This window comes from Streptomyces thermospinosisporus, from assembly GCF_039526425.1.
GTDB lineage: Bacteria > Actinomycetota > Actinomycetes > Streptomycetales > Streptomycetaceae > Streptomyces > Streptomyces thermocarboxydovorans.
In genome coordinates this window covers 1-112863 of record NZ_BAAAIZ010000053.1, presented here as the reverse complement: position 1 = coordinate 112863, position 112863 = coordinate 1, and the positions used below count along the sequence as shown (strand labels likewise).

Annotated in this window: 100 protein-coding genes, 1 tRNA gene and 4 pseudogenes (1 of these 105 only partly in view); 40 read left to right on the top strand and 65 right to left on the bottom strand. The window is 72.4% G+C overall.

Going from position 1 to position 112863, the window contains the following annotated elements; genetic code table 11:
* Positions 1-196: the beginning of a MerR family transcriptional regulator gene (locus ABD207_RS19005; protein WP_344014300.1), read on the bottom strand. Its footprint begins 263 nt before the window's first position; 196 of the gene's 459 nt are visible here — the first part of the coding sequence; it begins with the start codon at positions 194-196; the stop codon falls past the left edge of the window.
* A gap of 65 nt (positions 197-261) precedes the next feature.
* On the opposite strand from ABD207_RS19005, the gene ABD207_RS19000 reads away from it, so the two are divergent.
* Entirely contained in the window at positions 262-1104 is an 843-nt protein-coding gene (locus ABD207_RS19000; protein ID WP_344014299.1) for an MBL fold metallo-hydrolase, read from the top strand.
* A gap of 83 nt (positions 1105-1187) precedes the next feature.
* Positions 1188-2066 (top strand): ABC transporter substrate-binding protein, encoded by an 879-nt coding sequence (locus ABD207_RS18995; RefSeq protein ID WP_344014298.1) that lies wholly within the window; start codon positions 1188-1190, stop codon positions 2064-2066.
* A 37-nt stretch (positions 2067-2103) separates the two neighbouring features.
* Here ABD207_RS18995 and ABD207_RS18990 read toward each other — a convergent pair whose 3' ends face one another.
* Both ABD207_RS18990 and ABD207_RS18985 read right to left on the bottom strand, forming a co-directional pair.
* Positions 2104-4884, bottom strand: coding sequence for a SpoIIE family protein phosphatase (locus tag ABD207_RS18990; protein WP_425580749.1), 2781 nt, complete (start codon positions 4882-4884; stop codon positions 2104-2106).
* A 155-nt stretch (positions 4885-5039) separates the two neighbouring features.
* A tRNA-Leu gene (locus tag ABD207_RS18985) sits at positions 5040-5124 on the bottom strand.
* Between the two features lie 142 nt (positions 5125-5266).
* Here ABD207_RS18985 and ABD207_RS18980 point away from each other — a divergent pair.
* A complete protein-coding gene (locus tag ABD207_RS18980) occupies positions 5267-6598 on the top strand; it encodes a DUF2254 domain-containing protein (RefSeq protein WP_344014296.1) in 1332 nt (443 codons plus the stop codon).
* A 240-nt stretch (positions 6599-6838) separates the two neighbouring features.
* On the opposite strand, the gene ABD207_RS18975 is transcribed toward ABD207_RS18980, so the two are convergent.
* The 15 genes from ABD207_RS18975 to ABD207_RS18905 form a co-directional block, all read right to left on the bottom strand.
* Entirely contained in the window at positions 6839-7957 is a 1119-nt protein-coding gene (locus ABD207_RS18975) for a sugar phosphate isomerase/epimerase family protein (protein WP_425580751.1), read from the bottom strand.
* Positions 7958-8130: 173 nt separating this feature from the next.
* Positions 8131-9576: an alkaline phosphatase family protein gene (locus tag ABD207_RS18970; RefSeq protein ID WP_344014294.1), complete on the bottom strand. Its 1446-nt coding sequence runs from the start codon at positions 9574-9576 to the stop codon at positions 8131-8133.
* Positions 9573-10742, bottom strand: a complete 1170-nt coding sequence (gene eboE, locus ABD207_RS18965; RefSeq protein ID WP_344014293.1) for a metabolite traffic protein EboE — start codon at positions 10740-10742, stop codon at positions 9573-9575. The genes ABD207_RS18970 and eboE overlap by 4 nt, the downstream gene beginning before the upstream one ends.
* A 3-nt stretch (positions 10743-10745) precedes the next feature.
* Positions 10746-11594, bottom strand: a complete 849-nt coding sequence (locus ABD207_RS18960) for a TatD family hydrolase (protein ID WP_344014292.1) — start codon at positions 11592-11594, stop codon at positions 10746-10748.
* A complete protein-coding gene (locus ABD207_RS18955) occupies positions 11594-12475 on the bottom strand; it encodes an EboA domain-containing protein (RefSeq protein ID WP_344014291.1) in 882 nt (293 codons plus the stop codon). The genes ABD207_RS18960 and ABD207_RS18955 overlap by 1 nt, the downstream gene beginning before the upstream one ends.
* A complete protein-coding gene (locus ABD207_RS18950) occupies positions 12472-13410 on the bottom strand; it encodes a sugar phosphate isomerase/epimerase family protein (RefSeq protein WP_344014290.1) in 939 nt (312 codons plus the stop codon). Before ABD207_RS18950 ends, ABD207_RS18955 begins: the two co-directional genes overlap by 4 nt.
* A complete protein-coding gene (locus ABD207_RS18945; RefSeq protein ID WP_344014289.1) occupies positions 13407-15056 on the bottom strand; it encodes a UbiA family prenyltransferase in 1650 nt (549 codons plus the stop codon). The genes ABD207_RS18950 and ABD207_RS18945 overlap by 4 nt, the downstream gene beginning before the upstream one ends.
* Complete coding sequence (locus ABD207_RS18940; RefSeq protein ID WP_344014288.1) at positions 15053-16237, bottom strand: inositol-3-phosphate synthase; 1185 nt, start codon at positions 16235-16237, stop codon at positions 15053-15055. The genes ABD207_RS18945 and ABD207_RS18940 overlap by 4 nt, the downstream gene beginning before the upstream one ends.
* A 145-nt stretch (positions 16238-16382) precedes the next feature.
* A complete protein-coding gene (locus tag ABD207_RS18935) occupies positions 16383-20096 on the bottom strand; it encodes a ThuA domain-containing protein (protein ID WP_344014287.1) in 3714 nt (1237 codons plus the stop codon).
* Between the two features lie 275 nt (positions 20097-20371).
* Positions 20372-21370: a sugar phosphate isomerase/epimerase family protein gene (locus ABD207_RS18930; protein WP_344014286.1), complete on the bottom strand. Its 999-nt coding sequence runs from the start codon at positions 21368-21370 to the stop codon at positions 20372-20374.
* Positions 21371-21385: 15 nt separating this feature from the next.
* A complete protein-coding gene (locus ABD207_RS18925; RefSeq protein ID WP_344014285.1) occupies positions 21386-22594 on the bottom strand; it encodes a Gfo/Idh/MocA family protein in 1209 nt (402 codons plus the stop codon).
* Between the two features lie 240 nt (positions 22595-22834).
* Positions 22835-23887 carry a substrate-binding domain-containing protein gene (locus ABD207_RS18920; protein ID WP_344014284.1) on the bottom strand — a complete coding sequence of 351 codons (1053 nt, stop codon included), beginning with the start codon at positions 23885-23887 and terminating at the stop codon, positions 22835-22837.
* Positions 23888-23904: 17 nt separating this feature from the next.
* On the bottom strand, positions 23905-24927 hold the full coding sequence (locus ABD207_RS18915; protein ID WP_344014283.1) for an ABC transporter permease: 1023 nt from the start codon (positions 24925-24927) through the stop codon (positions 23905-23907).
* Positions 24924-26441 carry a sugar ABC transporter ATP-binding protein gene (locus ABD207_RS18910; protein ID WP_344014282.1) on the bottom strand — a complete coding sequence of 506 codons (1518 nt, stop codon included), beginning with the start codon at positions 26439-26441 and terminating at the stop codon, positions 24924-24926. Before ABD207_RS18910 ends, ABD207_RS18915 begins: the two co-directional genes overlap by 4 nt.
* A 434-nt stretch (positions 26442-26875) precedes the next feature.
* On the bottom strand, positions 26876-28057 hold the full coding sequence (locus ABD207_RS18905; RefSeq protein WP_344014281.1) for an ROK family protein: 1182 nt from the start codon (positions 28055-28057) through the stop codon (positions 26876-26878).
* Positions 28058-28389: 332 nt separating this feature from the next.
* On the opposite strand from ABD207_RS18905, the gene ABD207_RS18900 reads away from it, so the two are divergent.
* Both ABD207_RS18900 and ABD207_RS18895 read left to right on the top strand, forming a co-directional pair.
* Positions 28390-30051, top strand: a complete 1662-nt coding sequence (locus tag ABD207_RS18900; RefSeq protein ID WP_344014280.1) for a serine/threonine-protein kinase — start codon at positions 28390-28392, stop codon at positions 30049-30051.
* A complete protein-coding gene (locus ABD207_RS18895; protein ID WP_344014279.1) occupies positions 30048-30839 on the top strand; it encodes a hypothetical protein in 792 nt (263 codons plus the stop codon). The genes ABD207_RS18900 and ABD207_RS18895 overlap by 4 nt, the downstream gene beginning before the upstream one ends.
* A 15-nt stretch (positions 30840-30854) precedes the next feature.
* Here ABD207_RS18895 and ABD207_RS18890 read toward each other — a convergent pair whose 3' ends face one another.
* Positions 30855-31793: a beta-ketoacyl-ACP synthase III gene (locus ABD207_RS18890; RefSeq protein WP_344014278.1), complete on the bottom strand. Its 939-nt coding sequence runs from the start codon at positions 31791-31793 to the stop codon at positions 30855-30857.
* A 158-nt stretch (positions 31794-31951) separates the two neighbouring features.
* Here ABD207_RS18890 and fdhD point away from each other — a divergent pair, with 158 nt between their 5' ends.
* Positions 31952-32800: a formate dehydrogenase accessory sulfurtransferase FdhD gene (fdhD, locus tag ABD207_RS18885; RefSeq protein WP_344014277.1), complete on the top strand. Its 849-nt coding sequence runs from the start codon at positions 31952-31954 to the stop codon at positions 32798-32800.
* Between the two features lie 254 nt (positions 32801-33054).
* Positions 33055-34290, top strand: coding sequence for a DUF4185 domain-containing protein (locus ABD207_RS18880; RefSeq protein WP_344014276.1), 1236 nt, complete (start codon positions 33055-33057; stop codon positions 34288-34290).
* Here the strand turns inward: ABD207_RS18880 and ABD207_RS18875 are convergent.
* Positions 34226-35368 carry a bile acid:sodium symporter family protein gene (locus ABD207_RS18875; protein WP_425580747.1) on the bottom strand — a complete coding sequence of 381 codons (1143 nt, stop codon included), beginning with the start codon at positions 35366-35368 and terminating at the stop codon, positions 34226-34228. The two genes, ABD207_RS18880 and ABD207_RS18875, sit on opposite strands and share 65 nt — an antisense overlap.
* 167 nt (positions 35369-35535) lie before the next feature.
* Here ABD207_RS18875 and ABD207_RS18870 point away from each other — a divergent pair, with 167 nt between their 5' ends.
* From ABD207_RS18870 to ABD207_RS18860, 3 genes are all read left to right on the top strand, one after another.
* Positions 35536-36405 (top strand): LysR substrate-binding domain-containing protein, encoded by an 870-nt coding sequence (locus tag ABD207_RS18870; RefSeq protein WP_344014274.1) that lies wholly within the window; start codon positions 35536-35538, stop codon positions 36403-36405.
* A 251-nt stretch (positions 36406-36656) separates the two neighbouring features.
* Positions 36657-38483 (top strand): AMP-dependent synthetase/ligase, encoded by a 1827-nt coding sequence (locus tag ABD207_RS18865; RefSeq protein ID WP_344014273.1) that lies wholly within the window; start codon positions 36657-36659, stop codon positions 38481-38483.
* Between the two features lie 163 nt (positions 38484-38646).
* A complete protein-coding gene (locus ABD207_RS18860) occupies positions 38647-39480 on the top strand; it encodes an aldo/keto reductase (protein ID WP_344014272.1) in 834 nt (277 codons plus the stop codon).
* A gap of 108 nt (positions 39481-39588) precedes the next feature.
* Here ABD207_RS18860 and ABD207_RS18855 read toward each other — a convergent pair whose 3' ends face one another.
* The 3 genes from ABD207_RS18855 to ABD207_RS18845 all read right to left on the bottom strand — a co-directional run bounded on the left by ABD207_RS18855 (position 39589) and on the right by ABD207_RS18845 (position 41687).
* Positions 39589-40497, bottom strand: coding sequence for a class I SAM-dependent methyltransferase (locus tag ABD207_RS18855; RefSeq protein WP_344014271.1), 909 nt, complete (start codon positions 40495-40497; stop codon positions 39589-39591).
* Between the two features lie 108 nt (positions 40498-40605).
* Entirely contained in the window at positions 40606-41376 is a 771-nt protein-coding gene (locus ABD207_RS18850; protein ID WP_344014270.1) for a class I SAM-dependent methyltransferase, read from the bottom strand.
* A gap of 5 nt (positions 41377-41381) precedes the next feature.
* A complete protein-coding gene (locus tag ABD207_RS18845; protein ID WP_344014269.1) occupies positions 41382-41687 on the bottom strand; it encodes a 4a-hydroxytetrahydrobiopterin dehydratase in 306 nt (101 codons plus the stop codon).
* A gap of 216 nt (positions 41688-41903) precedes the next feature.
* Here ABD207_RS18845 and ABD207_RS18840 point away from each other — a divergent pair, with 216 nt between their 5' ends.
* Positions 41904-42725 carry a helix-turn-helix domain-containing protein gene (locus ABD207_RS18840; RefSeq protein ID WP_344014268.1) on the top strand — a complete coding sequence of 274 codons (822 nt, stop codon included), beginning with the start codon at positions 41904-41906 and terminating at the stop codon, positions 42723-42725.
* Between the two features lie 8 nt (positions 42726-42733).
* Here ABD207_RS18840 and ABD207_RS18835 read toward each other — a convergent pair whose 3' ends face one another.
* Positions 42734-43159, bottom strand: a complete 426-nt coding sequence (locus ABD207_RS18835) for a hypothetical protein (protein ID WP_344014267.1) — start codon at positions 43157-43159, stop codon at positions 42734-42736.
* A 289-nt stretch (positions 43160-43448) separates the two neighbouring features.
* On the opposite strand from ABD207_RS18835, the gene ABD207_RS18830 reads away from it, so the two are divergent.
* Both ABD207_RS18830 and ABD207_RS18825 read left to right on the top strand, forming a co-directional pair.
* Positions 43449-44312, top strand: coding sequence for a helix-turn-helix domain-containing protein (locus tag ABD207_RS18830; protein WP_344014266.1), 864 nt, complete (start codon positions 43449-43451; stop codon positions 44310-44312).
* A gap of 145 nt (positions 44313-44457) precedes the next feature.
* Entirely contained in the window at positions 44458-45273 is an 816-nt protein-coding gene (locus ABD207_RS18825) for an SAM-dependent methyltransferase (RefSeq protein WP_344014265.1), read from the top strand.
* A gap of 119 nt (positions 45274-45392) precedes the next feature.
* Here the strand turns inward: ABD207_RS18825 and dnaK are convergent, their stop codons facing one another.
* From dnaK to ABD207_RS18795, 6 genes and pseudogenes are all read right to left on the bottom strand, one after another.
* Positions 45393-47294, bottom strand: a complete 1902-nt coding sequence (dnaK, locus tag ABD207_RS18820; protein ID WP_344014264.1) for a molecular chaperone DnaK — start codon at positions 47292-47294, stop codon at positions 45393-45395.
* Positions 47295-47380: 86 nt separating this feature from the next.
* Positions 47381-48157 (bottom strand): glycerophosphodiester phosphodiesterase family protein, encoded by a 777-nt coding sequence (locus tag ABD207_RS18815; RefSeq protein ID WP_344014263.1) that lies wholly within the window; start codon positions 48155-48157, stop codon positions 47381-47383.
* 76 nt (positions 48158-48233) lie between these two features.
* Positions 48234-48662 carry an OsmC family protein gene (locus ABD207_RS18810; protein WP_344014262.1) on the bottom strand — a complete coding sequence of 143 codons (429 nt, stop codon included), beginning with the start codon at positions 48660-48662 and terminating at the stop codon, positions 48234-48236.
* Between the two features lie 102 nt (positions 48663-48764).
* A pseudogene (locus ABD207_RS18805) lies at positions 48765-49025 on the bottom strand (DUF2201 family putative metallopeptidase); the annotation flags it as partial.
* 397 nt (positions 49026-49422) lie between these two features.
* Positions 49423-51642: a phage holin family protein gene (locus tag ABD207_RS18800; RefSeq protein ID WP_344014261.1), complete on the bottom strand. Its 2220-nt coding sequence runs from the start codon at positions 51640-51642 to the stop codon at positions 49423-49425.
* Positions 51643-51895: 253 nt separating this feature from the next.
* Complete coding sequence (locus ABD207_RS18795; protein WP_344014260.1) at positions 51896-52297, bottom strand: hypothetical protein; 402 nt, start codon at positions 52295-52297, stop codon at positions 51896-51898.
* Between the two features lie 82 nt (positions 52298-52379).
* Between ABD207_RS18795 and ABD207_RS18790 the strand changes: the two genes are divergently transcribed.
* Together ABD207_RS18790 and ABD207_RS18785 are read left to right on the top strand one after the other, a co-directional pair.
* Positions 52380-53153 (top strand): MBL fold metallo-hydrolase, encoded by a 774-nt coding sequence (locus tag ABD207_RS18790; protein WP_344014259.1) that lies wholly within the window; start codon positions 52380-52382, stop codon positions 53151-53153.
* A 53-nt stretch (positions 53154-53206) separates the two neighbouring features.
* On the top strand, positions 53207-53818 hold the full coding sequence (locus ABD207_RS18785) for a DedA family protein (RefSeq protein WP_344014315.1): 612 nt from the start codon (positions 53207-53209) through the stop codon (positions 53816-53818).
* Positions 53819-53846: 28 nt separating this feature from the next.
* On the opposite strand, the gene ABD207_RS18780 is transcribed toward ABD207_RS18785, so the two are convergent.
* The 4 genes from ABD207_RS18780 to ABD207_RS18765 all read right to left on the bottom strand — a co-directional run bounded on the left by ABD207_RS18780 (position 53847) and on the right by ABD207_RS18765 (position 58256).
* On the bottom strand, positions 53847-54938 hold the full coding sequence (locus ABD207_RS18780; RefSeq protein WP_344014258.1) for an MBL fold metallo-hydrolase: 1092 nt from the start codon (positions 54936-54938) through the stop codon (positions 53847-53849).
* Positions 54935-56179, bottom strand: a complete 1245-nt coding sequence (locus ABD207_RS18775; protein ID WP_344014257.1) for an aminotransferase class I/II-fold pyridoxal phosphate-dependent enzyme — start codon at positions 56177-56179, stop codon at positions 54935-54937. The genes ABD207_RS18780 and ABD207_RS18775 overlap by 4 nt, the downstream gene beginning before the upstream one ends.
* Positions 56180-56364: 185 nt before the next feature.
* Positions 56365-57180: a hypothetical protein gene (locus ABD207_RS18770; protein WP_344014256.1), complete on the bottom strand. Its 816-nt coding sequence runs from the start codon at positions 57178-57180 to the stop codon at positions 56365-56367.
* A 290-nt stretch (positions 57181-57470) separates the two neighbouring features.
* On the bottom strand, positions 57471-58256 hold the full coding sequence (locus ABD207_RS18765) for an RNA polymerase sigma factor SigF (RefSeq protein ID WP_344014255.1): 786 nt from the start codon (positions 58254-58256) through the stop codon (positions 57471-57473).
* 256 nt (positions 58257-58512) lie between these two features.
* Here ABD207_RS18765 and ABD207_RS18760 point away from each other — a divergent pair.
* From ABD207_RS18760 to ABD207_RS18745, 4 genes and pseudogenes are all read left to right on the top strand, one after another.
* Positions 58513-59701, top strand: a pseudogene (locus ABD207_RS18760) (thiamine pyrophosphate-dependent enzyme).
* Positions 59702-60031: 330 nt separating this feature from the next.
* Positions 60032-60424 (top strand): DUF2795 domain-containing protein, encoded by a 393-nt coding sequence (locus ABD207_RS18755; RefSeq protein ID WP_344014254.1) that lies wholly within the window; start codon positions 60032-60034, stop codon positions 60422-60424.
* Positions 60425-60460: 36 nt separating this feature from the next.
* Entirely contained in the window at positions 60461-60880 is a 420-nt protein-coding gene (locus ABD207_RS18750) for a CBS domain-containing protein (RefSeq protein ID WP_344014253.1), read from the top strand.
* A 91-nt stretch (positions 60881-60971) separates the two neighbouring features.
* Entirely contained in the window at positions 60972-61526 is a 555-nt protein-coding gene (locus ABD207_RS18745; RefSeq protein ID WP_344002031.1) for a type 1 glutamine amidotransferase domain-containing protein, read from the top strand.
* Between the two features lie 59 nt (positions 61527-61585).
* Here the strand turns inward: ABD207_RS18745 and ABD207_RS18740 are convergent.
* Positions 61586-61905: pseudogene (locus ABD207_RS18740) on the bottom strand (DUF6158 family protein).
* Between the two features lie 32 nt (positions 61906-61937).
* Between ABD207_RS18740 and ABD207_RS18735 the strand changes: the two are divergent.
* Positions 61938-63050 (top strand): baeRF2 domain-containing protein, encoded by a 1113-nt coding sequence (locus ABD207_RS18735; RefSeq protein WP_344014252.1) that lies wholly within the window; start codon positions 61938-61940, stop codon positions 63048-63050.
* A 50-nt stretch (positions 63051-63100) separates the two neighbouring features.
* On the opposite strand, the gene ABD207_RS18730 is transcribed toward ABD207_RS18735, so the two are convergent.
* Entirely contained in the window at positions 63101-64720 is a 1620-nt protein-coding gene (locus ABD207_RS18730; protein ID WP_344014251.1) for an ABC-F family ATP-binding cassette domain-containing protein, read from the bottom strand.
* A 225-nt stretch (positions 64721-64945) separates the two neighbouring features.
* On the opposite strand from ABD207_RS18730, the gene ABD207_RS18725 reads away from it, so the two are divergent.
* Together ABD207_RS18725 and ABD207_RS18720 are read left to right on the top strand one after the other, a co-directional pair.
* Positions 64946-65809 (top strand): class I SAM-dependent methyltransferase, encoded by an 864-nt coding sequence (locus ABD207_RS18725; RefSeq protein ID WP_344014250.1) that lies wholly within the window; start codon positions 64946-64948, stop codon positions 65807-65809.
* A 7-nt stretch (positions 65810-65816) separates the two neighbouring features.
* A complete protein-coding gene (locus tag ABD207_RS18720) occupies positions 65817-65987 on the top strand; it encodes a hydrophobic protein (RefSeq protein WP_164338052.1) in 171 nt (56 codons plus the stop codon).
* A 70-nt stretch (positions 65988-66057) separates the two neighbouring features.
* Here ABD207_RS18720 and ABD207_RS18715 read toward each other — a convergent pair whose 3' ends face one another.
* The 14 genes from ABD207_RS18715 to ABD207_RS18650 form a co-directional block, all read right to left on the bottom strand.
* Positions 66058-66363, bottom strand: coding sequence for a gas vesicle protein K (locus ABD207_RS18715; RefSeq protein WP_344014249.1), 306 nt, complete (start codon positions 66361-66363; stop codon positions 66058-66060).
* Positions 66360-66548 (bottom strand): gas vesicle protein, encoded by a 189-nt coding sequence (locus ABD207_RS18710; protein ID WP_260827285.1) that lies wholly within the window; start codon positions 66546-66548, stop codon positions 66360-66362. The genes ABD207_RS18715 and ABD207_RS18710 overlap by 4 nt, the downstream gene beginning before the upstream one ends.
* Complete coding sequence (locus tag ABD207_RS18705; RefSeq protein WP_344014248.1) at positions 66545-67351, bottom strand: GvpL/GvpF family gas vesicle protein; 807 nt, start codon at positions 67349-67351, stop codon at positions 66545-66547. The genes ABD207_RS18710 and ABD207_RS18705 overlap by 4 nt, the downstream gene beginning before the upstream one ends.
* Positions 67348-67722, bottom strand: coding sequence for a gas vesicle protein (locus tag ABD207_RS18700; protein WP_344014247.1), 375 nt, complete (start codon positions 67720-67722; stop codon positions 67348-67350). Before ABD207_RS18700 ends, ABD207_RS18705 begins: the two co-directional genes overlap by 4 nt.
* A complete protein-coding gene (locus tag ABD207_RS18695; protein WP_344014246.1) occupies positions 67719-69005 on the bottom strand; it encodes an SRPBCC family protein in 1287 nt (428 codons plus the stop codon). The genes ABD207_RS18700 and ABD207_RS18695 overlap by 4 nt, the downstream gene beginning before the upstream one ends.
* Entirely contained in the window at positions 69002-69676 is a 675-nt protein-coding gene (locus ABD207_RS18690) for a DNA primase (protein WP_344014245.1), read from the bottom strand. The genes ABD207_RS18695 and ABD207_RS18690 overlap by 4 nt, the downstream gene beginning before the upstream one ends.
* Positions 69673-69939, bottom strand: a complete 267-nt coding sequence (locus tag ABD207_RS18685) for a gas vesicle protein GvpG (protein ID WP_344014244.1) — start codon at positions 69937-69939, stop codon at positions 69673-69675. The genes ABD207_RS18690 and ABD207_RS18685 overlap by 4 nt, the downstream gene beginning before the upstream one ends.
* Positions 69940-69943: 4 nt before the next feature.
* Entirely contained in the window at positions 69944-70717 is a 774-nt protein-coding gene (locus ABD207_RS18680; protein ID WP_344014243.1) for a GvpL/GvpF family gas vesicle protein, read from the bottom strand.
* On the bottom strand, positions 70714-71148 hold the full coding sequence (locus ABD207_RS18675) for a gas vesicle structural protein GvpA (RefSeq protein ID WP_344014242.1): 435 nt from the start codon (positions 71146-71148) through the stop codon (positions 70714-70716). The genes ABD207_RS18680 and ABD207_RS18675 overlap by 4 nt, the downstream gene beginning before the upstream one ends.
* A gap of 52 nt (positions 71149-71200) precedes the next feature.
* Positions 71201-71587: a gas vesicle protein GvpO gene (locus tag ABD207_RS18670; RefSeq protein WP_344014241.1), complete on the bottom strand. Its 387-nt coding sequence runs from the start codon at positions 71585-71587 to the stop codon at positions 71201-71203.
* 168 nt (positions 71588-71755) lie between these two features.
* Positions 71756-72784, bottom strand: coding sequence for a non-homologous end-joining DNA ligase (gene ligD / locus ABD207_RS18665; protein ID WP_344014240.1), 1029 nt, complete (start codon positions 72782-72784; stop codon positions 71756-71758).
* Positions 72781-74637: a transketolase gene (locus ABD207_RS18660; RefSeq protein ID WP_344014239.1), complete on the bottom strand. Its 1857-nt coding sequence runs from the start codon at positions 74635-74637 to the stop codon at positions 72781-72783. Before ABD207_RS18660 ends, ligD begins: the two co-directional genes overlap by 4 nt.
* 152 nt (positions 74638-74789) lie before the next feature.
* Positions 74790-76400 (bottom strand): NAD(P)/FAD-dependent oxidoreductase, encoded by a 1611-nt coding sequence (locus ABD207_RS18655; protein ID WP_344014238.1) that lies wholly within the window; start codon positions 76398-76400, stop codon positions 74790-74792.
* A 153-nt stretch (positions 76401-76553) separates the two neighbouring features.
* Positions 76554-77099, bottom strand: a complete 546-nt coding sequence (locus ABD207_RS18650) for a phage holin family protein (protein WP_344014237.1) — start codon at positions 77097-77099, stop codon at positions 76554-76556.
* 110 nt (positions 77100-77209) lie between these two features.
* Between ABD207_RS18650 and ABD207_RS18645 the strand changes: the two genes are divergently transcribed.
* Positions 77210-77557, top strand: coding sequence for a VOC family protein (locus tag ABD207_RS18645; protein ID WP_344014236.1), 348 nt, complete (start codon positions 77210-77212; stop codon positions 77555-77557).
* Positions 77558-77585: 28 nt separating this feature from the next.
* Here the strand turns inward: ABD207_RS18645 and ABD207_RS18640 are convergent, their stop codons facing one another.
* From ABD207_RS18640 to ABD207_RS18595, 10 genes are all read right to left on the bottom strand, one after another.
* Positions 77586-78485 carry an arginase family protein gene (locus ABD207_RS18640; protein ID WP_344014235.1) on the bottom strand — a complete coding sequence of 300 codons (900 nt, stop codon included), beginning with the start codon at positions 78483-78485 and terminating at the stop codon, positions 77586-77588.
* 55 nt (positions 78486-78540) lie between these two features.
* On the bottom strand, positions 78541-79119 hold the full coding sequence (locus ABD207_RS18635) for a GNAT family N-acetyltransferase (protein ID WP_344014234.1): 579 nt from the start codon (positions 79117-79119) through the stop codon (positions 78541-78543).
* A 36-nt stretch (positions 79120-79155) separates the two neighbouring features.
* Entirely contained in the window at positions 79156-80088 is a 933-nt protein-coding gene (locus ABD207_RS18630; RefSeq protein WP_344014233.1) for a S66 peptidase family protein, read from the bottom strand.
* On the bottom strand, positions 80085-82061 hold the full coding sequence (locus ABD207_RS18625) for a dipeptidyl-peptidase 5 (protein ID WP_344014232.1): 1977 nt from the start codon (positions 82059-82061) through the stop codon (positions 80085-80087). Before ABD207_RS18625 ends, ABD207_RS18630 begins: the two co-directional genes overlap by 4 nt.
* Positions 82061-83365, bottom strand: coding sequence for a M20/M25/M40 family metallo-hydrolase (locus tag ABD207_RS18620; RefSeq protein WP_344014231.1), 1305 nt, complete (start codon positions 83363-83365; stop codon positions 82061-82063). The genes ABD207_RS18625 and ABD207_RS18620 overlap by 1 nt, the downstream gene beginning before the upstream one ends.
* Entirely contained in the window at positions 83358-84191 is an 834-nt protein-coding gene (locus ABD207_RS18615; RefSeq protein WP_344014230.1) for a M55 family metallopeptidase, read from the bottom strand. Before ABD207_RS18615 ends, ABD207_RS18620 begins: the two co-directional genes overlap by 8 nt.
* A 124-nt stretch (positions 84192-84315) precedes the next feature.
* The gene (locus ABD207_RS18610; RefSeq protein ID WP_344014229.1) at positions 84316-85041 is read right to left on the bottom strand and encodes a methyltransferase domain-containing protein; all 726 of its coding nucleotides are present in this window, start codon (positions 85039-85041) and stop codon (positions 84316-84318) included.
* A gap of 327 nt (positions 85042-85368) precedes the next feature.
* The gene (locus ABD207_RS18605) at positions 85369-87858 is read right to left on the bottom strand and encodes a SpoIIE family protein phosphatase (protein WP_344014228.1); all 2490 of its coding nucleotides are present in this window, start codon (positions 87856-87858) and stop codon (positions 85369-85371) included.
* Positions 87859-88010: 152 nt separating this feature from the next.
* On the bottom strand, positions 88011-90413 hold the full coding sequence (locus tag ABD207_RS18600) for an MFS transporter (RefSeq protein WP_344014227.1): 2403 nt from the start codon (positions 90411-90413) through the stop codon (positions 88011-88013).
* Between the two features lie 192 nt (positions 90414-90605).
* Positions 90606-91049, bottom strand: coding sequence for an SRPBCC family protein (locus ABD207_RS18595; protein ID WP_344014226.1), 444 nt, complete (start codon positions 91047-91049; stop codon positions 90606-90608).
* A 173-nt stretch (positions 91050-91222) separates the two neighbouring features.
* Between ABD207_RS18595 and ABD207_RS18590 the strand changes: the two genes are divergently transcribed.
* Entirely contained in the window at positions 91223-92266 is a 1044-nt protein-coding gene (locus ABD207_RS18590; RefSeq protein WP_344014225.1) for an Rv2578c family radical SAM protein, read from the top strand.
* Between the two features lie 114 nt (positions 92267-92380).
* On the opposite strand, the gene ABD207_RS18585 is transcribed toward ABD207_RS18590, so the two are convergent.
* From ABD207_RS18585 to ABD207_RS18575, 3 genes are all read right to left on the bottom strand, one after another.
* Entirely contained in the window at positions 92381-92836 is a 456-nt protein-coding gene (locus ABD207_RS18585) for a DUF6415 family natural product biosynthesis protein (RefSeq protein ID WP_344014224.1), read from the bottom strand.
* Complete coding sequence (locus ABD207_RS18580) at positions 92742-92999, bottom strand: helix-turn-helix domain-containing protein (RefSeq protein WP_344014223.1); 258 nt, start codon at positions 92997-92999, stop codon at positions 92742-92744. The genes ABD207_RS18585 and ABD207_RS18580 overlap by 95 nt, the downstream gene beginning before the upstream one ends.
* Before the next feature lie 216 nt (positions 93000-93215).
* Positions 93216-93404, bottom strand: a complete 189-nt coding sequence (locus ABD207_RS18575; RefSeq protein ID WP_344014222.1) for a hypothetical protein — start codon at positions 93402-93404, stop codon at positions 93216-93218.
* A 355-nt stretch (positions 93405-93759) separates the two neighbouring features.
* Here ABD207_RS18575 and ABD207_RS18570 point away from each other — a divergent pair, with 355 nt between their 5' ends.
* Positions 93760-95340 carry an alpha/beta hydrolase gene (locus ABD207_RS18570; protein ID WP_344014221.1) on the top strand — a complete coding sequence of 527 codons (1581 nt, stop codon included), beginning with the start codon at positions 93760-93762 and terminating at the stop codon, positions 95338-95340.
* Between the two features lie 47 nt (positions 95341-95387).
* Here the strand turns inward: ABD207_RS18570 and ABD207_RS18565 are convergent, their stop codons facing one another.
* Entirely contained in the window at positions 95388-96005 is a 618-nt protein-coding gene (locus ABD207_RS18565) for an adenylosuccinate lyase (protein WP_344014220.1), read from the bottom strand.
* Positions 96006-96372: 367 nt separating this feature from the next.
* Here ABD207_RS18565 and ABD207_RS18560 point away from each other — a divergent pair, with 367 nt between their 5' ends.
* The 9 genes from ABD207_RS18560 (at position 96373) to pssA (ending at position 107317) form a co-directional block, all read left to right on the top strand.
* Positions 96373-98178: a 3-hydroxyacyl-CoA dehydrogenase family protein gene (locus ABD207_RS18560; protein ID WP_344014219.1), complete on the top strand. Its 1806-nt coding sequence runs from the start codon at positions 96373-96375 to the stop codon at positions 98176-98178.
* 163 nt (positions 98179-98341) lie between these two features.
* Complete coding sequence (locus ABD207_RS18555; protein WP_344014218.1) at positions 98342-99154, top strand: TetR family transcriptional regulator; 813 nt, start codon at positions 98342-98344, stop codon at positions 99152-99154.
* Between the two features lie 376 nt (positions 99155-99530).
* Complete coding sequence (gene ccrA, locus ABD207_RS18550) at positions 99531-100874, top strand: crotonyl-CoA carboxylase/reductase (protein WP_343997360.1); 1344 nt, start codon at positions 99531-99533, stop codon at positions 100872-100874.
* Positions 100875-100884: 10 nt separating this feature from the next.
* Positions 100885-102912 (top strand): protein meaA, encoded by a 2028-nt coding sequence (locus ABD207_RS18545; protein ID WP_344014217.1) that lies wholly within the window; start codon positions 100885-100887, stop codon positions 102910-102912.
* Positions 102909-103925: an HpcH/HpaI aldolase/citrate lyase family protein gene (locus ABD207_RS18540; RefSeq protein ID WP_344014216.1), complete on the top strand. Its 1017-nt coding sequence runs from the start codon at positions 102909-102911 to the stop codon at positions 103923-103925. Before ABD207_RS18545 ends, ABD207_RS18540 begins: the two co-directional genes overlap by 4 nt.
* Before the next feature lie 5 nt (positions 103926-103930).
* Positions 103931-104443, top strand: coding sequence for a MaoC family dehydratase (locus ABD207_RS18535; protein ID WP_344014215.1), 513 nt, complete (start codon positions 103931-103933; stop codon positions 104441-104443).
* 3 nt (positions 104444-104446) lie between these two features.
* Positions 104447-105652, top strand: coding sequence for an acyl-CoA dehydrogenase family protein (locus ABD207_RS18530; RefSeq protein ID WP_344014214.1), 1206 nt, complete (start codon positions 104447-104449; stop codon positions 105650-105652).
* A 170-nt stretch (positions 105653-105822) separates the two neighbouring features.
* Complete coding sequence (locus ABD207_RS18525) at positions 105823-106479, top strand: phosphatidylserine decarboxylase (RefSeq protein WP_344014213.1); 657 nt, start codon at positions 105823-105825, stop codon at positions 106477-106479.
* Positions 106480-106501: 22 nt separating this feature from the next.
* The gene (gene pssA / locus ABD207_RS18520; protein ID WP_167997911.1) at positions 106502-107317 is read left to right on the top strand and encodes a CDP-diacylglycerol--serine O-phosphatidyltransferase; all 816 of its coding nucleotides are present in this window, start codon (positions 106502-106504) and stop codon (positions 107315-107317) included.
* Between the two features lie 478 nt (positions 107318-107795).
* Here the strand turns inward: pssA and ABD207_RS18515 are convergent, their stop codons facing one another.
* A complete protein-coding gene (locus ABD207_RS18515) occupies positions 107796-108914 on the bottom strand; it encodes a glycerate kinase (protein WP_344014314.1) in 1119 nt (372 codons plus the stop codon).
* A 333-nt stretch (positions 108915-109247) separates the two neighbouring features.
* Between ABD207_RS18515 and ABD207_RS18510 the strand changes: the two genes are divergently transcribed.
* The 6 genes and pseudogenes from ABD207_RS18510 to ABD207_RS18485 form a co-directional block, all read left to right on the top strand.
* Positions 109248-110345: an ADP-ribosylglycohydrolase family protein gene (locus tag ABD207_RS18510; protein WP_425580745.1), complete on the top strand. Its 1098-nt coding sequence runs from the start codon at positions 109248-109250 to the stop codon at positions 110343-110345.
* 79 nt (positions 110346-110424) lie between these two features.
* Positions 110425-110673, top strand: coding sequence for an NAD(P)-binding domain-containing protein (locus ABD207_RS18505; protein ID WP_425580744.1), 249 nt, complete (start codon positions 110425-110427; stop codon positions 110671-110673).
* 199 nt (positions 110674-110872) lie between these two features.
* The gene (locus ABD207_RS18500) at positions 110873-111388 is read left to right on the top strand and encodes an NUDIX domain-containing protein (protein WP_344014212.1); all 516 of its coding nucleotides are present in this window, start codon (positions 110873-110875) and stop codon (positions 111386-111388) included.
* An 81-nt stretch (positions 111389-111469) separates the two neighbouring features.
* Positions 111470-112207 (top strand): SIR2 family NAD-dependent protein deacylase, encoded by a 738-nt coding sequence (locus ABD207_RS18495; RefSeq protein WP_344014211.1) that lies wholly within the window; start codon positions 111470-111472, stop codon positions 112205-112207.
* A gap of 208 nt (positions 112208-112415) precedes the next feature.
* Positions 112416-112628, top strand: a complete 213-nt coding sequence (locus tag ABD207_RS18490) for a hypothetical protein (protein WP_344014210.1) — start codon at positions 112416-112418, stop codon at positions 112626-112628.
* A gap of 54 nt (positions 112629-112682) precedes the next feature.
* Positions 112683-112863 (top strand): annotated as a pseudogene (locus tag ABD207_RS18485) (hypothetical protein); the annotation flags it as partial.

Below are 112863 nucleotides of genomic sequence, written 5' to 3'. Positions count from 1 at the left end.
CGACGGACAGACCGGCGCTGCGCGCGCAGGTGATGAGGCCGAGGCGCTCCAGGACCTCCGGGCGGTAGGTGCGGCGCAGACCGTTGCGGCCCTCGGGAGCGATCAGCCCTTTCCTCTCGTAGAAGCGCAGTGCCGAGGGCGCGAGCCCGGTGCGGCGGGCGACCTCGCCGATGTCGAGGAGCGGTTCGTCGGGCACGGAGTCCTCCGCGTGAGAGCGTACGGCTTGACTTGAAGCGTGGTTCAAGTTCCAGCCTAGTCGGCATGAAGATCCATCACCTCAACTGCGGTTCGGTCCGCACGATCGACCCCACCTACGACGGCCCTCCTTCCGCGCCCGCCGTCAACCACTGCCTGCTCGTGGAGACGGACCGCGACGGCCTGGTCCTGGTCGAGACCGGTCTCGGGCTCGGTGACATCCGCGACCCCGACGGCTCGCTCGGCGCCGACTGGGTCGAGATGGCCGCGCCGGTGCTCGACGAGGAGGAGACGGCGGTCCGGCAGGTCGCCCGGCTCGGTTTCGAGCCCTCCGACGTGCGTCACATCCTGGTGACCCACCTGGACGTGGACCACTGCGGTGGCCTTCCCGACTTCCCCGGCGCCCGGGTCCACGTACTGGCCGACGAGCTTGCCGCCGCGCTCGCCGAGGCCCCGAGCAGGCGCTACCGCCCGGCCCATTGGGCCCACGATCCCCACTGGGTCACGTACGACACCGATGCCGCCACCCGCGCGGAGACGGCCGAGGACTGGTTCGGTTTCACCGCGCTCCGGCCGCGCGGACTGCCGCCGGAGTTCCGGCTCGTCCCGCTGGGCGGTCACACCGCCGGCCACACCGGGGTCGCCGTGCACCGGGGCGACCGCTGGCTGCTGCACTGCGGCGACGCGTACTACTACCACCGCGAGATGGAGGAGGCCAAGGAGCCCCACCCGCTGCTGGACCTTGTCCAGACCGGCGCCGAGGTCCACCGGGACCTGCGGATCGGCACCCAGGCCCGGCTGCGCGAGCTGGTCCGTGAGCACGCGGAGGAGGTCGAGCTCTTCTCGGCCCACGACCCTTGGGAGTTCGCCCGCCTCACCCGGCCGCAGGCTCCCGGGCTCCGGCGCTGAGCACGCTGTCCGTGGAGTGGCGGCCGCACGGTTCGGGTGATTTATGGTGACTCAAGGAGTATGCCCCGACCGGAGGTGCAAGAATGCGCGCGGCGGCAGCGATCGTCTCCCTGGCTGTCAGTGGGGCGCTGATCGCCGCTGCCTCGGCGTGTGACCAGGGCGGGACGGAGTCCCCGGACGTCCATTACGGCGACTGCCAGGTCACGGGCCGGTACGGGGAGTTTCATCTGACGCCCAAGACGCGGGACGCCCTCACGGTGAAGACGACCCTGCCCGCACCCGGCTGGTGGAACGGCGACTCGGCGGACTCCATCAGGAGCGGCTACGAGTACTGCATGGCCGCCAATATCGCCTACCGGTCCGGACTCGACCGGGTGAAGGTGAAGAACACCCCCTTCCCGGACGTCGTGTCCGGCAGGACGAGGGATTTCGATCTGGCCCTGGCCCAGATCACGATCACCCGGCAGCGGAGCAAGGTCGCCGATTTCTCCCCGCCGTATCTCTCCTCGACCCTGGGGCTGATGATCAGGGACGGGGAGAAGATCAATCAGAACAATGTCCGGGATGTACCCATCGGGGTGTCCGAGGGCACCACGGGTGAGCAGTTCGTCGAGAAGCGTCTGAAGCCGACAAAGCCCGTCACGCCCTTCCGGAACGACCCGGATCTGATCGCGGCGCTGAAGGACGGGAAGGTCGACGCGGTCGTCCACGACACGACGATCCTGCTGGCGTATCCCCAGAAGCCGGACAGCAGGACGCGCCTGGTGGGGCAGTACCGCACGGAGCAGGGCTACGGGGCCCTGTATCCGAAGGGGTCGCCCAACAAGGAGGAGCTGGACCGGATCATCCGGCAGCTGATCGACGACGGGACGCTCGCCAAGCTGTCGGCGGTCTATCTCGGGGCCGCGTTCGGCCGGGACCCGGCCAAGATCCCGTACCTCACGGTCGAGGACGGCTCCTGAAAGGTGGAGCACGGCTCCCGGAAACCGGAAACCGGTCTCACAGGTCCTCCATCAGGAGATCGCCCAGGTCCGGGGTGACCGGGGAGTCGAGCGCCTGCTCGGCCCAGATGATCTTGCCTCGGTCGGTGTACCGGGTGCCCCAGCGGCGGGAGAGCTGTGCGACGAGGAACAGGCCACGGCCTCCCTCGTCGGTGTAGGCGGCGCGGCGCAGGTGCGGGGAGGTGCTGGTGCCGTCGCCGACCTCACAGATCAGGCTGTCGCGGTCGCGCAGCAGCCGCAGGCTGATGGGGCTCTTTCCGTACCGGACGGCGTTGGTCACCAGCTCGCTGACGATCAGCTCGGTGGTGAACGCGGTTTCGCCGAGGCCCCAGGACTCCAGCCTCCGGGTGGCCTCGGCGCGGACCCGGGGGACGGCGGCGGGATCGTCGGGCACGTGCCACTCGGCGACCTCGTCCGGGTCGAGCAGCCGGGTGCGTGCGACGAGCAGGGCGACGTCGTCGTTGGGCCGGGTGGGCAGCATCGTGTCGAGCACCGTCTCACAGGTGTCGTCCAGGGAGGCGCCGTGCGTCTCGGCCAGCACCTCGCTCAGCAGGCGGAGCCCTGCGTCGATGTCACCGTCGCGGGTCTCGACCAGGCCGTCGGTGTAGAGGACCAGCCGGCTGTCGGCCGGCAGGCGGAGCACGGCCGTCTCGACCGGCAGTCCTCCGCCCACGCCGAGCGGCGGGGCGACGGGGATGTCGGGGAAGGTCACCGTGCCGTCGGGTGACACCAGTGCCGGACCGGGATGGCCGGCCCGGGCCACCACGCATCGTCCGGAGACCGGGTCGTAGATCGCATACAGGCAGGTGGCACCGGTGACGGCCTCGGTGTCGCCCTCGGCCGCCGCGTCCTGGTCGATGCGGGCGATCAGGTCGTCCAGGTGGGCGAGCAGCTCGTCCGGGGGCAGGTCCAGGGCGGCGAAGTTGTGCACCGCGGTCCTCAGCCGGCCCATCGTGGCGGCGGCGTGCAGTCCGTGTCCGACGACGTCGCCGACCACCAGGGCCACCCGGGCCCCGGGCAGCGGGATGACGTCGTACCAGTCGCCGCCGACCCCGGCCTGGGCGGGCAGATAGCGGTGCCCGACCTCCAGGGCGGACAGCTCGGGGAGCGCGCTGGGCAGCAGGCTGCGCTGGAGAGTGACGGCGGTGTTGTGCTCGCGGGTGTAGCGGCGGGCGTTGTCGATGCACACGGCCGCCCGCGCGGCGAGCTCCTCCGCGGGGGACAGGTCGTCCTGCTCGAAGGGGTCCTGCTGGGAACGCCAGAACTCCACGACCCCCAGCAGCTGCCCCCGGGCCCTGAGCGGCACCGTGATCATGGAGTGGATCCCGAATTCGATGACCCGCCGGGCCCGCTCCGGGGCCTGGGCCCGCCATCCCTCGGAATCGGCGAGGTGCCTGGCCAGGACCGGCCGGCCGGTGGCCACCCCGGTGGCCACGGGGTTGCCGGGCGCATGGCGCACCAGCGTGCCGACCGGGCTGAGGGGAGCGTCGTCCCGGATGCCCACGGCCGCGATGCGGCGCATCGCCGTACTCCCCTCCGTCGGTTCGCCGCCCTGCAGCACGGACTCCACCAGCTCGACGGTGGCGTAGTCGGCGAAGCGCGGGACCGCCACCTCGGTCAGTTCCTCGGCCGTGCGCTTGATGTCGAGGGTGGTGCCGATCCGTGTGCTGGCGTCGTAGAGCAGTTGCAGGCGTCCGCCCGCCACGTCCGCCCGGCCCGCGAGGGCGCGCAGCTCCGTGGTGTCCCGCAGGGTGGCCACGCTGCCCCCGTTCGGGCCGACCGGCCGCACATTGACCGCGAGCAGGGTGTCTCCTGCGAGGAAGACCTTGTCGCTGGCGGCCCGGCCGGAGCCGAGCAGCCTGGCCAGGGAGGGGCTCAGTCCGAGTTCGGTGACCCGCCTTCCCTCGGCCTCCGGCGGAAGGGCGAGCAGCCTGCGCGCCTCGTCGTTGACCAGCAGGAGCCTTCCGTCGGCGCCCAGGATGAGCACGCCCTCACGGACCGCGTGCAGCACGGCGTCGTGGTGCTCGTACATGCGGGTCATCTCGACCGGCCCCATTCCCCCGGTCTGGCGCCGCAGACGCCCGCTGACCAGGGCCGACCCGCCCGCGGCCAGCAGCAGGGCGACACCGCCGGCGGCGAAGATCACCGGCAGCTGATCCTGCACCACACTGGTCACCTTGGCGACGGTGACGCCCACGGTGACCAGTCCGACGGCGTTGCCCTGCTCGTCGAAGACGGCCACGGTCGAGTCCACGGCCTTGCCCAGGCTGCTGTCGAACGTGGTCTGGTGGGGTTCGCCCTCGAGCGCCTGGCCGTAGGAGGTGGAGACGTGCTTGCCGATCTGGTCCCGGTCCGGGTGGGTCCAGCGGAAGCCGTAGGGGCTCAGTGCCACGACGTAGTCGACACCGGTCTTCTTGCGGACCGCCTCGGCCTGGGGCTGCAGCGCGGCCGTCGGGTCGTCGCTCTTCATCGCCTCCGCGGTGCCCGGGGCGTTCGCGAACGACTCGGCCGCCACCAGTGACCGGTCTCTGGCCTCCTGGATCGCCCGGTTCCTGTCCTGGATGACCAGCGCCACCACGGCCGTGGCGATGAGCAGCAGCACGACCACCAGTTGCAGCAGGAAGAACTGACCGGCGACGCTGCGCGGCTTCGGCAGCGACAGCACACGGCGGCCGGTCGAACGGTGACGGGCCGTCGGACCGGCTTCCGGCGGCCCGGCCTCCGGTGGCACGTGCTCGCCCCATCGGCTCGCGGGGGCGTCTCGTCCGACTTTGCCCATTTCATCAGTATCGGCGACGTGCCCGGCGGGCGCGGTTCAGGACGGGTGCGGCGGGGATGCGGAGTCCCGCCGGAGATCGTCCCGCCAGAGATCAGGGAACAGCAATCAGGGACGATCTGCTGATCGTCCCTGTCGTGAGCCGTGTGCGTGGTGAGTGTCCGAGGGGGGACTTGAACCCCCACGCCCGATAAAGGGCACTAGCACCTCAAGCTAGCGCGTCTGCCATTCCGCCACCCGGACGAGGTGTACGCCGCCAGGTCAGGGCTCTGCCCCGCGGCGACGTGGACAACCATACCAAGGTTTCGCAGTGCCTTTCACCTGCGTTTCCTTCGCTGCGGCGGTGGTCCGGGACCGGGCCGCCGGTTGCCTCTAGGGTCGCACCATGAGTGACTGGACGATCACCCAGGGTCCGCTGCCGAAGCAGCGGTGGCGGGCGCTGTCGCCGCTCCGGGAGCATCTGCGGGACTCGTTCTGGTTCGCGCCCATGGTGGCCATGGTGCTGGTGATCGTGGTGTGGCTGGGCGCCGAGGAGCTGGACGTGGCGATCGTCCGGTCGCTGCAGCAGGAGCAGGACTACGACACGCTCGCCGAGCTGCTGCGTTTCGCGGACGACGCGCGGTCCGTGGTGAACGCCGTGAGCTCGGCGATGATGACCTTCATCGGTGTGGTGTTCAGCATCTCGCTGGTGGCCGTGCAGATGGCGAGCGGGCAGTTCACGCCCCGGGTGGTACGGATCTTCGTACGCAGCAAGATCACCAAGGCGACGTTCGCCGTGTTCCTGGCGACCTTCGTGCTGACCCTGCTCGTCCTGACCACGTACGACAGCGCCACCGACCCTCAGGTGGTCACCTCCGTGCCGCTGGTGCAGTCGGTGCTCACGCTGATCATGGTCGGGCTGAGCCTGCTGCTGTTCGTGATGTACGTGAACACGACGCTGCGGATGATGCGGGTGAGCCATGTGATCGCGCGGATCGCGGCGGAGTCGTTCCGGGTGGCCGCGCTCACGCCGGTGCCGAGCAGGAGTGAGCAGCCGCCCGGGCTGGGGCCGGTGACGGCGTGGGTGGCGCACGAGGGGCGCGCGGGTGTGCTGCGGGATGTGCATGTGGCGCGGCTGGTGCGGGTGGCGCGGGCGCACGGGGTGGTGCTGCGGCTGGTCCCGCGGATCGGTGACTTCGTGGTGCCGGGCACGCCCGTGCTGGCGGTGCACGGCGGCAAGGCTCCGCGGCGCGGGGCGCTGCGGCGTGCCCTGGGGGTTGGCGTGGAGCGGACGTTCCATCTGGATCTGGCGTTCGGGCTGCGGCAGTTGGCGGACATCGCGCTGCGGGCCCTGTCCGCCGCGATCAACGATCCGACGACGGCCGTGCAGGCACTGGACCGGGTCGTGCAGCTGCTGTCCGCGCTCTCGCGGCGGCCGCTGGACACCGTGGTGCACCGCGATCGGAGCGGTGCGGTGCGGCTGGTGCAGCCGGTGCCGGGGTGGGGCGAGCTGGTGGATCTGGGGCTGACGGAGGTGCGGGTGTGCGGGGCGGGGGTGCCGCAGGTGACCCGGCGGTTGATGGCCGGCCTGGAGGATCTGCTGCTGCTCGCCCCGGAGGAGCGGCGGGAGCCGCTGCTGCGCCACCGTGAGCTGCTGCGGCAGGCGGTGGAGCGGGCGGCCGGCACGGCGGACGAGCGGGACTTCGCGCTCCGGCCGGACCGGCAGGGGATCGGCTGAGCCGGGGACGCCGACGACGGGGGCTTCGGTGGATCGGCTGAGGGGACCTGCCCTGACCTGCGGTCCGTTCTGGTCGGGGCCAACGCGTCCTTGGAGGCAGACGGGTTCTTGGGGGCAGACGGGCGGCCCCGTCCGCCGGGAGCGGAGACCGGTGGACGGGGCCGCCCGCCGCGTTGAACGGTCGGCGCCGTGACGTCGGTCGGGCCGGTGGCCGTCGGGCGTCACGGCGCCGGTGGAGGGTCAGCAGCGGTGCTTGCGCAGGGCGGCCATGTTGTTGTAGCCGGTCTTCGCGAAGCGCAGTGACTGGCCGGCGTCGGTGGAGCTGGGCGCGTTGTCCTGCTCCACCATCGGGTTGTGGTAGTTCCGTTCACCCACACGGCTGAAGAAGGTGCGGTAGTCGATGTCGCCGGTGCCGAACGGGACCATGTCGTAGCCCATGCCGTTGGTCTCGTTGTGGGTGCCGTCCTTGGCGTGGAACAGCGGGTAGCGCTTGTTGTGGCGGGCGACGAGCCCGGCCGGGTCGAAGACCTTCTTCCGCTGGGTGCCGTCGTGGGCGGTGTAGGTGTGGAACTTGTACTGGGCCACGTGCGCCCAGAAGATGTCCATCTCCAGCCAGACGAGCTTGGGGTCGGTGACCTTCAGGAAGTACTCCAGCTTGCGGATGCCGGAGCTGCGGGTGGGCCGGCCCTGGTCGTCCAGCGGGCCGCCGTCCAGCAGGAAGCCGTAGGCGGCGTCGTGGTTGTGGGTGTACAGCTTGATGCCCTCGCGGCGGGCGATCTCGCCGAGGGTGTTCCACTTCTCCGCGGCGATGTCCCAGTCGGCCCGGTAGGAGCTGCCGGTGGGGTCGCCGCCGGTGCCCATGTGGGGCATGCCGAGGATGTTGGCGATCTCCAGGTGCTGTTTGAAGGTGTCCAGGTCGCTCTTGGTCAGCGGCCAGGACGGCGGGATGAACCCGTGGTTGCCCTGGGCGCGCAGACCGTAGTCCTCGAGCCAGCCGCGCAGCAGCCGGGCGCCCTTGGCGGTGCCCAGGTCGGCGCCGCCGGGGGCGTTGGGGTGCTGGCCGTAGCCGGCGAACTCGACCTGGCGGTAGCCGTAGCGGGACAGTTCCTTGAAGACCTCGCGGAAGCCGGAGGGCAGGTCGGTGGAGAGCGGGTCACGGCCGGTGGCGTCCCGGACGGTGTAGAGGATGATGCCGCGCTTGTGGGCGGGGACGAGCACCTGGCCGCCGTGGCCCTTGCCGTGGCCGTGTCCTCGCTCGGCGTCCCGGGCGGCGAACGCCGGGGAGGCGCCGACGACGGGGGCGGCGATGGCCGCGCCGGCGGCGGCGGTGCAGGTGGACAGGAAGCGGCGGCGGCCGATGCCGAGCCGGCGTCTGAGGGCCTCGTCGGGGCCGGCGGCCGCGGCCGTGTCGGCGAGTGGGTTGTCGTCCTGCGAGGGGTGCGAGAAGTGACTCACGGATGCCTGCCTTCTTCGTCGTGGCCGCCGCCGGTGGCACCGGCGGCGGGCCGTTGTCAGTGCCGTGTGTTTCACTCTCAGTAGTCGGATCTCGCGGGCGGTGCGTCCGCGAGTCCGGCCAGCCTGAGCAGCAGTGACTTGACATCGGTGGCCGCTACGCGGTCTCCGACAGCGCGGGGGGTGGAGCAGATGAGGAGCGGACCGTCGTCGTCGCTCGCAGGAAGGCGGCCGTGGCTGCCGCGAATAGGTGAGGGGTCCAGGGGCACGACCGCCATGCGGTAGCGCATGCCCAGCTTCTTGCGCGCCAGTGCGGTGGCCGCCTTGACCTTCACGTAGGGGTCCTGGGGATCCATGAACAGCTCGACCGGGTCGTAGCCGGGTTTGCGGTGGATCTCGACGAGCTGCGCGAAGTCGGGCGCGCGGGCGTCGTCGAGCCAGTAGTAGTACGTGAACCAGGCGTCGGGTTCGGCGACGGCGACGAGTTCGCCGGCGCGCGGGTGGTCGAGGTGGTGGGCCTTCTTGCCCTCGTCGTCGAGGAGTTGGCCGATGCCTGGCAGGCCCTCGAGGGCTTCCCTGGTGGCGTCCAGGTCCTCGGGCCGGCGCACATAGACGTGGGCGATCTGGTGGTCGGCGACGGCGAAGGCGCGCGAGGCCATCGGGTCGAGGTACTCCATGCCGTCCTGGGTGTGCACCTCCAGCAGTCCGGCGCGGCGCAGGGCGCGGTTGATGTCCACGGGCCGGCTGACACGGGTGATGCCGTACTCGGACAGCGCGACGACGGTGCGTCCCTCGGCGCGGGCGTCGTCCAGAAGCGGGGCGAGCGCGGTGTCCAGGTCGGTGGCGGCCTGGAGGGAGCGCGGGTCGTCGGGGCCGTAGCGCTGCAGGTCGTAGTCGAGGTGCGGGAGGTAGCAGAGGGTGAGATCGGGGGTGCGGGTGCGGTTGATGTGCCGGGTGGCGTCGATGATCCACTGGCTGGAGACCAGGTCGGCGCCGGGTCCCCAGAAGTGGAAAAGAGGGAAGGTGCCGAATTTCTCGGTGAGTTCGTCGTGCAGGGCCGGCGGGCGGGTGTAGCAGTCGGGTTCCTTGCGGCCGTCGGCGTAGTAGACCGGGCGGGGGGTGACGGTGAGGTCGGTGTCGGCGCCCATGGCGTACCACCAGCAGATGTTGGCGACGGTGTAGCCGGGGTGGGCGCGGCGGGCGGCGTCCCAGAGCTTGTCGCCGGAGACGAGTCCGTTGTGCTGCCGCCACAGCAGGACGTCGCCGAGTTCGCGGAAGTACCAGCCGTTGCCGACGATGCCGTGCTCGGAGGGCATCGTGCCGGTGAGGAAGGTGGACTGGGCGGCGCAGGTGACGGCGGGCAGGACGGTGCCGAGCGGGGCGCGGGAGCCCTTCTGGCCGAGGGCCTTGAGGTTCGGCATGTGGTCGAGCAGGCGGGGGGTGAGGCCCACGACGTCGAGGACGAGCAGCGGGGTGGGGCCGGTGGTGCGGCCGTGGGCGCCGGTGGTGTGCGCTCCGGTGGTCATGGCAGCTCCTTCAGGCCGAGGCCGGTCAGCAGGTCGCGGGCGAGGGTGAGCTCGGCGGCGATGCCGTCGGTGAGCTGGGTGCGGGCGCGGGGCCGCAGTTCGGGCGGGAGGGCCTGCCAGGTGTAGGTCTCGACCTCCAGGTGGCGGGTGAGCGGGTGCGGGCCGCCGACGAGCCGGGTGAGCGTGTCCTTCAGCACGTCGAGTGTGGAGGTGAGGGGCGCGGCGGGGGGCGCGTGCAGCGGGACGTGGAAGTGGGCGCGCCAGGGTGCCGCGTCGGGGAGCGCCTCGCCGGTGAGGGCCTCGCCGAGGTCGTCGGTGCCGCGCAGTGCGGTGGCGGTGAGGGTGCGGGTCTGGTGCAGGAAGCGGGGTTCGGCGAAGGCGGCGAGGCTGTCGCGGACCTCGGGCTTGTGGGGGTGTTCGGCGTGCAGGGCGGCGGAGAGCTGGGACTTGACGACGGGGACGCGGGCCTCGGTGAGGGCGTCCAGGGCGGTGTGCGGGTCTTCGAAGGAGGTGGCGAGGTGACAGGTGTCGACGCAGATGCCGATGCGGTGGTGGCCGATGCCGGTGAGCGGGGCGATGGCGTCCCGGGTGGTCTCGACGACGCAGCCCGGCTCGGGCTCCAGGGCGATGCGGATGGAGCGGCCGGTGAGTTCCTGGAGGGCGTCGAGGCGTTCGGCGAGGGTGAGCAGCGCTGCGCGGGCCTTGTCGGCGCGGGCGTCGTCGTAGGCGGTGCGCCAGGCCAGCGGCAGGGTGGAGATGCTGCCGTCGGTGACGTCGTCGGGCAGCAGGCCGGCGAGGACGCGGGCGAGGGAGGTGGTGTGCTCGAGCCGCTCGGGGTCGGCCCAGTCGGGTTTGTAGACGCGGTACTTGACCTCTTCGCCGCCGAAGCCCTCGTAGGGGAAGCCGTTGAGGGTGACGACCTCCAGGCCGCGCCGGTCGAGTTCGGTGCGCAGGCCGCGCAGCGCGGCGGGGTCGGTGACCAGGGCGTGGGCGGCGTCGCGGGCGAGCCACAGGCCGATGCCGAGGCGGTCGCGGCCGAGCCGGCGGCGGACGGGCTCGCAGTGGTCGCGGAGCTGGGCGAGGACTCCGTCGAGGGTTTCGGCGGGGTGGACGTTGGTGCAGTAGGCGAGGTGGACGGTGGTGCCGTCGGGGTGCCGGAAGCGCATGGGTCACTCCTCGCCGCGCAGGATGGAGTTGCCCTCGTGGGTGGCTCCGGTGCCGGTGACCTCGAGGTCGAGGCGGCCGCTGAGCCCGTAGAAGGCGCCGGGGTTGCGCCACATCACCTGGTCGACGTCGTCCTCGGTGAAGCCCTCGGCGAGCATCAGGTCGGCGACCTTGCGGGTCTTCAGGGGGTCGCTCCTGCCCCAGTCGGCGGCGGAGTTGACCAGGACGCGTTCGGTTCCGTAGGTGCGCAGGATGGCGACCATCCGCTTCTCGTCCATCTTGGTGTCGGGATAGACGGAGAAGCCGAGCCAGCAGCCGCTGTCCCTGGCCTCCTTGACGGTGGTCTCGTTGAGGTGGTCGACCAGCACCCGGTCCATGGGAAGGGCGGACTCGCGGACCACGTCGAGGGTGCGGCGCAGTCCGGCGAGCTTGTCGCGGTGCGGGGTGTGCACCAGGGCGGGCAGGCCGTGGTCGGCGGCGAGCTGCAGCTGGGCGGCGAGGGCGGTGTCCTCGGCGGGGGTCATGGAGTCGTAGCCGATCTCGCCGACGGCGACCACCTTGTCCTTGACGAGATACCGGGGCAGTTCGTCGAGGACGGGGGTGCAGCGGGGGTCGTTGGCCTCCTTGGGGTTGAGGGCGAGGGTGCAGTGGTGGGCGATGCCGTACTGGGCGGCGCGGAAGGGTTCCCAGCCGAGGAGGGAGTCGAAGTAGTCGAGGAAGGAGGCCGGGGAGGTGCGGGGCTGGCCGAGCCAGAAGGAGGGTTCGACGACGGCGCGGACGCCGGCGGCGTACATGGCCTCGTAGTCGTCGGTGGTGCGCGACGTCATGTGGATGTGGGGGTCGAAGATGCGCATCAGGACTCCTTGCCGTGGGGGGTGTCCGCCTCCCGGTCCGGGGCGGCGGCGGACTCGGTCAGGGCCAGCACACGGTGCAGGTCGTCCGGGAGGGGGCGGCCCGCCGCGGTGCGCTCCGCGGCGTAGTCGCGGAGCATGCGGGCGAGTTCGGCGTCCCCGCTCGCGCGCCGCTCCAGGTCGGCCACGTGGTCCACCGGCACGCCGGTGAACAGGCACTTCAGCACCGCGTGCCGCCAGGCGTGGGCGTCCAGGTACCGGGCGGCGTACGGGCCGAGGGCGGCCGCGAGCAGCCGGGTGTCGTTGGTGCGCAGGGCGTCCTCGACGAGCGGGAGGGCGTCGGGGCCGGTCACCAGATGCGGCAGGGCGTGCAGTACGGCGCGGCGTTCGTCGGCGGTGCCCTGGAAGTAGACCCGGGTCAGCGCGTCGGTGCCGGCGCGGGCGGCGTGCAGGATGAGGACGCGGACAGGGTCGGCGTTCGCGGGGCCGCAGCGGCGGCCGGCCTCCGCGAGGCGCAGCTCCCACACCGAGATGGGGCCATGTCTGCCGGGGTGGGCGGCGGCCTCCTCGAGCGCCTGCTCGAACCAGCTCCGGGCGGTTTCGCCCAGCCGGGTGGCGAGCTGGTCGCGCAGTTCGGCCGGCGGGGTGCGGGCCGGGTGGGGCAGGGGTGCCTCGGTGCCCGGGGTGCTCTCCTCGCGGGCTGGGTCGCCGCCGGTGTCGCCCTTGCGGCCGGCCCGGTTGCCGTTCGCGCTGGTTTCGGCGGGGCTCGCGGATGTGGTGCCGTCGGCCGCGGGAGTGTCCGGGGTGTCCGGGGTGTCCGGGGTCCCGTGGTCGCCGGTGGTGCCTGCCTCCGGGGTCGCGGGGGTGCGATGCGGGTGGTTCATGAGGTGGTGCTCCCTTCGGGGGTGGCGGAGGGATCGCCGTGGGACGGGGCGGCCGGCGCGGTCGAGGCCGTGGCCCGGGCGGCGGCGCGCCGCAGGAACGGGAGGGAGTGAGCGGCGTGCTGGGGGCCCGCGTGGGAGTGGCGGGGCAGTTCCACGACCGTCAGTCCCCGGTAGCCGGTGGCGGCGAGGGCGGCGAGCACGGGCGGGAAGTCGATCTCGCCGTCGCCGAAGGGCAGGTGCTCGTGGACACCGCGGCGCATGTCCTCGATCTGGACGTGCCGCAGCCAGGGTGCGGCCTGGCGGACGCAGTCCGCGGGCGGCAGGGGTTCGAGGCACTGACAGTGCCCGATGTCCAGGGTCAGGCCGAGTGGCTCGGGGTCTCCGAGCAGACGGCGCAGGTGGCGGAAGTCGGCGAGGGTGGCGAGGAGATGACCGGGTTCGGGTTCGACGGCGAGCGGGACGCCGGCCGTGCCGGCGGCGTCGAGCACGGGGGCGAGGGCGTCGGTGAGGCGTTTCCAGGCGGTGTCCTGGTCGGTGCCCTCGGGGAGCACCCCGCTGAAGCAGTGCACGGCGTGCGCGCCGAGGTCGGCGGCGACCCGGACGGCCCGGAGCAGCAGATCGGTGCGGCGGGCACGGTCGCCGGGATCCGGGTCGAGCAGCGAAGGCCCGTGCTTGCGGCGCGGGTCGAGGACGTACCGGGCACCCGTCTCGACGGTGACGCCCAGCCCCAGCTCCTGGAGGCGGTGCGCGACGCGCCGGGTCCGGGCCGCGAGGTCCGGGACCAGCGGGTCCAGGTGCATGTGGTCGAGGGTGAGGCCCACGCCGTCGTAGCCGAGGTCGGCGAGGAGGGCGAGGGCGTCGTCGAGCCGGAGGTCGGCGAGGCCGTTGGTGCCGTAGCCCCAGCGCCAAGGGGTGTGGTCGGTCTGTGGGCTCATGTCACGCTCACCTTCCGGGCGAAGCGCCGCGCGAGAGGGGCCAGTGCGGCGGTGGCCAGGGCGGAGCCGGGGGCGCCGGCGCGGGCGGCGAGGGCGGCCTGCAGCGGGATCATCGCCCGGATCCCGGCACCGACCGCCCGCTGGGTCAGGGGCGGCGACGGGTTGAGGGCGGCATGGAACAACGGGCGGGCCGCGGTCGCCGCGTACACGATGGGTCCCGGCAGGCCGAGGGGGGCTGCTCCGCCTCGGCCTGCCGGGGGCTTGAGAAGCCGGGTGGTCAGAGTCGCGGTGGCCGCGAGAGCGGCGGCGGGGGCGAGCGGCCTGCCGCCGGTCGTCTCGTTGCGGGAGACGAAGGTGACCGCGGTGGTGTGGGCGGCCATGGCGAGGGCCGTGGGGAGAGCGGCGCGGAGGCCGACGGCACGGGCGGGGCGGGTCGGACCTGCGGCCACTGCTCCCGCCGGCGTCAACCGCGTGGCCACGGTGCCGCCGAGCCGCGTCCGGCGTGCGGACCGGCTGCTCCCCGGCCGGGCGGTCCCTGCCGTCACGGCGGCGAGGGTGGCCGCCCCGGCCGACACCGCGGTGGCCGCCTTGCCCAGGCGCCCCGACAGCTCGGACCGGGCGCCTGCCGCTCCGGGCAGCAGGCGGACGCCGGATGCGCCTCCCGGCACGCGGCCGGCCACCGCCGCGAGTGCACTGCGAGCCGAGCGCGAAAACCGTGCGCGACCGCCGGTTGCGGCAGGCGGAACGAGGGCGCCGCGTGCTCCAGCCGGCCCACGACGGGCCGTCGGCACGAGTGCGCCCCGAGGCGAGCGTGGAGGTCGTACGCGGCCACTGCGGGAGACCGCTGCCTCAACGATGCGCGCGGCGACGGACGTCCGGTCCGCCGTGGCCGCCCTGCCCAGACGACCCGACTGCTCGGACCCGGCGGGTGCCGCGGCCGGCACAACGCCGGCGTCGCGGGCGCCTCCCAGCGCACGCGCGACCCTCGCCAAGAGGGCGCCGGGAGCCGACCACGATGGCAGCGTGCGTCCAGCCCCCGACCGCGCTCCCCCAGCCGTGCGCGGGGCGACCGACGCCGGGCCTGCCGGAGCCGCCGGTGATGTCGTGATCGGGGCGCGCGATGCCCCAGCACCGGGCCGGTGCCCCGCCGCTGCCCCGCTCGCGGATGCCGCCCTGTGCCCGCCGGCCGTTGCCGCCGCCCCCAGGAGCACGTCGAGGGCGCGGGCCGTGCCCATGGCTGCGGGGCCCGCCGGGGTGTGTTTGAGGTGCAGGTCGTAGGCCCAGACGGTCGCGGCCAGGGCTGCTGCCAGTGCGCCCGGGGTGCGGCCCGCGCGGTGGGCGAGGGCCACTCCGGCGGCGGTGAAGGCCGTTGCCGCGGTCAGGGCGGCGGCGGGGCGGATGCGGCCGGACGGGATGGGGCGGTGGGGGCGGTCCACCGCGTCCTCCGCGCGGTCGGCCCAGTCGTTGAGGGCCATGCCGGCCTCGTACAGGCACAGGGAGGAGCCGATGGCGAGCAGCGTGCCGCGCCCGGGACGGACGCCGATGGCGGCGGCGCCCGCGAGGGCGTCCCCGGGGACGGAGAACAGGGCAGGCAGGCGCAGCAGTTCGGCCCAGGCGCGCAGCGCGGAGGTGTCGCCGGTCCTCATATGCCGCCCCGCAGCCGGGCTGCGAAGTCCAGCAGCGCGGCGTACTGCTCGCCGAGTGCCGAGGAGGCGCCCGCGTCCGGGTCCTTGAAGTAGAAGCCCAGCTCCGGGCGGGGGCCGGTCAGGCCGGCTTCCCGGACGCGCAGCATCAGCCGGGCCAGGTCCAGGACGAGGGGGGCGGCGAGCGCGGAGTCGCAGCCCTGCCAGGTGGTCTGCAGGACCATGCGGGCGCCGAGGAAGCCGTCGAAGGCGATGTGGTCCCAGGCGGTCTTCCAGTCGCCGAGCGCGGGCACGTCGTCGATGTGGACCTCGCCCTGCGGGGCGGCGCCGAGGGTGTCGGCGAGGACGCGTTCCTTGCCGGAGTTCTTCGCCGCCGCGGCGGCGGGGTCGGCGAGGGCCGCGCCGTCTCCGCCGCCCAGCAGGTTGGTGCCGGACCAGGCGCGTACCGCGAGGGCCCGCTGGGCGAACATCGGGCCGAGCACGGAGCGCAGCAGGGTCTGGCCGGTCTTGCCGTCGCGGCCCGCGTAGGGCAGGCCGGAGGAGGCGGCGAGCTCGGCGAGTGCCGGGTGGTGCAGGCCGGTGGAGGGGGTGAAGTTGACGTAGGGGCAGCCGGCGCGCAGTGCGGCCGCCGCGTAGAGGGAGCTGGGCGGCAGGGTGTCGTCGGTGGGGGCGGGTTCGGTGGAGGCGACGTTCAGCACGACGGCTCCGGCGAGGCCGTTGCGGCGCACGAAGTCGCGGATGTCCTCGGCGAAGGTCTCCGTCCACTCCTCCTGGGTGCGGTCCCCGCTGGACTCCTCCTGAGTGCGGTCCCCGCCGGACGCGGCTCCGCCCGGCCCCGGCCCTCCGGGCCGGATCTCCCGGTCGGCGGCGGCGAGTTCCGCGTGCACCGCCGTGGGCAGGCCGTGCGGCAGGACTCCCCCTGCGGCGAGGTGTTCGGCCCGCTTGGGCAGCGGGCAGTCGACGGTGTCGTGGCCGCCGAAGACGAGGGACGACAACGATGGCAGTCCGGACGAGGTGAAGGGCGGGGTCTCGGTGACCATGCCGGTCGGAGGGTGGAGCCCGGCGGCGACCGCGGCGCAGCCGGCGATCGCGGTGGTGGCGACGGAGCCGCGGGCGCCGACGAGCCAGACGCCGTAGCGCCGGCCGGTGCCGGGGGCGGTGGGGAGGGACGGTTCGGCGGACATGGGCAGCCTCCTTGTCGTACGCGAACCGGGTGTGAGCGCCGGAAGCGGGGTGCGGGGCCGGGCGGAGGGCCCCGGTGCGACGACCGGTGCCCTTCGCCCGGCGGGACGTCGGGCGGAGGTCCGGCGTCCTCCGCCCGCCGCCCGTCTAGTCGCCCTTGGCGGGCAGTTCCTTGAGCTGGATGTTGCGGAAGGAGACCTGGTCGTCCGGGCCGTGGTTCTGCAGGCCGATGTAGCCGTCCTTCAGGCTCCGTTCGGGATCGGTGTTGGTGAAGTCGTTGATCTTCGCTCCGTTGAGGAAGACCTGGATGCGTTCACCGGTGACCTTGATCTCGTAGGAGTTCCACTGGCCGGGCGGCCTGAGCACCTGGTCGCGGACCTTGATGTCGGCCGACTTGAAGGAGTAGATCGCGCCGGTGGTCCGGTCGGGTGCGTCGGTCGCGTCGATCTGGATCTCGTAGCCCTTGTTCACCGCCGACCAGGGGTCGTCGGAGGCGGGGAAGCCCACGAAGACACCGGAGTTGTCGTCGCCGGCCGTCTTCCAGTCGAGCTTGAGGGAGTACGAGCCCAGCTCCTTGGCCTGGTACCAGAGCAGGCCCATGCCGCCCTCGGACTCCATCACGCCGCCGTCCTTGACGACGAACCTGCCGGGCCCTGCCTGCTTCCAGCCGTCCAGGGTGTGGCCGTTGAAGATCTTCCGGTAGCCCTTGTCCGGCTTGCAGTCGGCCTTGATCTGGCCGGTGGCGTACTGCAGGCCGCCGAGCAGATGGGCGCGGAAGGCCTCCTCGGCGTAGGACTCCTTGGTGTGGCCGCCGCCGGTGTAGAAGGAGCGGCCGCCGCCGTAGTTCTGGCACCAGGCGATCGGGTGGTCGCCCTTCATGGTGCCGCCCTGGTAGGTGGTTTCGTCGAGGGTGGCGAGGACGCGGGCCTTCTCCCGCGGGTTGGTGCGGTAGTTGTACCACTCGTCGGTGCGCTCCCAGGCCTCCCCGAGGTGCGCGGTGGCCGGGTGGTCGTGGTTCTCGACCCGCACGGTGGCCTTCTGGATGGCCGGGTGCGACTCGAACCAGGCACCGACGAGGCCGCCGTAGAACTCCCAGTCGTACTCGGTGTCGGCGGCGGCGTGGATGCCCATGTAGCCGCCTCCGCCCGCGACGTAGTTCTCGAACGCCTTCTGCTGCTCGGCGTTGAGCACGTCGCCGGTGGTGGAGAGGAAGACGACCGCGTCGTACTTGGCGAGGTTGGCCGTGGTGAACTGCCCGGCCTCCTCGGTGGCGTCGACGGTGATGCCGGCGGGGCCGCCCAGTTCCTTCAGCGCGGCGATGCCGTCCGGGATGGAGTCGTGGCGGAAGCCGGCGGTCTTGGAGAAGACCAGGACCTTCTTGCCGTTCTTGAACGCCTGGTTGGAGAACTCGAAGTCGTCCACGTCGAACAGCGCGCCCTCGCCGCCCTTGAAGACCAGGTAGATCTCCGTGGTGCGCTTGGGCAGGGCCCGCAGCGGCACGTCGATGTCCTGGAAGGTCTCCCAGCTGCCGGTCGGCGGGATGTACGCGGAGCCGTGCAGCGTGCCGTCGGGGGATCCGGTGCGCAGTTCGATGAAGCCGCCCGTGCCGCCGGAGGAGGCCCGCACGGTCATCTTCTTCTGCCCGTCGAACCGGTACGGGGTGAAGGAGATCCAGTCGCCGTCGTGGACGTTGCCGACGGTCTTGCCGCCGTGGGCGGCGGGCTTGTCGATGACGGAGACGCCCTGCTGCTTGCCGAAGTGCTCGGCCTGGCGGTGCAGCGGCTGGAGCACGGCGCGTGCGGTGCCGGTCAGGGCCTCCTGGCCGTTGGCCCCGCCGTCGGTGTAGGCCGCGCCGACGACGCCGTAGATGTCGGCGTTGGGGTCGTGCCCGCCGTCGCCGGGCGGCGGCTTGAGGGTGCCCTCACAGCCCGTCTCGCTGGTCAGCTCGTGGGCGTGGGAGTCGTGGCCGAGGCTGTAGACGACCTTGACCTTGGAGCAGTCGGCCTTCTCCTCGGGGTCGGTGACGGTCACCTTGAACGGGACGGGTTCGCCGAAGGCGGCCATGCTGCCGTTGCCCGGCACATCGATCTTCACCGTGGGCTCGGTGTTGCCGACGACGATGCGCACGCTGGCGTTGCCGGTGTTGCCCTCGGGGTCCTTGGCGGTGAAGGTCGCGGTGTAGGTGCCGGTCTTCTTGTAGCGGTGGGTGGGGTTGAGGCCCTCGCCCTTGGTGCCGTCGCCGAAGTCCCAGCCGTAGGTGAGGTCCGGGGAGTCGGCGTCCTTGGCGGTGGCGGTGAAGGCGACCTTCAGGCCGGCCGCTCCGGAGGTCTTGTCGGCGCTGACCTCGACGATCGGGGAGAAGCCGTCCTCGGCGTTCTCGATCCGGTAGAGCGCGGAGTTCTCGTCGCCCTGGAACCAGGACAGGCCGTAGTCGAGGACGTAGAGGGCGCCGTCGGGACCGAACTCCATGTCCATGATCTGGGTGCCGGTCCACGGGAAGTCGTTGATCTTCTCGACGGTCCCGTCGGCGGTCTGCTCGATCCGCTTGATCCACCGGCGGCCGAACTCACCGGCGAAGAAGTCGCCGTCGAACTCCTCGGGGAACTTCACGGAGGAGTCCAGCCCGGGGTCGTAGTGGTAGACGGGCCCGGCCATCGGGGACTCGGAGCCGGTGCCGAACTCCGGCACGCTGCCGCCGTCGTAGGGGATCCAGGCGGGCTGGGCGGGCGGCAGGTCGACCAGGCCGGTGTTGTGCCGCGAGGTGTTCCTGGGCGCGTCGCAGTCGAACGTCTCGCCGGAGGTCTTGGTGGCGAAGTCGTAGTCGACGTAAGGGTCGTTGTCGCCCGTGCAGAAGGGCCAGCCGTAGTTGCCCGGCTTGGTGATGCGGGCGAACTCGACCTGGCCGCCGGGGCCGCGCTTGGGGTCGGCTGCGCCGGCGTCGGGGCCGTAGTCGCCGACGTAGACGACGCCGGTCTTCTCGTCGACGCTCATCCGGAAGGGGTTGCGGAAGCCCATCGCGTAGATCTCGGGACGGGTCTTCTCGGTGCCCGGCGGGAAGAGGTTGCCGTCGGGGATGGTGTAGGAGCCGTCCTCGGCGACCTTGATGCGCAGGATCTTGCCGCGCAGGTCGTTGGTGTTGCCGGAGCTGCGGCGGGCGTCGAAGGCGGGGTTGCGGTTGTCCCGCTCGTCGATCGGGGTGTAGCCGTCGGAGGCGAAGGGGTTGGTGTCGTCGCCGGTGGACAGGTAGAGGTTGCCGTCGGCGTCGAAGTCGATGTCGCCGCCGACGTGGCAGCAGATGCCGCGGGAGGCGGGGACGTCGAGGATCTTCTTCTCGCTGTCCGGGTCCAGGGTGCCGTTGGGCTTGAGGACGAAGCGGGAGAGGCGGTTGACGCCGTCGAACTTCTTGAAGTCCTCGGCGGTGGCGGTCTCCGGGGCGTCGCCCGCGGGGGTGTCGAGCGGCGGGGCGTAGTAGAGGTAGATCGCCCGGTTCTTCTCGAAGCCGGGGTCGACGCCGACGCCCTGGAGGCCTTCCTCGTCGTGGCTGTAGACGTCGAGCCGGCCGGCGACCTTGGTGGTGCCGCCCGCGTCGGTCAGGCGCAGGGTGCCGTCGCGTGAGGTGTGCAGGACGCTGCGGTCCGGGAGCACGGCGAGCGACATGGGCTCGCCCATCTCGGGCTCGCCCTTGGCGAGCGGCACCTGCTGGAACTGCCCTTCGGCGGCGGCCGGCTCTGCGGCCGGCTGGGCTCCGGCGACGGTCGCCGGGGTGCCCACGGCCAGCAGGAGGCCGGTGAACAGGGCGAGGGGGGTGCGAAGCCGGTGACGCCTCGCGGATGTACTGCCTCTGAGTCTGGTTCTGTGCACGAGATCCCTCCGGGAACGGGATGGGGCCGTACGGGATGGGTGCGAAGACGTGCGGTGCGTGCGGGCGCCGGGGTGCGCCGTCACCCCGGAGGCGGGTGCGTGTCCTGGACACCTCAAGGTCCGGACACCTCAGGACGGTAGCCGCCTTCGTTCGGAACCAACACCCCGTCCGACGGAATCGGTTGAACTTTTTCCCAACGCAGGACAAAGGCGGCATCAGGGCATGCCGGACCGGGGACCGGCGGCGCGTCCGGTCCCCGAGTCCGGGCTGCGGATCAGCTGTTGAAGGCGGCGTCGAAGGAAGCGGAGGGCGGCTCGAAGTCGAACGCCTTCAGGCGGCGCAGCGCCTCGGGCGCTCCCTGCAGCCGGTCCATGCCGGCGTCCTCCCACTCGACGGAGACCGGCCCCTCGTAACCGATGGAGCGCAGCATGCGGAAGACGTCCTCCCAGGGGGCGTCGCCGTGCCCGGCGGAGACGAAGTCCCAGCCGCGCCGCGGGTCGCCCCAGGGCAGGTGGGAGCCGAGGCGGCCGTTGCGGCCGTCCAGGCGCTTGCGTGCCTCCTTGCAGTCGACGTGGTAGATCCGGTCGCGGAAGTCCCACAGGAAGCCGACCGGGTCGAGGTCCTGCCAGACGAAGTGCGAGGGGTCGAAGTTGAGGCCGAAGGCGGGGCGGTGGTCCACGGCCTCGAGCGCCCGCTGGGTGGTCCAGTAGTCGTAGGCGATCTCACTGGGGTGCACCTCGTGGGCGAAGCGCACCCCCTCGGCGTCGAAGACGTCCAGGATCGGGTTCCAGCGGTCGGCGAAGTCCTGGTAGCCGCGTTCGATCATCGACTCGGGCGCGGGCGGGAACATGGCGACCAGGTGCCAGATGGCCGAGCCGGTGAAGCCGATGACGGTGTCGACGCCGAACCGGGCGGCCGCCCGGGCGGTGTCCTTCATGCGGGCCGCGGCCCGCTGCCGCACGCCCTCCGGGTCACCGTCGCCCCAGATATCGGCGGGCAGGATGCCCTGGTGGCGTTCGTCGATGATGGCGTCGCACACGGCCTGCCCGACCAGGTGGTTGGAGATGGCCCAGCACTTCAGGCCGTACTTGTCCAGGAGCTGGTGGCGGGATTCGGCGTAGCCGGGGTCGGCGAGGGCCTTGTCGACCTCGAAGTGGTCGCCCCAGCAGGCGAGTTCGAGGCCGTCGTAGCCGAAGTCGCGGGCGAGCCGGCAGACCTCCTCGAGCGGCAGGTCGGCCCACTGGCCGGTGAACAGGGTGAAGTTGCGCGGCATCTGAAATCCGTCCTCTCAGGCGGCGATCGGGGTGTAGACGGAGTTCTTCTGGGCGCTCTCCTCCACCGCCGCCAGCACGCGCTGCACCTGCAGCCCGTCGGCGAAGGAGGGTTCGGGCGTGCGCCCGTCGGCGACCGCGTGGACCAGGTCGCGGGCCTGGTGCACGAAGGTGTGCTCGTAGCCGAGTCCGTGGCCCGGCGGCCACCAGGCCTCCAGGTAGGGGTGGTCGGGTTCGGTGACCAGGATGCGGCGGAAGCCGGAGTGCGTGCCCGGTTCGGTGCCGTCGTGGTACTCCAGCTCGTTGAGCCGCTCCAGGTCGAAGGCGAGGGATCCGCGGTCGCCGTTGAGCTCCAGGCGCAGGGCGTTCTTGCGGCCGGTGGCGTACCGGGTGGCCTCGAAGGTGGCGACGGCGCCGGAGGCGAAGCGGGCGGTGAACACGGCGGCGTCGTCGACGGTGACCTGCCCGGTGCCGGCGGCGGAGACGGCGGCGAGGCCGCTGCTGGGCGCGGTGGGCAGCGGGCGTTCCTTGACGAAGGTCTCGGTGAGGGCGGACACGCCCGCCAGGTGCTCGCCCGCCACGTGCTGGGCCAGGTCCACGATGTGCGCCCCGAGGTCGCCGAGCGAGCCGGAGCCGGCCTGTTCGCGGCGCAGCCGCCAGGTCAGCGGGAACTGCGGGTCGACCAGCCAGTCCTGAAGGTAGCTCACCCGTACGTGGCGCAGGGTGCCGATGCGGCCCTCGGCCACCATCCGCCGGGCCAGTGCGGTGGCCGGGACGCGGCGGTAGTTGAAGCCGACCATCGCCACCTGGCCGCGCCCGGCGGCCTCCTCGGCGGCGCGGGCCATCTCCTCCGCCTCGGCGACGGTGTTGGCGAGGGGCTTCTCGCACAGCACGTGCTTGCCGGCGGCGAGGGCGGCCAGCGCGATCTCGGCGTGGCTGTCGCCCGGCGTGCAGATGTCGACGAGGTCGACGTCGTCCCGCTCCACCAGGGCACGCCATTCGGTCTCGGTCGCCGCCCAGCCGTGCCGGTCGGCCGCCGCTTGCACGGCGTCGGCGTTCCGGCCGCAGATCACGGCCAGTTGGGGGCTCAGCGGCAGGTCGAAGACGCGGCCGGCGGTGCGCCACCCCTGGGAGTGGGCGGCGCCCATGAACGCGTAGCCGACCATGCCGACACGCAGCGGCGGCTTCCCCGTGTCCGCCCCTGCTGACGCTTGCGGCTGTGCCATGCGGATGTCCTCCTCGTCGTCGTGTCGGGCGGGGACGGCTCCCCGCCCGTGTCCGTCTGACGCGCCCCCGTGTCCGCCCGGAGGGCGGCCCTCGCAGGGCGGGCGGGGAGCCGGCAGACAGACCCCAGGGGGTGTGTGCGGCTCGCGTGGTGCGCCGGCGGCTCACCGGCGCGGGCCGCACACCGTCTCCCGGGGGCGTGCCCCGCCCGGTGGGCTGGTCAGGCCCGTGGGCCGGGGCTCCTACTTGAAGCCGGTGGACATGTACTGGTCGACGTTGGTCTTGTCGACGACGGCCGAGTAGAGGGTGATCGACGCCGGGATCTCGTACTCGGCGAGGCCGCCGACGCCCTTGCTCTGGCCGAGGGCGCGGGCGAGGTCGATCGCGGAGGCGGCCATCGTCGGCGGATACAGGACGGTGGCCTTGAGCACCCCGTTGTCGGCCTTGATGGCCTGGAAGGCGGAGAGCGCGCCGGCGCCGCCGACCATCAGGAAGTCGTCACGCCCTGCCTGCTCGATGGCGCGCAGCGCGCCCACGCCCTGGTCGTCGTCGTGGTTCCACAGCGCGTCGAACTCGGGCTGCGCCTGGAGCAGCTGGGCCATCTTGGCCTGGCCGGACTCGACGGTGAACTCGGCGGCCTGGCGGGCGACCTTCTTGATGTTGGGGTAGTTCTTCAGGGCGTCGTCGAAGCCCTGGGTGCGCTGCTTGGTGAGCTCCAGGTTGTCCAGTCCGGCGAGTTCGATGACCCGGGCGTTCTTCTTGTCCTTGAGCTTCTCGCCGATGTAGTGACCGGCGTTCAGCCCCATGCCGTAGTTGTCGCCGCCGATCCAGCAGCGATACGCCTGCGGGGAGTTGAAGATGCGGTCCAGGTTGATCACCGGTATGCCGGCCCGCATCGCCTTCAGTCCGACCTGGGTGAGCGCCTTGCCGTCGGCGGGCAGGATCACCAGGACGTCGACCTTCTTGTTGATCAGGGTCTCGATCTGGCCGATCTGCTGGGCGGTGTCGTTGGAGCCCTCGGTGATCTCCAGGGTGACGTCGGAGTACTTCCCGGCACGCTTCTTGGCGTTCTCGTTGATGGCGTTGAGCCAGCCGTGGTCGGCCTGGGGTCCGGCGAAGCCGATGGTGACCGGCTTGCCGGGCTTGTCGTCGGCGGCGGGCTGGTCGTTCGCGCCCGGCTCGTCCTTGTCACTGGGCTCGTTGCTCGTGCACCCGGTGAGGAAGGCACCGGCGGACACGGCGGCGGCTCCGAACAGGAGACCTCTGCGGCTCGCGAAGGGCATGTGCTCTGGCATGGCGGTGAACCCTTTCGTCAGGTCGTGCTCGCGGTACGGCGCTGGACCAGCACGGCGGCGACGATGATCGCTCCCTTGGCGATCTGCTGGACGTCGCTCTGCAGGTTGTTCAGGGCGAAGATGTTGGTGATGGTGGTGAAGATCAGGACGCCGAGGACGGAGCCGACGATGGTGCCGCGGCCCCCGGTGAGCAGGGTGCCGCCGATGATCGCGGCGGCGATGGCGTCGAGTTCGTAGAGGTTGCCGTTGGTGTTCTGACCGGAGCCGGACAGGACGATCAGCAGGAAGGCCGCGATGCCGCAGCACAGCCCGGACAGCAGGTAGAGGTAGAGGCGCTGGCGGCGGACGTCGATGCCGGCCAGCCGGGCGGCCTCCGCGTTGCCGCCGACGGCGACGGTGCGGCGGCCGAAGGTGGTCCGGTTCAGCAGCAGCCAGCCGATGACGGTGACCACGCCGAACACCAGCACCAGCGGCGGGATGCCGAGCACATAGGCGTCCCGTTCGCCGAGGTCGAGGACGCTGGGGACGGTGACGACCTGGGTGCGTCCCTCGGTGATCAGCAGGGCGAGACCGCGGGCCGAGGCGAGCATGGCCAGGGTGGCGATGAACGGGACCAGGCCTCCGTAGGCGATGAGCACCCCGTTGACCAGACCGCAGCCGACGCCGACCACGATCGAGGTGAACAGGATGCCGCCGAACCCGTACTCCTGGGTGGCCACGGTGGTGGCCCACACCGAGGCGAGGGCGACGATCGCGCCGACCGACAGGTCGATGCCGCCGGAGGTGATGACGAAGGTCATGCCGACGGTGACCACGCCGATGACGGACGCCTGGGTGAGGACGAGCTGCAGATTGCGGGTGTCGAGGAACTCGTCCGGTTTGGTGATGCCGCCGATCAGCACGAGCACGGCGAGCACGCCGAGCAGCGACAGGGTGCGGACGTCGGCGCGGGACCACACGGCGCGCCAGGCGGGCGCCTGGCCGGCCGGCGGGACCTTGCCGGTTCTGTCGTCCCGCGGCGGGGAGACGGGCTGCGTCATGACGCCGGGCTTCCTTCCATGACCAGGTCGAGTACACGGTGTTCGTCGAGCTCACGGGCGGGGGCGGTGTGGACGACCCGTCCCTCGCGCAGCACCAGCACGCGGTCGGCGAGGCCGAGCACCTCGGGGACCTCGCTGGAGACCAGCAGCACGGCGAGGCCCTCGTCCGCCAGCCGGCGGACCACCGCGTACAGTTCGGCGCGGGCGCCGACGTCGACGCCGCGGGTGGGTTCGTCCAGCAGCAGCACCCGGCAGCCGCGCAGCAGCCAGCGGGCGAGCACGGCCTTCTGCTGGTTGCCGCCGGACAGGGTGCGCACGGGCACGTTCGGGTTGTCGGGGCGCAGGGACAGCTCGCGGGTGGCGGCGCGGGCCGCGCCGAGTTCGGCGCCGCGGTCGATCCAGCCGGCGCGCGAGAAGCGCGACATGGAGGAGACCGACACATTGCGGGTGACGGACTCCAGCATCAGCAGCGCCTGCGCCTTGCGCTCCTCGGGGGCCAGTCCCACCCCGGCGCGGACGGCGGCGCGGACGCTGCCGGGTCTGAGCGGCTTGCCGTCGACGAGGACCCGGCCGGTGTCGGGGCGGCGGGCGCCGTAGACCGTCTCCAGGATCTCGGAGCGTCCGGAGCCGACCAGCCCGGCAAGCCCGACGATCTCCCCGGCCCGCACCTCAAGGTCGAGCGGCTCGAACTCGCCCTGCCGGGAGAGGTTCTCGACGGTGAGCACCGGGGCGGTCCCGGGGGCGGAGGCGGGCCGCTCGGGGAAGACGTACTCCACATTGCGGCCGGTCATCAGCGACACCACCTCGCGGGTGGGCGTCGACTTCGCGGGCAGTCCGACGGCGACCGCCCGGCCGTCCTTCAGCACCGTCACCCGGTCGCCGATGCGCCGGATCTCCTCGAGCCGGTGGGAGATGTAGACGACGGCGACGCCGTCGGCGGTGAGGTCGCCGACGATGCGGAAGAGGTTGTCGACCTCGTCCGGGTCCAGGGCGGCGGACGGCTCGTCCATCACGATCAGCCGCACGTCGTGGGAGAGCGCCCGCGCCATGGACACGATCTGCTGCTGTGCGGCGGACAACTCCCCCACCAGCCGGGCGGGATCGATCTCCGGATGCCCGAGCCGCTTGAGCAGCTGGGCGGTCGCCTCCCGGGCGGCCCGGCCGCGGACGACGAAGCCGGCGGCGGTGGGTTCGTGGCCGAGGTGCACGTTCTCGGCGACGGACATGTGCTCCACCAGGTCGAGTTCCTGGTAGATGGTGGCGATGCCGAGGCTCATGGCGGCGATCGGGGAACGCAGCGTCACCTCCTCGCCGCGCCAGCGGATGGTGCCCGTGTCGGGTTGGTGGGCACCGGCCAGCACCTTGATCAGGGTGGACTTGCCGGCGCCGTTCTGGCCCAGCAGGCAGTGCACCTCGCCGGCCTGGACGTCGAGGTCGACGCCGTCGAGGGCCCGGACTCCCGGGAACGACTTGGTGATGCCGGACATGCTGAGCAGCGGTGGTTCGGGTGCCATGCGGACTTCCCCTCGGCGGACGTTCGGGCCGGTGTCAGGGCGTGCTCGGTGGGAACGGTGTCGGCGTGCTAGGCCGGACGTTGTCTACGTGCTCTGGGTGCTCGGTCGGGCGTTGTGCTCGGTGGTGCTCGGTCGGGCGTTGCGGGCGCGCTCGGTCGGGCGTTGCGGGCGCGCTCGGTCGGGCGTTGCGGGCGCGCTCGGTCGGGCGTTGCGGGCGCGCTCGGTCGGGCGTTGCGGGCGCGCTCGGTCGGGCGTTGCGGGCGTGCTCGGTCGGGCGTTGCGGGCGCGCTCGGTCGGGCGTTGCGGGCGCGCTCGGTCGGGCGTTGCGGGCGTGCTCAGTAGAACGTTGTCAGGGCAGGGCGGAGCGGCGTGGGGGGACGTGCGGTGGTGGTGCTGCGCGGTGCCGGCCGGGCCGGCGGTGGTGCGGTGCCCGCTTACGCGGGCGAGAACAGGTGGTCGCTGATGAGCCGGGCCGCGCCGATGACTCCGGCGGTGGGGCCCAGCTCGCCGAGGACGATGGGCAGGTTGCCGGTCGCCAGCGGCAGCGACTGGCGGTAGACCTGGGTGCGGATGGCGGCGAGCAGGGTGTGGCCGAGGCCGGTCACCCCGCCGCCGATCACCACCAGGCCCGGGTTGAAGAAGCTGACCAGGCCGGCGATGACCTGGCCGGTGCGGTTGCCGCCCTCGCGGATCAGGTCGAGGGAGGTGGCGTCCCCGGCGGCGGCTGCCGCGGCGACGTCGACGGCGGTGAGCGTGCCGTTGTTCTCCAGCCGGGCTGCGAGTTCCGGTGACCGGTTCTGCTGGGCGGCCTCCAGCGCGTCGCGGGCGAGGGCGGCGCCGGAGAAGTGGGCCTCCAGGCAGCCCCGGTTGCCGCAGGCGCACGGGTGGCCGTCGGGCACCGCCTGGATGTGCCCGATGTCGCCGGCGCTGCCCGTCGTGCCGCGGTAGACCTCACCGCCGACGACGATGCCGCAGCCTATGCCGGTGCCGATCTTGACGCAGAGGAAGTCGGCGACGGTGCGGGCGACTCCGGCGTGCTGCTCGCCCATCGCCATCAGGTTCACGTCGTTGTCGACCATGACCGGGCAGCCGAGTTCCTGGCTGAGCGCCTCCCGCACGGGGAAGCCGTCCCAGCCGGGCATGATCGGCGGGGCCACCGGGACGCCCTCGGGGAAGCGCACCGGTCCCGGGACGCCGATGCCGGCGCCGTCGAAGCCCTCGGCGAGTCCGGACGCCTTGAGCTTGGCGGCCATGGACAGCACCTGCTCGAAGACCGCGACCGGCCCCTCCCGGACATCCATGGGCTGGTTGATGTGCCCGAGGATCTCCAGTTCGGCGTTGGTGACGGCGACGTCGACGGAGGTCGCGCCGATGTCGACGCCGAGGAACCGCAGATGCGGGTTGAGGCGGATGTTGTGCGACCGGCGGCCGCCGCGCGATGCCGCGAGCCCGTCGGCGACCACCAGCTCCGTCTCCAGGAGCCGGTCCACCTCCACGGCCAGCTTCGACCGTGACAGGTCGACCTGGTCGCCCAGCTGGGCCCGGGAGTTGGGGCCGCCGTCCCGCAACAGCTTCAGCAGCCGGGCCTGATGGGCGTTCGCGGGTCGCGCCGTCATACGTCTCACGAGCCCCTCCCCGCCTCGATCGGCTGGTGTGCACCGGATTCCGGCCACCTGCGTGGCGCTTGCTTTCGGAGGGAACGTAGCAGCGGCTGCCGAGGGTGGGAAGAAGTCGCGCAGGAATTGGGCCCCACTTTTTCCACTCACAGGACAAAGGCGGGGACGTGGCCCGGCCCGTCCGGGCGGAAGCCCGCGAACTACGGGCCGGTACAGGTGAGTACGCCCACACCCGCAACCGTGCGAACCGGAAAAGTGTCTGAGGTCGCGAGGGCCGGGTGCCGCGGAGTGCGTGAGACCTCCGGGCGACGACCGGCCCCGGGGAGAGACCGATGAGCACATGGACGGTGCCCGGATACACCGAGTCGCTGGAACTCGGGTCCGGGGCGAGCGGGCGGGTCGTCCTCGCCCTCCACGAAGGGACCGGGGTCCCCGTCGCGGTGAAGTACCTCAGCGAGTCCCTGCGCGGCCGCCCGGACTTCGTGCGGGACTTCCGCGCGGAGGCACGGCTGCTCGCCGGCCTGGACAGCCCCCATGTCGCCGGGCTGTACGAGTACGTGGAGAGCCCGGACGGCGCGGCCATCGTGATGGAGCTGGTGGACGGCGTGTCCCTGCGCACGGTGCTGTCCCGGCAGGGTCCGCTGGAGGCCGAGGCCGCGCTGGTGATCCTCAAGGGCTCACTGCTCGGCCTCGCCGACGCGCACCGGGTGGGCGTGGTGCACCGCGACTACAAGCCGGAGAACGTCCTGGTGGACCCGGAGGGCCTGTCGAAGCTCGTGGACTTCGGCATCGCCGTGGACTCGGGGACCCGGGGCGGCGTGGCCGGAACGCCCTCCTACATGGCGCCCGAGCAGTGGCGGGGCGAGGCGGCCTCCCCGGCCACCGACGTCTACGCCGCCACGGCCACCTTCTTCGAGTGCCTGACCGGCCGCAAGCCCTACCCCGGCGACAACATCGCCGAACTCGCGCTGCGGCACACCGAGGCGCGGGTGCCCGAGGAGGACGTACCAGAGCCGGTACGGCCGCTGGTGCGCCGGGGCCTGGCGAAGGACCCGGCACAACGGCCGGGCGAGGCGGGGGCGTTCGTCGCCGAGCTGGAGGCGGTGGCCCGAGCCGCGTACGGGGACGACTGGGAGGAGCGCGGCCGGGGCAGGCTGGCCGCGCTGGTGGCGCTGCTCGCCCTGCTGCTCCCCTCGGCCCGCACGGAACCGCGCTCGGCGACCGACACCGCGCACACGGCGCTGCGCCCAGGCCCGGGCCGGGCCTGGGCACGGGATTGGCGGCCCACCTGGACGGGCGTGGCCGTGGCGGCCGCCGCCGCGATCGTGGCGATCAAGGCGGCGTACGCGACGCCGCCGAGTGCCGAGGACAGCACGCGGCAGGCGGCCGAGGTCTTCGCCACGACCAGCGCGGTGCCGGGCGTCACCTCCGGTCCCACCGGACCGGTCGCGTCGCCTCAGGCATCCTCCGCCTCGGCACCCTCCGCGTCGGCACCCACCGGGTCGGCCGCGCCGTCCGCCGAGTCCGGCACTCCCTCGACCGCGCCCACCGGACCCACCGCGGCCACGGACACCACATCCGAGCCGCCGTCCGGTCCGGCGACCGCGACCACCACCCCGACCACGCAGACGGACCCCCCGCCGCCTCCGGACACGGCGCCGGCCGCGCCCGCCGTCAAGGACGTCACGGTGGCGGAGTTCCGTCAGACCGGGCCGACGACCGCGACGGCCACCGTCACCGTCGTCACGGACGGCACCGGGCCGGTCTCGATCAGCCTCGCCTGGTCCGCGGGCAACACCGCCGGGCAGCCCGGCGTGCCGGACGGCACCTCCGAGGTCTTCCAGCGCAGCGGCGCGACCGAGTACACGGTGACCGTCGAGCACGTCTTCCAGAACCGCGGCTGCTACTGGACGGTTCGGGCCACGACCACGCCCGCCCCGGCCGACGGGGGCGCCTCGCAGCAACTCCTCACCCGGCGGTGCGAGCTGCGATGACCAAGCCCGATGACACCGCGCGCCCCGCCGCGGGCGACGACTACAGCGCCACCGTGCTGGCCTCGCACTGGGTCCAGCGCCCCGAGCCGGACACCGAGCCGGACGCTGAGCCGGACGCTGAGCCGGACACGGTCCGGGCCACGGTCCGCGACGACCGGGATGCGTCCGCCGGGACGGCCCGGCAGGATCGGGTGGCCCCGGACCGCGTCGATCCGGACCGCGTCGATCCGGACCGCGCCGATCCGGACCGCGCCGATCCGGACCGCGTGGAACCGGACCGCGTGGAACCGGACCGCGTGGAAGGCGCGGTTCTGCGGTTCGGACCCGGTGTGCAGGGTGCGACGGCGCGTCGTACGCACATCACGCTCCCCGTCCCCGCGCCGCCCGCTCCGCCCGGGCGCAGAAGCCGGCGGCGTCACGCGCTGCCCGTGCTCGTGGTGCTCGCCGTGCTCGCGTTCCTCGCCTGGCTAGGCCTGGGGCCGGATCTGACGGTCCACCGGGTGACGGTCGCGGCCCGGCACGGCACGGTCGGCTGCGACGGCACCGCGGAAATCACCGCCACGCTCACCACCAACGGCCGCCCCGGCACGGTGTCCTACCGCTGGCTGCGCAGCGACGGCACGGCCTCCGTGCTGCACCAGGACGTGCTGCCGGGCCAGAAGCAGGTGCGGTTGCGCCTGCTGTGGACGTTCGAGGGCAAGGGCCGCTACGAGGCCCGCGCGGAGCTGAACCTGCTGTCCCCCGCCGGCCACACGGCGGCGACCGAGTTCACCTACGCATGTCCCTGAACCGGCGGGCGGCGGTCACGGGCACCGGACGACCTGTCCCGCATACGACAGATTGCCGCCGAAGCCGAACAGCAGCACCGGGTCGCCGGTGGTCAGCTCGCCCCGCTCGACCAGCTTGGAGAGCGCCAGCGGGATGGACGCGGCCGAGGTGTTGCCGGAGTCGGTGACGTCACGGGCGACCACGGCGTTGACCGCGCCCAGCTTGGCCGCGAGGGGTTCGATGATGCGCAGGTTCGCCTGGTGCAGCACGACACCGGCGAGGTCCTCGGGCGCCAGCCCCGCCTTCTCGCAGACCTGGCGGGCGATGGACGGCAGCCGCGTGGTGGCCCACCGGTAGACGCTCTGCCCCTCCTGCGCGAACCGGGGCGGCGTCCCCTCGATCCGCACCGCGTGCCCCATCTCGGGCACGGAGCCCCACAGCACCGGTCCGACGCCCGCTTCCTCGGCCGCCTCCACCACGGCGGCGCCCGCCCCGTCACCGACCAGCACACAGGTGGTGCGGTCGGTCCAGTCGGTCACGTCGGACATCTTGTCCGCGCCGATCACCAGCGCGCGGTGCGCCGCACCGGCCCGCAGGGCGTGGTCCGCGGTCGCCAGCGCGTGCGGGAACCCCGCGCACACCACGTTCACGTCCAGTACGGCGGGACAGGGGATGCCGAGGCGGGCCGCGACCCGGGCGGCCATGTTCGGCGAGCGGTCGATCGCCGTGGAGGTGGCGACGACGACGAGGTCTATGTCGGCGGGGGCGCGGCCGGCCGCCGCCAGCGCCTTCGCGGCGGCGTGCGCGGCCAGTTCGTCGACGGGCTCGTCGGGGCCGGCGATGTGGCGGGTGCGGATGCCCACCCGGCTCGTGATCCACGCGTCGCTGGTGTCGACCATGCCCGCGAGCTCCTCGTTGGTGAGCACCCGGGCGGGCTGGTAGTGGCCGACGGCGGTGATACGCGAGCCGATCATGGGCGGTCCCCCTGTCAGGTCGGTAACGGGATGCACCAGTCTGATCAGTGACCGACCAGTACGACGGCAGGTGAAGCGACAGGAATCGGGTGCCGCCCTTGTCGGCTTCCGTGTATCCGCCGACGGCCGTCCGTTCCCGCTCGGGGACAATGAACCGCATGGGACGAGTGACGGAACGACGCAAGGTGCTCCGGGTCCGGGACGGAGCGGTCACCGGCCGTCCGGACACACTCGTCGCCGAGGAACCCCTGGAGATCCGGCTGAACGGCAGGCCGCTGGCGATCACCATGCGCACGCCGGGCGACGACTTCGCACTGGCCGCCGGTTTCCTGGTCAGCGAGGGCGTGCTGGGCACGGCCTCCGAGCTGCGCAACATCGTGTACTGCGCGGGCGCGACGGCCGACGGCGCCAACACCTACAACGTGGTGGACGTGCAGACCGCGCCGGGCGTGACCGTCCCGGACATCACCCTGGAGCGCAACGTCTACACCACCTCCTCCTGCGGCCTGTGCGGCAAGGCGAGCCTGGACGCGGTCCGCACCACGGCCCGCTGGCCGCTCGCCGACACTCCCCCGCTGCGCCTGACCACCGAGCTGCTGGCCCGGCTGCCCGAGCGGCTGCGCGCGGCCCAGCGGGTCTTCGACCGGACCGGCGGGCTGCACGCTGCGGGCCTGTTCAGCGAGGACGGCGAACTGCTGGACCTGCGGGAGGACGTCGGCCGGCACAACGCGGTGGACAAGCTGGTCGGCCGGGCGCTGCAGGCGGGGGACCTGCCGCTGTCCCGTACGGTGCTGGTGGTCTCCGGGCGGGCCTCCTTCGAGCTGGCGCAGAAGGCCATGATGGCGGGCATCCCGGTTCTGGCTGCCGTCTCCGCCCCGTCGTCCCTGGCCGTCGACCTGGCCGTGGAGGCCGGCATGACCCTGGTGGGCTTTCTGCGCGGCGCCTCCATGAACATCTACGCGGGCGAGCACCGCATCGCCCTGCCCGCGCCGGCCGGCCGCCCCTGACGCACCTGAGGCCTCAGGCCGGCCATCCTTGACACCTCCCGACCGCGGCTGACGCCTCGGGCCGGCCACCCCTGACGCCTCCCGACCACGGCTGACGCCTCGGGCCGGCCACCCCTGACACCTCCCGACCACGGCTGACGCCTCGGGCCGGCCACCCCCGACGCCCGCTGGGCCACGGCTGACGGCCCCTCGGGCACCGTGCGCACCCGGTGCCCCATGGACCGGCGCCGGTGCGCCCACTAACGTCGCGGAGCGTGTCCGACGACGTGGTCCGAGTGCGGCAGCGGACGGGGACCGGGATCGGCCTGGTGCTGGCCCTGATCCTCGGTGCCGTGCTGGTCAGCGGGCTGCCCGAGGACGACGGGCGGCCGGACGGCGACGGGGACTGCGCACCGCGCACGGTCGCCTCCTGGACCGCCGACGACGGCCTCACGGGCGAGTTCGCCCGCTACGGAGACGATGCCGCCCGCGCCGACGACTGGACCGGCGGCGACGGCACCCACTCCGTGCGGCTGCCCGACGGCCGGCTGCTGTGGCTGTTCTCCGACACCTACCTGGGCCGGGTGCACCGCCCGCCCAACCCGGTCGGCGAGGCCTACGCCTGGCGCGACACCACCGCCCCGCTGGTGCGCAACTCGGGTGTGCTGATGCGCGACGGGCGTCTCGAGGGCACCCTGCCCGCCCCGCTCTTCCCCGATCCGGCGCCGGACCAGTGGCGCTGGCCGGTCGCCGCCCGGGTCGAGCCCCGCTCCCCCGGCTCCGACGACCAGGTCGTGCGGGTCCTGCTGTGGGTGCGCACGGCGGGGCAGGATCCGTGGGTGTACGGCGTGCCCACCGCCACCGAGGTCGCCACGCTCTCCCTGCCGGACCTGCGTGTGGAGTCGATCGTGAAGGTGCTCGGGCAGGAGCAGGTGGCGGACTTCTCGCGGCGGGTGCTGTTCGGCACCACCCTCCTCGAGAAGGACGGCTGGACGTACGTCTTCGGCGGCGACGACGGCAGGCCCGCGGCCCGGCCCGCCTCCCACGCCTATGTGGCCCGGGTGCCGGAGGGCCGTCTGGCCGACCCGTCAGCCTGGGAGTACTGGAACGGCCCGGCCTGGCAGAGCCGTGCCCGCCCGCGCCCGGTGCTCGGCGACGGCCGGCGCACCGGCGTGGGCAGCGCCTTCTCGGTGGTGCGCGACGACGGCACCTATGTGCTGTTCACCATGGCCGCGGGCGCCAAGGGGCTGACCACGGTGGCCTCGTACTGGGCCTGCTCCCCGACCGGGCCCTGGCACGGGCCGTCCGCGGAGTTCGCCCCCGCGCTGCCGCAGCAGGGCACGGCCGCCTACAACCCGCAGACACATCCGGAGCTCGGCGGCGACGGGCGCCTGGTCCTCAGCTACGACGTGAACTGGCTGGAGTCGGCCGGCGCGGCGGTGATGCTCAGCCGGAACGTGTCGCTGTACCGGCCCCGCTTCGTGACGATCCGCCTCGGCGCGGACCGGTGAGTGCGGGGGCCGGGCCGGTCTCGGAGCCGGTCTCGGAGCCGGTCCGGGAGCCGGTCCGGGAGCCAGTCTCGGAGACCTCTCCCTCCGGTACCGGATCGTGCGAGCGGCGGCGGGCGATCACCGCGCACACCATCAGCTGCATCTGGTGGAACAGCATCAGCGGCAGCACCGCCATCGAGGCGTGCGCACCGAACAGCACGCTCGCCATGGGCAGCCCGGCCGCCAGCGACTTCTTGGAGCCCGCGAACTGGATCGCGATGCGGTCCGCGCGCCCGAAGCCGAGCGCCTTGGCGCCGTACCAGCTCAGCAGCAGCATCACGGTGAGCAGCGCCGCCTCCACGGCGAGCAGGGCGCCGAGCCGCGCGGCCCCCACCTGGTGCCAGATGCCCTGCACCATGCCCGCGCTGAACGCCGTGTAGACGACCAGCAGGATGGCGCCCCGGTCGGCCAGGCCCAGTGCCCTGCGGTGCCGGGTGAGGAAGGGGCCGAGCCGGCGGCGCAGCAGCTGCCCGGCGAGGAACGGCACCAGCAGCTGGGCCACGATCCTCACCACCGAGTCGGCGGAGACACCGCCCCCGCTGCCGCCGAGCAGCAGCGCCGCCAGCAGCGGGGTGAGGACGAGGCCGGCGAGCGAGGAGAAGGAGCCCGCACAGATCGCGGCGGGCACATTGCCGCGGGCCATCGAGGTGAAGGCGATCGACGACTGGATGGTGGACGGGACCAGGGTGAGGAACAGCAGGCCCCGGTACAGCGGCTCGGTCAGCAGGAACGGGACCAGCCCGCGGGCCGCCAGCCCGAGCAGCGGGAAGACCACGAAGGTGCAGGCCAGCACGGTGACATGCAGGCGCCAGTGCTTCAGCCCGTCGAGCGCCTCCCGGGTGGAGAGCCGGGCGCCGTAGAGGAAGAACAGCAGGGCGACGGCGGCGGTGGAGGCACCGGAGGCGATCTCCGCGCCGGTGCCGCGGGCCGGCAGCAGCGCGGCGAGGCCCACCGTGGCGAGCAGGAGCAGGATGTACGGGTCCAGCGGTGTCCGGCTGGTCAGGGTCCGTATCCGGCTGGGCAGACGCAGGCGTGTCACGGTGCTCCACTTGCTCAGTTCCTGTTGCGGTCGCTCGTCCCCCTGTTCCCTCGCGGGCGCTTCTCGGGGGTACATGCCCCATGGTGATCGTCCCGCGGGCGATCGGGAAACCCGTACACCGCTCTCACTGTCATCACGGATCGCGATGAGCGGCGTACCGTGGCCCCATGTACGACCCCACGCACCTGCGCACCTTCCTCTCCGTGGCGCAGACGCTGAGCTTCACGCAGGCCGCCCGGCGGCTGGGGCTGCGGCAGTCGACGGTGAGCCAGCATGTGCGGCGGCTGGAGGACGCGACGGGCCGGCAGCTGTTCGCCCGGGACACGCACTCGGTGGAGCTGACCGAGGACGGCGAGGCGATGCTGGGCTTCGCGCGGCGGATCCTGGAGGTGCACGAGCAGGCGGCGCAGTTCTTCGGCGGCACCCGGCTGCGCGGCCGGCTCCGCTTCGGCGCCTCGGAGGACTTCGTGCTGACCAGGCTGCCGGAGATCCTGCAGCGCTTCCGGCGCGAGCACCCGGAGGTCGATCTGGAGCTGACGGTCGAGCTGTCGGGCATCCTGCACCAGCGGCTGGCCGAGGGCCGGCTGGATCTGGTGCTGGCCAAGCGGCGGCCGGAGGATCCGCACGGCGAGCTGGTGTGGCACGACGAGCTGGTGTGGATCGGCGCGCCGGGGCTGCGTCTGGACCCGGACCGGCCCGTGCCGCTGATCGTCTACCCGCCGCCGGGCATCACCCGCGAGCTGGCGCTGCGGGCGCTTCAGCGGCAGGGCCGCCCGTGGCGCATCGTGTGCACCAGCGGCAGCCTGAACGGTCTGCTGGCGGCGGCCCGCGCGGGGCTCGGCGTCATGGTGCACTCCCGGGGACTGGTGCCGCCGGGCCTGGTGCGGGTGCCGGAGCGGGCGGGGCTGCCCGAGCCGGGGCAGGTGGACTTCGTGGTGACGTACGGCCGGGGCCGTCCCTCGGCGCGGGAGGCGGCCCGCGCGCTGGCGGAGGCGATCCTCGCGGGCGGCGACCGGCTGCACCGCGGCGGGCCGTGATGAGGCGTGTTCCCCCCGTTCCGGCGCATCCACGGTCGTACAGATTCGGTGGAGATTACGGCACCGAAACTTACTCAACCGTCAGGAATCTGTCCGACCCTTCCCCATGTGAGCGCATTTTCCAGGGCTGACCAGCGCGTACAAGAGCCGTGCTCAATTTTCCACCCCCTCCCGCGCCTGTGCGGTGTGAGGTAGCTTTCACCGCCTGCGGGGGGTCGTGGAGAAGGAAGCGCTGAGACGGGGAGCGGGGATTGCGCGAGTTCGAGAACCCTCCGCCTGCGTCGGCACCTCTCGTGGGCGGACTGGCCGACATGATCTTCCAGTACGCCGAGGAGGACCCGACACGCGTCGCGCTCGGCCGCAAGGACGAATCCGGGCAGTGGCGGGATGTGACCAGCGCCGAGTTCCGTGACGAGGTGCTCGCCCTCGCCAAGGGGCTGATCGCCCGCGGGGTGCGCTTCGGCGACCGGGTCGCGATCATGTCGCGCACGCGCTACGAGTGGACGCTGTTCGACTTCGCCCTGTGGACGATCGGCGCGCAGGTCGTGCCGGTGTATCCGACGTCGTCGGCGGAGCAGTGCTTCTGGATGCTGTACGACTCGGAGGTCACCGCCGCGATCGTGGAGCACGAGGACCACGCGATGACCATCGCCACGGTCATCGACCGGCTGCCGCAGCTGCGCCAGCTGTGGCAGCTGGACGCGGGCGCGGTGCAGGAGCTGTACGACGCGGGCGCGCACATCGACGACGAGATCGTGCACCGGCACCGCAGGGCGGTCACCCCCGACTCGGTGGCGACGATCATCTACACCTCCGGTACCACGGGCCGTCCCAAGGGCTGTGTGCTCTCCCACGGCAACTTCATGCACGAGGCGGAGACCGTCATCGAGGGCTGGGAGCCGGTCTTCCACTCCAAGAAGGGTGACGAGGCCTCGACGCTGCTTTTCCTGCCGCTCGCGCACGTGTTCGGCCGGATGGTGGAGGTGGCGGCGATGCGCGGCCGGGTCAAGTTCGGGCACCAGCCGCAGCTGAACGCCGCCGCGCTGCTGCCGGACCTGGCGGCGTTCCGGCCGACGTTCATCCTGGCGGTGCCGTACATCTTCGAGAAGGTGTTCAACGCCGCCCGCCGCAAGGCGGAGCGCGAGGGCAAGGCCGGGCCGTTCGAGAAGGCCGTCGAGGTGGCGGTGAAGTACGCGGACGCCGTGGAGGCGAAGGCGTGGGGCATCGGACCGGGGCCCTCGGCCGGGCTGCGGATGCAGCACCAGCTCTTCGACAAGCTCGTGTACAGCAAGGTGCGCGCGGCGATGGGCGGGCGGATCCGCAGCGCCATGTCGGGCGGCTCGGCCATGGACCGGCGGCTCGGCCTGTTCTTCGCCGGTGCGGGCGTGCAGATCTACGAGGGCTACGGCCTGACCGAGTCCACCGCCGCCGCCACCGCCAACCCGCCCGGGCGCACCCGGTACGGCACGGTCGGCCCGCCGATTCCGGGCGTCACCGTGCACATCGCGGACGACGGGGAGATCTGGCTGCACGGTGCCACCGTTTTCCAGGGCTATCTGAACAACCCGAAGGCCACCGACGAGGCCCTGCACGACGGCTGGATGGCCACCGGTGACCTGGGCTCCCTCGACGAGGACGGCTATCTGACCATCACCGGCCGCAAGAAGGAGATCCTGGTCACCTCCGGCGGCAAGAGCGTCTCGCCGGGGCTGCTGGAGGAGCGGGTGCGCGACCATCCGCTGGTCAACCAGTGCATCGTCGTCGGCAACGACCGCCCGTACGTCGCCGCGCTGGTCACCCTGGACCCGGAGGCCGTGGAGCACTGGCTCGCGATGCGCGGCAAGCCCCAGCTGCCGCCGGCCCAGCTGGTCAACGACCCGGACCTGGAGACCGAGGTGCGGCGCGCGGTGGTCGCCGCCAACACGCTGGTGTCGCAGGCCGAGTCGATCCGCACCTTCCGGATCCTGGCGCAGCCGTTCACCGAGGAGCACGGGCTGCTCACCCCGTCGCTGAAGCTGAAGCGCAAGGCGATCGAGAAGGCCTACGCGGCAGAGGTCGAGGCCCTGTACCGGACGTGAACACGATGCGCCCCGGCCGCGCAGTCACCTTCCGTCCGGACGCGCGTCACGTCCCTCACCAGACGCGAGTCGGCCGATCAGGAATGCACGACGAGCAGTGATCGTTGACCATGGAGGTATCAGACCGACCACTCCTGTCGACGAGACGAAGGATCGTAAGCCCGTGACCAAGGTCCCCGCGATCACCCTGAACAACGGCGTCGAGATGCCCCAGCTCGGCTTCGGCGTCTGGCAGGTGCCGGACGCCGAGGCGGAGACGGCCGTCACGCAGGCCCTTCAGGCCGGCTACCGCAGCATCGACACGGCGGCCGCGTACGAGAACGAGGAGGGCACCGGCAGGGCCATCGCGAAGTCGGGCATCCCGCGCGAGGAGCTGTTCGTCACCACGAAGCTCTGGAACACCGACCAGGGGTACGACAGTACGCTGCGCGCCTTCGACACCTCCCTGTCCAAGCTGGGCCTCGAATACCTGGACCTGTACCTCATCCACTGGCCGACGCCGGCCCGGGACAAGTACGTCGACACCTACAAGGCGTTCGAGAAGCTGCTCGCCGACGGGCGGGTCCGCGCCATCGGCGTGTCGAACTTCCTGCCCGAGCACCTGGAGCGGCTGATCTCCGAGACCTCAGTGGTCCCCGCGGTCAACCAGATCGAGCTCCACCCGCATCTGCAGCAGCACACCGCCCGCGAGTACCACGCGGAGCGGGGCATCGCCACCGAGGCCTGGTCGCCGCTGGGCCAGGGCAAGGGCCTGCTGGAGGTCCCGGCGATCGTGGCGATCGCGCAGAAGCACAACCGCACCCCGGCCCAGATCGTGCTGCGCTGGCACCTCCAGCTCGGCAACATCGCCATCCCGAAGTCGGTGACGCCGTCCCGCATCCGGGAGAACATCGACGTCTTCGACTTCAGCCTGGACGCCGAGGACCTGGCCGCCATCAGCGCCCTCGACGAGGACCGCCGCCTGGGCCCGGACCCGGCCCAGTTCAACATGGCCTGACGCGCGTCCTGAACAACCGTCAGCACGAAGCGCGGCGGCCTCCGTGAGGCACGAGGCCGCCGCACTCCTCCATCGCAGCCCGCACGTCCTCGAGGGGTGCTCCTCCGGTCAGACCGGGCGTACCGCCGTGTGCACGGTGTGGGCGGTGAGGAGGAAGACGTCGGGGCGGTGGTGGAGGCTTGCCTTGTCGTCGGGGTCGAGGAGGCGGTCGAGGGTGGTGCGGTCGTCGGGGTCGAGGCGGTCGGCGAAGGTCTCGCGGGCGCGGGTGAGCATGTCGACGGCGTAGGCGCGGGCGCGGTCGGGGGCCGGGGCGGGGAGGTCGAGGAGGAAGGAGCGGGTGCGGGTGTGGTGGAGGCCCGCGGCGGTGAGCAGGGCCGGCCAGTGCTCGCTGGTGGCGACCGAGCCGGGCAGGTCGGCGCGCATCTGGGCGAACCACTCCTCCTGCAGCACGTCGAGGCGGGCCTGGAGGCCGGGGCGGCCGAAGCCGAGGTCGCGCGGGAGGAAGCGGGTGGGCAGGCCGCCCTCCATCACGGCCAGGGTGCCGCCGGGGGCGAGCCGGGAGGCGAGCGTGGTCAGGGCGGCCTGCTGGTCGCCGAGGTGGTGCACGCTGCGGCTGGCCCAGAGGAGGTCTGCGGGGTACTCCAAGTCGTCGAGGACGCCGGGGAGTTCGCCGGTGAGGGTGGAGAAGCGGTCGGCCACGCACCGGTCGGCGGCGCGGGCCCGGGCGCGTTCCAGGAGCGGTTCGGAGCCGTCGACGGCCACGATGCGTGCGCCGGGGAAGGTGTCGGCGAACAGGCAGGAGATGACGCCGGGGCCGCTGCCCGCGTCCACCACGAGTCCGGGTTCGGTGACCTCCTTGGCCAGCCAGCCGAGGACACGCTCGTACAGCGGGGTGAACAGTTCCGCCTGTGCTTCGAGGTGGTCGGCCATCTCGGCCCAGTCGATGTCCGTGTGGTCGTGCGCGTGCGCGGACGGGGGTGTGTGCTTGTCGCCGTGGTCGTGGTGGTGGTGCGCCATGGTGTCAGTCAGCCTCTCCGCTCGGGTGCGGACAGAGTGCGCCGACGCTCCGGACGGGGCAAATGAAGTTGCCGGTTGTGCAAAGGCGGGGGGGTGGGGCGTCGGGGGTCATCGTGGGTGCGGGAGCGTGGGGCGGGGTGGAGGCTTGCGGAAGGCCCGGAGGGTGAAGACCGGGTCGGGGCGGGGGCGGTCCTGGTCGGGGAGTGCGGCCAGGCGGGAGGCCATGCGGTCGGCCAGCGGGCTGTCGGGCGGGATGGTGACGAACCAGCCGCGGCGCAGGTCGGCGAGGGTGCGGCGGGGGCTGCGGCCCTGGCCGTGGCCGCGGAAGCGCGCCTGGCCTGCCGGGACCAGGCCGTGGCGGGCGGCGCAGGCCTCGACGTCCGCGGCGGCGTCGCGGACGGGGCTGCGCGGGCGGGCGGCGAGGACGGCGTCGATGTCGCTGCCGACGTTGTGGGCGGCGGCCTTGTCGACGGTGGTGACGTAGACGCCGCCGGGGCGCAGCACGCGGGCGCACTCGGCGAGGACGGCCTCGGCCTCGTCGGGTCCGTTCAGCAGATGCAGCAGCCAGACGGTGACCACGGCGTCGAAGCGGGCGTCGGCGAACGGCAGCCGGCGGGTGTCGGCGCGGACGATCCGGCCGGGCAGCCGGGTGGCGGCCAGACGGGTCATGGCGGAGGCGAGGTCGACGCCGGTCACCGCCAGGCCGGGGCGGGCGGCGGCGAAGCGGCGGGTGACCAGCCCGGTGCCGCAGGCCGCGTCGAGCAGGGTGCGGGCCTGTCCGGGGATCAGTCCGAGCACGGCGTCGGCGGCGGCCGCCGCACGTGGTTCGCCACCGCGGAGGTCGTCGTAGTGCCGGGCCTCCTCCTCGTAGTCGAGCACGTGTCTCAGTGTGCCCCGTGGCCGGGGGCCAGGTCCTCCACCCTGCGGGCGAGCTCGAAGTCCTTCTCGGTGACGGCTCCGCCCACGCTGTGGGTGTTCACGGACAGGGCCACGGTGTTGTAGCCGAGGGTGAGGTCGGAGTGGTGGCCGAGTTCCTCCTGCACCTGGGCGATGTGGACGACCATCGCCGTGGCCGCGAAGTGCGAGCCGAGACGGTAGGAGCGGGTGAGGCGGTCTCCGTCGAGCGACCAGCCGGGCAGCTCGGCCAGCCGGTCCTCGATCTCCTTGTGCGGCAGCGGTTCGACGGGCATGGAGTGCGCTCCTTCGCCGGTGGGGGGGTGGTTCAGCGGTCCTTCGGACGCCTCGGGAGGCAAAGGGACTCGTTACTCAGCGTGCCACAGCATGTCGTCTGCGGCTCCCGGTCGGCGGAGAACGGGGCCATGTGTCGAGGAGGTCACCCATTGCCAGAGGGTGCGGGCAGCGGGTGCGGATGCCCGGTCGCCCGGTTCCCGGTTACGGTCGGCGGCATGAGCAGTGCGACGTCGGACGCCGCCTCCGCGGCCGGGGGTGCGGGCCCGCTGCTGCGTGCCTGGCGGGAGCAGCGGCGGGTGAGCCAGCTGGAGCTGGCGCTGCGCGCGGGTTCCTCCGCCCGGCACATCAGCTTCATCGAGACGGGGCGTTCCCGGCCCAGCGAGGAGATGGTGCTGCGGCTCGCCGAGCATCTGGACGTGCCGGTGCGGGAGCGCAACGCGCTGCTGGTGGCGGCCGGTTACGCGCCCCGGTATCCGCACACCCCGCTGGACGACCCGGCGCTGGACGCGCTGCGGGCGGGCATCGAGCGGCTGATCGGGGGCTACGAGCCGTTTCCCGCACTGGTGGTGGACGCCCTGTTCGACGTGGTGGCGGCCAACCGCGGGGTGACGGCGCTGCTGGAGGGGATTCCTCAGTCGCTGCTGGCGCCGCCGCTGAACGCGCTGCGGCTCACGCTGCACCCGCAGGGGCTCGCCCCGCGCATCCGGAATCTGCGGCAGTGGCGCGGGCATCTGCTGCAGCGCATCGAGCACCAGATCGCGCTGCGCCGTTCGGAGCAGCTGCGGGCGCTGTACGAGGAGGTGGCCGCGTATCCCGTGCCGGAGACCGGTTCGGAGGCGCAGGAGGAGACGGACGACGCGGCGGCGTACTTCGCGCTGCCGATGCTGCTCGAGCATCAGGGGCGGACGCTGTCCTTCGTCTCCTCGATCTCCACCTTCAACATGCCCATGGACGTGACCGTCGCCGAGCTGGCCGTGGAGACGCTGCTCCCGGCCGACCCGGCGACGGCCAAGTACCTGCAGAACTGGCTGAGTTGAGTCAGCAGTCAGCCCCGGTCGGACTGCCGCGCCTTCAGCGCCATGTGCTGCAGCAGGGCGAAGCCGGCCACGACGAGCGCCTGGAGCACGGTCCACACCGCGCCCGCCGCGCTCGGCGAGAGCCACAGCGCGAGCGCGGCCAGACTCACCGCCGACCAGGCGAGGTTGGCCTCGACGACGGCCCGCACGCCGAGGGCCGGCGGGTGCGGGCGGGCGGCGAGCAGACCGACTCCGGCCGCGTAGCCGAGGAGGAACGCACCGAGCCCGAGCAGGAGTGTCGAGTCCACGCCGAGGAAGCGCCCGAGCGGTCCGGAGAGCGCGAGGTAGGCGAGTGCGTTGGCGCCGGTGACGACGGCGTCGAGGGCGAGGATGCGGCGCAGCACGGCCTGCGGGTCGGTGGTCCGGGCGAGCGCGGCGGGCTGAGTCGCGGACATGATGAATCACCCTCCGTCGGGATCGGTTGGTCGGCGGGATGCGGGCGGTGCGGTCCCGGAGCGGAGTGCGCCGCCCCGGGACCGTCCGGCTCCACGATCCCGGTGGGTGGGGCCGGCGTCGATTACCTCCGGAGTAATGCCGCACGGAGGGCACTTCCCTCGTGCCGATCGGCGGCGGGGGCCGTCGCACCGCGGAACGAGGGGGCGTGGTGACCCGTGCGCACAGCGTGAGAGTGTGGGGGCGGCGTGACAGACTGATCGCGGAGCACGGCGCGTTGGGAGGCCGGGTGTGAGCGAGCGGCGGGCCGCACCCACCGTGGGGCAGGTGGTGCTCGGCAGACGGCTGCAGGAACTGCGGGAGGCCGCGGGTCTCGGACGGGACGAGGCGGCCAGGGTGCTGCGGGTGGCGCCCGCGACCGTCCGGCGCATGGAGACCGCCGAGGTCGCGTTGAAGATCCCGTATGTGCAGATCCTGCTGTCCGCCTACGGGGTGCCGGAGCCGGAGGCGACCGCGTTCATCGATCTGGTGGAGGAGGCCAACCGGCCGGGCTGGTGGCAGCGGTTCCACGATGTGCTGCCCGACTGGTTCAGCCTGTATGTGAGCCTGGAGGGCGCCGCCCGGATCATCCGCTCCTACGAGCCGCACTTCGTGCCGGGCCTGCTGCAGACCGAGGACTATGCGCGGGCGGTGCTGGAGGCCGGCACGATCGGGGCGGAGGGCCACGAGACGGTCGAGCGGCATGTGGCACTGCGCATGGAACGCCGCCGGCTGCTGGAGCGGGCGGACCCGCCGCATCTGTGGGTGGTCCTGGACGAGACAGTGCTGCGGCGCCCGGTGAGCGTCGACGGCCGGGTGATGCGCAAGCAGCTGGACGAGCTGCTGCGGTACTCCGAGCGGGACCGGATCACCGTGCAGATCGCGGAGTTCACCGACGGCCCGCATCCGGGGGCCTACGCGCCGTTCACGCTGTTCCGGTTCGCCGAACCGGAGTTGCCCGACATGGTGTTCACCGAGTACCTGACCGGCGCCCTGTATCTGGACTCCCGCACCGAGGTGTCGGCGCATCTCGAGGTGCTGGACCACATGACGGCGCGGGCGGCGTCCACGGAGCGCACCCGGGAGCTGCTGCGCGCCTGGCGTGACCGGTACTGACCGGTACTGACCGGTACTGACCGGTCCTGACCGGTACTGAGCCGTATCCGTGCAACCCGCGCAACTCGCGCAACCCCGCGCGGCGGAGCGCGTCTTGAGAGAAGAGCGATGCGATGACCAGGACAGGACGAGGAGAGGACAGCGTGTGACCGGATCCGACGCGATCAACGCCCCGATCGACACCAGCCGCCCGCACCCGGCCCGGGTCTACGACTGGTGGCTGGGCGGCAAGGACAACTACCCGGTGGACGAGGAACTCGCCCGCAGGATCCTCGCCGCGGACGGCACCGTGGTGCGCGGGGCGCGCGCCAACCGCCGTTTCATGCACCGGGCGACCAGAACAGTCGCCGAGGCGGGGATACGGCAGTTCCTGGACATCGGCACCGGCATCCCCACCGAGCCGAATCTGCACCAGGTGGCGCAGCGGGTCGCGCCCGAGTCGCGGGTGGTGTACGCGGACAACGACCCGATCGTGCTGCGGCACGCCCAGGCCCTGCTGCACGGCACTCCGGAGGGCGTCACGGCGTATGTGCACTCCGATGTGCGGGACCCGGACAGGCTGCTGGGCGAGGCGGAGAAGACCCTGGACTTCGGGCAGCCGGTGGCGCTGTCGCTGGTCGCGCTGACCCACTACCTGGACGACGCGCCCGACGGCGACGACGTGTACGGCCTGCTGGAGCGTTACGTCGCCGCGCTCGCGCCCGGCAGCTATCTGATCCTGTCCCAGGTGACGGCGGATCTGAGCCCGGAGGCGGTCGGACAGGCGGCCGAGCACTTCCGGCGCAGCGGTACGCCGTTCCATCCGCGTTCGCTCGCCGAGTTCTCGCGGTTCTTCACCGGCCTGGAGCTGCTGGGGCCGGGGGTGATCCCGGTGCACGGCTGGCGTCCGGAGGCGGAGGACGTGGCAGCGCAGGCGGAGGGCATCGTACCGGTGTACTCGGGGGTGGCCCGCAAGCCGTGACGGCGGGGGCGTGGGACGGGCGGCCGGCGCGGGTGCGAGCTGGGCGGCCGGCGCCGGTGCGAGCCGTGCGGCCTACGCCGCTCTGAGCCGGCCGGTTCAGGCCGCCGTGGATCGGGTGTTCAGGCCGCCCCGCCCTTGCGGTCCTCGCTCTGGCCGGAGTTGTCCTCGTCGACGATCTCCGCGTCGACGACGCTCTCCTCGTCCTGCGGCGCGTCGTGCGGCGCGTCCTGCGCCCCGCCGCCCGGACCGGCGCCCTCGGCGGAGGACGGCTGGGCCTGGGCGTACATGGCCTGGCCCATCTTCTGGCTGACGGCGGCCAGCCGGTCGGCCGCGGCGCGCAGGGCTGCGGTGTCCCCCTGCTGTTCGAGCTGCTGCTTGAGCTCGGACACGGCGTTCTCGACCTCCGACTTGGTGTCGGAGGGCACCTTGTCGCCGTTTTCGCGCAGGAACTTCTCGGTCTGGTAGACGAGTTGCTCGGCCTGGTTGCGGGTCTCGGCGGCCTCGCGGCGCTTGCGGTCCTCCTCGGCGTACTGCTCGGCGTCCCGCATCATGCGGTCGATCTCGTCCTTGGGCAGGGCGGAGCCGCCGGTGACGGTCATCTTCTGCTCGCGGCCGGTGGCCAGGTCCTTGGCGGAGACGTGCATGATGCCGTTGGCGTCGATGTCGAAGGCCACCTCGATCTGCGGGACGCCGCGCGGGGCGGGCGGCAGTCCGGTGAGGTCGAAGACGCCGAGCTTCTTGTTGTAGGCGGCGATCTCTCGTTCGCCCTGGTAGACCTGGATGCCGACCGAGGGCTGGTTGTCGGTGGCGGTGGTGAAGATCTCCGAACGGCGGGTGGGGATCGTGGTGTTGCGCTCGATCAGCTTGGTCATGATGCCGCCCTTGGTCTCGATGCCGAGGGACAGCGGGGTGACGTCGAGCAGCAGTACGTCCTTGACGTCGCCGCGGATGACGCCGGCCTGGAGGGCCGCGCCGACGGCGACGACCTCGTCGGGATTGACGCCCTTGTGCGGGTCCTTGCCGGTGAGTTCGCGCACCAGGTCGGTGACGGCGGGCATGCGCGTCGAGCCGCCGACCAGGATGACGTGGTCGATCGCGGAGAGCTTCACCCCGGCGTCCTTGACCGCCTGGTGGAAGGGTGTCTTGCAGCGTTCCAGGAGGTCCTCGGTGAGTTCCTGGAACTGGGCGCGGGTGAGCTTCTCGTCCAGGTGCAGCGGGCCCTCGGCGGAGGCGGTGATGTAGGGCAGGTTGATGGTGGTCTCGGAGGAGGAGGACAGTTCGATCTTGGCCTTCTCCGCGGCCTCGCGGAGGCGCTGCACGGCCATCTTGTCCTGGTTGAGGTCGATGCCGTACTGGCCCTTGAAGCGCTTGGCGAGGTACTCGACGACGCGCTGGTCCCAGTCGTCGCCGCCGAGGTGGGTGTCGCCGTTGGTGGCCTTGACCTCGATGACGCCCTCGCCGATGTCGAGGAGGGAGACGTCGAAGGTGCCGCCGCCGAGGTCGAAGACGAGGACGGTGTGGTCGTTCTCCTTGTCCAGGCCGTAGGCGAGCGCGGCCGCGGTGGGTTCGTTGATGATCCGCAGGACGTTCAGGCCGGCGATCTCCCCGGCCTCCTTGGTCGCCTGCCGCTGGGTGTCGTCGAAGTACGCCGGGACGGTGATCACGGCGTCGGTGACGTCCTCGCCGAGGTAGGACTCGGCGTCCCGTTTGAGCTTCTGCAGAACGCGGGCGGAGATCTCCTGTGCGGTGTACCGCCTGCCGTCGATGTCCCCGTGCTCGGGGAACCGCCAGTCGCGGTCGCCCATGTGGCGTTTGACGGAGCGGGCGGTGCGCTCGACGTTGGTGACGGCCTGCCGCTTGGCGACCTCGCCCACCAGCACCTCGCCGTTCTTGGCGAACGCCACCACCGAGGGCGTGGTCCGGGCGCCCTCCGCGTTGGCGATCACGGTGGGCTCGCCGCCCTCGAGCACCGCGACCACCGAGTTGGTGGTCCCCAGGTCGATCCCGACCGCGCGTCCCATCGCCGTCCCCTTCCGCCGGGGCACATCTCCGGACTTCCAGCCCAAAACTTGAGCGGCCTGTTGTCAATAGCTTGAGTGGACGCTTGTCAGCCTGTGGGTGTGCGGGTGTGGGCGCGGAGCTGGAGTGCGCGCCGGGGGCGGTCGGTGATCAGCACGTCCACGCGGGGATCGGCGAGGAAGGTGCGCATCAGGGGGTCGTCGTTGACCGTCCACACCATGGTGAACAGCCCGTGCCGGGCGGCCTCGCGCAGCACGCCGGCCCGGGCCAGCCGGTGGTGCACGGCGATCCCGTCGGCGCCGCAGGCGCGCACCCGGCGCAGGGGCCGCAGCTCGCCGAGGCGGGTGGCCAGGAGGCGGCCGCGCGGGACGTCCCTGCGGTCGCGGCCGAGGGAGAGCATCGTGCGCACGCCGGGGAAGGCTGCGGTGATCGCGGCGACGGAGCGGTCCTCCAGGGTGGTGGCGACGAATCCGTCCGGGCCGAGCAGGGCGACGGCGCGGTCGATCAGCTCCCGCTCGTGGCCGGTCTCCTTGAGGTCGAGGTGGGCCAGGAGCCGTCCGGCGATCAGCTGCAGGATCTCCTCCACCACCGGTACCGGCCGCCCGGCGCGGGCGCACAGCTCCGCGTGGGTGAGCGTGGACAGCAGCGGCCCGTCGCCGCCCACGCGGGCGTCGTGGTGGACCACGAAGATGCCGTCCGCGGTGCGGCGGACGTCCAGCTCGGCGTAGTCGGCGCCGGCGGCGACGGCGTCCTCGTAGGCCTCGCGGGTCGCCGGCGCGGTGCGCTCGGAGCCGCCCTGGTGGGCGGAGACGGCGGGCCCGGAGGACGGCCGCAGCCGCAGGGCCTCTGCTTCCGGTGGCCGCACGGCCACTCCTTCCCCTGGGCGCGCCGCAGACCGCCTCTGCGCGGGGCGGTCTGCGGGGTTCGGCAGGTCGGGCGGGTCAGGCGAGCTTCGCCGTGAGGGTGATGTCGGTGCCCGTCAGCGCCTGGCTCACCGGGCAGTTGACCTTGGCCTCCTCGGCGGCCGAGAGGAACGCGGCCTCGTCCATGCCGGGGACGGTGCCCTCGACGGTGAGGTGGATGGCGGTGATGCCCTCGCCCGGTACGAAGGTGACGTCGGCGGAGGTCACGAGGCGGGTGGGCGGGGTGCCGGCCTTGTCGAGGATGTTGGAGAAGGCCATGCAGTAGCAGCTGGAGTGCGCGGCCGCGATCAGCTCCTCGGGGCTGGTCTTCCCGTTGGCCTCCTCGGCCCGCGACGCCCAGGTGACCGGCTGGTCGCCGATGCTGCCGGAGGAGTCGAAGGTGACGACCCCGCTGCCCTGGAACAGGTTGCCTTCCCAAACGGTGTGTGCGGAGCGCGTGGCTGCCATGACGCTTCCTTTCGCGAGATGTCCTGCCGTGTGTCCCGGCGGTGCCCGGGGCCGGGAGTCCCGCCGCGGCGGGTTCCCGCACCCATCCGATCACACTCCGGCTCAGCTCACCCGGAAGACGGGCCCCTTCCCGGTGAACGGCAGCCGTGCGCCGCGCGGGATCAGGTAGGCGTGCTCGCGCCGCACCCGCAGGACGTCGCAGTAGCCGTCGGTGATGACCAGGACCGGCGCGGTGGGCGGGAAGTCCTCGGCGCGCTGCAGCAGGTCGATGCCGGACTGCAGCACGGTGCCGCCGCGGCCGTGCACCCGTACCCGGCCGGCGATCTCGGTGACCGGCAGATACCCGGCGTCGTGCGGGGCGGCGCACCGGCCGGACGGTGGCGAGACCGAGCAGCAGCTCGGGGACACGGGAGGGAGTGACGGTGACGGCAGCCTGCACGCACGTGCTCCTGGTCGGCGGAAGAGGCGGGTGAGTCCGGAAGCAACCTGAAGAATCTGAAGGAAGGGGCGCGCGCGGCGCCCGATGCCACCAGTCTGGGCGGCGGCGATCTCGGCCGCAGCCGAATTTCCCGCCGCCGGCAGCCGGGATTCCCGCCACCGGCAGCCGGGATTCCCGCGGCGGGCAGCCGGGCTTCCCGCCGCCACAGCCGGGATTCCCCGCCGCAGCAGCCGGATTCCGGCCGTCGCAGCAGCCGGATTCCGGCCGTCGCAGCCGCACCTTCCGCCGCTTCCGGCCGCGGGGAAGCGCCCCGGCGGCGGGTCAGGCCGCGCGCTCGCGGCGAGGTTCCTCGGGGGCGCGTGTCGAGCCGGACTCGTTCAGCCAGCGGCGCAGCACATGGTGAACCTGCTCCGCACCGACCAGTTCGGCGTCCTCGGCGACGGGCGGGGACAGCGCGAGCGGGGACAGCAGGAAGGCGCGCGACTGGGCGCCGCCGAGACCGCCGTGCGAGCCGATCTGCTCCTCGAAGGCCAGCACCTCGCCGTCGGCCGGATCGTAGGCCGAGTTGACCATGATGTCGGCGGTGTGCGGGAAGGTGTGGGTGCGGCGTACGGCATCGGCGGCGCCGGGGCCGAACGGGGCGAGCGGGCCGGGGTTGTCGTCGAGTTCGGCGAGCGGGATCTCGGCGCCGTGCGCCCCTAGGACGACGCCGCCGTGCCGTTCGCTGCGCACCAGCAGGAAGCCGATGCCGGGGTGGTTGGCGAGGGTGGGCAGCAGCGCGGGGTGCCGGGCGTCGATCTCCTCCTTGGTCATCCGGTGCGGCACGTCCGGGAAGGAGATCAGGCCCAGGTTCCCGGAGGCCAGCACGACGGGTTCCGAACCGCGCGTGGGGCGGTAATGCTCGGCGCCCTCCTCCACGGGCCTGCGCAGCGCCGCCCGCACGGCCGCGCGGGCTTCGGCTCCGCTGCGGGTGCGGCGCGCCCGGCGCGGCACCGGCAGGCCGCAGCCGGCCCTGACCAGGTCGCCCAGGGTGAGGCCGTAACGGGAGCGGAAGGTCTCGCCCGGGCTCTGCCCGTGGTCGGAGAGCACCACGATCCGGTACGGGCGCGGGGCGTGCTCGGCGACCTTCTCGATCAGGGCGAGGGCCCGGTCGAGGCGCTGCAGGACCTTCTCGGCGTCGCGGCTGGTCGGGCCCGAGTGGTGGGCCACCTCGTCGTAGGCGACCAGGTCGGCGTAGACGGCGGTGCGGCCGGCCAGCAGGTCGCCCATCACGGCGGCGACGACCACGTCCCGTTCCACGACGGTGGCGAAGGCCCGCACGAAGGGGTACAGGCCGCCGCGGGACACGCGCGGGCGCTGCTTGGTGAACCGGGCGCGGGTGGACTGGACGATCTCGCGGCCCGCCTCGGCGACGAAGGACAGCGCGGTGCGGACGGCGTTGGCGGGGTCGGAGAAGTAGGCGAAGTAGCCGGCCCGGGAGCGGTTGAGCGGGCCGCGCCGGCGGGTGGCGATGGACAGCACCAGGGCCTGCTCCTCCGCGCCGCCGCTGAACAGGTTGCCGCGGCTGGCGCCGTCACCGGCGAGCAGCCCGGCGTGTCCGGTGCGCTCGATGGCGCGGGCCTGGAGCTCGGCGGCGCTGGTGGGGCGGTTGCAGACCATCACCTCGCGGCGCGCCTTCTCGTACCAGCGGAAGGCGGGCACGTCGAAGTTGCTGCCGTGCAGGATGCCGAGCTGGCTGGCGCCGGTCTGGCTGGACCAGTCGGTGCGCCAGCAGGTGAGCCGGTGCGTGGCCCTGCGGCCGCGCGCCCCGCCGTGACCACCCTCGCCGGCGCCCCCTCCGTCGTCGCGCTTGCCGTCCCCTCTGCCGGCGCTCTTGCCGTCTGCTCTGCCGCCGTCTGCTCTGCCGCCGTCCCTGCCGAGCCAGCGGGCGACGGTGGGCATCAGGCCCTTGCCGACGGCGTCCAGCAGCACGTCGTAGCCGACGCCGTCGAGCTGCAGGAAGAGGGTGCCGGGGGTGGACGGGCAGGGCGGCCCGGTGCGGTGTCTTCGGTGGGCGAGCCGGTACAGGCGGCGCCGGTAGGCGTCGTCGTCGCGGACGGCCAGGGCGGCGCCGGTGGCCGAGGCGACCGCGGACATCACGGCGGCGACCACCACCGCCGTCTGCGGGGCGGCGGAGCCGCGTTCGACCGGGTTGACCCACAGCGCGACCCACAGCAGGGCGCCGTTGAGGAAGAACACCAGCAGGCCGAGGACCAGCGCCGGGACGAGCAGCAGCAGGCGCACCAGCAGCGGCCACACCAGCGCGGACAGCAGACCGAAGGCGCCCGCGCCGAGCGCGGCGGTGACCGCGATGTCGGTGGCGCTGTCCCCGTCCGCCGAGCGCAGCCGGAAGTCGGGCAGGATCCCGGCGAGCACCAGCATGGTGAGCGTGGACACCGCCCACACGGTGATGCTCCGCCCGGTCTGACTGGCGATCCGCCGCCACCGCCCGCGGTCCACGCCGGCACACCTCCCCACCCGATTCGTCCTGGCCGGCCCCATTCACCTTGTCACAACGGCCGGACGTGCCCCCGCGTCCCCGGCTGCGTCCCGGAGACGACCCTGAGCCGTCCCCCACGCATCCCTGACGCGCCCCGGTCCCCTGACCTTTCCTGAGCCTTCCTTGGTCTCCCCCGACTCCCCTTGATCTCCCCCGAGTCCCCTGCGCTCCCCGTGCTCTCCCCGTGCTCCCCCTGCGTCCGCCTGATCCCCTGAGTCCCCTTGATCCCTGTGCCTCCCGGAGGCGGGGCGCGGCTCAGCAGCCGTCGTATCCCGCCGTCGGCATGGACAGCCGCCGGTGCACGCGGGCCTTCATCGCGGCGTCGTAGCAGGGTTCGGCGCGGCCCACCGTCTCCACGCGCACCCCGCGCCGGGCGCACTCCGCGGTGAACTCCTCCACCGACGACAGGGCGCTCTCCAGCACCCGCCGGCTGGGCGCGACGAACAGATCGGTGCCCGGCCGCACCCCCTCCCACAGGGCCCCGTGGTCGGGGCGCAGCCCGCGCACGAGAAGCTCCCGGGTGACGACATAGCCGCGTTCGGCGGCCCAGCGGGCGCACATGGCGTGCTGGCTGCGGGAGTCCACCAGGAAGGGGTCGGCGTCCAGCTCCTCCAGCGGCGTCAGACTCGCGATCGCCGTCACCCGCACCGGCCCCATGGCGCCCCCTCACCTCCGGTTTTCGCCGCCGACCCTACTCCTGCCCGTACGCTTCGGGGAGTCGCACGAAGGAGGCGAAGGGGTGCCGGTGGAGATCACCTGGTGGGGTCACGCCACGTGCACGCTCGAGGATTCGCACACCCGTGTCCTGACCGACCCCCTGTTCGCACGCCGGCTGGCGCACCTGCGGCGCAGGCGCGGCGCACTCCCTCCGCCCGACGCGCGCTACGCGGACGTCGCACTCGTCTCCCACCTGCACGCCGACCATCTCCATCTGGCCTCCCTGGCCCAGCTCGCGCCGGGCACACGCCTGCTCGTACCCCGGGGTGCGCCCCGTGCGGTGCCGGGACTGCGCCGGCTGACGCATCTGCGCGTGAGCGAGGTGGCGCCCGGCGATGTGACACAGGTCGGGCGGGTCGTGGTGCGGGCGGTTCCGGCCCGGCACGACGGGCGGCGACTGCCGCTGGGCCCGCACCGCTCCCCCGCCCTCGGCTATGTCGTCGAGGGCGAGGCGCGCACCTACTTCGCGGGTGACACGGGCCTGTTCGACACGATGGCCAAGGAGGTCGGGCCGGTCGACGTGGCGCTGCTGCCGGTGGGCGGCTGGGGGCCGTACCTCGGTGACGGGCATCTGGACGCGCGGCGGGCCGCCGAGGCGCTGGCGCTGCTGGGCGCGTCCCGCGCGGTGCCGGTGCACTACGGCACGTACTGGCCGATCGGGATGGACGCCGTGCGCCCGCACGAGTTCCACGCGCCGGGCGACGAGTTCGCGCGGCTGGCGGCCCGGCACGCTCCCGGAGCCGTGGTGCACCGGCTGCGGCACGGCGAGAGCGTGCGCCTGGAGGTCACTCGGTGATTCTGCCCGCCGCCCTGCTGCCGGCGACCGGTGCGCCGTGGCCCGCCGCTGCCGTGCTGGCCGCCGCACCGGCGACCGAGGCGCCCGAGGCGACCCAGCAGGCGATCGGCTATCCGTCGCTGTTCCTGCTGGTGCTGATCGGGGCGCTGGTGCCGGTGATCCCGACGGGTGCGCTGGTGAGTTCGGCGGCCGTGGTGGCGGTGCATCGGACGGCGCCGTTCTCGATGGCGCTGGTGTTCGTCACGGCCTCGCTGGCCGCGTTCCTCGGTGATGTGACGCTGTACTGGCTGGGGCGTCGCGGGATGGGATCGCGGAACGGCTCACGGTGGCTGGAGGCGATCCGGGCGCGTGCGCCGGAGGACCGGCTGGCCCAGGCGCAGGCGAGGCTGGCCGATCACGGGGTGACGGTGCTGGTGCTGTCCCGGCTGGTGCCGGCCGGCCGCCTCCCCGTGATGCTGGCCTGTCTGGTCGCCGAGTGGCCGCTGCGCCGCTTCGTCCGCGGCAATTTCCCCGCCTGTCTCGCCTGGACGGCGACGTATCAGCTGATCGGCGTGCTCGGCGGTTCCCTGTTCCCCGAGCCGTGGGAGGGTGTGGCGGCCGCGGTGGCGCTGACGCTGCTGATCAGCACGGCGCCGGGCGTGTGGCGCCGGCTGCGGCACCGCTGAACGGCCGGCCGCCCCGCGGCCCCGGTGGTCACTCCAGGACGCGCGAGGCTCCCACCGGCAGGTCCCACAGATGGTCGCGGGGCAGGCCCGCGGCCGCCCACGCGGCACGGACGCGGGTCAGGGGCTCCAGGACGGGCTCGGCGGAGAGGATGAACGTGCCCCAGTGCATGGGGGCCATGTGCCGGGCGCCCAGGTCCTGGAAGGCGCGCACCGCCTCCTCCGGGTCGCAGTGGACGTCCTTGAGCCACCAGCGGGGGTCGTAGGCGCCGATGGGCAGCAGGGCGAGGTCGATTCCGGGGTAGCGGCGGCCGATGCGGGAGAACCAGTGGCCGTAGCCGGTGTCGCCGGCGAAGTGGACGCGGGGGCCGTCCGGCGCGGTGATCACCCAGCCGCCCCACAGGGAGCGGCAGGTGTCGGTGAGGGTGCGCTTGGACCAGTGGTGCGCCGGGACGAAGTCGAAGCGCACGCCCCGCAGTTCGGCGGCCTCCCACCAGTCCAGCTCGGTGACGGTGGTGAAGCGGCGGCGGTGGAACCAGCGGGCGAGGCCGGCCGGCACGAACACCGGGGTGTCGCGGGGCAGCCGGCGCAGGGTGGGGGCGTCCAGGTGGTCGTAGTGGTTGTGGCTGATCACGACCGCGTCGATGCGGGGCAGCGCCTCCCACGCGACCCCGACCGGAGTCATCCGGGCCGGGGTGCCGAGGATGCGGCGGGACCACACCGGGTCGGTGAGGACGGTGAGCCCGCCGATCTGCAGCACCCAGCTGGCGTGTCCGGCCCAGGTGACGGCCAGGCCGCGGGCATCGACGCGGGGCAGCGGTCCCGGCTCGTAGGGCAGCCGGCGGATGTCGGCCAGCCCTTCCGGGCCGGGGCGTACGGCGCCCTCGCGGGCGAAGCGGGCGAAGGCCTTCAGGCCGGGCAGCGGGGCGGTGAGCCGGTCGTGGAAGGTGCGCGGCCACACGCGCCGTTCGGCGAGCGGGCGGGGTTCCGCGAGCGGCGGGTACGGGGACGCGACGGGGGACGGTGACACGGGAGAGGCCGGCATCGGGGAGCGGGCGCCCGGCCGGCCGGTTTCCGGCGTGCTGGTGCGGGTGGTGGTTGTCGGCTCGGACTGCTGCGTCATCGAGGAGGCTCCCATCGCTGAGCGTCGTCACGAAGTTCGTCGAAGACCGACTGCACGCGCTTCAACGCGCGTTGCACGTGTGGCAGTTCCAACAGTGCGGGCGCGCCGAGGGATTCCGCGCGGAGCTCGGCGGTGTCGCCCAGCAGGGGGGCGGTGCCGAGCCGCACGCGCGGGGCCTCGAGGTCGTCGCCGAAGCGGTGGCCGCCCGGCGCGGGCATGCCCAGCCGGACGGTGAGGAAGTCCTCCAGTTCCTGGGCGTCGCCGATGCCGCGGGCGGTCAGCGCGGGCGCCAGCGGCGTGAGGTCGACGTACAGGTGGCGGCCGCACTGCGGGGGCTGGACGAGGGCGCCGGTGGCGGCGATGACGTCGTGCGCCGCACGGGCCACCAGGGCGTGCAGGCGCACGGAGTCGGCGACGCGCCGGGCGACCGGCTCGGGTTCGGTCAGCGCGTATCCGGCCGCGGCGGTCACGGGCGCGGCCACCCGGGCGTCGAGCGCGGTGAGCGCGTCCAGCACCCGGGCGTGCAGCGCGGCCGCCTCCTCGCCGGCCGGGAAGCGGGCGATCGCGGCGGGCCAGCCGGGCGGCAGCAGGGCCCCGGAGAGGTCGGTGACGACGGTGACCTGCCCGGGCAGCATCTCGGCGGGGCTGAGCAGCACCGTGTCGTGCGGGGCGTGCACGGTGTCCCGCCAGGTCTCGTCGCTGACCGGGTGCAGTCCCTCGCCGACCGCGGCCTCCAGGGTCTCGTGCAGCAGTTCGGGGGCGGTGACGGTGGCGGTGGGGTCGTCGGCGACGGACAGCACCAGCAGCCGCGGGTCGCCGCCCTCCGCCCGTACCCGCCGCACGGTCTCGAGCAGCGCGTAGGGGTCGGGCACGCCCCCGCTGCCGGCCGATGTCGGCACATGGAAGGCGGGTCTGCCGAGCAGCCGGGCGTAGGGCGCCCACCAGGCGGGGCAGGGCCGGGGCACCAGCACGTCGCCGCCGATGGCCGCGGTGAGGGCGACCAGCAGCGCGGGGGCGCCGGGGGCTACGGCGATGCGGTCGGTCCCGTCGGGCAGTCCCCGCCGCTCCCAGTAACCGCGGGCGGCCTCCAGCAGGGCGGGGCCGCCGCCGACGGGTTCCGCGGCCGGGCGGGACGCGGCGGCGGCGAGGACCCCGGCGAGTTCGGGCAGCACGGGCAGCCCGTCGTCGGGGACGGCAGGTCCGAAACGGACCGGTCCATGGCCTTCCGGGTCGGTCCGCATCGGTGCCTCCGCGCAGTGACTGGCCTGTCGTGATGTCGTGATGCCGGGGCCCGGTGGGGTGCCCCAGGCGTCTTACGTACCCACGGTGCCCCGGGCGCATGGGCCCCGCCACGGGTCGCGTGCCGCACGGCACGGCCGTCCCGGGCGGGGAACGGCGCCTCACCGGTGGGCCCGGCCGGGGACGCTCACCTGTGGCGGCCGGGGTCCTTGCGCCGACCGAGGAGCCGCTGCGCGGCGGCGCCGAACGCGCCCGCGATCAGCAGCCCGCCCGCGGCGAGGGCGGGCACGGAGTCGGTGAGGGAACCGCCGTCGCCGGCGTGGACGCCGCCCGGGGCCCGGGTCCTGCCGCAGTCCGCGTCCTTGCCGTGGCTCGCCGACGGCTTGGCGGTGGGCTTGCCCGCCCCGCTCTCCCAGAGCCGGGTGGCGTCCTCGGCCGCCAGGGGGTCGTCGGCCGCCAGGGGTTCATCGGCTGCCAGGGATTCGTCGGTGGCGGGAGTCTCCGGTTCCGCGGGCATCCGGCCGGCGGCTCCACCGCTCTGCGGCACGGTCTCGTCCGCAGATGTGTCGGTGCTGTCGGTGCTGTCGCCGCTGTCGCCGCTGTCGCCGCTGTCGTCGGTGCCGTCGGTGTCGTCGGTGCCGTCGGTGCCGTCGGTGCCGTCGGGGACGAGCACGTCGTGCTCCTGCGCTGACAGCTCCTCCTCCGCGTCGAGGATCTCCGTCTCCAGGCTGTCCAGCTCGGCCTCGAGCCCGGCCTCGGCGTCCTTCGCCTTGCTCTGCTCCTTCTGGTCCTTCTGGTCCTTCTTGTCCTCGGCTTCCTTCTCCTCGGCACTGCTGCTCTGCCCCTGCCACGACTGGTGCCCTTGCTGCGGGGTGCAGGTGGCGGAGGGGGCGGCGTCTCGTTCCGGCGGCGCGAACGGGCTCGCGGACGCGACCGGTGCGAGCACGCCGAGAGCGGTGCCGACTGCGGCGGCGAGGGACAGGGCGCGTACGGTGCGGCGCATGCTGCGGGCTCCTTCGAGCGACGGGTGAGGGGCACGCCGCGGCGGGCGGGCCACACACCCATCACAGCCCGCGTCCCGCCGCGCCGCCCGCGTCGGCACCCCGACAGAGTGAACCCCGCGCCGTACGAGGCGCGGGGCCCGGTCGATCAAGGGTCGGGGCGATGGGGTTCCCAGCCCGAGCGCGGGGTTCCCGGCTCGGAGCACGGAGTTCCCGGCTCGGAGCGCGGGCTTCCCAGTCTCAGGGTCTCAGGCACAGGCTTCCTGGGCGCCGGACCTCCCGGGGCTGGGGCTCAGGCATCGCCCAGCACCTCGTTGCGGACCCTGCCGCAGGAGCGGCTGATCAGCCGGGAGACGTGCATCTGCGAGATGCCCAGCTCCTGCGCGATGCTGCTCTGCGTCATGTCCCCGAAGAACCGCATGTAGAGGATGGCCCGCTCCCGCTCCGGCAGCGCGGCGATCCGGTCCTTGACGGCCTCCCGGTCGACCACGGTGTCCAGCGCCGGGTCCGGCGCCCCCAGCGCGTCGCTGAGCGAGTAGCCGTCGTCGCTGCCGGGCAGTTCCGCGTCCAGGGACAGCGCGGAGAAGCTCTCCAGCGCCTCCTGCCCGTTGCGCACCTCCTCCTCGCTGAGGTCGGCGCGCTCGGCGATCTCGGCGACGGTGGGCCGGCGGCCGGAGGTCGTGTTGGACAGGTCCTGGGCGGCGATCCGGACCTTGTTGCGCAGCTCCTGGACCCGGCGCGGCACGTGCAGGGTCCACATGTGGTCGCGGAAGTGCCGCTTGATCTCGCCGGTGATGGTGGGCACCGCGTAGCTCTCGAAGGCGTTGCCCAGCTCGGGGTCGTAGCGGTCGACGGCCTTGACCAGGCCGAGCGCGGCGACCTGGCGCAGGTCCTCGAAGGCCTCGCCGCGGCTGCGGAAGCGTCCGGCGAGGCGGTCGGCCATGGGCAGCCAGGCCTGGACGATCTCGTCCTTCAGGGCGTCCCGCCCGGTGCCGGGCGGCAGTGCGGCAAGCCGGCGGAAGGCGTCGGCGGTGTCGGGGGCGTCGTCGTGCGGATGGGGCTTGGTGCGGGTGGGCATGGTGCCTCAGATCCTCGAAATGCTCGGGGACGGATGGTCACCGTGGGAGGCGCGCCTGAGATGTGGGACAGGAGCACCGGGCTGCGGCGTGCGCCGCCCGCCACGGACGTGCCTCCTGTCCGAAGCACTGTGACTCCTCCTGCCCCCGCGCCCGCCCGCCAAACCTCCCGCACAGGTTTTCCGGGGACGCGGCCGGTCACTCGTACGGCTCCGCGAGGCCCGTTCACCGCTGACGTCCGGGAGGTCGTCCATGGGTATGAAGGTCGCCGATCAGGTCCTGCACAGGCTGCGCGAATGGGGGGTGGAGCACGTCTTCGGCTACCCCGGGGACGGCATCAACGGCATGCTGGCGGCCTGGGGGCGGGCCGGGAACGAGCCGGAGTTCATTCAGTCGCGGCACGAGGAGATGTCGGCCTTCCAGGCGGTCGGCTACGCCAAGTTCAGCGGGCGGCTCGGGGTGTGCGCGGCGACCTCGGGGCCGGGGGCGGTCCATCTGCTCAACGGTCTGTACGACGCCAGGCTGGACCATGTGCCGGTGCTGGCGATCGTCGGGCAGACGGACCGCACCGCGATGGGCGGCTCGTACCAGCAGGAGGTGGACCTGCACGCGCTGTTCCAGGACGTCGCCTCCGAGTTCGTGGCGACGGTGACCGTGCCGGAGCAGCTGCCGAACGTGCTGGACCGGGCGGTGCGCACCGCCTACGCGCGCCGCTGCCCGACGGCGGTGATCATCCCCGGTGATGTGCAGGACCTGGACTACTCGCCGCCGGCGCACGCCTTCAAGATGGTCCCCTCCAGCCTCGACCGCAGCTCGCTCGACCACCAACTGGTACGCCCGCCATCTGACCATGCGGACGGGGATGCGGGGCTCGCTGTCGGGCACGCTGGCCACGATGGGCTGCGGGGTGCCCTATGCCATCGGCGCGAAGTTCGCCCACCCCGACCGGCCGGCGATCGCCCTGGTCGGCGACGGGGCGATGCAGATGAACGGGATGGCGGAGCTGATCACGGCGGCGAAGTACCGGCACCGCTGGGAGGACCCGCGGCTGGTGGTCGGTGTGTGGAACAACCGGGATCTGAACCAGGTCACCTGGGAGATGCGGGCCATGGAGGGCGCTCCGTCCTTCCTGCCGTCCCAGGAGCTCCCGGACGTCCGGTACGCGGACTTCGCGCGTTCGCTGGGCCTGGCCGGGGTGCGGGTGGAGCGGCCGCAGGACGTGGAGGCGGGCTGGCGGGCCGCGCTGGAGGCGGACGGCCCGGCGGTGGTGGAGTTCGTGACCGACCCGGCCGTGCCGCCGATTCCGCCGCACGCCATCTGGGACCAGCTGGAGGCCACGGCCGCCGCCGTCCTCAAGGGCGACGCCGACCGCGGCTCCATGATCAAGCAGGGCTTCAAGGCGAAGGTGCAGGAGTTCCTGCCGGGGGCGGGAGGGCCGCCGAGGTAGCCGGCGCGGATGCGCGGGGGGCGGCGGCCGGCTCGGGCCGCCGCCCGGCGTCGTCCTCGCTCCGCAGCGGGAGCAGCAGTTCCTCGTAGCGTCCCAGCAACAGCAGCACGCCGAGCATGAGCAGCGGAATCAGTGCAGCGAGCACCGCCATGGCCGTTCCCTTTCCAGGAGGCGCGTGGGGGCATGCCCTCCGGGTCACCAGTCCCGCGCCGCACAAACCCGCAGGGGGCGGGTGGGGTCGCGGTTACTGGACATCCGTCGGTGTCCGGCCGTGTCGGTCTGCGTGTGCCGGGTACGCGGTGCGGACCCCCGATGGATGTGGAGGGAGACATGCAGCGAGGCAGTGACCGGCTGAGCGTTCACCGTGACGACGAGATGAAGCACGAGCTGCAGGGTCTGCTGAGGTCCGGGCACCCCACCCGCAGCGAGGAGTGGCACGACCCGGAGCCGTCGGCCGACGACGACCCCGAGGTGGCCTTCGGCCCGGTGACGCCGGGTCGCGCGCCGACGTCGCTGGAGGCGGTGCGGCTCGAACTGGCCCGGTTCCTGAGCCGTGGCGCGTTCCCCGCGGGCCCGCGCGAGCTGGTGCGCGCCCTGGACCGGCGGTACGCACCGGACGCGCTGATCGAGGCGCTGGAGCGGCTGCCGCGGCAGGCGCGCTACCCCAACCTGCAGGAACTCGCCGAGGCGCTGACCCGCGCACGGGAGACGGAGACGGCGTAGCCCGGCGAGGTGGAGGACCGGAAGGGACGACCAGTCATGGCCGAGTACGTCAAGGACGTGATGACTCCGGGCGTGGTCGCCGTGCGTCCGGGCGCCTCGCTCGTCGAGGCGGCGCAGCTGATGCGTTCGCAGAACATCGGCGATGTGGTGGTGGCCGACGGCCAGCAGGTCGTGGGCGTGCTGACCGACCGGGACATCACCGTCCGGGCGGTCGCCGACGGCGCGGACCCGATGAGTGTCAGCGTCGGATCGGTGTGCTCGCGGGAGCCGTTGACGCTCGGCCCGGACGACCGGGTGGCGACGGCGGTTGCCCTGATGCGGCAGAAGGCCGTGCGCCGGATCCCGGTCGTGGAGAACGGCCTGCCGGTCGGCATGGTGAGCCTCGGCGACCTGGCCGAGGCGCAGGATCCCGGTTCGGCGCTGGCGGACATCAGCCGCGCGGAACCGGACGAGTGACGGACGAATGACGGACGAAATGGCGGACGAATGGCGGACGAATGAGAACCGCGCGCAGCAACGACTGTGGGGAAAGGACGTGAGGACTGTCATGCGTATCGCGTTTCTGGCCGCGCCCGAGGGTGTGGAGCAGGTCGAGCTGACCGAGCCCTGGCAGGCGGCGGTCGGCGCAGGGCACGAGCCGGTGCTCGTGTCGACGAAGCCGGGGAAGATCCAGGCGTTCCATCATCTCGACAAGGCGGACACCTTCCCCGTGCAGGAGGTGGTCGGCGAGGCGTCGGCCGGTTCCTTCGACGGGCTGGTCCTGCCGGGCGGCGTGGCGAACCCCGACTTCCTGCGCATGGACGCCAAGGCCGTGGCGTTCGTGCGGGACTTCTTCGAGGCGGGACGGCCGGTGGCCGCGATCTGTCACGCGCCGTGGACGCTGATCGAGGCGGACGTGGTGCGCGGCCGGGTGCTCACCAGCTGGCCGAGCCTGCGGACGGATCTGCGCAACGCCGGGGCGACCTGGGTGGACGAGCAGGTGAAGGTCTGCGACCACGCGCCGAGCAAGCTGGTCACCAGCCGCAAACCGGCCGATCTGAAGGCGTTCTGCGGGACGCTGCTGGAGGTGTTCGCCGAGGAGAAGGAGAAGCAGGCGGCCTGAGAGCCGGCCCATGGCCCCTGAGGGCCCGGCTGCGACGCCGGGGAGCTGGACGGATGCGTTCAGGTCCCCGGCGTCGTGGGTGTGGCGGAGTCCGCGCAGTCGCGTTCGCGGGCGCCCTCGCGGGTGCGGGCCGCGGCGACGAGGCGGTCCGGGTTGCGGCGCAGATACTCACCCTCGAGCTGCGCCATGCGCTCGTTGTGGGTGCGCAGCGCGTCGTTGGACCCGTACAGCAGGGTGTCGTGCCGTGTGCGGTGGATGTTCTCCAGCTCTTTCATCAGCTGCTGGTCGTCCAGGTGGCTCGGGTCGACTCCGGTCATCGTGTGCCCCGCTCGTCGTGTTCGTCTGTCCGGTCCGGGTACCCGCCCGGTCCTGCCCACAAGCACTGCCCCGAGCGCTGTCCGGGAGGGAGCCATGGATCTCGCGTTTCTGCATCCACTCTACGAACATTCCGGCCCCTGGGCCTCGGTGTACGTCGGCACCTCCCGGCACACCGAGGACACGCCCCACGAGCGGCATCTGACCGCCCGGGCGATGGCGGGCGAGCTGGCCGGGCAGGGCGCGGACGAGGCGACCTGCCGGGCGGTGGGCCATGCGATCGACGAGCTGCGGCACTCCTCGGAGCCGCACGGCCGGGCGCTGTTCGCCCGCGGGGGCGAGGTGGTGCTGGATCCTCCGCTGGCCCGCGCGCCCCAGCGCGACCAAGCCTCCTGGGCGCCGCTGCCCCGGGTGACCCCGCTGCTGGAGCTGGCCGGGGAGGATCCCGTGTGCATCGTCGCCTACGTCGACCGCAAGGGCGCCGACTTCGAGCTGCGCAGCGCGCTGGGCCGGGACGAGGCCGGCGGGGTGACCGGACGGCAGTGGCCGGTGCACCGCACCAGCTCCGTCGACTGGTCCGAGCGGCACTTCCAGCTGCGGGTGGAGAACACCTGGGAGCACAACGCGGCGGAGATCGCCGACGCGCTGGCGGTGAGCCAGGAGGAGACCGGGGCCGATCTGCTGATCCTGGTCGGTGACGACCGCGAGCGGCACGAGGTGCGCCGGCGGCTGCCGCAGCGGCTGCACCCTCTGGTGGTGGAGGGCTCGCACGGCGCCGGCAGCAGGCTGCTCGACGACGACGTGGACCGGGCGCGGACCGAGCATGTGCAGGCGCACGCGGCGGCCGAGCTGGAGCGGTTCCTGGCCGCCCGCGGCCGGGACGACGCGGGCGGCGCGGGCGCCGTGGAGGGGGTGCCGGCGCTGGTCGAGGCGGCGCGCGAGCACCGCATCGACGAGCTGCTGATCCGCCCGGACGGGCCGGACGCGCACCGCGAGGTGTGGATCGGTGAGGACCCGGACCAGCTGGCGTTGCGCCGCACCGAGCTCAAGACTCTGGGCGAGCAGCGGTCCTGGGCGGCCCGCGCGGACGACGCGCTGGTCCGCTCGGTGGTGACCACGGACGCCGAGGCGCTCGTCGTCACCGTGGTCCCCGGCCTGGACGACGACACCCCGGTGGGCGGCTTGGGCGCGCTGCTGCGCTGGAAGTGAGCGGAGCGGAGTGACGGTCCGTCGGGAGGCGGGCCCTCCCGCGGTGTCGGCTACCGGACCCGTTCCACCCTGCGCTCGTCCCAGACCGGCTCCGGTGTCTCCCTGACCCTGCCGTCGGAGCCGAAGACCAGGAAGCGGTCGAAGGAGCGGGCGAACCAGCGGTCGTGGGTGACCGCGAGGACCGTGCCCTCGAAGCTCTCCAGCCCCTCCTGCAGTGCCTCGGCGGACTCCAGGTCGAGGTTGTCCGTCGGCTCGTCGAGCAGCAGCGCGGTGACGCCCTGGAGTTCGAGCAGCAGGATCTGGAAGCGGGCCTGCTGGCCGCCGGAGAGGCGGTCGAAGGTCTGCTCGGCCTGGCCGGTGAGTTCGTAGCGGCGCAGGCGGGACATGGCGGCGCCCCGGTCCTGGGCGTGCTCCTTCCAGAGGATGTCCAGCAGGGTGCGGCCCTCGAGCTCCGGGTGGGCGTGGGTCTGGGCGAAGTGCCCGGGGACCACGCGGGCGCCCAGCTTCCAGGTGCCGGTGTGCGCGACGTCGTCGCCCGCGAGCAGGCGCAGGAAGTGCGACTTGCCGGAGCCGTTGGAGCCGAGCACGGCGACCCGTTCGCCGTAGAACACCTCCAGGTCGAACGGCTTCATCAGGCCGGTGAGTTCCAGCTGCTCGCAGGTGATCGCGCGGACTCCCGTACGGCCGCCCTTGAGGCGCATGGTGATGTCCTGCCGGCGCGGGGGCTCCGGCGGCGGCCCCGCCTCCTCGAACTTGCGCAGCCTGGTCTGCGCCGCCGCGTAACGGGACGCCATGCCGTCGCTGACGGAGGCGGCCTGACGGAGGTTCAGCACGAGCTGCTTCAGCTGGGCGTGCTTCTCGTCCCAGCGCCGGCGCAGTTCCTCGTAGCGGGCGAAGCGGTCGCGGCGGGCCTCGTGGTAGGTGGCGAAGCCGCCGCCGTGCACCCAGGCGTCCGCGCCGCTGGGGCTCGGCTCGAGGGAGACGATGCGCTGGGCCGCGCGGGCCAGCAGTTCACGGTCGTGGGAGACGAACAGGACCGTCTTGTGCGTCTGGGCGAGCCGCTCCTCCAGCCAGCGTTTGCCGGGCACGTCGAGGTAGTTGTCGGGCTCGTCGAGCAGCAGGACCTCGTCGCCGCCGCGCAGCAGCGCCTCGAGGACCAGCCGTTTCTGCTCGCCGCCGGAGAGCGTGCGCACCTGCCGCCACTGCGCCTTCTCGTAGGGCACGCCGAGTGCGGCGGTGGTGCACATGTCCCACAGCGTCTCGGCCTCGTAGCCGCGCGCCTCGGCCCAGTCGGCGAGGGCCTGGGCGTAGGCGAGCTGGGCGGCCTCGTCGTCGACGGTCATGACGGCGTGCTCGGCCCGGTCGACGGCGCGGGCGGCTTCTCGGATCCGGGGCGGTGCGACGGAGACGAGCAGGTCGCGGACGGTGGTCTCGTCGCGTACGGAGCCCACGAACTGGCGCATCACGCCGAGGCCGCCGCTGACGGTGACGGATCCGGCGTGCGGTTTCAGCTCGCCGGACAGGAGGCGGAGCAGGGTCGTCTTGCCCGCTCCGTTCGGTCCGGTCAGGGCCATGACGGCGCCCTCGCCGACCCGGAAGGAGACATCGCCCAGGAGCGGCCTCCCGTCGGGGAGGCAGTACTCCAGGTGTGCTGCTTCCAGATGGCCCATGGGAGCCGATTGTCCGAGCCGCCCGACCAGGGATCAAACGATTTACCGGGGCGGACGGTCACCGCCTGACGTCACGCCGGGTGACCAGCATGTGAAACAGGGGTCTCATCATGTGAGTGGGGGCGTAGCGTGACGAGCGTCCCTGTTATCGCCGTTATCGCCGTTATCACCGTTATCGCCGTTATCGCCGTTATCGCCCCACGACACGAGAAGGGTGGGCCCGCCATGCCTGCTGCGTCACGGGAGACCGCCGTCTACACCCACGGGCATCACGAGTCGGTGCTGCGGTCCCACACCTGGCGGACCGCCGCCAACTCCGCGGGATACCTCCTCGGGTCCCTGGAGCCCGGCATGCGGATCCTGGACGTCGGCTGCGGACCGGGCACCATCACCGCCGACCTGGCCGAGCTGGTCCCGGGCGGGCATGTCACCGGGCTGGAGCGCGCACCGGGCGTGCTGGAGCAGGCACGGGCGACGGCCGCCGAACGCGGGCTGACGAACACGGACTTCACCGTCGGGGACGTGCACGCCCTGCCCTTCCCGGACGACAGCTTCTGCGTGGTGCACGCCCACCAGGTGCTCCAGCACGTGGGCGACCCGGTGCGGGCGCTGCGCGAGATGCGGCGGGTGACCAGGCCCGGCGGGCTGATCGCGGTACGGGACTCCGACTACGCGGCGATGACCTGGTATCCGCCGTCCAAGGGCCTGGACGACTGGCTGGACCTGTACCGGCGGGTGGCGCGGGCCGGCGGCGGCGAGCCGGACGCGGGGCGGCGACTGAAGTCCTGGGCGCTGGCCGCCGGGTTGACGGACATCACCGCGACGTCCTCCACCTGGACCTTCTCCACCCCCGAGGAGCGGCGGTGGTGGAGCGAACTGTGGGCCGACCGCACCGTGTTGTCGTCCTGCGCCGGTCTGGCCGTCGAGGGCGGGCATGCCGCGCACGAGCAGCTTCAGGCGGTGGCCGGGGCCTGGCGCGACTGGGGTGCGCGGGACGACGGATGGTTCGCCGTTCTGCACGGAGAAATTCTCTGCAGAAAAGGAGCCATGAAAAGCGAGATGCGGGCAACCAGCATGTCAGGAGGTTGATGACATTATGGTTCCCATTCTTCTTGTTCTGCTTCTGGCTCTGATCCTGTTCGGCGCCGGATTCGCCGTCAAGGCACTGTGGTGGATCGCGGTGGCGGTTCTCGTGGTGTGGCTGCTGGGCTTCGTCATGCGCAGCACCACAGCGGGCGGCGGCCGGGGACGCTGGTACCGGTGGTGACAAAGAGATAGTTCTCCAAGAGCGGTACCCGGCTGCCCCGGGAATGACCGGCCGGCGAAAGCCCGGAAGGTCACTCCCGGGGCAGCAGCGGTCCGAGCGGCCCGAGGTCCAGATTCAGGTCCTCGGGCCGCAGTCCGTAGCGGTCTCGCAGCTCGGCCATGCGGTCCTCGAGCAGCATCAGTGTCAGGCCGATGCGCTCCTCCTGCTCCTCCGTCAGATCGCCCTCGTCGAACCGGCGCACCGCCTGCCGCTCCATCAGCTGGCGCAGCAGCTCCACCACGGTCAGCACGAGCTTGACCAGGTCGCGCTCGACCGTGTCGGGTTCCAGGTCGAGCCGGGCCCGGCGCTTGGCGGACGGCTGCTGGTCGTCTGTCAACGGAGCTCCTCGAAGGGCGACGGGACATTGGCGTTCACCGAGCTGATGAGCGCGTTGAGATCGATGCGGACCAGGTCGACGTCCGCGATGCGCAGCGTGATGTCCCCGGTGATGACGACCCCGCCGGCCAGCAGCCGGTCGAGCAGGTCCACCAGCGCGATCTCGCGGCGTTCGACTACGGTCACGACCTCTCCCTCGCGTTGGGCCGTTCCTCACCGGACGCGGATTCCGGAGCGGTTTCACCGGCGAACGAATAGGCGGCCCACGGGCCCGTGAGTTCCACCCGGATTCCGGGCAATTCACCCTTCGTCTGGTCCACCTTTTCCACGAATTGCTCGGACCCGGCGCGCGGGACGAGATAGGCGGCATTCAGCACATTGCGCCCCGAGGCCCCGGAGAGCGCGGGATTCTGCGGGGCGTGCAGCCGGGAGTCCTCGGCGACCCGGGACAGGGCCTCGTGCAGCTGCGTCGCGAAGAGCTCCGCGCGCTGCCACAGCTCGTCCTGCGATTTCGTCTGGGAGCGCCGCTGCCGCAGATAGTCCCGGCCGGACGCGGGACGGGCCGCCGGGGCGGCGGCCTCCTGCTTCGGCGCCTCCTCCAGGAAGACCTTGACGCCCCACTCCACGCGGCCCTCGAGCCGGTCCAGGGTGTCCCGGAAGGACTCCTCGCGCGCCTCGATCATCGTCCGTACGCCGCTGTCGTCGCGGAACACGGTGCCGAGCCGGAGCGGCAGCGGCGTGGTGACCGTGGTGAGGGCGTCGATCACCCCTTGGTGGGCGCGGGCGACGCCGCTCAGCCAGTCGAGGTCCTCCAGATGGGCGTGCAGCGGCTCCTCGGCGAAGTCCGCCTCCGGCACATGGCTGACCACGACCACCAGGCCGTGATGGGTCAGCAGCCGGGGCGGATCACCCGCCACGCCGGACAGCTGTGCCTGGAGGGGTGTGCTGAAGGGGCGGCAGACGGCGTAGACGTACCGCAGTCCGATCACGGGGCCTCCCTGTGTGCCTGCTCCTGTGCGGACGTCGTAGACGACCGCACCTGGTCGCGGCCGGCCTCCAGTTCCTCCAGCGCGGCCAGCCGTTCCCGCAGCTCCGCGTTCTCCCGGGCCAGTTCGTCACGGCGGGCCCGGGAGGAGAGCGCCGGGTCGGTCTCCCACCAGTCGATGCCCATCTCCTTGGCCTTGTCGACGGAGGCGACGATGAGGCGCAGCTTGATGGTGAGCAGTTCGATGTCGAGCAGATTGATGCGGATGTCGCCCGCGATCACGATGCCCTTGTCGAGCACCCGTTCCAGGATGTCGGCGAGGTTGGCGCCGCCGCCCTGGCCATAGGGCTCGGGAAGGCGGCCGGGGGTCGTCATCGGCGGCTCCCGCCCTCGTCACGGACGCCCTCGTCGTCCGCCTCGTCGTCGTACTCGTCCTCGTCCTCGTAGGTGTCCTCGGGCTCGTCGTCCTCGTCCTCCGCGTCCTCGGCGTCGTCCGCGTCCTCGGCGTCCTCCGCGTCCTCGGCGTCCTCCGCGTCCTCGGCGTCCTCCGCGTCCTCGGCCTCGTCGTCGTCGCTGTCGGCCGGCTCACCCTCGGCGGTCTCCTCGTCGTACTCCTCTTCGGGCTCCTCGTCGTACTCGCCTTCGCCCTCTTCGTCCTCGTACTCGTCCTCGGGCTCGTCCTCGGATTCGTACTCGTCCTCGGGCTCGCCCTCGGAGGCCTCCGCCCCGGGCTCCGCGCCCTCGGACTCCTCGCCTTCGGACTCCTCGTGCTCCTGCTCCTCCTCGGCGATGGCGTCCTCGTGGCTGCGGACGACCTCGCCCTCGCGGATCTCACCGCGCCAGCTGTCCTCCGCCTCTCCCTTGATGGTGATGAAGCGGGCGAAGTTCTTCAGGTCGAGCCGGGCCCGGCGGCCCTGGGCGCGCCAGATGTTGCCGGTCTTCTCGAAGAAGCCGGAGGGGTAGTACTCCATGACCAGCAGCACGCGGGTGAGGTTGTCCGCGAGCCGGTGGAAGGAGACGACGCCCTTCGTGGTGCCCTTGGCTCCCTCGGAGGTCCAGGCGATGCGGTCGTCGGGGATCTGTTCGGTGGTCTGCGCCTTCCAGCTGCGGTTGGACCACAGGACCTTCGCCTGCCAGTCGGATGTGGTGTCGTCCGACTTGCTGGCGCTCTTGACGCCCTTGGCGAAGGTGCTGAAGTCCTGGTACTGGGTCCACTGGTCGTAGGCCGTGCGCACCGGGACGGCGACGTCGATGTGCTCGATGATGACGGTGGGCTTGTTGCCGGCGGTGCGCTTGTTCTTGCTCTTGCCGCCGCCCAGTCCCTTCACCGCGCCCTTGACGCTGTCCTTGGCGCGCGAGGCGCCGAGCTCCAGGGCGCTGCGCAGGGGTCCCTTGCCCTCGGCGATCTTGCGTCCGCCGTCCAGGGCGAGCTTGCCGATGCCGGGGCTGTTGCCCTCGGCGATGTCGTTCAGCTTGCCGGTGGTCTCGCCGAGCTTGCGGCCGACGCCGGTGAGCAGGCGGGTGGCCTGCGCGGCGAGGTAGTCCTGCAGCTCGGCCTTGAGGCGGTCGGCGGCCTCGCTGTGCGCGAGATCGGCGAGCGGGTTGCCGCCGCCCTGCCCGCGGGCGGTGTCGCGGGCGGAATCCACTGTGTCGGTCATCGCTCACCGCCTCCCTTCGCGGAACCCGAGCGGCCGCCGCGCGGGGCTGCCGTCTTCTTGGCGGCGGTCGTCCTGCGGGCTGCGGCCTTCTTCGTCGCCGCGGCCTTCTTGCCGGGTGCCTTCTTGGCGGGTGCCTTTTTGGCGGGTGCCTTCTTCGCCGCCTTCTTGGCCGGCGGCTTCTGCGCGGCCTTCCTGGCGGGTGCCTTCCGGGCCGGCGCCCGCTCGTCGGCGGACTCCTCGGCCTCCTCGGCGTCGTCGGCCGAGTCGTCCGGCTCGCGCGCCTCCTGCTCGTCGTCGTACTCCTCGGCGGGCTCCTCGTCCCGCTCGTCGCGGTCGTCACCGTCGCCGGTGCCGCCGCCCGCGACCTCTTCGCGCAGCGCGGCGGTGCGGCCGTGCAGCCGGTCGGCGACGGCGCCGAGCTGCCGCTCGACCAGTGCGCCGGAGGCGGCCTTGCCGACCCCGCGCAGATCGCCGCGCAGCTGGTCCCCGATCTCCTTGAACTGCGGGTTGTCCCGCAGCTGCTGGGAGAGCAGGTCCGCGACCATCCGGGGGCCGAGATTGAGCTTCTTCCCGGCGACGAGGCCACCGACGGCGACCGCCATCTTCAGCTTCTTCGTCCGTCCGAGAAGGTATCCGGCCCCTATGGCGAGGCCGAGTCCCATTCGATTCATTGCGGTGCCGTCCCGTCCCCTCTACCCGCGCCTTGGCGCGTCGCGATCTCCAACCGGTCCAGGAGCTCGTCCTCCTGCTGGTCGAACTCCTCCTCCGTGATCTCCCCGGCTTCCAACTGCTCCTCGAGCCGGGCCAGTTCGGCCCGGATGGCGGCGGGGTCGCAGTAGATGCGCTCCGCCTCACGGAGAACCTGCTTGATGGCCCAGCCGCTGCCGCGCACGGGGGCGAACGGCAGCAGCAGCACCTCGGAGATCAGACCCATGACCTCACCCCGCTCCGGCGTCCGCCCCGCCCGCGGTGGTGCCCGCCGGCTCGGCCGGGCCGGGCTCGACGAAGCTGTACGGGGGGAGCGGACCGTTCAGGCGCACCTCGAGATGGGGCATGTCCGTGCGGACCTGCTCCACGGCGGCCAGGAAGTTCTCGGCCGTCGCCCGCTCCACCAGATACGAGACATTGCCCAGCCAGCCCGTGGACTCGGGGCCCACGCTCACGGCGTCGGCGGCCGGCTCCAGGGCGCGCTGCAGAACCAGGGCGTCCTCGGCCTCCTGGGCCTTGACCGCCGCGGCCACCATCTCGCCCAGGCGCAGCTTGTCGTCGTAACTCCCGCCGCCCGCCTGCCGGTTGGACTCGGCGAGGGCGCGGATCTCCGGGTTGCCGGCCATGAGGTGGTGCAATACGGCCTCTTCGACGTGGTTGGCCTTGACGTTGTACTCGACCCGGCCGTCCAGGGCGCGCAGCCGCTCCTTGTAGTGGTCCGCCCGCTCGGTGAGCACATGGACGACGGCGTCGTCGCCGGGGGCGACGCTGCCGAAGCGCATCGGCAGCACCGCGCCCGCCGCGCCGATCTCGGCAAGCACGTTCTGGTGGGCGAGGAGCTCCCTGCGCTTGGGGCGCAGATCCTCGCTCGCGTCACTGACGACGGCCGCGAGGTCGCCCGCCTTCAGCACGCGCAGGGGCAGCGGCGGGTTGCCGACGCCGCCCATGCCCTCGGGGAGCGAGGGGTGCGAGCTCGCCGTGATGCCGTAGACGTAGGTGCTCACTCCTGCTCCTCCTTACGACGCGACGAGGTGCTCTTGCGGGTGCGCGGACGCGACTGGGTCTCGCGTTCGCCCTCACCCTCGCGCCCCTGCCGGAAGGCGTCGGAGATGGTCTCGGCCGCGCCGGACAGGGCGCCCTTGGACTTGCCGCGGGCGCCGGACTCGGTGACCTGGCCGACGAGGTCGGGAAGGCCCGGGTCCTTGCGCGGCCCGGCCTCGAGGTCGAGCCTGTTGCACGCCTCGGCGAAGCGCAGATACGTGTCGACGCTGGCGACGACGACGCGCACGTCGATCTTGAGAATCTCGATACCGACCAGGGACACGCGCACGAATGCGTCGATGACGAGCCCCCTGTCCAGAACAAGCTCAAGCACGTCGTAGAGGCCGCTGCTGCCGCCTCCGCCGCCGGTCTGCTGTGCCGGTACGACTGTCATGCCGGCTGTTCCTCCCTTGTGTGTGGATGCTGGGTGATCTCGCCTGGGCGGCCTAGCGGCCGCCGGACCTGCGCGCGTCCGAACGCCCGCGTTCATAGCGGCGTACGCGCCGGTAGCCGGTGAGCTGTCCGTCGGAGTCCAGCTCCACCTGGTAGCTCGCCATCAGGCTCATCGTGTCGGGCACGCGCTCGAGTTCGAGGACCTCGACCTCCAGCGCCCAGCCCTCGTCCGTCTGCTCGAAGGACGTCACCGACTCGGCTTCCATGCCGGTCAGCTCCGCGAGCTGCCCGCGCGCCTGGCGCAGGATCTCCATCGCGGTCGGACGTTTGGCCCTGGTGCTCTCGGCTCTCTTGGCGCTTCGTGTTGGCTTGCGGGACTCGTGCGAGTCCTGGGTTTCCTGTGAACTCAATGGTTCGTCCGGGTCTTTTGCGTTCGCCATGGCCACCTCCCCCTCCGTGTGGCCGCAAGTCTGTTCGCCAAACCTCCGGGACCCGTCCCGATTGCCGCGGCGCTGGTCAGCGACGTCCGGCCGCTTGATCAGCGGCGTGCGTGCGCCTCGGTGAGCGGCGTGCGTGCACCTTGGGTCAGCGGCATCCCGGGGCCTCCGTCAGTGGCTTCCGTGCAGCTCCCGCAGGCGACGGCGGGCCGGGCCGAGGGCGCGGCCGCGGCGCAGGAGTCCCGCCCAGGGATCCGTGCGGGCCTGCTCCAGCGCGTCGGCGATGGTCCAGCGGCGGGCGGTGAGGCCCGGATCGTCCAGCTGGTCCCAGGCAAAAGGGGCGGCGACGGGGGCGCCCGGCAGTGCGCGCACCGTGTAGGGGGCGACCGCCGTCTGCGCGTAGGCGTTGCGCTGCACGTCCAGGTAGAGCCGGTCGCCCCGGTCCTTCTTGCGGGCGGCGGTGGTGAGCCGGTCGGGGTGGGCCTCGGCCAGGGTGTCGGCGACCTCCCGGGCGAAGTCGCGCACCTCGTCGAAGGAGTGCCGGCCGTCGAGCGGCACCACCACGTGCAGTCCGCGCGAGCCGGTGGTCATCAGCGCCGAGGGCAGCTTCAGCTCCTCCAGCAGCTCCCCCAGCAGCCGTGCCGCCTCACGTGCCGTCCCGAAGTCGTCACCGGGCGGGTCGAGGTCGAAGACCAGCCGGTCGGGGTTGTCCAGCGAGTCCGTGCGCGACAGCCACCGGTGCAGGGTGATGGCCGCCTGGTCGACGAGGTAGAGGAGGGTGGCGGTGTCGTCGCACACCGTGTGCACGACCGTGCCGCCCTCCTTGGGGACCTTGGCCCGGGTGATCCACTCCGGGTAGCTGTCCGGGGTGTTCTTCTGCATGAAGGCGGGCCCGTCGATGCCGTCCGGGCGCCGGTCCAGCATCAGCGGCCGGCCGCGCAGATGCGGCAGCATGAACCGGGCGATGGCCCGGTGATAGTCGACGAGATCGCCCTTGGTGTACTCCGGGACGTTGCCGCCGCCGGAAGAACCGGAGGATCTGGAAGAACCGGAGGATCCGGAGGTGCCGGAAGAACCGGGAGAGCCGGAAGAGCCGGAGCCGGAAGAGCGGGAGGAGCCGGGAAACAGCACCTTGTCCGGCCGGTGCACCCGCACCGTACGGCGGCCGGCCCGCACCGAGCGCGCGGCGCCTTCGCTCACGGCACGATCGCCTCCTCCACCAGCAGCCGTCCGGCCGCCGCGATCGACTCCGCGTCGATGCCGGCCGCGTGCAGCTGCTCCTCGGGGGACGCCGAACCGGGCATCGACCGCACGGCCAGCCGCACCAGCCGCGGCACCGGCCGCCCGTCGGTGAAGGCCCCGCTCACCGCGTCGCCCAGGCCGCCCTCGAGGTGGTGGTCCTCCACGGTGACCAGGCAGCCCGTCTCGTCGGCCGCCCGGCGCAGGGTGTCCCGGTCCACGGGCTTGACCGAGTACAGATCGATCACCCGCGCGGCGATGCCCAGCTCCGCCAGCGAATCCGCCGCCTCCAGCGCCTCGGGCACGGTGACCCCCGCCGCGATGAAGGTCAGCCGGTCCTCGCCGGAGGAGCGCAGCACCTTGCTGCCGCCGACGGGGAACCGCTCGTCGGGGCCGTAGATCACCGGGCCGGCGCCGCGGGAGGTGCGCAGATAGCGGATGCCGTCCAGCACGGCCATGGCCTCGACCAGGCGGGCGGTCTGGTTGGCGTCGCACGGGTACAGCACGGTCGAGCCGTGCACCGCCCGCATCATCGCCAGATCCTCGAGGCCCATCTGGCTGGGACCGTCCTGCCCGATGGCCACACCGGCGTGCGAGCCGACGAGGCAGAGGCCGGAGCCGCTGATCGACGCCATGCGGACGAAGTCGTGGGCGCGGGTGAGGAACGCGGCGAAGGTGGCCGCGTACGGGGTCCAGCCGCGGGCCGCCATGCCGACGGCCGTGGCGACCATCTGCTGCTCGGCGATGTAGCACTCGAAGTAGCGCTCGGGGTGCTCCTTGGCGAACAGCTCGGCGCGGGTGGAGTCGCCGACCTCACCGTCGAGGACGACGACATCGGCGCGGGCGGTGCCGAGGGCGGCCAGCGCCTCACCGAAGGCGTCCCGGGTCGCCGCCTTCTCGCCCTTGTCCCAGCGGGGCGGCGTGAACTGCCCGGTGGGCACGGAGTGCAGCGCGCGGGCGTCCGGCGGCTGGTGCACCCGGACCGTCAGATCGCGGGGACCGCCGAGTTCGGCGATGGCCTCCTCGGCGTCGGGCAGCGGCTTGCCGTGCAGACCCTCGCGGTCCTGGACGGCCTCGACGCCCCGGCCCTTGAGGGTGCGGGCGAGGATCGCGGTGGGCTGGCCCCGGGTGGACAGCGCCTCCCCGTAGGCACGGTCCACGGCGTCCACGTCGTGGCCGTCGGCCTCCACGGTGTGCCAGCCGAAGGCCCGGAAGCGGCGGGCGTAGGCGTCGAGGTCGTGGCCGTGCCGGGTGGGGCCGCGCTGGCCGAGCCGGTTGACGTCCACGATCGCGACGAGGTTGTCCAGGTGCTCGTACGCCGCGTGCTCGGCGGCCTCCCACACCGAGCCCTCGGCGAGTTCGCTGTCGCCGCACAGCGCCCACACCCGGTAGTCGGCGTGGTCCAGGCGCTTGCCGGCCAGCGCGATGCCGACCCCGACGGGAAGTCCCTGCCCCAGCGAGCCGGTGGCGGTCTCCACCCAGGGCAGCTTCCGGGGTGTCGGGTGGCCCTCCAGCCGGCTGCCGAGCTTGCGGAAGGTCAGCAGTTCCTCGTCGTCGATGGCGCCGGCCGCCTTGAACGCGGCGTACATGAGCGGCGAGGCATGCCCCTTGGAGAGCACGAAGCGGTCGTTGCCGGGGTGGTCCGGGTGGTCGAAGTCGTAGCGGAGGTGGCGCGCGAGCAGGACGGCCACCAGGTCCGCCGCGGACATCGAGGAGGTGGGATGCCCGGAGCCCGCGGCGGCCGCGGCACGGACGCTGTCCACCCGCAACTGCTGTCCGAGCTCGGCGAGTTCGGCGAGTTCACCGGTGTTCATGAGTCTCCTTGGCCTGATCGTGGGCCTGGTCGTGGGGCCTGGTTGTGGGGGCCTGGTCGATGGGGTCCGCGGATGCGGCGGGCGGGGGCGGGTCGCGGCCCCGTCGGTCTAATCTGGTCGGGTCGGGGCGGGTCTGATCGGGTCGGTTCGGGTCACGGAAGGTCGGTGCGCCTGACGGGGCCGGGCGCGGGGTGCGGTTCGTCCAGCGCCTCACCGGAGGACGGCCGGGGGCCCGGCTGATTCTTGGCGGGCTCACCACCGGGCTGGTTCTTCGCGGGCTCCCCACCGGGCTGATTCTTCGCAGGCTCACCGCCCGGCTGGTTCTTCGCAGGCTCGCCACCCGGCTGGTTCTTCGCAGGCTCGCCACCCGGCTGGTTCTTCGCGGGCTCCTGGCCGGACCCGCTCCTCGACGCCTTGGCCTTCCCGGACCCGCCACCCGCGTCACCGTCCCGCGGCGGGCCGCCGGGCACGCGGGCCAGCTCCGGGGACGCCGTGTCCAGTGGCACGGACCAGGACCGTACGAGCCCCAACTGCACCGCCTGGCGCGGCAGTACGGCGTCCAGCAGCCAGTCCGCGGCGACCCTCACCCGGTTGCCCGGCATCGCCGCGAGGTGGTAGCCGCGGGTGACCACACCCGCCGCCACCCCGGACAGAGGAACGCCGAGCGGATTGGCCGCGGCCTTCACCCCGCCGAGGTCCACCACGAACCCGATGTCCTTGTGCCGGTAGGCGCGCCGCTTCCCGTCACCGAAGGACGCGGCGATGTTGTGGGCGCACACCTTGCCCTGCCGCCAGGCGTGCTGCGCGGTCGGCGGCGTGTACTTCCCCGGCCGCTCCAGGTCCGGCACCGCGGCGGCGTCGCCGCAGGCGAACACCTCGGGCCGCCCCGGCACCTGCAGGTGCGGGTCGACCAGCACCCGCCCGCGTTCCAGGGGCAGGCCGAGGGCCTCGGCCAGCGGATCGGGCCGCACGCCCACGCACCACACCAGCGTGCGGGTGTCGACGAACTCGCCGTCGGTGAGCAGCACCCCCTCGTGGGTCGCCTCCTTCACCGAGGTGCCCATCCGTACGTCCACGCCCCGCTCGCGCAGCACCCGGTCGGCGGTGCGCGAGAGCCGCTCGTCCAGCTCGGGCAGTACCCGGTCGGCGATGTCCAGCAGCAGCCAGCGCGGCCGCAGACCGGAGCGCAGCGGATGCTTGCGTACCTGTGCCTCGGTGAACAGATGCCCGTGCGCGGCGACCTCGGTGCCGGTGTAGCCGGCGCCGACCACCACGAAGGTGCAGCGCGCGGCGGAGCTCTTGGGGTCGCCGGCGGAGGCCGCCAGCTCCATCTGCCGGGTCACGTGGTCCCGCAGGTACAGCGCCTCCGGCAGCCCGCGGAAGCCGTGCGCGTGCTCGGCGACGCCCGGGATGGGCAGCAGTTTGTTGACGCTGCCGGCGGCCACCACCAGCCGGTCGTAGGCGAGGGTGCCGCTCTCGCCCTCGGCGTCGGTGTAGTGCACCGTGCGCGCGTCGAGGTCGATGGCGTCGGCCTCCCCCAGCACCTGCCGCACGTGCGGCAGGGTGCCGGCGAGCGAGATGGTGACCCGGCGCGGTTCGAGGATGCCGGCGGCCACCTGGGGCAGCAGCGGCAGATACAGGAAGTAGTCGGTCGGGTTCAGCAGGGTGATGTCGGCTCGTCCCCGGGCCCGCCGGGCCAGGCTGCGGGCCGTCCGGTACCCGGCGAAGCCGGCACCGACGATCACAATGCGGGGTCGACTCACGGTTCGCCTCCGGCGCTGTCGTGGACGTCGGGAGATGTCCGCGTCCCCCTGGCCGGGGCGGTCAAACGTCTCCCGGTTGCCGTCATGGCCCCCGGGTACCCGGTTCCGGACACCGACCGCCCACGTCGCGGAGGCCCCGATGCCCGAGTACGGCTACTTCCTCTCGAGCGAGCAGTACGGCCCGGCGGAACTGATCGAGCAGGCCCGGATGGCCGAGCAGGCGGGCTTCCAGCACCTGTGGATCTCCGACCACTGGCCCTCGTCGGAGCGCGGCGGCAGGACATCGGTCGTGGGCGGGGCGGTCGGGACCGGCGGGACCTTGGGCGGGGGTGGGGCCGAAGCCTGGGCCAGGGCTGCCTTCGCCGTGGCCCTGTCGGGGCTGCCGCTCGCTCCAGGGGCTCCCGGAGTGCCAGGCCGGGCCGCGTTGCGCAGGGCGTACGCGGCGCCGACCAGGAGGGCGGCGGTGATCAGGGCTGCGGCCCAGGCGGGGAGGACGAGGGCGAGGGCCAGGCCCACGGTGAGGGCGACGGCCGCTCCGGCGTAGAGGGCGGCGGCGCCGGACGCGGCGTAGAGCGCGGCCTTGCGGCGCTGGGCGCGGGCCTGGGTGCGCAGTTCGTCCCGTACGGTCTCGCGGGCGACCTGGGTCAGCTCGTCGACCAGGTGTTTGTCCAAGTGCTGGAGGTGTTCGGAGCGTTGCATTGCGGCCGGGTACCCGTCGGGCGGGGCGGCGTAACGCCGCCGGGGGTGTGCTGTGGAGATCGCCGGAGACGGCACCACGGCCCGGCCACCGCACAACTAGGCTCGTGCGCATGGAGATTCTGGGTGCCACACTGCGCGTCTACGTCGACGACCTCGAGGCCGCGATCCCCTTCTACGAGCGGCTGGCGGGCACCGCGGCCCTGCGGTTCGAGCGGGGCGGTGTGCAGGTGGCGGCGGTGGGCTGCTTCCTGCTGATGAGCGGGCCCAGATCCCAGCTGGACCTGCTGCGCAAGGTCGCGGCGACGATCGCGGTCACGGACGTCGAGGAGGCCCACAAGACTCTGGTGGAGCTGGGCGCCGAGGTCGTCGCCGGGCCGGTTCCGACTCCGGGCGGGCGCAATCTGATCGTCCGTCATCCGGACGGGATGGTCTACGAGTACGTGGATCGACGGCGGTGAGCTGGCTCGGCTTCGCCGGCGTCTCGGGTCAGGAGGGGGCGAAGGCGGAGACGACGGTGTCGGTGAGGAGGGCCGCCGCGGTGGCGTCGGGGTCGAGGTCGGGGTCGTAGATGGTGACGGTGAGGCCCGCGCAGCGCGGCGAGTCGAACAACGGCCGCAGGAGTGCGACGAGTTCACCGGGCTGCAGGCCGTCCGGGTCCGGGCTGTCGACGGCGGGCATGACGGCCGGGTCGAGGACATCGGCGTCCAGGTGCACCCAGTAGCCGTCGAGACCGGGCGCTTCGAAGGAGCGGGCGGCGCCCCGGGCCAGGTCGGCGGCGCCCCAGCGGCGCAGGTCGCCGACGGTGACGACGGGGATCTTCAGGGCGGCCAGTTCGGCGCGTTCGTCCTCGAAGTAGTCACGTACACCGAAGAACCGGACGTCCTCGTCGCGGAGGTAGGGCCGCAGCCCCTCCAGGTCGGTGAGGTCCTGCTGGCCGCGCCCGGTGGCCAGGGCGACCTCCTCGCCGCCGGCGGCACCGACGTGCTCGGAGTTGCCGGGGTGGCGGAAGTCGGGCGAGGCGTCCACCGCGACCAGGCCGTAGCGTCCGATGCGGCGCAGGGCGAGCGAGGCGCCGAGCTGGATGGAGCAGTCGCCGCCGAGGACGACGGGAAGGTCCCCGGCGCGCACATGGTGTTCGACGCGGTCGGCGAGCTTGCGGGTGTAGGAGGCGAGGGCGGCCGCGTTGAAGACGCCGTCGCCCTCCTGCCAGTCGCCCCGGTCGTAGCGCGGCGGCACCACCACCCCGCCCTCCAGCGCGCCGAGCCGCTGCACGATGCGCTGTTCGCGCAGCGCGCCGGCGAGCTTGTAGCAGCCGGGGACGGTGCCCGGGGCGGGCGGGCGCAGTCCCAGGTTGCTGGGGGCGTCGATCACGACGATGTTCCGCATGTGATCATCCTCGCCGACGAGGTGTTTTGGATTCAACGATCTGTCGGGACGTGATTCAACGATCCGTCAGATCTGTGTTCCCGGGCGGGCGCAGCATCTCCTTGGTGATGGCCCAGCGTTCGTGGTCGCGCCAGGCTCCGTCGATGTAGAGCATGTTGGGCGAGTAACCCTCCAGGCGGAATCCGCACGCGCGGGCCAGCGCGATCGAGGCGGTGTTGGCGGGCTGGACGTTGATCTCCAGGCGGTGCAGCCCCATCGGCCCGAAGGCATGGCGGATCACGAGGCCGAGTGCCTCGCGCATCAGCCCCCGCCCGGCGGCGTGGGCGAAGGCGCCGTAGCCGAGCGCGCCGCTGCGGAAGGCGCCGTGGACGATGTTGTTGATGTTGATGAAGCCGGCGATCGCGCCGCCGGCCGCCTTCTCGCAGACCAGGAAGCCGGCCTTCGCCGGGTCCTGGATCAGCCGCCCGGCGTACGCGGAGTAGGCGGCGGCGGTGTCGGGCGGGAACAGCCAGGGATGGTGCAGGTCCTTGCTCTCCCGGACCCGGGCGGTGAACTCCGGGCCGTCCGCGTAGGTGACGTGGCGTATCCCCACCCGGGGGCCCTCGGCGAGGTAGCGGGAGATGTCGTGCGGCATCCTGTCACCCTATGACGGCCCCCGGAGGGGGGCCGTTCAGCTCAGCGCCGGTTCGTCCAGGGTCAGCGTGCCCGCCTCGGTGTCCAGTTCGGCCATGACCCCGAGGGGGACGGTGAGCGCGTCCTCGCAGTGACCAAAGCCGAACTGCTCCGCCACGGGCACGCCGAGCCCGCCGAGCCGGTCGGCGAGCAGCGCCCGCAGCCCGTCGTACGGTTCGCACTCCGCCCAGGAGCCGAGCAGTACGCCGGAGACGCCGTCGAGCAGGCCGGACCGGAGCAGCTGGGTGAGGTAGCGGTCGATGCGGTAGGTCTCCTCCCCCACGTCCTCCAGGCACAGCAGCCCGCCGCGGGCGGTGGGTCTGGCGTGCGGGGTGCCGAGTTCGGCGGCGAGCATGCTCAGGCAGCCGCCGAGGGTGACACCGCGGGCCCGGCCGGGGATCAGCGCGCCGCCCGAGGAGGTGAGGGTGCGGACCGTCTCGGGGGCGAACAGGGTGGCCCGCAGGTGCTCCTGCGCGCGGGCGCTCTTGACGAAGTCGGCGCCGGCCGCCATCGGCCCGTGCAGGGTGACCAGGCCGAGACGGGTGGCGAACGCCTCGTGCAGCGCGGTGATGTCGCTGAAGCCGACCAACACCTTGGGCCCGGCCGCCCGCATCGCCGTCCAGTCGAGCAGGTCGACGATGCGCTGGGCGCCATAGCCGCCGCGGGCGCAGATCACCGCGGCCACGGACGGATCGCACCAGGCCGACTGGAGGTCGGCGGCCCGGTCGGCGTCGCTGCCCGCCAGATAGCCGAAGTCGCCGTGCCGGTCCAGGACATGGGGCGCCACCACCGGGTCGAGGTCCCAGCCGCGCAGCACGTCAAGACCGTTCTGCAGCCGCTCCTCGGGAATGGGCCCGCTGGGTGCGACCACGGCCACCCGTGCGCCGAGGGCGAGCCGGGGCGGACGCGTCAGGGGTTCGAGGCGGTTCACCGGGTCAGCTCCAGGGGCGGCACGCCTTCGGGTTCGAGCCCGAAGACCTGGGCGTAGAGGGACAGTTCCGCCTCCAGGGCGCGCACCATGGTGTCGGCGCGGCGGAATCCGTGCCCCTCCCCCTCGAACGTGAGGTAGGCGTGCGGGACTCCGCGTCCCTTCAGGCGGGCGAGGAAGCGCTCGCACTGCACGGGAGGGCAGATCACGTCGTCCAGGCCCTGCAGCAGCAGGAAGGGCGCGGTGAGCCGGTCGGCGTGGGTGAGCGGCGAGCGCTCGGTGTACCGCTCGGGCACCTCGGCGCGGGGGCCGATCAGGCTCTCCAGGTACCGGGACTCGAAGTCGTGGGTCTCGCCCGGGCCCCAGCCGGCCAGGTCGAGCACCGGGTAGAGGATGGTGCCGCAGGCGTAGACGCCGGTGGTGGTGAGCGAGGCGGCGGTGGTCCAGCCGCCGGCGCTGCCGCCGCGGATCGCGAGGCGGGCGGGGTCTGCGGTGCCCTCCTCGGCGAGGGCCCGGGCGACGGCCGCGCAGTCCTCGACGTCGACGACGCCCCACTGCTCGCGCAGCCGTTCGCGGTAGGCGCGCCCGTACCCGGTGGAGCCGCCGTAGTCGACCTCGGCGACGCCGATGCCGCGCGAGGTGAAGTAGGCGATCTCCAGGTCGAGCACCAGCGGCACCCGGCCGGTGGGCCCGCCGTGCGCCCAGATGACGTACGGCGGCAGCTCCCCCTCGGGGGCCGTGCAGGCGGGATTGCGGGGCGGGTAGACGTGCGCGTGGATCTCCCGGCCGCCCGGGCCGGTGAAGGTGCGGCTGACCGGCTCGGGGTAGTAGGCCGGGTCCACGGCGTCGCGGTGCTCGCAGCCGATCACCCGGGCGCGACCGGTCCTGGCGTCCAGCTCCACCACCTCGGGGGAGTTGTACGGGCCGGCGCCGACGGACACGATCCGCTCGCCGAGCACGGCGAGCGTCGGGGAGAACTCGGTCCAGGGCCCGGCGGCGTCGACGACCTCGCCGGTCTCGGGGTCGAGTATGCCGAGCCGGGTGGCGCCCCGGCCGTGGACGACGGCGATCAGCCCCTCCTCCAGCGGCGCGAACCAGCGCAAGCCCAGCCGCCACAGCGGCCCGCCGAACTCCTCCTCGCGCGGGCAGAGGGGCTCGCCGTCCCGGTAGAGGTTCCACCAGCCGGTGCGGTCGCTGACGTACAGCAGCCGCCCGTCGGGGGTCCAGTCGACCTGGGGGATGGACTCGGTGGGGCCGCCGGCCACGGTGCGCGGTTCGCCCAGGGTGCCGTCGGGGCCGACGTCGGCGAGGAGAAGCTCGGTGCCGTCCCACGGCATGCGCGGGTGGTCCCAGGCCAGCCAGGCGGCGCGCCGCCCGTCCGGTGAGAGCCGGGGCCCGCTGACGAAGCGGTGCCGGTCGTCGGTGAGTTCCCGCACGGCGGCCCGGTCCTCGGCGGCCGAGCCGTCCAGGGGGACGGCGGCAATGACCCGGCGCACGTCGTCGGGCTCGTCGCCGGTGTATTCCTCGAGGACGCACCACACCTCGCCCCGGTCCGGCAGCAGCAGCGGCTCGGCCCAGCGCAGCCGCGGACCGGCCGGGGACGCGGAGACCGGGGTGAGCGGGCGCGGCTCACCGCCGGGCTCGAAGCGGTAGAGGCGCTGGTCGGCGAAGTGGGCGAAGACCACCAGCGGACGGCCGTCGTGCACCGTCCCGGCCCAGGGGGCGCCGCCGTACTCCATGACCCGGCTGCGCACGTTCCACGGCGGCGGCAGCACCGACTCCTCGGTGCCGTCCGCGTGCCGCCGCACCAGGGCGCGCCGCCCCTGCTCGGCGGGCCGGGGCTCGGTCCACCACACCTCGTCGCCGACGAACCCGGCGAACTCGGGGCTGCCGTCGTGCGAGGCGGCGAGCGCCGCGTCCACGGGCGAGGGCCAGGAACCGTGGCTCAGGGTCCGTACCGTCTGCGACACACTCATCAGGCCGTCCTCAGGAATCGGTCGAGGACCCGCACCCCGAAGTGCAGCGCCTCGACGGGGACACGCTCGTCGACGCCGTGGAAGAGCGCCTGGTAGTCGAGGTCCGGCGGCAGCTTCAGCGGCGCGAATCCGTAGCCGGTGATGCCGAGCCGGGAGAACTGCTTGGCGTCGGTGCCGCCCGACATGCAGTACGGCACCACATGGCCCTCGGGCGCGAACTCCTCGACGGCGGCCCGCATCCGCGCATACGTCGGCGAGTCGAGCGGCGCCTGGAGGGCCACCTCGCGGTGCTCGAACTCCCAGTCGACGTCCGGCCCGGTGAGCCGGTCCAGCGTGGCGCGGAACTCGTCCTCGTGACCGGGCAGATACCGGCCGTCCACGTACGCCACGGCCTGCCCCGGGATCACATTGATCTTGTAACCGGCGTCCAGCATGGTCGGGTTGGCGCTGTTGCGGACCGTCGCCTCGACGAGCCGGGCGGCGGTGCCCAGCTTGTCCAGCAGCGCGTCGGCGTCGGACAGGTCGGGCTCCATGCCCTGGAGCGCGGCGAGTTCGGTGAGGGCGGCGCGGACGACCGGGGTGAGCCGCAGCGGCCAGCGGTGCTCGCCGATACGCGTGACGGCGGCGGCGAGCCGGGTGATCGCGTTCTCCCCGTTGACCTTGGAGCCGTGTCCGGCGCGTCCGCGTGCGGTGAGCTTCAGCCAGGCGGTGCCGCGCTCACCGGCCGCGACCGGGTAGAGCTGCCGGCCCTGGTCGTCGTGGAAGGTGAAGGCGCCCGACTCGCTGACGCCCTCGGTGCAGCCCTCGAACAGCTCGGGGTGCTGGTCGGCGAGGAAGCCGGAGCCGTCCTCGGCGCTGGCCTCCTCGTCGGCGGTGAAGGCGATCACGATGTCCCGGCGGGGCCGCACGCCGGCACGGGCCCAGGCCCGCACCACGGCGAGGATCATCGCGTCCATGTTCTTCATGTCGACGGCGCCCCGGCCCCAGACCACGCCGTCGCGCACCTCGCCGGAGAACGGGTGCACGCTCCAGTCGGCGGCCTCGGCCGGTACGACGTCCAGATGCCCGTGCACCAGCAGCGCGTCGGCAAAGGGGTCGCTTCCCTCGACGCGGGCGACCACGTTGGTGCGGCCCTCGGTGCGCTCGAGGAGCACCGGCTCCAGGCCTGCCTCGGCGAGCCGGGCGGCGGCGTACTCGGCGGCGGGCCGCTCCCGGCAGTCCCCGCCACCGCGGTTGGTGGTGTCGATCCGGATGAGATCCGACGTGAAGGTCACGACCTCGTCCAGCGACAGTGCGTCAGCCATACTGCTCCTCCACCGCCGCCGAGACGATCGTGGTGACCGCCTTGAACGTGCGGATGCCCTCGTACATGGTCCCGCTGGTGTACGCCACCTTCCGCTCCCCGATCCGCGACACACCCGGCACGACGGTGGCGGCCATCGCCAGATGCTCGGCGTCGAACTCCACGGCCACGGTGAACGGCCCTGCGTCCACCGGTTCGTGACGCACCGCCAGGGCGGCGGCCTGCTTCGCCGCCGCCCGGATGTCGGCGGCCGTGCGCGCCGGGGTGCGGCAGACGGCCGCGTAGCGCGACACATGGTCCTTGACCGCGACCTTCAGCGCCTCCGGCGCGTATCCGAGCGCGTCCTCGCAGGCCACGTCGTCGCCGGTGACCAGCACCACGGGCACCCCGTACTCGGCGGCCACGGCGGCGTTGAGCAGCCCCTCGCTGGCCCGTACGTCGTTGAGCCACACCCCGGTGATGGAGTTGGCCAGGTAGGTGTGGGCGAGGACGCCCTCCATGCCGGCGCCCGCGTGATAGCCGACGAAGGCGACCCCGTCCACGTCGCCGTGCTGCACGCCCTCGACCATGGACAGCGACTTGTGCCGGCCGGTGAGCATCTGCGCCCGCTCGTCGAGCTGCTCGAGCAGCAGATTGCGCATGGTCCAGTGTGCCTCGTTGATCAGCACCTCGTCCGCGCCGCCGTCCAGGAAGCCCAGCACGGCGGCGTTGACGTCCGAGGTGAACATGGAGCGGCAGCGCTCCCACTGCGGCGTCCCCGGCAGCACGTCGGCCGGCCAGGTGACGCCGGTGGCGCCCTCCATGTCGGCGCTGATGAGGATCTTCATGCGGCCCACGCTACGTGCTGCGCCCGAAGCGCTGCCAGGGCTGTGGAAAACTCTCACCGGCCAAGACCAATGCCGGTCGGCCGCCGGCGCGGGAACGCCGGTGCTCGGGCTCGCCGACCTGGGACTATCCGGCGCGTCCCACCACGTACCAGACCGAGGGCAGCTCGATGCGCGTGCCGTCGGGGGTGTGCTCGGTGGTGACCAGGGGCAGGGTGCCGCTCGTCAGGACGGTCAGTCCGGCCTCGGTGAGGATCCCGGGCACCGCCTCGTCGGAGACGGCACCGGGCGCGATGCCGTGCCGCAGCACCGGGGCGAGCTTGCGCGGCGGGCCGGAGGGCGAGGTGGCCAGCTCCTTCAGGATCGCTCCCGCCGCCTGGGAGGGCTCCACTATGAAGGCGCGGCCCCGGCCACCGAGCATGGTGGCTATGGTCTCGGCCAGCGGCCGCCGGTCGTCCGGTTCGCACTGGTGCAGCACGCCCCGCATGTAGATGTTGGCGTCGCCCAGCTCGGCGTGCAGCGTCTGCGCGGCGCTCTTGTCGGAGGCGTCCAGCTCCCGGTAGGCGGCCCGTCCCTCCGGGTCGGCGGCGCGGGCGTGGTCCAGGGCGGCGGCGGAGAGGTCGGCGCCCAGCACCTGCCCGAAGCGGCCGGCGAGGAACCGGGTCTGGGTGCCGTTGCCGCAGCCGAGGTCCACCAGGGGCAGGCCGGGCTCGGTCAGGTGCGGTTCGAACAGGGCGAGATGCCGGGCGACGGTCAGGGCGGGCTCCGCGTCCCAGAACACGGCTCCCTGCTCGTCCGGCGCCTCACGCCAGAAGCCCTCCCAGGCCTCCCGGTACCGACTGGTCACGCTCATGCCCAACTCCCCAGAGTGCGTTGCGGATTGAACCAACCGACGGGCCAGTACGGTCTACCGCTCGCAGCGCCCCCGGACAACCACACGGCGCGCACCTTCACAAGCCGCACGCCTGCGCCTGCGCCGTCGCGCCCCCTGAGAACGGCCGCCGGGAGCGCCGACGGCAACCGGCGTCACCTGGGCAGGGATCAGCGTTCCAGCAGGTCCGAATGCGGGACAGGGATCAGCGTTCCAGCAGGCCTGAAAACGGGACAGGGATCAGCGTTCCAGCAGGCCTGAATGCGGGACAGGGATCAGCGTTCCAGCAGGCCTGGATTCAGTCCGGATTCACCGGCGCCGGGGCAGGGTCAGCTCGAACCACACCGTCTTGCCCGTCTTGGTGCGGCTCGCGCCCCACTCCCTCGCCAGCGTGCTGACCACCCGGAGCCCGCGCCCCTTCTCGTCCGTCGGGCGGGCGCTGATCAGCGTGGGCAGTTCGTGGTCGTCGTCCTCCACCTCGCACAGCAGGGTGTCCGCGCGCACCAGCCGCAGCGCCACGGGCCGTGCGTGGGAGTGCCGCACGGCGTTGGTGACCAGCTCGTCCGCCATCAGCTCGGCGTGGTCGGCGAGCCCGCTCAGGGACCACTGGTGCAGCTGCTCCCGGACCACGGCGCGGGCGCGGCCGACCTCCACGGGGTCGAGGGCGAGCCGCCACTCGGCGACGTCCTCCGGCTCGATGCCGCGGAGCCGCGCCATCAGCAGCGCCACGTCGTCCTTGCGGCCGCCGCGCGTGTTGAGCGCGCGGATGATGGTGTCGCAGGCGTCGTCCATGGAGGCGGCCGGGTGGGCGGCGGACTCGCACAGCGTGGCCAGCCCGACGCCGATGTCCTCGCCGCGCACCTCGACCAGCCCGTCGGTGCACATCACCAGCCGGTCGCCGGGCTCCACGGGCACCCGGACCTCCTCGAAGGGCACCCCGCCGACCCCGATGGGCGCGCCGGTGGGCAGCTCAAGCAGCTCACTGCGCCCGTCCGCGGCGCGCACCAGGACGGGCGGGATGTGCCCCGCGTTGGCGAGCTGCAGCTCGCCCGCGATGGGGTCGTAGACGGCGTACAGGCAGGTCGCGAGATAGCTGTCGCCGAGGCGCTGGGCGAGGTCGTCGAGGTTGCGCAGCAGCTGGGCCGGCGGCAGGTCGAGTCCGGCCATGGTCTGCACGGCGGTGCGCAACTGGCCCATCATGGCGGCGGAGTTGAGCCCGTGGCCCATGACGTCGCCGACGACGAACCCGCTGCGGGCGCCGGGCAGCTTCACCGAGTCGAACCAGTCGCCGCCGACCCGGCCGAGCAGGGTGCCCGGCAGATAGCGGGTGGCGATGTCGCAGCCGGCCCGGTGCGGCGGGATGTGCGGCAGCATGCTGTCCTGGAGCGTCTCGGCGACGTTCTCCTGGTGCGTGTACATCCGCGCGTTGTCCAGCACAAGACCGGCGCGGGCGGCGAGTTCGGCGCCGGTGACGCGGTCCATGTCGTTGAAGACCGGCCGCTCCGGGTGGCGCAGCAGGATCATGAAGCCGAGCACCACGTTGCGCGCCTTGAGCGGCACGACCAGCATGGACCGTCCGGTGATCAGCGGCCGGATGTCGCGCTTCTCGAACTGGGAGGCGATGGCGTGGCCCATCTCCTCGGTGATGCGCGGCACCAGCACGGGCTCGCCGGTGGTCATGCACTGGAAGAACGGCGTGTGCGCGGGGAACGGCATCGCCTCGCCGACGGGCACCACGTCGTCCCAGCGGCCCGGTTCGTCGGTGTGCTCGACGGCGACCCGGTGCCACATGGTGGTGGTGTCCGGCACGCCCTCGTCGAATCCCTCACCGGCGACGACCTGTTCGCGCAGGTAGGTGCCGGCGACGTCGGTGAAGCGGGGCACGACGGCCTTGCTCACCTCGACGATGGTCTGCGACAGGTCGAGGGAGCTGCCGATGCGGGAGCTGACCTCGTTGAGGAATTCGAGGCGTTCGCGGACGGCCGCGTACTCGAGGTCCTCGTCCTCGGCGTCGGCCAGTTCCTCCGGCACCGGCCGGCCGGCGGCCCGTGCCCGGGCCGCCCGCTCCCGCCGCGCCTTGCGCTCGGCCCGCCGGGGCACGCCCCAGTCGGGGGTGACGGGCACCCGGTCGTTCTGGCTGAACTCCAGGATCGGGTAGCCGAGTTCCAGCACCTGGGCGACGATCCGCGCGCTGTCGCCGACGCTCATGCTGGGCAGGATCTCGGGCAGCCGGCGGGCGAGGTCCTCGGAGCCGGGGAAGTCGGTGTGCAGAGCGAAACCGGGGGCGATCCGCTCGAACGCCCCCGTGTCCTCCCCGCGCACCGCGTGTGCGTCCGCTGCCAGCACCAGCAGCCGCTCCGGCCCCGGCCCCACCAGCGGGTACGCCCACCAGAGCACGTCGGCCCGGCCGGGCCCCGGCACGGCGAGGCGGGCGCGGCCCGCGGCCGGGTAGGACAGGCCCTGGTCCAGGGATGCCTCGAGGTCGGGGCCGAGACCGTCGTAGGCGGCGTACTCCTCGTCGGAGGACGCCTCGCGCGGCTCCTCGGGCAGCGCGCCCGAGACGGGCAGCAGATCCACGGCGGGCCTGCCGATCGCGTCCTGTTTGGCGATCCCGAACAGCCGCCGCGCGCCGGTGCTCCAGTGGGAGACCAGCCCCTCCCGGTCCACCACCACGACGGCGAGCGGGATCCGGCCCGCGTCGGCCTGCCCGGCCGGCGGCCCCTCACCGCTGAAGCCGGCTGCCGGTTCCCCTCCGGCGGCGTGGCTGGCAGGTGCCTCCCGCTCGGTGCCACGGTCCATGGCCCAGGCCCTCTCTCCCCCGGCTCGGCAAGATCTGTAGCGCCGTCACCACGGTACGGCCACGGCCGGTTGCGATGTGTGGCAATACGCGAATTGCCCACCGGCGGGTGCACCGGCGCGCGTTCTGGTGTACGCGGGGGCCGGGGCCGGCCTCAGTCCTGGTGGCCGAGCTGCAGGTCCCGTTCGGTGCGGCCGCCCCTGGCGACCTGCAGGACCGTCGCCACCGGCGGGTAGCCGGCCGCGATGACCGTGTACTCGCCCGAGGAGAGGTCGACGAAGCGGAAGCTGCCGTCCGGGCCGGTGGTGAGGGTGTCGACGACATTGCCCGCCGCGTCCAGCAGCGTCACCCGCGCGTCCTCCACGGGCCGCCCGCCGCCCGCCCGCACGGTGCCGCGCAGCACCGCGCCGCCCGCGAGTTCGACGTCCTGCCGGGTCTCCCGCGCCGCCTGGACGGTGACCGGGAGGGCGGCCGGCCGGAAGGCGGGCGCGCTCGCGGCGAGGGTGTACTCGCCGGCGACGAGCTCGGTGATGACGTAGCCGCCCTCCCGGCCGCTGCGGGTGCTGGCGACGACCTCGCCGTGGACGTTGGTGAGGGTGACGGTGGCGTCCCGTACGGGGGTGCCGTCGGCGGTGAGGACGGTGCCGGCGAGGCGTCCGGCGCCGCCGAGGACGACGTCCAGTTCCACGGGCCGCTCGCCGACGGTGACGGAGACGGCCTGCGGCTGGTGGCCACCTGCGGCGGCGATCAGGACGTAGGCGCCGGATCCGGGCGTGGCGAGCGCGTAGCGCCCGTCCTCGCCGCTGGCGCCCCGCCCGATCTGCTGCCCGGCGACGTCGATGAGGGTGAGCGCCGCGCGCGGTACGACCGTGCCGTCGGGGTGCTGCACGGTGCCGCAGACGGGGATGCCGCCGGTGTGCGGGGTGCGGGCCGGCGGCACGGCCGCCGGGGCGTGCGGTGCTTCCTGGGCCGGGTCGGCGAGGGGGGTGTTGTGGGACACCAGTGGTTTCTCCTTGAGGAAGAAGGCGATGAGCAGGCCGAGGACGAGCACCGGCACCAGATGGAGGAAGATGCACGGCATGGCGTCGGCGTAGGCCTGGATGTAGGGCTCGCGCAGCTCGGGCGGCAGGGCGTGGACGAGCTGCGGGGTGATCGACTCCGGGTCGGGCAGCCCGTGGCCCGCGTCGGCGGGCAGCCGCTCGGCGAGCGCGTCGGTGAGCCGGTCCGCGAAGACGGTGCCGAAGACGGCGGCGCCGACCGATCCGCCGATCTGCCGGAAGTAGTTGTTGGCGCTGGTGGCCGTGCCGAGGTCGGCGGGGCGCACGGAGTTCTGCACGGCGAGGATCAGCACCGGCACGACCATCCCGATGCCGGTGCCGAGGACGGCCATCCAGATGCTGTAGTGCAGGCGCGGGGTGTCGGTGTCCAGCCGGGACAGCAGCCACATGCCGACGACGGACAGGGCGGCGCCGAGGATGGGGTGGATCCGGTAGCGGCCGCTGCTGCTGACGAGTTGTCCGGTGACGACGGAGGCGACGACGATGCCGGCCATCATGGGCAGCATCAGCAGGCCGGATTCGGTGGCCGTGGCCCCGTCGACCATCTGCAGATAGGTCGGCAGGTAGCTGGCGGCGCCGAACAGGCCGACGCCGATCACCAGGCCGACCAGCGAGGTGACGTTGAAGACGGAGTCCTTGAACAGCCTGAGCGGCATCAGGGGCTCGACGGCGAACCGCTCGACGACCAGGAAGAGCACCGCGCTGGCCACGGCACCCGCGGCGAGGCCGAGGATGACGCGGGAGTCCCAGGCGTACTCGGTACCGCCCCAGGCGCTGAGCAGCAGCAGACAGGTGGAGCCGGCGGTCAGCAGCAGACAGCCGAGGATGTCGAGGCGGGGCCTGACGGCGGGCTTGGGCAGCTTCAGCACCAGCCCGACCACGAGGAGCGTGACGAGGCCGAAGGGCACATTGATGTAGAAGCACCAGCGCCAGGTCAGTGAGTCCGTGAAGTAGCCGCCGAGCAGCGGGCCGGCCACGGAGGCCAGGCCGAAGGCGGCGCCGATCAGGCCCATGAAGCGGCCGCGTTCCCGCGCGGGCACGATGTCCGCGATGATCGCCTGGACGCCGATCATCAGGCCGCCCGCGCCGACGCCCTGGACGGCGCGGAAGGCGATCAGCTGGTCCATGGTCCCCGCCCGTCCGGCGAGCGCGGAGCCGATGACGAAGACGACGATCGCGAACTGGAAGACGCCCTTGCGGCCGAGCAGATCGCCGAGCTTGCCGTAGATCGGCAGTCCGATGGTGGCGGTGAGCAGATAGGCGGTGATCGCCCAGGACATCTTGTCCAGGCCGTGCAGATCGCCGACGATCTTCGGCAGCGCGGTGGCGACGATCATCTGCTCCAGCGCGGCGAGCAGCAGCGCCAGCATCAGCGCGAGAAAGACCAGCCGCACCCGGCGCGGGCTGAGCCGCGGCCCGGCCGCCGGAGGCGGGGGCGGCTGCTCCTCGGCCACGGCGGCCGTCTCCGGCGCCTGTCGCGTCAGGGTGATCCCGCCCACGTACCGCTCCCCTCGTCGTGCTGCGCACCATTCCCGCGTAAAAGCGACAACTATGAGCAAGCACGACGAGTTACGGCACAATCCTGTTCGCCGAAGAGATCACCCGAACCGGTGAGAGGGCCAACGCCCCCTCCGTGTCAGCCCGTTGGGGCTCCTGACCGGCATCAGCCCGTCGCAGCCCCTGCCCCTTGGCTACTTCTCGACCTCGGCGGCCAGCCGGGCGAGCACCGCGTCGTAGATGCGTCCGAGACCCTTGGGGGCGAAGGTCTTCTCGAAGAAGCCGCCGATGCCTCCGGCGCCCTTCCAGGTGGTGGTGACGACGACCCGGCTCCTGCCCTCGCCGGCGGGGGTGACGCGCCAGGTGGTGACCATGGAGGAGTTGCGGTCCTTCTCGACCAGCTCGCCGTCGCTGGGCTCGGTGACCTCCATGAGACAGTCGCGGACCCGCTTGCTGGTGGCCTGGAGCTTCCAGTGGACGAGGGTGCCCTCGCCGTCGCCGCCCTCGCGGACCTCGTACTCGCTGAAGTGCTCGGGCAGCAGCTTCTCGCGGGTGCCGCTGTAGTCGGCCAGCGCGTCGAACACCGTCTCCGCGTCCGCCGCGACGATCCGCTCCGTAGTGGACTCGACCTGCGCCATCGCAATCCTCCAGGACCTGGTTTCTCGGGGGTCGGGGCAAGCCAACCACCCCCTCGGGCGGCCGCCCAAATCGGGGAGTCCGGAAGTGATCGGTTGGGCGACCGAAGTTGTCGCTCGCACGATCAAGGGAACACTTGTTCTATTCTGGGGGCCAGTGCTACCGAGGAGACGTCATGCGCTGGGAGAACCTCACCGTGGACTCCGAACACAGCCGGGCCGACGCCGCGCTGTTCGGGGCGGAGGCGGTCACGACCCGTACCTTCGACACGCCGGAGTTCCGCGGCATCACCTTCCACGAGATCCGGGCCCGCTCGATCATCAACCGGGTGCCGGGGGCCTCCCGCATGCCCTTCGAGTGGACGGTCAACCCCTACCGGGGCTGTACGCACGCGTGCGTGTACTGCTTCGCCCGCAAGACGCACAGCTATCTGGACCTCGACACCGGCCATGGCTTCGACAGCCAGATCGTGGTGAAGGTGAACGCACCCGAGCTGCTGCGCCGGCAGCTCGCCTCGCGCCGCTGGAACGGCGACCACATAGCGATGGGCACCAATGTGGACTGCTACCAGCGGGCCGAGGGCCGCTACCGCCTGATGCCGGGCATCCTGGCCGCCCTGCGCGACCACGCCAACCCGTTCTCGATCCTCACCAAGGGCACGCTGATCCTGCGCGACCTTCAGCTGCTGCGGCAGGCCGCCGAGGTGACCGACGTCGGCGTCTCGGTCTCGGTCGGCTTCACCGACGAGACGCTGTGGCGCACGGTGGAGCCGGGCACGCCCGCCCCGGAGCGGCGCCTGGACGTGGTGCGGACGCTGGCCGAGCACGGCATCGGCTGCGGGGTGCTGATGGCCCCGGTCATCCCGTTCCTCAGCGACCGCCCGGAGCAGCTGCGCGCCACCGTGCGGGCGATAGCCGCCTCGGGCGCCACCTCCGTCACACCGCTGGTGCTGCATCTGCGCCCCGGCGCCCGCGAGTGGTTCATGGCCTGGCTGTCGCGGCACCACCCGTATCTGGTGGGCCGCTACGAGCGCCTGTACGCGGACGGCGCCTACGCCCCGAAGTGGTACCAGCGCCGGATCACCCGTCAGGTGCACGAACTGGCCCAGGAGTACGGCATCGGCCCCACCCGCCCGGGCCTGCCCCGGCGGACGGCGGCGGCCGTGGTGCCGTCCCCGCCGCCCGAGACCGCCGAGCCGACCCAGCTCACCCTGCTCTAGGGGGCACTCCACCAGGGGCCTGGCTTCTACCTGGACGGCAGCCGCCCAGCGCATCCGTCACAGGGGCAGCAGACGAGCGGGGCCGGTCGGCGGGCCGTCAGGCCTTCCGCCAGGTCAGCGTCCAGTACGGCGCACCTGGTTGGCGCATGCGGCATGGATCCGGCCCGGCGACCGCCCATCACCGGTCGGGCGGATCTGGTCGTACGGTGTCCACTTCTCGCCCGGTCCGATGGCACGGTCGCAGGCGAGACACATGGTGATCCGGGTGAGCGCGTCGTAGTGGTCGCACAGGGCGACGACGGAGCGGGCGAGCTGCTTGACACGCGCCACCTCCCCGGCCAGGCCCGGCGCCTCCGGCTCCCTCACGTGGCTGCGCGCCTCCCTGACCGCCGCGAGCGACATGGCGGCGGGCACGTCGCCGGCCGGCTGCCGGGCGGCAAGCTGCTCGATGAGCGGCATCAGCAGTTCCAGCTGGTCACAAAAGCCCTTCGCGAAGAGCATGACCTGCCCGTGCCGGGGCAGGGTGGGCAGGTCGATGAACCAGGTGGCAGCGGCCCGGATCGAGCCCACGCCCGTTGAGTTCTGACACGGGCACCGACAGGGCGCGGGCGAGCGCTCCTATGACCGAGGGGCTCGCGGGCATGACGCCCTGCTCGACCTTCGTCAAGGTGCTGTAGGAGACGTGGGAGAGGTCGGCCAGTTCGCGTTGCGTCAACCGGCGGACCTTGCGCACGTGCGGGGCCGACCTGAAAGCCAGGACACTCTCGGCAATACGGGACTGCCCGAGGTCGTCCTACATGCGGTGGCCGGTGACACGCACCGGACGAGAGGATCCGGGACCACGCTGGCCAGTAGTTGCGGGACTGGCGTCGGTCGGGTCCCACCGCCACACCCCACCCGCTCATTGCTCCGCAGGACGGTCCAGCTCTGATGGTGGCCAGCGGCATCATCAGCCATGTGATGAGCCGTCGGGGCATGGTGTCGAGCGCAGGGCCTGTGCCCAGCCGATCAGGAAGGACACGACGAGGAAGCTCGCGGGCGGTGTGCGGTCGTACACGAAGGGGGTGGGCAGCGAGCAGCGATACGAGCCGCCGGTGACCCCGTTCTTCGGCGACCGCCCGGAGCAGTCGCGGTCCACGCCGGATCACCCGTCAGATGCACGAGATGGCCCAGGAGTACGGCATCGGCCCCACCCGTACAGTACTGCCCCGGCAGACGGCCACCGTGACCCCGCCCCCGCCGCCCGGCACCGCAGAGCCGACCCAGCTCACCCGCTCTGGCGGATATCCCTCCTCCCTCCGTTCGGCGGCGGGCCTCACCCTGCCCGCGGACCCAGCTCCCCTTTGAACGCTCCCTGCGAGCATTCGAGCGCATCCGGCGGTCCAAAGGGGTCAAGAACCCGTCGAGCATGTTCGTAAGGGGTCCGTTCCCCGGCACGATCCGGCGTGGACCGTGAGCCTCGCGGTCACAGCGTGCCCGTCCTGGGAGGACCCATGAGGAAAGCAGCCGCGCTGTGCGGTGCCGCCGTCGTCATGGCCGCCGGAGGTCTCACGGCCGGGACGGCCGAGGCCGGCCCCTCACAGATCGACCGGACCTTCCGGGTGGCGGCACCCGCCTGGAAGGCATGCGGCACCGAGAAGTACCCGAGGCTGCAGTGCGCCTCCGTGCAGGTGCCGCTGAGCCACGCCGACCCCGGGGGACGGACCATCACCCTGGCGCTGTCCCGCGTCCCGCACACCGCGCAGCGGTCCCAGGGCCCGCTGCTGGTCAACCCGGGCGGGCCCGGCGGCAGCGGGCGCACACTCGCCGGGTTCGTCGCGTCGTCCCTGCCCAAGGAGGTGGCGGCCCAGTACGACATCATCGGCTTCGACCCGCGCGGCGTGGGCGCCAGCACCCCGGCCCTGGACTGCGCGCCCCGGTACTTCCGCACGGTGCGCCCGGACCCGATCCCGGTCAGCGCCGAGGCGGAGCAGGCCAACCTCGCCCGCGTGAAGTCCTTCGCCCAGTCCTGCGGCACCAGATACTGGGACGTGCTGCCGTACATCAACACGGTCAGCGCGGCGCACGACCTGGACGTGATCCGGCGGGCGCTGGGCGCGGAGCAGGTGAACTACCTCGGCTACTCCTACGGCACCTACCTGGGCGCGGTCTACGCCAAGCTGTACCCGCAGCGCGTACGGCGCCTGGTGCTGGACTCGGTCGTCGACCCCACCCAGGTCTGGTACGACTCCAACCTCGCCCAGAACCACGCCTTCAACGACCGGCACCGCGCCTTCATGGCCTGGGTCGCCAAGCACCACACGCACTACCGCCTGGGCACCGACCCGGAGCGGGTCGAGGCGCGCTGGTACGCGATGCGCGCGGAGCTGGCCGAGAAGCCGGCCGACGGCACGGTGGGCCCGGCCGAGCTGGAGGACACGTACATCCCCGGCGGCTACTACAACGGCTACTGGCCGTATCTCGCGGAGGCGTTCTCGGCCTATGTGAACGACGGGGACGACGGGCCCCTGGTCGAGGCGTACGAGAACTTCGGCGCGCCCGACGACGGCGACGACAACGGCTACAGCGTCTACACGGCGGTGGAGTGCCGGGACGCGATCTGGCCGCGCGACTGGGAGCAGTGGCGCAAGGACAACTGGGAGGTGTACGAGCGGGCCCCGTTCCTGACCTGGAACAACGCCTGGTACAACGCGCCCTGCGCGTTCTGGCCGACGGACGCGGTGCGCACGGTGGACATCACCAACGACGAGCTGCCGCCGGCGCTGCTGTTCCAGGCCACGCACGACGCGGCCACTCCCTACCGGGGCGGGGTCACGGTCCATCGACTGCTTGCGGGGTCCAGCCTGGTGGTCGAGCAGGGCGGCGGGAACCACGGCATCACGCTCAGCGGGAACGCGTGCCTGGACCGGCACCTGGCCGCGTATCTGACCGACGGCACGGTGCCGCGCGGCGGCCAGGGCGAGGCCGACGCGGTGTGCGAGGCGCTGCCCGAGCCGACGCCGCCCGCGTCCAAGGCGGCACCGACCACCGCCCGCGGCTCGGCCCTGCACAGCCTGCTCGGCTTCCGCAGCTGAGGGATGCTTCCGCATCTGAGGGACGGAGCGCCGAGATGCCCCTGAGGTCAGCGGGGGCCCGGGATGCGGCGGCCGGGCGGGGCGTGCGGGGAGCGCGGGCCCGGGATGCGGGACAGGGCGTGCACCGCGGCCTCGGCGAGGGCGGGGTGGGCGAGGGCCTCGGTGAGGACGGGTTCGGCGCGCGGGTCGGCGAGGGTGCCGAGGCCCTCGACGCAGGCGAGGGCGACCTTGCGGTAGGGGTCGTGCGGGCGCAGGCGGCGGCGCAGGGTGGTGATCAGGGCGGGGACGGACTCGGGGGCGCGCAGTTCGGTGAGCAGGCGTACGGGGTGCAGGGCGTAGGCGACGCGCAGTTCGTTGGTGGCGAGGGCGGCGGCGGCCCGGGCGGTGCGCGGGTCGCCGAGGCGGGCCAGCGCGTGGGCGGCGGAGGCGCAGCGCGGGGGGTCGCGGTGGTTGAGGAGGAGCACCAGGGTCTCGAAGGCGCGGCGGTCGCCGGCCAGTCCGAGCCGGAAGGCGGCGAGTTCCCGGGCCCACAGCGGCTGTCCGGAGGCGGTGAGCACCGAGGCGAGCGCGTCGAGGTCCTGCGTCGCCCGGAGCCGTTCGTACTGCGGCGTTCCGCCGGACTCGGCCCGTAAGCGTTCCGTGAGCGATCGCAACTCTTCGTCCATGTGGCGAGGGTAGGGGCCCTGGGTCCGGTCAGGGACGTACATCACAGAGACTTGGGGCTGGCGCGCTCGTTACCCGCAAGTTAAGCTCAGACGAGCGAGTTACCCACTCGCATCTCTCACGGTGGTCTGGTGACGCGGCCGCCGTGAGCGCAGTCGGTTCGGTACCTGTGTGTACCTGTTCGGCTCGGCCTCGGGACAGGGCCGGTCGGATCCGCCGCCGGTGACGGGCGTGTGCGCGCCCAGGCCGCGACGGCACCGGGCGTGTGCGCTTGCAGCCCGGTCACACCCGCATTCATGGAGCACCCGGTGCGCCCTCGGCGCACCCGGGCACCTCTTTCGTCGTCACCCTCATTCCTGGAGTCCCGCGATGGCCACTCCCCTGTCCGACACCTCCCTGTCCCCGCTGAAGAACATCGCCGTGGTCGGTCTCGGCACGATGGGCACCGGTATCGCCGAGGTCCTCGCCCAGGCCGGCCGCACGGTCGTCGGCATCGACATCAGCGAGGCCCAGGCCGCCAAGAGCCTGGCCGCCCTTGAGTCCTCCACGGCCCGTTCCGTGGAGCGCGGCCGCCTCACCGAGCAGGAGCGCACCGAGCTCCTGGCCCGCATCTCCACCTCGACCGGGCTGTCCGCCGCGGCCGAGGCCGATCTGGTGATCGAGGTCGCCCCGGAGTCGTACGAGATCAAGCAGCAGATCTTCCGTGAACTCGACGGCATCGTGCGCCCGGAGACGATCCTGGCGACCGGCACCAACGCCCTGTCCGTGACCCGGCTCGCCGCCGACTCGGCCCGCCCCGAGCGGGTGCTGGGCATGCACTTCTTCAACCCGGCCCCGAAGATGAAGCTGGTGGAGATCGTCTCCTCGGTGCTGACCGCGCCCGCCGCCGTCACCGCCGTCACCGATCTCGCCCTGGACCTGGGCAAGGAGCCGGTGTCGGTCGGCGACCGGCCCGGATTCGTCGCCGACGGCCTGCTGTTCGGCTACCTCAACCAGGCCGCCGCGATGTACGAGGCCAAGTACGCCTCCCGCGAGGACATCGACGCCGCGATGCGGCTGGGCTGCGGCCTGCCGATGGGCCCGCTGGCGCTGCTCGACCTGATCGGCATCGACACCGCCCGCACGGTCCTGGAGGCCATGTACGCCGCCTCCCACGACCGGCTGCACGCCCCCGCCCCGATCCTCAAGCAGCTCAGCGAGGCGGGCCTGACGGGCCGCAAGGCGGGCCGCGGCTTCTACACCTACGAGGCGCCGGGCAGCGGCAAGGTCGTCCGGGACGCGCTCACCCCGCTGGAGGGCGGCACGCTGGTCGGGGGCCGTCCGGTCCGCTCGGTGGGCGTGGCCGGCTCGGGCACCATGGCGTCGGGCATCGCCGAGGTGTTCGCCAAGGGCGGCTACGAGGTGGTGCTGGCCGCGCGCAGCGCGGAGAAGGCCGAGGCCGCCAAGGCGCGGATCGGCAAGTCGCTGCAGCGTTCCGTGGACAAGGGCCGGATGACGGCCGAGGCGGCCGCCGGGACGCTTCAGCGGATCCGGCCGACCGGCTCCTACGACGACTTCGCCGACGTCGATCTCGCGGTGGAGGCGGTCGCCGAGGACCTGGAGATCAAGCGGCAGCTGTTCGCCACGCTCGACAAGGTCTGCAAGCCGGGCGCGGTGCTCGCCACCACCACCTCCTCGCTGCCGGTCGTGGCCTGCGCCCGCGCCACCTCGCGTCCGCAGGACGTGATCGGCATGCACTTCTTCAACCCGGCCCCGGCGATGAAGCTGGTCGAGGTGGTCCGCACGGTGCTGACCGCCGACGACGTGCACGCCACCGTTCACGAGGTCTGCGGGAAGATCCGCAAGCACGCCGTGGACTGCGGCGACCGGGCCGGCTTCATCGTGAACGCGCTGCTGTTCCCGTACCTGAACAACGCGATCAAGATGGTGCAGGAGCACTACGCGTCGCTGGACGACATCGACGCCGCGATGAAGCTGGGCGGCGGCTACCCGATGGGCCCCTTCGAGCTGCTCGACGTCGTCGGCCTGGACGTCTCGCTGGCGATCGAGAAGGTCCTGCACCGCGAGTTCCGCGACCCGGGGCTCGCTCCGGCGCCGCTGCTGGAGCATCTGGTGGCCGCGGGCTGCCTCGGCCGCAAGACGGGCCGAGGCTTCCGCGAATATGCCAAGCGCTGAGCAGCGCCCCGGCGACTGGCTCCGGGCAGGCGCGGAGTGGGGCGGGCTGCTCGGCCCCGACCGCCTCCCGCCTGCCGCGCGCAGCAGCTCCTCCCCGCCCCCGGAGGGCGGGGAGGGGGCCGGTCAGGCGCACCGAGCTGCGCACATGCAGTACGTTCGGGGCATGTCCCAGCCCGCGAAGTCCGCACGTACGCCCGCCACGACCGAGCCGCCGGAGAGTGCCGCAGGCTCCCGCGCCGCCGCCCAGCGGCTGAAGATGCGCCGGGAACTCGCGGCCGCCGCGATGGAGCTCTTCGCGACCAAGGGGTACGAGGCCACCACGGTCGACGAGATCGCGGCCGCGGCCGGGGTCGCCCGCCGCACGTTCTTCCGCCACTTCCGCTCCAAGGAAGAGGCGATCTTCCCCGATCACGACGACACCCTGGTCCGCGCCGAGGCGGTGCTGAAATCCGCTCCACCGCACGAGCATCCCCTCGACACGGTGTGCCGCGGCATCAAGGAGGTCATGAAGATGTACGCGGCGCGGCCGGAGATCTCGGTCGCCCGCTACAAGCTGACGCGCGAGGTGCCCACGCTGCGCGAGGCGGAGATCGCGTCGGTGGCCCGCTACGAGCGGTTGTTCACCCGCTACCTCCTGGGCCACTTCGACGAGCACGCGCACCGCGACACGGTCGGCGACGACCCGCTGCTTGCGGAGGTCGCGGCGTCCGCGGTGGTCACCGCCCACAACCATGTGCTGCGGCGCTGGCTGCGGGCGGGCGGCCAGGGGGACGTGGAGGCCCAGCTGGACCACGCGTTCGCCATCGTCCGCAAGACCTTCGGCAGCGGCATCATGGCGGGCCGCCGCACCGCCTCGCCGGAGCAGCCGGCCGCCCGGACGGCCGGGCAGGGCGAGGTGCTGGTCACCGTGGCCCGCACGGACGCACCGCTCGACGAGGTGATGCGGACCATCGAGCAGGCGCTCAAGGAGCGCTGACCGGGCACCGATCCCCTGTGACAACGGCCACCCCACCGGGTGGCCGTTTTGGCATGTCAGGGCCCGTTTTGCTGCCGCTCGCACCCCCCGATTCGATCGATCATCGCTCATCTGTTACGTAAAGATTTCATCTGAGAGCAAGTTCTGGCACTCAGTGCCTTGCGGGGTGACACGCGGTGTCATAGCTTGAAGGTGTCCGGGGTGTCCCCGCGAGCCACTTCGCGACCCGGACGCCTGCGTCACAGGCAACCTCCCGCGCCACAAAGCGCTGCCGAAGCACCACCGCCGAACCGACGGCACCACCTCGACCCCTCAGCAGCACCGACGTAACCCTCAGCGTCCCTCCCTCAGGGCGCTCTTCGCCGGAGGCAACACCGTGACCGTCAAGGACATCCTGGCCGCGATCCAGTCGCCCGACTCCACGTCGGAGGACTTCGCCAATCTGCCGCTCCCCGAGTCGTACCGCGCGATCACCGTGCACAAGGACGAGACGGAGATGTTCGCCGGCCTCTCCACGCGCGACAAGGACCCGCGCAAGTCGCTCCACCTCGACGAGGTGCCGCTGCCCGAACTGGGCCCCGGCGAGGCCCTGGTGGCTGTCATGGCCTCCTCGGTCAACTACAACTCGGTGTGGACCTCGATCTTCGAGCCGCTGCCCACCTTCAACTTCCTGGAGCGCTACGGCCGCACCAGCGAGCTGGCCAAGCGGCACGACCTGCCGTACCACATCATCGGCTCCGACCTCGCCGGCGTGGTGCTGCGCACCGGCCCCGGCGTCAACGCCTGGCGGCCCGGCGACGAGGTGGTCGCGCACTGCCTCTCCGTCGAGCTGGAGTCCTCCGACGGCCACAACGACACGATGCTCGACCCCGAGCAGCGCATCTGGGGCTTCGAGACCAACTTCGGCGGCCTGGCGGAGATCGCGCTGGTGAAGTCCAACCAGCTGATGCCCAAGCCGGACCACCTCACCTGGGAGGAGGCCGCCGCCCCCGGCCTGGTCAACTCCACCGCCTACCGGCAGCTGGTCTCCCGCAACGGCGCCGGCATGAAGCAGGGCGACAACGTGCTGATCTGGGGCGCCAGCGGCGGCCTCGGCTCCTACGCCACCCAGTTCGCGCTGGCCGGCGGCGCCAACCCGGTCTGTGTCGTCTCCAGCGAGGAGAAGGCCGAGATCTGCCGGAAGATGGGCGCGGAGATGATCATCAACCGCAGCGCCGAGAACTACCGGTTCTGGAAGGACGAGCACACCCAGGACCCCAAGGAGTGGAAGCGCTTCGGCAAGCGCATCCGCGAGCTCACCGGCGGCGAGGACATCGACATCGTCTTCGAGCACCCCGGCCGCGAGACCTTCGGCGCCAGCGTCTACGTCACCCGCAAGGGCGGCACCATCACCACCTGCGCCTCCACCTCCGGCTACCTGCACCAGTACGACAACCGCTACCTGTGGATGTCGCTGAAGCGGATCGTCGGCTCGCACTTCGCCAACTACCGCGAGGCCTGGGAGGCCAACCGCCTGGTCTCCAAGGGCAAGATCCACCCGACCCTGTCGAAGGTGTACTCCCTGGAGGACACCGGACAGGCCGCCTTCGACGTGCACCGCAACCTCCACCAGGGCAAGGTCGGCGTGCTCTGCATGGCCCCCGAGGAGGGCCTGGGCGTGCGGGACCACGAGAAGCGCGCCAAGCACATCGACGCCATCAACCGCTTCCGGAACGTCTGAGGGCCGGGGCATGACAGAGCGTCAGAAGGACCGTCCCTGGCTCATGCGGACCTACGCCGGTCACTCGACCGCCGAGGCGTCCAACGAGCTGTACCGGCGCAATCTCGCCAAGGGCCAGACGGGTCTGTCGGTCGCGTTCGACCTGCCGACGCAGACCGGCTACGACCCCGACCATGTCCTCGCCCGCGGCGAGGTCGGCCGGGTCGGCGTGCCGGTCGCGCACCTCGGTGACATGCGCCGGCTGTTCCAGGACATCCCCCTGGAGCAGATGAACACCTCGATGACGATCAACGCCACCGCCATGTGGCTGCTGGCGCTCTACCAGGTCGTCGCCGAGGAGCAGGGCGCGGACATCACCAAGCTCCAGGGGACCACGCAGAACGACATCGTCAAGGAGTACCTGTCCCGCGGGACGCACGTCTTCCCGCCGGGACCCTCACTCCGGCTGACGACCGACATGATCTGCTACACGGTCAACAACATCCCCAAGTGGAACCCGATCAACATCTGCAGCTACCACCTGCAGGAGGCGGGCGCCACGCCGGTGCAGGAGATCGCCTACGCCATGTCCACCGCGATCGCCGTGCTGGACGCGGTGTTCGCCTCCGGCCAGATCCCCGAGGAGCGCAAGGGCGATGTGGTCGCCCGCATCTCCTTCTTCGTGAACGCGGGCGTCCGCTTCATCGAGGAGATGTGCAAGATGCGGGCGTTCGGCCGCATCTGGGACAAGATCACCCGTGAGCGGTACGGCATCGAGAACCCCAAGCACCGCCGCTTCCGCTACGGCGTCCAGGTCAACTCCCTCGGCCTGACCGAGGCGCAGCCGGAGAACAACGTCCAGCGGATCGTGCTGGAGATGCTGGCCGTGACCCTCTCCAAGGACGCCCGCGCCCGCGCCGTGCAGCTGCCCGCCTGGAACGAGGCGCTGGGTCTGCCCCGCCCCTGGGACCAGCAGTGGTCGCTGCGCATCCAGCAGGTGCTCGCCTACGAGAGCGACCTGCTGGAGTACGACGACATCTTCGAGGGCTCGAAGGTGATCGAGGCCAAGGTGGAGCAGCTGGTCGCCGACTCCCTCGCCGAGATGCAGCGCATCGAGGAGATGGGCGGCGCGATGGCCGCCGTGGAGTCCGGCTACCTCAAGTCCCAGCTGGTCGCCTCGCACGCCGAGCGTCGGGCGCGGATCGAGTCCGGCGAGGAGAAGATCGTCGGCGTCAACATCTTCGAGGCCACCGAGCCGAACCCGCTCACCGCCGACCTGGACACCGCGATCCAGACCGTGGACCCGGCCGTGGAGGCACGGGTGATCGAGTCGCTGCAGAAGTGGCGCGACACCCGCTACCAGCCGCCCTTCAACCACCCGCGCCCCTGCAAGGCGCTGGAGCGGCTGAAGGAGGCCGCCCGCGGCACCGAGAACCTGATGGAGGCCACCCTGGAGTGCGCCCGTGCGGGTGTCACCACCGGCGAGTGGGCCGGCGCCCTGCGCGAGGTGTTCGGCGAGTACCGCGCCCCGACGGGCGTGTCCTCCGCGCCGGTCGCGGTCACCGCCGAGGAGGGCACCGCGCTCGCCCGGGTGCGCCGCAAGGTGGAACTGACCGCCCGGGAGCTGGGCGTCGGCAAGCTGCGCTTCCTGGTCGGCAAGCCCGGCCTGGACGGCCACTCCAACGGCGCCGAGCAGATCGCCGTGCGGGCCCGCGACGCCGGGTTCGAGGTGGTCTACCAGGGCATCCGGCTCACCCCGGAGCAGATCGTGGACGCCGCGCTCGCCGAGGACGTGCACGCGGTGGGCCTGTCGATCCTCTCCGGGTCGCACGCCCAGCTGGTGCCGGACGTGCTCCAGCGGCTGCATGTGGCAGGTGCCACAGATATACCCGTGATCGCCGGTGGCATCATCCCCAGCGGTGACGCCGAACAGCTGCGGGCGGCCGGAGTGGCCGCGGTCTTCACCCCGAAGGACTTCGACATCACCGGGATCATCGGCCGCATCGTCGACGAGATCCGCAAAGCGAACAAGCTCGACCCCCTGGAGGTCCCCGCATGACCGCCCACCCGTCGCCCACCACCACCCCTGCAACGGGCGGCTCCGCCGCGCAGAATTCTTTTGACCGCCTGCGCCCCCGGCGTTCCTGCCTGGCGGTACCGGGCTCGAACCCGCGCTTCCTGGAGAAGGCCCAGGGCCTCCCCGCGGACCAGGTCTTCCTGGACCTGGAGGACGCCTGCGCGCCGCTCGCCAAGCCCGAGGCGCGGCACACCATCGTGAAGTTCCTCAATGAGGGCGACTGGACCGGCAAGACCCGGGTCGTGCGGGTCAACGACTGGACGACCGAGTGGACCTACCGCGACGTGGTGACCGTCGTGGAGGGCGCCGGCCAGAACCTCGACTGCATCATGCTGCCGAAGGTCCAGGACGCCCAGCAGGTCGTGGCGCTGGACCTGCTGCTGACGCAGATCGAGAAGACCATGGGCTTCGAGGTCGGCCGCATCGGCATCGAGGCGCAGATCGAGAACGCGCAGGGCCTGAACAACGTCAACGAGATCGCCCAGGCCTCCCCGCGCCTGGAGACCATCATCTTCGGCCCGGCCGACTTCATGGCGTCCATCAACATGAAGTCGCTGGTGGTCGGCGAGCAGCCGCCCGGCTACCCGGCGGACGCCTACCACTACATCCTGATGAAGATCCTGATGGCGGCCCGCGCCAACAACCTCCAGGCGATCGACGGCCCCTACCTGCAGATCCGCAATGTGGACGGCTTCCGCGCGGTCGCCCAGCGCGCCGCCGCGCTCGGCTTCGACGGCAAGTGGGTGCTGCACCCCGGCCAGGTCGACGCCGCCAACGAGGTCTTCTCGCCCTCGCAGGAGGACTACGACCACGCCGAGCTGATCCTGGACGCGTACGAGTACTACACGTCCGAGGCGGGCGGCAAGAAGGGCTCGGCGATGCTCGGCGACGAGATGATCGACGAGGCCAGCCGCAAGATGGCCCTGGTCATCGCCGGCAAGGGACGCGCCGCCGGCATGCAGCGCACGTCGAAGTTCGAGATCCCGGAGGCCTGACCGTCATGCAGTTCGGACGCACCTACGAGGAGTTCGAGGTCGGGGCGACGTACAAGCACTGGCCGGGCAAGACGGTCACCGAGTACGACGACCACCTGTTCTGTCTCCTCACCATGAACCACCACCCGCTCCACATGGACGTCAACTATGCGGAGAAGACGACGGACTTCGGCAAGAACGTCGTCGTCGGGAACTACGTCTACTCGCTGCTGCTCGGCATGAGCGTGCCGGACATCTCCGGCAAGGCGATCGCCAACCTGGAGATCGAGTCGCTCAAGCACGTGGCGCCGACCTTCCACGGCGACACCATCTACGGCGAGACCACCGTCCTCGACAAGTGGCCGTCGAAGTCCAAGAACGACCGCGGCATCGTCCACGTGGAGACCAAGGGCTACAAGCAGGACGGCACGCTGGTGTGCGTGTTCCGCCGCAAGGTCATGGTGCCGACCGAGACGTACATCAAGGAGCGCGGCGGCGAGCAGCCGGGCCGCCCCGAGCTCAAGGAACAGGGGAAGTAAGCGATGGCCCGTCTCGCCCAGACCGCCGGTCTGACCGACGTTCAGCAGGAGATCCTCGCCACCGTCCGCGACTTCGTGGACAAGGAGATCATCCCGGTCGCCACCGAGCTGGAGCACCGTGACGAGTACCCGCAGCAGATCGTCGACGGGCTGAAGGAACTCGGCCTGTTCGGTCTGATGATCCCCGAGGAGTACGGGGGTCTGGGCGAGTCTCTGCTCACCTACGCGCTGTGCGTGGAGGAGATCGCCCGCGGCTGGATGTCGGTGTCCGGCATCATCAACACGCACTTCATCGTGGCGTACATGCTCAAGCAGCACGGCACGCAGGAGCAGAAGGACTACTTCCTGCCGAAGATGGCGGCCGGCGACATCCGCGGCGCCTTCTCCATGTCGGAGCCGGGCCTGGGCTCCGATGTGTCGGCGATCACGTCCAAGGCGGTCAAGGACGGCGACGAGTACGTCCTGACCGGCCAGAAGATGTGGCTGACGAACGGCGGGACGTCCTCTCTGGTCGCCGTTCTGGTGCGAAGTGACGAAGGACACCCCGAGGGCACTCCGCCGCACAAGTCGATGACCACCTTCCTGGTGGAGAAGGAGCCGGGCTTCGGCGAGGTCCGTCCCGGCCTGACCATCCCCGGGAAGATCGACAAGATGGGCTACAAGGGCGTCGACACGACCGAGCTCATCATGGACGGCCTGCGCATTCCGGCAAATCGGGTGCTCGGCGGCGTCACCGGCCGAGGTTTTTACCAAATGATGGACGGCGTGGAGGTCGGCCGGGTCAATGTCGCGGCGCGTGGCTGCGGCGTCGCTCAGCGTGCCTTCGAGCTCGGTGTCCGGTACGCCCAGCAGCGTCACACTTTCGGCAAGCCGATCGCCCAGCACCAGGCCATTCAGTTCAAGCTGGCCGAGATGGCCACCAAGGTGGAAGCCGCGCATGCGATGATGGTCAACGCAGCGCGCAAAAAGGACTCCGGGGAACGAAACGACCTCGAGGCAGGCATGGCGAAGTACCTCGCCAGCGAGTACTGCAAGGAGGTGGTGGAGGACGCCTTCCGGATCCACGGCGGCTACGGCTTCTCGAAGGAGTACGAGATCGAGCGCCTCTACCGGGAGGCCCCGATGCTGCTGATCGGTGAAGGCACCGCCGAGATCCAGAAAATGATCATCGGCCGCCGACTGCTCGAAGAGTATCGGTTCCAGGGCTAGATGTCCGGATACGGGGTGTTTTCTTGGAGAACAGGATCACACCCCGTATGCACGTTTCTGGCGCTGACTCGGCTGACTGGCTTACCCAGTTGCGGCCGGGAGCCGCTACGATCGCCGGAAAGCCGCCGTCCCCCGCAAGTGCGCGGCATCATCCGCTACGAAGGTCATCCATGCCCCACAGCCAAAACTCTGCACCTCGCGACAGCCTCGCCGGCGTACGCCTCGCGCGCGGAGCATCGCCGTGGCTTCTGCCGACCGTCGCCACCGCAGCCGTCAGCCTTCTGCGTGCCCGCCGCTCGGGCGCGGCGAAGGCCATCGCCGTTCCCGCCACCGCGCTGGCGGCGGGGATGCTGTGGTTCTTCCGCGACCCCGAGCGCGAGATCGCCCAGGGCCGGGTCATCTCGCCCGCCGACGGTGTGGTGCAGAGCATCATGCCGTGGAAGGACGGCCGCACCCGGGTCGCCATCTTCATGAGCCCGCTCAACGTCCACGTGAACCGCGCGCCGCTGGCCGGCACGGTCACGTCCGTCGAGCACATCCCCGGTGGTTTCGTTCCCGCCTTCAACAAGGAGAGCGAGAACAACGAGCGGGTGGTGTGGCACTTCGACACCGAGCTCGGCGACATCGAGATGGTCCAGATCGCCGGCGCGGTGGCCCGCCGCATCGTCCCCTACGTGCCGCAGGGCACCAAGGTCGAGCAGGGTGAGCGGATCGGTCTGATCCGGTTCGGCTCGCGGGTCGACCTCTACCTGCCCGAGGGCGTGCAGGTCGCGGTCGAAGTCGGGCAGAAGACGGTGGCTGGGGTGACTCGAATTGACCGTGATTGATCCTGATACTCAGGCCGGCTGGGTGCCGGAGGCCGACGAGGACGACGAGGAGGAGATGCCTCTCTCGCTGCGCCTGTCGATAGCGGACACCCTCACCCTGGGCAATGCCACCTGTGGCTTCATGGCGGTGTACTTCACCACCACCGGCATCCTGATCCCGCACCTCACCGGGAGCCAGGAGACCGGCATGGCGCGCCACAGCGCGGCCACCGCGGTGATCCTGATGCTGTGCGCGGCGGTCTTCGACCTCTTCGACGGGCTGGTCGCGCGCAAGCTGCGCAGCTCGCCGATGGGTGCGGAGCTGGACAACCTCTCGGACCTGATCAGCTTCGGCCTGGCGCCGGCGTACTTCGTGCTGGTCTACGGCATGGTGGCGGACGACGCGCACCAGCGGGTGGCCGCGGTCGGGGCGATCGTCGTCCTGCTCGCGGTGGTGCTGCGGCTGGCGAGATTCTCCTGCGTGACGGTCAAGGACGGCACGTTCCAGGGCATGCCCTCGCCGTTCGGAGCGCTGACGGTCGTGTCGATCGTGCTGCTGGAGCTGCCGTTCGTGGCGACCCTGCTGGCGATCCTCGGCACCGCGTGGCTGATGGTGAGCCGCGTCGAGTACCCGAAGCCGCGGGGCCGGCTGGCCGTGGCCATGCTGACCTGGATCGTCCTGTCCATGGGCCTCCTGGCTGCCTGGGCCTTCGACGCCCCGAGCGGCCAGCTGCTGCTCCAGACCGGCTGCGCCCTGCAGCTGGTGATGGGCGCGGTGATTCCGCTGTTCGCCACGGCTCGCCGGGTGAACAACTTCCGCGACAACCGCCGCGAGGCGCGGGCGGCACAGCTGCCGTGACGCCCCGCTGAGCATCGGCCCCGGACCTGAGAAGGTCCGGGGTCTTTTGCTTGCTCTGCGCCTGGTCTGTCCGGCCGGCATCAGCCGACCGGGGCCGGAGGCTGAGCGCCCCGGCCTCCCTGTGCCGGTCCGGGGCCGGCGGGAAGGGGCGGGGCGCGGACGCCCCCGGCGGGGCGGCTGGACGCGCACCGGAGCGGTCGCGCCTGCCGAGCCCGGTCATCGAGCCGGTCAGACCGTCCTGCCGGGCCGCCTCGGGCCGCCGCGGAGCGGCCCGTGAGCCGGTCGGCACCGGATCCGCCGGGAGTCCGCTTTCCCGCCTCGGGCCGCCTCGGGCCGCCTCGGGCGGGAAGGACCCGGACGCCGCCCGCCAAAGCCGCTCCCGGGCGGGCGGCACAGCAGTCGCGCGCGGCGGCAGTGAACCTGACGTGGGCACCCTGCAGCCGGCCGAGACGGGTGGGGCTGGATGGGAATGAACTCGTCAGGTCAGGAAGTCGCGGGCGATGCGTTCGGCCGTGCGCTCCAGGACGGGGCCCGCTTCGGTGATGCACTTCTGGACGTCCGGCTCGATGTCCGTGAGGGCGTAGGCCCTGCGGATGCCGGCCTTGCCCAGGGTTTCCGGGGGCAGGGCCAGGCGGCCGCAGACCGCGACGACCTCCTTGCCCGCCGCGCGTGCCGCAGAGGCCACGCCCGCCGGGGCCTTGCCGTGCAGGGTCTGCTGGTCGAGGGAGCCCTCCCCCGTGATCACCAGGTCGGCCCGTTCCAGCGCCGGGGCGAAGCCCAGGACGTCCAGCATGACCTCGATGCCGGGCCGGAACCGCGCTCCGACCAGCAGCGCGCCGTAGCCGATGCCGCCGGCCGCGCCCGCGCCGGGCGAGGCGGCCAGCTCGGCGGCCTTCGCGCCCAGCTCCCCCTCCAGCACCTTCGCGAAGTGCGCCAGCGCCGCGTCCAGGCGCTCCACGTCCTCCGGGGACGCCCCCTTCTGCGGGCCGTAGACCGCCGGTGCGCCCTTCGGGCCGGTCAGCGGATTGTCGACGTCGCTGGCGAGGACGAACTCGACCGAGGAGAGCCGCTCGTCCAGGCCGGACAGGTCCGCGCTCGCCAGCTCGGCGAGGCCGCCGCCGCCCGGCGCCACCGGCTCCCCGTCGGCCTTCAGGAACCGCGCGCCCAGCGCGGACAGCATGCCCGCGCCCCCGTCCGTGGTGGCACTGCCGCCCACCCCGAAGACGATGGTCCGCGCACCCGCGTCCAGCGCGGCCCGCAGCAGCTCGCCGGAGCCGTACGTGGTCGCCGTGAGCGGCGCGAGGACGCCCTCCGGCAGCCGCTGGAGGCCGCTCGCCTCCGCCATCTCCACGACCGCGGTGCCGTCGCGCAGTGCGTACGCCGCGGTCACCTCGTCCCCGGTGGGACCGGTGACCCGCACCTCCCGCCGCTCGAATCCCGCCGCGACCGCCGCCGCCACCGTGCCGTCGCCGCCGTCGGCGACCGGCAGCGCCTCGACCCTGACGTCCGGCACGACCCTGCGAAGCCCGGCCGTCACCCGCTCGGCGACCTCCACGGCCGTCAAGGACCCCTTGAACTTGTCCGCGGCGACGAGCACCCGCTGAGCCGGCCGCGCCGACTGCTCGGACCAGGTACCGCTGACTGCGTCAGCCACTTGTCTTCCCCTCGCTACTCGGGCCCCGCACGCCGTGCGCGGGCCAGTCGCGCCGCTGTGACCTTAACCTTCGGTCCCCGCCGCCGTCATTCCCCGACCGCCCCGTGGACCGTACGGCGCGCCCGTACGGGGGGGTCCGGCGAGGACGGTCCGGCGTGGCCCGTGCGGCGTGGACGGTCCAGCGTGGAGGGGCGGGCGTGGCCCTTGCGGCATGGACCGTGCGGCGTGGCCCGTGCGGCGGCGTGCGGAATCCGGCGGACCGGGTAGACCGAAGCCATGACCGACGTCATGACCGCTGCGCGGACTCAGGCAGGAATGCCGGACCTGGCCGACCGCATCCTCGGAGGCTGGCTCGGCCGGATCGCCGGCAACATGCTCGGCAAGCCGGTCGAGCGGGGCGACGTGTGGACCAGGCAGCGCATCGACCGCTATCTGCGGCAGACCGGCGCCCTCCCCCTGACCGACTACATTCCCGAGCCGCTCACCGAGAGCATGGGCCGGGACCTGCGCCCGGAGTGGCGCGACTGCGTGCGCGGCCGCATCCACGGCAGCTGCCGCGACGACGACGTCGACTACGCCGTCCTGGGCCTGGACCTGCTGGAGACCTACGGCTTCGGCTTCACCACCGAACAGGTCGGCGACCTGTGGCTGCTGCGCCTGCCGTACCTGCAGACCTTCACGGCGGAACGTGCCGCCTACCGGAACCTCGCCAACGGTCTCAGGCCCCCGCTGACCGCCACGTACGACAACCCCTACCAGGAGTGGATCGGCGCCCTGATCCGCGCGGACATCCACGGCTGGACCTCCCCCGGCGCCCCGCGCCGTGCCGCCGCGCTGGCCCGCCGGGACGCCGTGCTGTCCCACACCGGTAACGGTGTGTACGGCGCGATGTGGGCCGCGGCGCTGATCGCGGCGGCGTTCACCGCGCCCACGGTGCGGCACGCCGTGGAGGATGCGCTCACGGTGATCCCGCCGAGCTGCCGCCTGGCCCGCACGGTCCGCCGCGTGGCCTCCCTGCACGAAACGGGCCTGTCCTGGGAGGAGACGCTGGCCACGCTGGAGGAGGAGACGGCCGGGCTGAACTGGATCCACGTCGTCCCCAATGCCGCCGTCATCACCGCCGGGCTGCTCCACGGCGAGGGCGACTTCACCCGCACCATCGCCCTGACCGTCCGCGGTGGCCTCGACACCGACTCCAACGGGGCCACCGCCGGTTCGGTGGCGGGCGTCCTGTGCGGCGCCACGGCCATCCCCGGCCACTGGAAGGCCCCTCTGGAGGACACCGTGCGCAGCGCGGTCTTCGGCTTCGACGGCGTCCGCATCAGCGAACTCGCCGAGCGCACCCTGCGGCTGGCGCAGGGTCCCGAGGCGTAGGACCGACGGCGTACGGCGTACGGGCCACGGTCCGAGGTGCCGGGACGTCACGACACTCTGCACGATCGACCGGGAGCTGATGGTGGCGCCGGACCCGCTGGAGCGACCCAGCACGGTGTTCCTGTCCGGTGACGACGCGGAGGCCAAACGCACGGTCGCCGGACTGCTCGGCGACCTAGGCCGGCCCGCGGACTCCGTGCTGGACCTCGGCGGCATCGCCACGGCACGCGGCCAGGAGCACTACGCCCTGCTGTTCACCGGCATCGCCGAGGCCATCGGCTGCTACGGCTCCGGCATCCGGGTGGTGCCACCGAGGGCCCGCCCCTGAGCGCGGGATCGGTCCGTGCCTGAGCGCGGGATCGGTCCGTGCCTGAGCGCGGGACCGGTCCGTGTTCTCGTCCCCGTCCGTGCCCCCGGCGCATGCGACGCGCGATGCCGGTCACGGGACCGGCGTGTGCTGCCGTGCGCCCGGGCCGGCGAGGCGACGTCGTCGCAGGTGGGCCCGGCCGCGCCGTTACCCTGCCGATATGACCACCACTGACGCCTGCACTGACGACGCTCAGGACTTCGCCGCCTATCTCGCCACCCTCCCGCGCGTCTTCGCCGGGGCCGCCGCCCTGTTCCGGGACGCGCAGGGGCGGGTGCTGCTCGTGGAGCCGAACTACCGGGAGGGCTGGGCGCTGCCGGGCGGCACGATCGAGTCGGACGACGGGGAGACCCCGCGGCAGGCGGCGCGGCGCGAGATGGCCGAGGAGATCGGGCTGGACCGGGAGCTGGGCCGGCTGCTGGCGGTGGACTGGGTGAGCGGCGAGGGACGGCCGCCGATGGTGGCCTACCTGTACGACGGCGGGGTGCTCGACGAGAAGGACCTGGCCGCGATCCGCCTCCAGGAGGAGGAGCTGCTGTCCTGGAAGCTGGTGCCGCGCGAGGAGCTGACCGCTCACCTTCCCGGGGCCCTCGGCCGCCGTGTCCTCGCCGCACTCGACGTCCTCGACACCGGCGCGGGCACCGCCGAGCTGGAGGACGGCAACCCGGTGCACTGACCGCGAGCCGGCCGCGTACAGACCTGGCCTCACCGCCTTATCCGCTCGCCGCGCCGCTCCCCTCCGCCCTACCCTCGCCTCATGAGCAAGCCTCTCGTCGCCCTCCTCACCGGCGCCGGCGTCAGCACCGACTCCGGCATCCCCGACTACCGCGGCCCCAACGGGCTGTGGCGCAGCGACCCGGAGGCGGAGAAGCTCGTCACGTACGAGTACTACATGAACGACCCGGAGATCCGGCGGCGCTCCTGGCAGATGCGGCGCAAGAACCGGACCCTGTCCGCCGAGCCCAACGCCGCGCACCGCGCCATCGCGGAACTGGAGCGCTCCGGCGTCCCGGTGCGCGTCATCACGCAGAACGTCGACGGTCTGCACCAGCTGGCCGGCATGCCCGACCGCAAGGTCCTCGAACTGCACGGCACCGCCCGCAGCGTGGTGTGCACCTCCTGTCACGCCCGCAGCTCCATGGCGGACGCCCTGGCCCGGCTGGAGGCCGGCGAGGACGACCCGCCGTGCCGTGAGTGCGGCGGCATCCTCAAGACGGCGACCGTCATGTTCGGGGAGAGCCTCGACCCCGAGGTGCTGAGCGAGGCCCTCGCCATCGCCAAGGCCTGCACGGTCTTCATCGCCGCCGGCACCAGCCTCCAGGTCCAGCCCGCCGCCGGTCTCGCCGGCGTGGCCGCCGACCACGGCGCCCGCCTCGTCATCGTCAACGCGGAGCCGACGCCGTACGACGACCTGGCGGACGAGGTGATCCGCGACCCCATCGGCACCGCGCTCCCCCGGCTGCTCCGCAGGATCGCTTCCGAGAACACCGGCTGACACGCGGTCACAGCCGTTGCCGGGCCTGTTGTCAGTGGGACCGATGAGAATGGTGTGATGATCCACGAACATCGCCGCCGACTCCGCGCATGAGCGCATCTACCACCTCAACCGCTACGGCCTCTTCGCCTGGACCTCCGACGGCTCCCTGTCCCAGCGCCTGGACCTCCAGGAGGCCCCGTACAAGCCGCTCAAGCACTTCACGCTCGTGGACTGCACCCCCACCGGCGACCTCATCCTCGCCCACCGCACCCAGCACCTCCTCCTCCGCGTCCCCTCCCCCACCTCCCTCGACGACCTCGGTCACACGGTCCAACAGTCCCTCCGCGCCTACACCAAGGAACGCACCGCCCTCAAGAAGCAGTGGCAGCCGGTGAACTGGCACTGGGTCGACAACGCAGCCCCGGTGCACCGCCTCTGAGCGGATGAACTCAGCCGTGATCGATCCGGACAACGGAAGGAGCGCACCGCGCCGATGACCGACACGCCCCGCGCGTCCGACGACACCGGCTGTCTCCGCATGGTGTTCGCCGTCCCCATGGCCCTGCTCACCCTCATCGCGGCCTGCTTCTGCTGGCTGGCACTGACCATCCGGGTCTATCAGGAATTAGGTGTGATTCGTCTGTTTGGCCTACGAGTTGATTGGTGGGCTGTTC

Bases quoted from the DNA above. Each gene is read 5' to 3' on its own strand.
- ABD207_RS19000 (WP_344014299.1), top strand. From the start codon at position 262: ATGAAGATCCATCACCTCAACTGCGGTTCGGTCCGCACGATCGACCCC.
- ABD207_RS18995 (WP_344014298.1), top strand. From the start codon at position 1,188: ATGCGCGCGGCGGCAGCGATCGTCTCCCTGGCTGTCAGTGGGGCGCTG.
- ABD207_RS18990 (WP_425580749.1), bottom strand. From the start codon at position 4,884: ATGGGCAAAGTCGGACGAGACGCCCCCGCGAGCCGATGGGGCGAGCAC.
- ABD207_RS18980 (WP_344014296.1), top strand. From the start codon at position 5,267: ATGAGTGACTGGACGATCACCCAGGGTCCGCTGCCGAAGCAGCGGTGG.
- ABD207_RS18970 (WP_344014294.1), bottom strand. From the start codon at position 9,576: ATGACCACCGGAGCGCACACCACCGGCGCCCACGGCCGCACCACCGGC.
- eboE (WP_344014293.1), bottom strand. From the start codon at position 10,742: ATGCGCTTCCGGCACCCCGACGGCACCACCGTCCACCTCGCCTACTGC.
- ABD207_RS18960 (WP_344014292.1), bottom strand. From the start codon at position 11,594: ATGCGCATCTTCGACCCCCACATCCACATGACGTCGCGCACCACCGAC.
- ABD207_RS18955 (WP_344014291.1), bottom strand. From the start codon at position 12,475: ATGAACCACCCGCATCGCACCCCCGCGACCCCGGAGGCAGGCACCACC.
- ABD207_RS18950 (WP_344014290.1), bottom strand. From the start codon at position 13,410: ATGAGCCCACAGACCGACCACACCCCTTGGCGCTGGGGCTACGGCACC.
- ABD207_RS18945 (WP_344014289.1), bottom strand. From the start codon at position 15,056: ATGAGGACCGGCGACACCTCCGCGCTGCGCGCCTGGGCCGAACTGCTG.
- ABD207_RS18940 (WP_344014288.1), bottom strand. From the start codon at position 16,237: ATGTCCGCCGAACCGTCCCTCCCCACCGCCCCCGGCACCGGCCGGCGC.
- ABD207_RS18930 (WP_344014286.1), bottom strand. From the start codon at position 21,370: ATGCCGCGCAACTTCACCCTGTTCACCGGCCAGTGGGCCGACCTGCCG.
- ABD207_RS18925 (WP_344014285.1), bottom strand. From the start codon at position 22,594: ATGGCACAGCCGCAAGCGTCAGCAGGGGCGGACACGGGGAAGCCGCCG.
- ABD207_RS18920 (WP_344014284.1), bottom strand. From the start codon at position 23,887: ATGCCAGAGCACATGCCCTTCGCGAGCCGCAGAGGTCTCCTGTTCGGA.
- ABD207_RS18915 (WP_344014283.1), bottom strand. From the start codon at position 24,927: ATGACGCAGCCCGTCTCCCCGCCGCGGGACGACAGAACCGGCAAGGTC.
- ABD207_RS18910 (WP_344014282.1), bottom strand. From the start codon at position 26,441: ATGGCACCCGAACCACCGCTGCTCAGCATGTCCGGCATCACCAAGTCG.
- ABD207_RS18905 (WP_344014281.1), bottom strand. From the start codon at position 28,057: ATGACGGCGCGACCCGCGAACGCCCATCAGGCCCGGCTGCTGAAGCTG.
- ABD207_RS18900 (WP_344014280.1), top strand. From the start codon at position 28,390: ATGAGCACATGGACGGTGCCCGGATACACCGAGTCGCTGGAACTCGGG.
- ABD207_RS18895 (WP_344014279.1), top strand. From the start codon at position 30,048: ATGACCAAGCCCGATGACACCGCGCGCCCCGCCGCGGGCGACGACTAC.
- ABD207_RS18890 (WP_344014278.1), bottom strand. From the start codon at position 31,793: ATGATCGGCTCGCGTATCACCGCCGTCGGCCACTACCAGCCCGCCCGG.
- fdhD (WP_344014277.1), top strand. From the start codon at position 31,952: ATGGGACGAGTGACGGAACGACGCAAGGTGCTCCGGGTCCGGGACGGA.
- ABD207_RS18870 (WP_344014274.1), top strand. From the start codon at position 35,536: ATGTACGACCCCACGCACCTGCGCACCTTCCTCTCCGTGGCGCAGACG.
- ABD207_RS18855 (WP_344014271.1), bottom strand. From the start codon at position 40,497: ATGGCGCACCACCACCACGACCACGGCGACAAGCACACACCCCCGTCC.
- ABD207_RS18845 (WP_344014269.1), bottom strand. From the start codon at position 41,687: ATGCCCGTCGAACCGCTGCCGCACAAGGAGATCGAGGACCGGCTGGCC.
- ABD207_RS18840 (WP_344014268.1), top strand. From the start codon at position 41,904: ATGAGCAGTGCGACGTCGGACGCCGCCTCCGCGGCCGGGGGTGCGGGC.
- ABD207_RS18835 (WP_344014267.1), bottom strand. From the start codon at position 43,159: ATGTCCGCGACTCAGCCCGCCGCGCTCGCCCGGACCACCGACCCGCAG.
- dnaK (WP_344014264.1), bottom strand. From the start codon at position 47,294: ATGGGACGCGCGGTCGGGATCGACCTGGGGACCACCAACTCGGTGGTC.
- ABD207_RS18810 (WP_344014262.1), bottom strand. From the start codon at position 48,662: ATGGCAGCCACGCGCTCCGCACACACCGTTTGGGAAGGCAACCTGTTC.
- ABD207_RS18800 (WP_344014261.1), bottom strand. From the start codon at position 51,642: ATGGGGCCGGCCAGGACGAATCGGGTGGGGAGGTGTGCCGGCGTGGAC.
- ABD207_RS18795 (WP_344014260.1), bottom strand. From the start codon at position 52,297: ATGGGGCCGGTGCGGGTGACGGCGATCGCGAGTCTGACGCCGCTGGAG.
- ABD207_RS18780 (WP_344014258.1), bottom strand. From the start codon at position 54,938: ATGACGCAGCAGTCCGAGCCGACAACCACCACCCGCACCAGCACGCCG.
- ABD207_RS18775 (WP_344014257.1), bottom strand. From the start codon at position 56,179: ATGCGGACCGACCCGGAAGGCCATGGACCGGTCCGTTTCGGACCTGCC.
- ABD207_RS18770 (WP_344014256.1), bottom strand. From the start codon at position 57,180: ATGCGCCGCACCGTACGCGCCCTGTCCCTCGCCGCCGCAGTCGGCACC.
- ABD207_RS18765 (WP_344014255.1), bottom strand. From the start codon at position 58,256: ATGCCCACCCGCACCAAGCCCCATCCGCACGACGACGCCCCCGACACC.
- ABD207_RS18755 (WP_344014254.1), top strand. From the start codon at position 60,032: ATGCAGCGAGGCAGTGACCGGCTGAGCGTTCACCGTGACGACGAGATG.
- ABD207_RS18750 (WP_344014253.1), top strand. From the start codon at position 60,461: ATGGCCGAGTACGTCAAGGACGTGATGACTCCGGGCGTGGTCGCCGTG.
- ABD207_RS18745 (WP_344002031.1), top strand. From the start codon at position 60,972: ATGCGTATCGCGTTTCTGGCCGCGCCCGAGGGTGTGGAGCAGGTCGAG.
- ABD207_RS18735 (WP_344014252.1), top strand. From the start codon at position 61,938: ATGGATCTCGCGTTTCTGCATCCACTCTACGAACATTCCGGCCCCTGG.
- ABD207_RS18730 (WP_344014251.1), bottom strand. From the start codon at position 64,720: ATGGGCCATCTGGAAGCAGCACACCTGGAGTACTGCCTCCCCGACGGG.
- ABD207_RS18725 (WP_344014250.1), top strand. From the start codon at position 64,946: ATGCCTGCTGCGTCACGGGAGACCGCCGTCTACACCCACGGGCATCAC.
- ABD207_RS18720 (WP_164338052.1), top strand. From the start codon at position 65,817: ATGGTTCCCATTCTTCTTGTTCTGCTTCTGGCTCTGATCCTGTTCGGC.
- ABD207_RS18700 (WP_344014247.1), bottom strand. From the start codon at position 67,722: ATGACGACCCCCGGCCGCCTTCCCGAGCCCTATGGCCAGGGCGGCGGC.
- ABD207_RS18695 (WP_344014246.1), bottom strand. From the start codon at position 69,005: ATGACCGACACAGTGGATTCCGCCCGCGACACCGCCCGCGGGCAGGGC.
- ABD207_RS18690 (WP_344014245.1), bottom strand. From the start codon at position 69,676: ATGAATCGAATGGGACTCGGCCTCGCCATAGGGGCCGGATACCTTCTC.
- ABD207_RS18685 (WP_344014244.1), bottom strand. From the start codon at position 69,939: ATGGGTCTGATCTCCGAGGTGCTGCTGCTGCCGTTCGCCCCCGTGCGC.
- ABD207_RS18675 (WP_344014242.1), bottom strand. From the start codon at position 71,148: ATGACAGTCGTACCGGCACAGCAGACCGGCGGCGGAGGCGGCAGCAGC.
- ABD207_RS18670 (WP_344014241.1), bottom strand. From the start codon at position 71,587: ATGGCGAACGCAAAAGACCCGGACGAACCATTGAGTTCACAGGAAACC.
- ABD207_RS18660 (WP_344014239.1), bottom strand. From the start codon at position 74,637: ATGAACACCGGTGAACTCGCCGAACTCGCCGAGCTCGGACAGCAGTTG.
- ABD207_RS18650 (WP_344014237.1), bottom strand. From the start codon at position 77,099: ATGCAACGCTCCGAACACCTCCAGCACTTGGACAAACACCTGGTCGAC.
- ABD207_RS18645 (WP_344014236.1), top strand. From the start codon at position 77,210: ATGGAGATTCTGGGTGCCACACTGCGCGTCTACGTCGACGACCTCGAG.
- ABD207_RS18640 (WP_344014235.1), bottom strand. From the start codon at position 78,485: ATGCGGAACATCGTCGTGATCGACGCCCCCAGCAACCTGGGACTGCGC.
- ABD207_RS18635 (WP_344014234.1), bottom strand. From the start codon at position 79,119: ATGCCGCACGACATCTCCCGCTACCTCGCCGAGGGCCCCCGGGTGGGG.
- ABD207_RS18625 (WP_344014232.1), bottom strand. From the start codon at position 82,061: ATGAGTGTGTCGCAGACGGTACGGACCCTGAGCCACGGTTCCTGGCCC.
- ABD207_RS18620 (WP_344014231.1), bottom strand. From the start codon at position 83,365: ATGGCTGACGCACTGTCGCTGGACGAGGTCGTGACCTTCACGTCGGAT.
- ABD207_RS18615 (WP_344014230.1), bottom strand. From the start codon at position 84,191: ATGAAGATCCTCATCAGCGCCGACATGGAGGGCGCCACCGGCGTCACC.
- ABD207_RS18610 (WP_344014229.1), bottom strand. From the start codon at position 85,041: ATGAGCGTGACCAGTCGGTACCGGGAGGCCTGGGAGGGCTTCTGGCGT.
- ABD207_RS18605 (WP_344014228.1), bottom strand. From the start codon at position 87,858: ATGGACCGTGGCACCGAGCGGGAGGCACCTGCCAGCCACGCCGCCGGA.
- ABD207_RS18595 (WP_344014226.1), bottom strand. From the start codon at position 91,049: ATGGCGCAGGTCGAGTCCACTACGGAGCGGATCGTCGCGGCGGACGCG.
- ABD207_RS18590 (WP_344014225.1), top strand. From the start codon at position 91,223: ATGCGCTGGGAGAACCTCACCGTGGACTCCGAACACAGCCGGGCCGAC.
- ABD207_RS18570 (WP_344014221.1), top strand. From the start codon at position 93,760: ATGAGGAAAGCAGCCGCGCTGTGCGGTGCCGCCGTCGTCATGGCCGCC.
- ABD207_RS18565 (WP_344014220.1), bottom strand. From the start codon at position 96,005: ATGGACGAAGAGTTGCGATCGCTCACGGAACGCTTACGGGCCGAGTCC.
- ABD207_RS18560 (WP_344014219.1), top strand. From the start codon at position 96,373: ATGGCCACTCCCCTGTCCGACACCTCCCTGTCCCCGCTGAAGAACATC.
- ABD207_RS18555 (WP_344014218.1), top strand. From the start codon at position 98,342: ATGTCCCAGCCCGCGAAGTCCGCACGTACGCCCGCCACGACCGAGCCG.
- ABD207_RS18545 (WP_344014217.1), top strand. From the start codon at position 100,885: ATGACAGAGCGTCAGAAGGACCGTCCCTGGCTCATGCGGACCTACGCC.
- ABD207_RS18540 (WP_344014216.1), top strand. From the start codon at position 102,909: ATGACCGCCCACCCGTCGCCCACCACCACCCCTGCAACGGGCGGCTCC.
- ABD207_RS18535 (WP_344014215.1), top strand. From the start codon at position 103,931: ATGCAGTTCGGACGCACCTACGAGGAGTTCGAGGTCGGGGCGACGTAC.
- ABD207_RS18530 (WP_344014214.1), top strand. From the start codon at position 104,447: ATGGCCCGTCTCGCCCAGACCGCCGGTCTGACCGACGTTCAGCAGGAG.
- ABD207_RS18525 (WP_344014213.1), top strand. From the start codon at position 105,823: ATGCCCCACAGCCAAAACTCTGCACCTCGCGACAGCCTCGCCGGCGTA.
- ABD207_RS18510 (WP_425580745.1), top strand. From the start codon at position 109,248: ATGACCGACGTCATGACCGCTGCGCGGACTCAGGCAGGAATGCCGGAC.
- ABD207_RS18505 (WP_425580744.1), top strand. From the start codon at position 110,425: ATGGTGGCGCCGGACCCGCTGGAGCGACCCAGCACGGTGTTCCTGTCC.
- ABD207_RS18500 (WP_344014212.1), top strand. From the start codon at position 110,873: ATGACCACCACTGACGCCTGCACTGACGACGCTCAGGACTTCGCCGCC.
- ABD207_RS18495 (WP_344014211.1), top strand. From the start codon at position 111,470: ATGAGCAAGCCTCTCGTCGCCCTCCTCACCGGCGCCGGCGTCAGCACC.